At 42.4% G+C, this 115,343-nt stretch carries 113 protein-coding genes and 1 tRNA gene (2 of these 114 running past the window's edge); 68 read left to right on the forward strand and 46 right to left on the reverse strand.

Annotated elements, in window-relative coordinates; all coding sequences use genetic code 11:
• The 3 genes from ACFSJE_RS06305 to ACFSJE_RS06315 form a co-directional block, all read left to right on the forward strand.
• Positions 1 to 937, forward strand: partial view of a serine hydrolase domain-containing protein gene (locus ACFSJE_RS06305; protein WP_379830141.1) — the 3' portion only. 134 nt of this gene lie to the left of the window's left edge; only the last 937 of its 1,071 coding nucleotides appear in the window; the start codon falls outside the window, past its left edge; the stop codon is at positions 935 to 937.
• Between the two features lie 31 nt (positions 938 to 968).
• The gene (locus ACFSJE_RS06310; protein WP_379830142.1) at positions 969 to 1,700 is read left to right on the forward strand and encodes a helix-turn-helix domain-containing protein; all 732 of its coding nucleotides are present in this window, start codon (positions 969 to 971) and stop codon (positions 1,698 to 1,700) included.
• Between the two features lie 65 nt (positions 1,701 to 1,765).
• The gene (locus ACFSJE_RS06315) at positions 1,766 to 4,093 is read left to right on the forward strand and encodes a TonB-dependent receptor domain-containing protein (RefSeq protein WP_379830143.1); all 2,328 of its coding nucleotides are present in this window, start codon (positions 1,766 to 1,768) and stop codon (positions 4,091 to 4,093) included.
• On the opposite strand, the gene gldA is transcribed toward ACFSJE_RS06315, so the two are convergent.
• On the reverse strand, positions 4,090 to 4,983 hold the full coding sequence (gene gldA, locus ACFSJE_RS06320; RefSeq protein ID WP_379830144.1) for a gliding motility-associated ABC transporter ATP-binding subunit GldA: 894 nt from the start codon (positions 4,981 to 4,983) through the stop codon (positions 4,090 to 4,092). The two genes, ACFSJE_RS06315 and gldA, sit on opposite strands and share 4 nt — an antisense overlap.
• A 343-nt stretch (positions 4,984 to 5,326) precedes the next feature.
• Between gldA and ACFSJE_RS06325 the strand changes: the two genes are divergently transcribed.
• The 5 genes from ACFSJE_RS06325 to ACFSJE_RS06345 all read left to right on the forward strand — a co-directional run bounded on the left by ACFSJE_RS06325 (position 5,327) and on the right by ACFSJE_RS06345 (position 10,094).
• Entirely contained in the window at positions 5,327 to 6,157 is an 831-nt protein-coding gene (locus ACFSJE_RS06325) for a prephenate dehydratase (RefSeq protein ID WP_379830145.1), read from the forward strand.
• The gene (locus ACFSJE_RS06330; RefSeq protein ID WP_379830146.1) at positions 6,154 to 7,299 is read left to right on the forward strand and encodes a pyridoxal phosphate-dependent aminotransferase; all 1,146 of its coding nucleotides are present in this window, start codon (positions 6,154 to 6,156) and stop codon (positions 7,297 to 7,299) included. Before ACFSJE_RS06325 ends, ACFSJE_RS06330 begins: the two co-directional genes overlap by 4 nt.
• 34 nt (positions 7,300 to 7,333) lie before the next feature.
• Positions 7,334 to 8,194, forward strand: a complete 861-nt coding sequence (locus ACFSJE_RS06335; RefSeq protein WP_379830147.1) for a prephenate dehydrogenase — start codon at positions 7,334 to 7,336, stop codon at positions 8,192 to 8,194.
• A gap of 8 nt (positions 8,195 to 8,202) precedes the next feature.
• On the forward strand, positions 8,203 to 9,285 hold the full coding sequence (locus tag ACFSJE_RS06340; RefSeq protein ID WP_379830148.1) for a chorismate mutase: 1,083 nt from the start codon (positions 8,203 to 8,205) through the stop codon (positions 9,283 to 9,285).
• Between the two features lie 134 nt (positions 9,286 to 9,419).
• Positions 9,420 to 10,094, forward strand: a complete 675-nt coding sequence (locus ACFSJE_RS06345) for a head GIN domain-containing protein (RefSeq protein ID WP_379830149.1) — start codon at positions 9,420 to 9,422, stop codon at positions 10,092 to 10,094.
• 172 nt (positions 10,095 to 10,266) lie between these two features.
• On the opposite strand, the gene ACFSJE_RS06350 is transcribed toward ACFSJE_RS06345, so the two are convergent.
• Together ACFSJE_RS06350 and ACFSJE_RS06355 are read right to left on the reverse strand one after the other, a co-directional pair.
• On the reverse strand, positions 10,267 to 10,707 hold the full coding sequence (locus tag ACFSJE_RS06350) for a hypothetical protein (protein WP_379830150.1): 441 nt from the start codon (positions 10,705 to 10,707) through the stop codon (positions 10,267 to 10,269).
• Positions 10,708 to 10,820: 113 nt separating this feature from the next.
• Complete coding sequence (locus ACFSJE_RS06355) at positions 10,821 to 11,261, reverse strand: hypothetical protein (protein ID WP_379830151.1); 441 nt, start codon at positions 11,259 to 11,261, stop codon at positions 10,821 to 10,823.
• A gap of 94 nt (positions 11,262 to 11,355) precedes the next feature.
• Here ACFSJE_RS06355 and rsgA point away from each other — a divergent pair, with 94 nt between their 5' ends.
• The 10 genes from rsgA to ACFSJE_RS06405 all read left to right on the forward strand — a co-directional run bounded on the left by rsgA (position 11,356) and on the right by ACFSJE_RS06405 (position 20,467).
• Positions 11,356 to 12,297: a ribosome small subunit-dependent GTPase A gene (gene rsgA / locus ACFSJE_RS06360; protein WP_379830152.1), complete on the forward strand. Its 942-nt coding sequence runs from the start codon at positions 11,356 to 11,358 to the stop codon at positions 12,295 to 12,297.
• Positions 12,294 to 12,746 carry a D-aminoacyl-tRNA deacylase gene (gene dtd, locus ACFSJE_RS06365; RefSeq protein ID WP_379830153.1) on the forward strand — a complete coding sequence of 151 codons (453 nt, stop codon included), beginning with the start codon at positions 12,294 to 12,296 and terminating at the stop codon, positions 12,744 to 12,746. The genes rsgA and dtd overlap by 4 nt, the downstream gene beginning before the upstream one ends.
• Positions 12,746 to 13,072, forward strand: coding sequence for a nucleotide pyrophosphohydrolase (locus tag ACFSJE_RS06370; protein WP_090293531.1), 327 nt, complete (start codon positions 12,746 to 12,748; stop codon positions 13,070 to 13,072). Before dtd ends, ACFSJE_RS06370 begins: the two co-directional genes overlap by 1 nt.
• Before the next feature lie 71 nt (positions 13,073 to 13,143).
• On the forward strand, positions 13,144 to 14,373 hold the full coding sequence (locus ACFSJE_RS06375; RefSeq protein ID WP_379830154.1) for a 3-phosphoshikimate 1-carboxyvinyltransferase: 1,230 nt from the start codon (positions 13,144 to 13,146) through the stop codon (positions 14,371 to 14,373).
• A gap of 86 nt (positions 14,374 to 14,459) precedes the next feature.
• A complete protein-coding gene (gene queA / locus ACFSJE_RS06380; RefSeq protein WP_379830155.1) occupies positions 14,460 to 15,509 on the forward strand; it encodes a tRNA preQ1(34) S-adenosylmethionine ribosyltransferase-isomerase QueA in 1,050 nt (349 codons plus the stop codon).
• A gap of 77 nt (positions 15,510 to 15,586) precedes the next feature.
• Positions 15,587 to 16,627, forward strand: a complete 1,041-nt coding sequence (gene rlmN, locus ACFSJE_RS06385) for a dual-specificity RNA methyltransferase RlmN (protein ID WP_379830333.1) — start codon at positions 15,587 to 15,589, stop codon at positions 16,625 to 16,627.
• A gap of 211 nt (positions 16,628 to 16,838) precedes the next feature.
• On the forward strand, positions 16,839 to 17,813 hold the full coding sequence (locus ACFSJE_RS06390; protein WP_379830156.1) for a polyprenyl synthetase family protein: 975 nt from the start codon (positions 16,839 to 16,841) through the stop codon (positions 17,811 to 17,813).
• Between the two features lie 111 nt (positions 17,814 to 17,924).
• Complete coding sequence (locus tag ACFSJE_RS06395; protein ID WP_379830157.1) at positions 17,925 to 18,500, forward strand: RNA polymerase sigma factor; 576 nt, start codon at positions 17,925 to 17,927, stop codon at positions 18,498 to 18,500.
• A gap of 4 nt (positions 18,501 to 18,504) precedes the next feature.
• Positions 18,505 to 19,230 (forward strand): hypothetical protein, encoded by a 726-nt coding sequence (locus ACFSJE_RS06400; protein ID WP_379830158.1) that lies wholly within the window; start codon positions 18,505 to 18,507, stop codon positions 19,228 to 19,230.
• A gap of 85 nt (positions 19,231 to 19,315) precedes the next feature.
• Positions 19,316 to 20,467, forward strand: coding sequence for a tropomyosin (locus tag ACFSJE_RS06405; RefSeq protein WP_379830159.1), 1,152 nt, complete (start codon positions 19,316 to 19,318; stop codon positions 20,465 to 20,467).
• Here ACFSJE_RS06405 and ACFSJE_RS06410 read toward each other — a convergent pair.
• Together ACFSJE_RS06410 and ACFSJE_RS06415 are read right to left on the reverse strand one after the other, a co-directional pair.
• Positions 20,462 to 20,698: a zinc-ribbon domain-containing protein gene (locus tag ACFSJE_RS06410; RefSeq protein ID WP_379830160.1), complete on the reverse strand. Its 237-nt coding sequence runs from the start codon at positions 20,696 to 20,698 to the stop codon at positions 20,462 to 20,464. The genes ACFSJE_RS06405 and ACFSJE_RS06410 overlap by 6 nt on opposite strands.
• A gap of 35 nt (positions 20,699 to 20,733) precedes the next feature.
• On the reverse strand, positions 20,734 to 21,087 hold the full coding sequence (locus ACFSJE_RS06415; protein WP_379830161.1) for a 7(1) septoil knot domain-containing protein: 354 nt from the start codon (positions 21,085 to 21,087) through the stop codon (positions 20,734 to 20,736).
• A gap of 111 nt (positions 21,088 to 21,198) precedes the next feature.
• Between ACFSJE_RS06415 and ACFSJE_RS06420 the strand changes: the two genes are divergently transcribed.
• Positions 21,199 to 21,828: a 2OG-Fe(II) oxygenase gene (locus tag ACFSJE_RS06420; RefSeq protein ID WP_379830162.1), complete on the forward strand. Its 630-nt coding sequence runs from the start codon at positions 21,199 to 21,201 to the stop codon at positions 21,826 to 21,828.
• Between the two features lie 3 nt (positions 21,829 to 21,831).
• Here the strand turns inward: ACFSJE_RS06420 and ACFSJE_RS06425 are convergent, their stop codons facing one another.
• Together ACFSJE_RS06425 and ACFSJE_RS06430 are read right to left on the reverse strand one after the other, a co-directional pair.
• A complete protein-coding gene (locus tag ACFSJE_RS06425; RefSeq protein WP_379830163.1) occupies positions 21,832 to 22,140 on the reverse strand; it encodes a phosphoribosylpyrophosphate synthetase in 309 nt (102 codons plus the stop codon).
• A gap of 17 nt (positions 22,141 to 22,157) precedes the next feature.
• A complete protein-coding gene (locus tag ACFSJE_RS06430) occupies positions 22,158 to 24,002 on the reverse strand; it encodes a Xaa-Pro dipeptidyl-peptidase (RefSeq protein ID WP_379830334.1) in 1,845 nt (614 codons plus the stop codon).
• 168 nt (positions 24,003 to 24,170) lie between these two features.
• Here ACFSJE_RS06430 and dnaG point away from each other — a divergent pair, with 168 nt between their 5' ends.
• On the forward strand, positions 24,171 to 26,144 hold the full coding sequence (gene dnaG, locus ACFSJE_RS06435; protein ID WP_379830164.1) for a DNA primase: 1,974 nt from the start codon (positions 24,171 to 24,173) through the stop codon (positions 26,142 to 26,144).
• 55 nt (positions 26,145 to 26,199) lie between these two features.
• Here dnaG and ACFSJE_RS06440 read toward each other — a convergent pair whose 3' ends face one another.
• Positions 26,200 to 26,829: a response regulator gene (locus ACFSJE_RS06440; protein ID WP_207097706.1), complete on the reverse strand. Its 630-nt coding sequence runs from the start codon at positions 26,827 to 26,829 to the stop codon at positions 26,200 to 26,202.
• 158 nt (positions 26,830 to 26,987) lie between these two features.
• Entirely contained in the window at positions 26,988 to 27,776 is a 789-nt protein-coding gene (nadE, locus tag ACFSJE_RS06445; RefSeq protein WP_379830165.1) for an NAD(+) synthase, read from the reverse strand.
• A gap of 66 nt (positions 27,777 to 27,842) precedes the next feature.
• On the opposite strand from nadE, the gene gldB reads away from it, so the two are divergent.
• On the forward strand, positions 27,843 to 28,832 hold the full coding sequence (gene gldB, locus ACFSJE_RS06450; protein ID WP_379830166.1) for a gliding motility lipoprotein GldB: 990 nt from the start codon (positions 27,843 to 27,845) through the stop codon (positions 28,830 to 28,832).
• Positions 28,832 to 29,170 (forward strand): gliding motility protein GldC, encoded by a 339-nt coding sequence (gldC, locus tag ACFSJE_RS06455; RefSeq protein ID WP_379830167.1) that lies wholly within the window; start codon positions 28,832 to 28,834, stop codon positions 29,168 to 29,170. The genes gldB and gldC overlap by 1 nt, the downstream gene beginning before the upstream one ends.
• Before the next feature lies 1 nt (position 29,171).
• Here the strand turns inward: gldC and ACFSJE_RS06460 are convergent, their stop codons facing one another.
• The gene (locus ACFSJE_RS06460) at positions 29,172 to 29,669 is read right to left on the reverse strand and encodes a hypothetical protein (RefSeq protein WP_379830168.1); all 498 of its coding nucleotides are present in this window, start codon (positions 29,667 to 29,669) and stop codon (positions 29,172 to 29,174) included.
• Positions 29,670 to 29,738: 69 nt separating this feature from the next.
• Here ACFSJE_RS06460 and ACFSJE_RS06465 point away from each other — a divergent pair, with 69 nt between their 5' ends.
• A complete protein-coding gene (locus ACFSJE_RS06465) occupies positions 29,739 to 30,119 on the forward strand; it encodes a GTPase (protein ID WP_379830169.1) in 381 nt (126 codons plus the stop codon).
• Between the two features lie 26 nt (positions 30,120 to 30,145).
• Here the strand turns inward: ACFSJE_RS06465 and ACFSJE_RS06470 are convergent, their stop codons facing one another.
• The 4 genes from ACFSJE_RS06470 to ACFSJE_RS06485 all read right to left on the reverse strand — a co-directional run bounded on the left by ACFSJE_RS06470 (position 30,146) and on the right by ACFSJE_RS06485 (position 32,786).
• On the reverse strand, positions 30,146 to 30,874 hold the full coding sequence (locus ACFSJE_RS06470; RefSeq protein WP_379830170.1) for a pirin family protein: 729 nt from the start codon (positions 30,872 to 30,874) through the stop codon (positions 30,146 to 30,148).
• A 111-nt stretch (positions 30,875 to 30,985) separates the two neighbouring features.
• The gene (gene yihA / locus ACFSJE_RS06475; RefSeq protein ID WP_379830171.1) at positions 30,986 to 31,597 is read right to left on the reverse strand and encodes a ribosome biogenesis GTP-binding protein YihA/YsxC; all 612 of its coding nucleotides are present in this window, start codon (positions 31,595 to 31,597) and stop codon (positions 30,986 to 30,988) included.
• A 45-nt stretch (positions 31,598 to 31,642) separates the two neighbouring features.
• Positions 31,643 to 31,969, reverse strand: a complete 327-nt coding sequence (locus tag ACFSJE_RS06480) for a hypothetical protein (protein WP_379830172.1) — start codon at positions 31,967 to 31,969, stop codon at positions 31,643 to 31,645.
• Positions 31,970 to 32,021: 52 nt separating this feature from the next.
• Positions 32,022 to 32,786 carry an alpha/beta fold hydrolase gene (locus ACFSJE_RS06485; RefSeq protein WP_379830173.1) on the reverse strand — a complete coding sequence of 255 codons (765 nt, stop codon included), beginning with the start codon at positions 32,784 to 32,786 and terminating at the stop codon, positions 32,022 to 32,024.
• Positions 32,787 to 33,052: 266 nt separating this feature from the next.
• Between ACFSJE_RS06485 and mraZ the strand changes: the two genes are divergently transcribed.
• The 16 genes from mraZ (at position 33,053) to ACFSJE_RS06565 (ending at position 49,466) form a co-directional block, all read left to right on the forward strand.
• Positions 33,053 to 33,508, forward strand: coding sequence for a division/cell wall cluster transcriptional repressor MraZ (gene mraZ / locus ACFSJE_RS06490; RefSeq protein ID WP_379830174.1), 456 nt, complete (start codon positions 33,053 to 33,055; stop codon positions 33,506 to 33,508).
• Positions 33,501 to 34,403: a 16S rRNA (cytosine(1402)-N(4))-methyltransferase RsmH gene (rsmH, locus tag ACFSJE_RS06495; RefSeq protein ID WP_379830175.1), complete on the forward strand. Its 903-nt coding sequence runs from the start codon at positions 33,501 to 33,503 to the stop codon at positions 34,401 to 34,403. The genes mraZ and rsmH overlap by 8 nt, the downstream gene beginning before the upstream one ends.
• A 43-nt stretch (positions 34,404 to 34,446) precedes the next feature.
• A complete protein-coding gene (locus ACFSJE_RS06500) occupies positions 34,447 to 34,764 on the forward strand; it encodes an FtsL-like putative cell division protein (protein ID WP_379830176.1) in 318 nt (105 codons plus the stop codon).
• Positions 34,764 to 36,773: a penicillin-binding protein gene (locus tag ACFSJE_RS06505; protein ID WP_379830177.1), complete on the forward strand. Its 2,010-nt coding sequence runs from the start codon at positions 34,764 to 34,766 to the stop codon at positions 36,771 to 36,773. Before ACFSJE_RS06500 ends, ACFSJE_RS06505 begins: the two co-directional genes overlap by 1 nt.
• A complete protein-coding gene (locus ACFSJE_RS06510) occupies positions 36,770 to 38,233 on the forward strand; it encodes a UDP-N-acetylmuramoyl-L-alanyl-D-glutamate--2,6-diaminopimelate ligase (RefSeq protein ID WP_379830178.1) in 1,464 nt (487 codons plus the stop codon). The genes ACFSJE_RS06505 and ACFSJE_RS06510 overlap by 4 nt, the downstream gene beginning before the upstream one ends.
• Before the next feature lie 8 nt (positions 38,234 to 38,241).
• Positions 38,242 to 39,462: a phospho-N-acetylmuramoyl-pentapeptide-transferase gene (mraY, locus tag ACFSJE_RS06515; protein ID WP_379830179.1), complete on the forward strand. Its 1,221-nt coding sequence runs from the start codon at positions 38,242 to 38,244 to the stop codon at positions 39,460 to 39,462.
• Positions 39,463 to 40,797, forward strand: coding sequence for a UDP-N-acetylmuramoyl-L-alanine--D-glutamate ligase (gene murD / locus ACFSJE_RS06520; protein WP_379830180.1), 1,335 nt, complete (start codon positions 39,463 to 39,465; stop codon positions 40,795 to 40,797).
• An 11-nt stretch (positions 40,798 to 40,808) separates the two neighbouring features.
• Positions 40,809 to 42,014: an FtsW/RodA/SpoVE family cell cycle protein gene (locus ACFSJE_RS06525; RefSeq protein ID WP_379830181.1), complete on the forward strand. Its 1,206-nt coding sequence runs from the start codon at positions 40,809 to 40,811 to the stop codon at positions 42,012 to 42,014.
• Complete coding sequence (gene murG / locus ACFSJE_RS06530) at positions 42,001 to 43,089, forward strand: undecaprenyldiphospho-muramoylpentapeptide beta-N-acetylglucosaminyltransferase (protein WP_379830182.1); 1,089 nt, start codon at positions 42,001 to 42,003, stop codon at positions 43,087 to 43,089. Before ACFSJE_RS06525 ends, murG begins: the two co-directional genes overlap by 14 nt.
• Positions 43,086 to 44,435, forward strand: coding sequence for a UDP-N-acetylmuramate--L-alanine ligase (murC, locus tag ACFSJE_RS06535; protein WP_379830183.1), 1,350 nt, complete (start codon positions 43,086 to 43,088; stop codon positions 44,433 to 44,435). The genes murG and murC overlap by 4 nt, the downstream gene beginning before the upstream one ends.
• Positions 44,425 to 45,144, forward strand: coding sequence for a cell division protein FtsQ/DivIB (locus tag ACFSJE_RS06540; RefSeq protein ID WP_379830184.1), 720 nt, complete (start codon positions 44,425 to 44,427; stop codon positions 45,142 to 45,144). Before murC ends, ACFSJE_RS06540 begins: the two co-directional genes overlap by 11 nt.
• Before the next feature lie 3 nt (positions 45,145 to 45,147).
• Positions 45,148 to 46,482 carry a cell division protein FtsA gene (gene ftsA / locus ACFSJE_RS06545; protein ID WP_379830185.1) on the forward strand — a complete coding sequence of 445 codons (1,335 nt, stop codon included), beginning with the start codon at positions 45,148 to 45,150 and terminating at the stop codon, positions 46,480 to 46,482.
• A gap of 46 nt (positions 46,483 to 46,528) precedes the next feature.
• The gene (ftsZ, locus tag ACFSJE_RS06550; RefSeq protein WP_379830186.1) at positions 46,529 to 48,526 is read left to right on the forward strand and encodes a cell division protein FtsZ; all 1,998 of its coding nucleotides are present in this window, start codon (positions 46,529 to 46,531) and stop codon (positions 48,524 to 48,526) included.
• A gap of 102 nt (positions 48,527 to 48,628) precedes the next feature.
• Complete coding sequence (locus ACFSJE_RS06555; RefSeq protein ID WP_379830187.1) at positions 48,629 to 49,078, forward strand: GatB/YqeY domain-containing protein; 450 nt, start codon at positions 48,629 to 48,631, stop codon at positions 49,076 to 49,078.
• Positions 49,079 to 49,148: 70 nt separating this feature from the next.
• Positions 49,149 to 49,391 (forward strand): GIY-YIG nuclease family protein, encoded by a 243-nt coding sequence (locus ACFSJE_RS06560; protein ID WP_379830188.1) that lies wholly within the window; start codon positions 49,149 to 49,151, stop codon positions 49,389 to 49,391.
• 1 nt (position 49,392) lies between these two features.
• A tRNA-Arg gene (locus ACFSJE_RS06565) sits at positions 49,393 to 49,466 on the forward strand.
• A 65-nt stretch (positions 49,467 to 49,531) separates the two neighbouring features.
• Here ACFSJE_RS06565 and ACFSJE_RS06570 read toward each other — a convergent pair.
• On the reverse strand, positions 49,532 to 50,887 hold the full coding sequence (locus tag ACFSJE_RS06570; RefSeq protein WP_379830189.1) for an AGE family epimerase/isomerase: 1,356 nt from the start codon (positions 50,885 to 50,887) through the stop codon (positions 49,532 to 49,534).
• Between the two features lie 159 nt (positions 50,888 to 51,046).
• Here ACFSJE_RS06570 and ACFSJE_RS06575 point away from each other — a divergent pair, with 159 nt between their 5' ends.
• The 5 genes from ACFSJE_RS06575 to ACFSJE_RS06595 all read left to right on the forward strand — a co-directional run bounded on the left by ACFSJE_RS06575 (position 51,047) and on the right by ACFSJE_RS06595 (position 54,498).
• On the forward strand, positions 51,047 to 51,493 hold the full coding sequence (locus ACFSJE_RS06575; RefSeq protein ID WP_379830190.1) for a YHS domain-containing (seleno)protein: 447 nt from the start codon (positions 51,047 to 51,049) through the stop codon (positions 51,491 to 51,493).
• A 104-nt stretch (positions 51,494 to 51,597) separates the two neighbouring features.
• On the forward strand, positions 51,598 to 52,251 hold the full coding sequence (locus tag ACFSJE_RS06580) for a LysE family transporter (RefSeq protein WP_379830191.1): 654 nt from the start codon (positions 51,598 to 51,600) through the stop codon (positions 52,249 to 52,251).
• 5 nt (positions 52,252 to 52,256) lie between these two features.
• Positions 52,257 to 52,742, forward strand: coding sequence for a DinB family protein (locus ACFSJE_RS06585; RefSeq protein WP_379830192.1), 486 nt, complete (start codon positions 52,257 to 52,259; stop codon positions 52,740 to 52,742).
• Positions 52,730 to 53,458: an NRDE family protein gene (locus tag ACFSJE_RS06590; protein WP_379830193.1), complete on the forward strand. Its 729-nt coding sequence runs from the start codon at positions 52,730 to 52,732 to the stop codon at positions 53,456 to 53,458. Before ACFSJE_RS06585 ends, ACFSJE_RS06590 begins: the two co-directional genes overlap by 13 nt.
• Entirely contained in the window at positions 53,455 to 54,498 is a 1,044-nt protein-coding gene (locus ACFSJE_RS06595) for an ATP-grasp domain-containing protein (RefSeq protein ID WP_379830194.1), read from the forward strand. The genes ACFSJE_RS06590 and ACFSJE_RS06595 overlap by 4 nt, the downstream gene beginning before the upstream one ends.
• Before the next feature lie 95 nt (positions 54,499 to 54,593).
• On the opposite strand, the gene ACFSJE_RS06600 is transcribed toward ACFSJE_RS06595, so the two are convergent.
• The 7 genes from ACFSJE_RS06600 to ACFSJE_RS06630 form a co-directional block, all read right to left on the reverse strand.
• Entirely contained in the window at positions 54,594 to 55,343 is a 750-nt protein-coding gene (locus ACFSJE_RS06600; RefSeq protein ID WP_379830195.1) for a hypothetical protein, read from the reverse strand.
• A gap of 43 nt (positions 55,344 to 55,386) precedes the next feature.
• On the reverse strand, positions 55,387 to 56,370 hold the full coding sequence (locus tag ACFSJE_RS06605; RefSeq protein WP_379830196.1) for a YpdA family putative bacillithiol disulfide reductase: 984 nt from the start codon (positions 56,368 to 56,370) through the stop codon (positions 55,387 to 55,389).
• Positions 56,370 to 57,029 carry a ribulose-phosphate 3-epimerase gene (gene rpe, locus ACFSJE_RS06610; protein WP_379830197.1) on the reverse strand — a complete coding sequence of 220 codons (660 nt, stop codon included), beginning with the start codon at positions 57,027 to 57,029 and terminating at the stop codon, positions 56,370 to 56,372. Before rpe ends, ACFSJE_RS06605 begins: the two co-directional genes overlap by 1 nt.
• A gap of 63 nt (positions 57,030 to 57,092) precedes the next feature.
• Complete coding sequence (locus ACFSJE_RS06615; protein ID WP_379830198.1) at positions 57,093 to 58,367, reverse strand: serine hydrolase domain-containing protein; 1,275 nt, start codon at positions 58,365 to 58,367, stop codon at positions 57,093 to 57,095.
• Positions 58,368 to 58,599: 232 nt separating this feature from the next.
• On the reverse strand, positions 58,600 to 60,810 hold the full coding sequence (locus tag ACFSJE_RS06620) for a carbohydrate binding family 9 domain-containing protein (RefSeq protein ID WP_379830199.1): 2,211 nt from the start codon (positions 60,808 to 60,810) through the stop codon (positions 58,600 to 58,602).
• A gap of 201 nt (positions 60,811 to 61,011) precedes the next feature.
• Complete coding sequence (locus tag ACFSJE_RS06625; RefSeq protein ID WP_379830200.1) at positions 61,012 to 61,764, reverse strand: LytR/AlgR family response regulator transcription factor; 753 nt, start codon at positions 61,762 to 61,764, stop codon at positions 61,012 to 61,014.
• The gene (locus tag ACFSJE_RS06630) at positions 61,748 to 62,839 is read right to left on the reverse strand and encodes a sensor histidine kinase (RefSeq protein ID WP_379830201.1); all 1,092 of its coding nucleotides are present in this window, start codon (positions 62,837 to 62,839) and stop codon (positions 61,748 to 61,750) included. Before ACFSJE_RS06630 ends, ACFSJE_RS06625 begins: the two co-directional genes overlap by 17 nt.
• A 287-nt stretch (positions 62,840 to 63,126) precedes the next feature.
• Here ACFSJE_RS06630 and ACFSJE_RS06635 point away from each other — a divergent pair, with 287 nt between their 5' ends.
• From ACFSJE_RS06635 to ACFSJE_RS06650, 4 genes are read left to right on the forward strand one after another with little or no spacing between them, the layout of a single operon-like run.
• Positions 63,127 to 64,848, forward strand: a complete 1,722-nt coding sequence (locus ACFSJE_RS06635; RefSeq protein WP_379830202.1) for an IlvD/Edd family dehydratase — start codon at positions 63,127 to 63,129, stop codon at positions 64,846 to 64,848.
• A 27-nt stretch (positions 64,849 to 64,875) separates the two neighbouring features.
• Positions 64,876 to 66,207 carry a GntP family permease gene (locus ACFSJE_RS06640; protein ID WP_379830203.1) on the forward strand — a complete coding sequence of 444 codons (1,332 nt, stop codon included), beginning with the start codon at positions 64,876 to 64,878 and terminating at the stop codon, positions 66,205 to 66,207.
• Between the two features lie 4 nt (positions 66,208 to 66,211).
• Positions 66,212 to 67,045: a fumarylacetoacetate hydrolase family protein gene (locus tag ACFSJE_RS06645; protein WP_379830204.1), complete on the forward strand. Its 834-nt coding sequence runs from the start codon at positions 66,212 to 66,214 to the stop codon at positions 67,043 to 67,045.
• 14 nt (positions 67,046 to 67,059) lie between these two features.
• A complete protein-coding gene (locus tag ACFSJE_RS06650) occupies positions 67,060 to 68,634 on the forward strand; it encodes an aldehyde dehydrogenase (NADP(+)) (RefSeq protein ID WP_379830205.1) in 1,575 nt (524 codons plus the stop codon).
• A 182-nt stretch (positions 68,635 to 68,816) separates the two neighbouring features.
• Here the strand turns inward: ACFSJE_RS06650 and ACFSJE_RS06655 are convergent, their stop codons facing one another.
• From ACFSJE_RS06655 to rpsO, 3 genes are all read right to left on the reverse strand, one after another.
• Positions 68,817 to 69,680: a sigma-70 family RNA polymerase sigma factor gene (locus ACFSJE_RS06655; protein ID WP_379830206.1), complete on the reverse strand. Its 864-nt coding sequence runs from the start codon at positions 69,678 to 69,680 to the stop codon at positions 68,817 to 68,819.
• Between the two features lie 164 nt (positions 69,681 to 69,844).
• Positions 69,845 to 72,082 (reverse strand): polyribonucleotide nucleotidyltransferase, encoded by a 2,238-nt coding sequence (locus tag ACFSJE_RS06660; RefSeq protein ID WP_379830207.1) that lies wholly within the window; start codon positions 72,080 to 72,082, stop codon positions 69,845 to 69,847.
• A gap of 219 nt (positions 72,083 to 72,301) precedes the next feature.
• Positions 72,302 to 72,571 (reverse strand): 30S ribosomal protein S15, encoded by a 270-nt coding sequence (rpsO, locus tag ACFSJE_RS06665; protein ID WP_207097665.1) that lies wholly within the window; start codon positions 72,569 to 72,571, stop codon positions 72,302 to 72,304.
• Positions 72,572 to 72,720: 149 nt separating this feature from the next.
• On the opposite strand from rpsO, the gene ACFSJE_RS06670 reads away from it, so the two are divergent.
• Positions 72,721 to 73,599, forward strand: coding sequence for a hypothetical protein (locus tag ACFSJE_RS06670; protein ID WP_379830208.1), 879 nt, complete (start codon positions 72,721 to 72,723; stop codon positions 73,597 to 73,599).
• 43 nt (positions 73,600 to 73,642) lie between these two features.
• Here ACFSJE_RS06670 and accD read toward each other — a convergent pair whose 3' ends face one another.
• The 3 genes from accD to tamL are packed head-to-tail and all read right to left on the reverse strand — an operon-like array spanning position 73,643 to position 78,242.
• The gene (gene accD / locus ACFSJE_RS06675) at positions 73,643 to 74,503 is read right to left on the reverse strand and encodes an acetyl-CoA carboxylase, carboxyltransferase subunit beta (protein ID WP_379830209.1); all 861 of its coding nucleotides are present in this window, start codon (positions 74,501 to 74,503) and stop codon (positions 73,643 to 73,645) included.
• A gap of 28 nt (positions 74,504 to 74,531) precedes the next feature.
• The gene (gene fbaA / locus ACFSJE_RS06680; RefSeq protein ID WP_379830210.1) at positions 74,532 to 75,599 is read right to left on the reverse strand and encodes a class II fructose-bisphosphate aldolase; all 1,068 of its coding nucleotides are present in this window, start codon (positions 75,597 to 75,599) and stop codon (positions 74,532 to 74,534) included.
• 54 nt (positions 75,600 to 75,653) lie between these two features.
• Complete coding sequence (tamL, locus tag ACFSJE_RS06685) at positions 75,654 to 78,242, reverse strand: translocation and assembly module lipoprotein TamL (protein ID WP_379830335.1); 2,589 nt, start codon at positions 78,240 to 78,242, stop codon at positions 75,654 to 75,656.
• Between the two features lie 24 nt (positions 78,243 to 78,266).
• On the opposite strand from tamL, the gene ACFSJE_RS06690 reads away from it, so the two are divergent.
• Positions 78,267 to 78,983, forward strand: coding sequence for a TrmH family RNA methyltransferase (locus tag ACFSJE_RS06690; RefSeq protein ID WP_379830211.1), 717 nt, complete (start codon positions 78,267 to 78,269; stop codon positions 78,981 to 78,983).
• An 84-nt stretch (positions 78,984 to 79,067) separates the two neighbouring features.
• Here the strand turns inward: ACFSJE_RS06690 and porT are convergent, their stop codons facing one another.
• Entirely contained in the window at positions 79,068 to 79,766 is a 699-nt protein-coding gene (gene porT, locus ACFSJE_RS06695) for a type IX secretion/gliding motility protein PorT/SprT (RefSeq protein ID WP_379830212.1), read from the reverse strand.
• Between the two features lie 4 nt (positions 79,767 to 79,770).
• Entirely contained in the window at positions 79,771 to 80,499 is a 729-nt protein-coding gene (gene ubiE, locus ACFSJE_RS06700; protein ID WP_379830213.1) for a bifunctional demethylmenaquinone methyltransferase/2-methoxy-6-polyprenyl-1,4-benzoquinol methylase UbiE, read from the reverse strand.
• Between the two features lie 195 nt (positions 80,500 to 80,694).
• Here ubiE and trkA point away from each other — a divergent pair, with 195 nt between their 5' ends.
• Both trkA and ACFSJE_RS06710 read left to right on the forward strand, forming a co-directional pair.
• Positions 80,695 to 82,044, forward strand: coding sequence for a Trk system potassium transporter TrkA (gene trkA, locus ACFSJE_RS06705; protein WP_379830214.1), 1,350 nt, complete (start codon positions 80,695 to 80,697; stop codon positions 82,042 to 82,044).
• Entirely contained in the window at positions 82,044 to 83,534 is a 1,491-nt protein-coding gene (locus tag ACFSJE_RS06710) for a TrkH family potassium uptake protein (protein ID WP_379830215.1), read from the forward strand. Before trkA ends, ACFSJE_RS06710 begins: the two co-directional genes overlap by 1 nt.
• A gap of 55 nt (positions 83,535 to 83,589) precedes the next feature.
• On the opposite strand, the gene ACFSJE_RS06715 is transcribed toward ACFSJE_RS06710, so the two are convergent.
• On the reverse strand, positions 83,590 to 84,777 hold the full coding sequence (locus ACFSJE_RS06715; protein ID WP_379830216.1) for a pyridoxal phosphate-dependent aminotransferase: 1,188 nt from the start codon (positions 84,775 to 84,777) through the stop codon (positions 83,590 to 83,592).
• Between the two features lie 16 nt (positions 84,778 to 84,793).
• On the reverse strand, positions 84,794 to 85,894 hold the full coding sequence (locus tag ACFSJE_RS06720) for a fatty acid desaturase family protein (RefSeq protein WP_379830217.1): 1,101 nt from the start codon (positions 85,892 to 85,894) through the stop codon (positions 84,794 to 84,796).
• 114 nt (positions 85,895 to 86,008) lie between these two features.
• Between ACFSJE_RS06720 and rsmG the strand changes: the two genes are divergently transcribed.
• Positions 86,009 to 86,644, forward strand: a complete 636-nt coding sequence (gene rsmG, locus ACFSJE_RS06725; RefSeq protein WP_379830218.1) for a 16S rRNA (guanine(527)-N(7))-methyltransferase RsmG — start codon at positions 86,009 to 86,011, stop codon at positions 86,642 to 86,644.
• A gap of 293 nt (positions 86,645 to 86,937) precedes the next feature.
• Here rsmG and ACFSJE_RS06730 read toward each other — a convergent pair whose 3' ends face one another.
• From ACFSJE_RS06730 to ACFSJE_RS06750, 5 genes are all read right to left on the reverse strand, one after another.
• A complete protein-coding gene (locus ACFSJE_RS06730; protein WP_379830219.1) occupies positions 86,938 to 87,702 on the reverse strand; it encodes a creatininase family protein in 765 nt (254 codons plus the stop codon).
• A gap of 85 nt (positions 87,703 to 87,787) precedes the next feature.
• Positions 87,788 to 89,416, reverse strand: a complete 1,629-nt coding sequence (gene pruA / locus ACFSJE_RS06735; RefSeq protein ID WP_379830220.1) for an L-glutamate gamma-semialdehyde dehydrogenase — start codon at positions 89,414 to 89,416, stop codon at positions 87,788 to 87,790.
• Between the two features lie 74 nt (positions 89,417 to 89,490).
• The gene (gene apaG / locus ACFSJE_RS06740) at positions 89,491 to 89,877 is read right to left on the reverse strand and encodes a Co2+/Mg2+ efflux protein ApaG (protein WP_379830221.1); all 387 of its coding nucleotides are present in this window, start codon (positions 89,875 to 89,877) and stop codon (positions 89,491 to 89,493) included.
• 3 nt (positions 89,878 to 89,880) lie between these two features.
• Positions 89,881 to 91,077 (reverse strand): DUF3667 domain-containing protein, encoded by a 1,197-nt coding sequence (locus ACFSJE_RS06745; RefSeq protein ID WP_379830222.1) that lies wholly within the window; start codon positions 91,075 to 91,077, stop codon positions 89,881 to 89,883.
• 28 nt (positions 91,078 to 91,105) lie between these two features.
• Positions 91,106 to 92,350 carry a type IX secretion system plug protein gene (locus ACFSJE_RS06750; protein ID WP_379830223.1) on the reverse strand — a complete coding sequence of 415 codons (1,245 nt, stop codon included), beginning with the start codon at positions 92,348 to 92,350 and terminating at the stop codon, positions 91,106 to 91,108.
• Between the two features lie 151 nt (positions 92,351 to 92,501).
• Between ACFSJE_RS06750 and ACFSJE_RS06755 the strand changes: the two genes are divergently transcribed.
• The 8 genes from ACFSJE_RS06755 to ACFSJE_RS06790 all read left to right on the forward strand — a co-directional run bounded on the left by ACFSJE_RS06755 (position 92,502) and on the right by ACFSJE_RS06790 (position 100,069).
• Positions 92,502 to 93,854, forward strand: a complete 1,353-nt coding sequence (locus tag ACFSJE_RS06755) for a Na(+)-translocating NADH-quinone reductase subunit A (protein ID WP_379830224.1) — start codon at positions 92,502 to 92,504, stop codon at positions 93,852 to 93,854.
• Between the two features lies 1 nt (position 93,855).
• Positions 93,856 to 95,124 (forward strand): NADH:ubiquinone reductase (Na(+)-transporting) subunit B, encoded by a 1,269-nt coding sequence (locus ACFSJE_RS06760; protein WP_379830225.1) that lies wholly within the window; start codon positions 93,856 to 93,858, stop codon positions 95,122 to 95,124.
• A 2-nt stretch (positions 95,125 to 95,126) separates the two neighbouring features.
• A complete protein-coding gene (locus ACFSJE_RS06765) occupies positions 95,127 to 95,876 on the forward strand; it encodes a Na(+)-translocating NADH-quinone reductase subunit C (protein ID WP_379830226.1) in 750 nt (249 codons plus the stop codon).
• Between the two features lies 1 nt (position 95,877).
• Positions 95,878 to 96,525, forward strand: a complete 648-nt coding sequence (locus tag ACFSJE_RS06770; protein ID WP_379830227.1) for an NADH:ubiquinone reductase (Na(+)-transporting) subunit D — start codon at positions 95,878 to 95,880, stop codon at positions 96,523 to 96,525.
• An 11-nt stretch (positions 96,526 to 96,536) separates the two neighbouring features.
• Positions 96,537 to 97,280, forward strand: a complete 744-nt coding sequence (gene nqrE, locus ACFSJE_RS06775; protein WP_379830228.1) for an NADH:ubiquinone reductase (Na(+)-transporting) subunit E — start codon at positions 96,537 to 96,539, stop codon at positions 97,278 to 97,280.
• 2 nt (positions 97,281 to 97,282) lie between these two features.
• Positions 97,283 to 98,593 carry an NADH:ubiquinone reductase (Na(+)-transporting) subunit F gene (gene nqrF / locus ACFSJE_RS06780; protein ID WP_379830229.1) on the forward strand — a complete coding sequence of 437 codons (1,311 nt, stop codon included), beginning with the start codon at positions 97,283 to 97,285 and terminating at the stop codon, positions 98,591 to 98,593.
• A 111-nt stretch (positions 98,594 to 98,704) separates the two neighbouring features.
• Positions 98,705 to 99,064 (forward strand): Na(+)-translocating NADH-quinone reductase subunit F, encoded by a 360-nt coding sequence (locus tag ACFSJE_RS06785; RefSeq protein ID WP_379830230.1) that lies wholly within the window; start codon positions 98,705 to 98,707, stop codon positions 99,062 to 99,064.
• On the forward strand, positions 99,065 to 100,069 hold the full coding sequence (locus ACFSJE_RS06790) for an FAD:protein FMN transferase (protein WP_379830231.1): 1,005 nt from the start codon (positions 99,065 to 99,067) through the stop codon (positions 100,067 to 100,069).
• Here the strand turns inward: ACFSJE_RS06790 and ACFSJE_RS06795 are convergent, their stop codons facing one another.
• Genes ACFSJE_RS06795 through gpmI form a run of 4 tightly spaced genes read right to left on the reverse strand, consistent with a single transcriptional unit; the run spans position 100,070 to position 103,664 of the window.
• Positions 100,070 to 100,834, reverse strand: a complete 765-nt coding sequence (locus ACFSJE_RS06795) for a class I SAM-dependent methyltransferase (protein ID WP_379830232.1) — start codon at positions 100,832 to 100,834, stop codon at positions 100,070 to 100,072.
• Between the two features lie 15 nt (positions 100,835 to 100,849).
• Positions 100,850 to 101,236, reverse strand: coding sequence for a GxxExxY protein (locus tag ACFSJE_RS06800; protein ID WP_379830233.1), 387 nt, complete (start codon positions 101,234 to 101,236; stop codon positions 100,850 to 100,852).
• A gap of 46 nt (positions 101,237 to 101,282) precedes the next feature.
• The gene (gene map / locus ACFSJE_RS06805; RefSeq protein WP_379830234.1) at positions 101,283 to 102,101 is read right to left on the reverse strand and encodes a type I methionyl aminopeptidase; all 819 of its coding nucleotides are present in this window, start codon (positions 102,099 to 102,101) and stop codon (positions 101,283 to 101,285) included.
• Between the two features lie 45 nt (positions 102,102 to 102,146).
• Positions 102,147 to 103,664 carry a 2,3-bisphosphoglycerate-independent phosphoglycerate mutase gene (gene gpmI / locus ACFSJE_RS06810; protein WP_379830235.1) on the reverse strand — a complete coding sequence of 506 codons (1,518 nt, stop codon included), beginning with the start codon at positions 103,662 to 103,664 and terminating at the stop codon, positions 102,147 to 102,149.
• A 206-nt stretch (positions 103,665 to 103,870) separates the two neighbouring features.
• Between gpmI and ACFSJE_RS06815 the strand changes: the two genes are divergently transcribed.
• Complete coding sequence (locus ACFSJE_RS06815) at positions 103,871 to 104,257, forward strand: ankyrin repeat domain-containing protein (protein WP_379830236.1); 387 nt, start codon at positions 103,871 to 103,873, stop codon at positions 104,255 to 104,257.
• A gap of 100 nt (positions 104,258 to 104,357) precedes the next feature.
• Here ACFSJE_RS06815 and ACFSJE_RS06820 read toward each other — a convergent pair whose 3' ends face one another.
• The 5 genes from ACFSJE_RS06820 to ACFSJE_RS06840 all read right to left on the reverse strand — a co-directional run bounded on the left by ACFSJE_RS06820 (position 104,358) and on the right by ACFSJE_RS06840 (position 109,986).
• Complete coding sequence (locus tag ACFSJE_RS06820; protein ID WP_379830237.1) at positions 104,358 to 104,525, reverse strand: DUF6747 family protein; 168 nt, start codon at positions 104,523 to 104,525, stop codon at positions 104,358 to 104,360.
• A gap of 117 nt (positions 104,526 to 104,642) precedes the next feature.
• Complete coding sequence (locus ACFSJE_RS06825; RefSeq protein ID WP_379830238.1) at positions 104,643 to 105,407, reverse strand: M48 family metalloprotease; 765 nt, start codon at positions 105,405 to 105,407, stop codon at positions 104,643 to 104,645.
• 41 nt (positions 105,408 to 105,448) lie between these two features.
• Positions 105,449 to 106,183, reverse strand: a complete 735-nt coding sequence (locus tag ACFSJE_RS06830; protein WP_379830239.1) for a M15 family metallopeptidase — start codon at positions 106,181 to 106,183, stop codon at positions 105,449 to 105,451.
• 80 nt (positions 106,184 to 106,263) lie between these two features.
• A complete protein-coding gene (locus tag ACFSJE_RS06835) occupies positions 106,264 to 107,427 on the reverse strand; it encodes a gliding motility-associated C-terminal domain-containing protein (protein ID WP_379830240.1) in 1,164 nt (387 codons plus the stop codon).
• Between the two features lie 3 nt (positions 107,428 to 107,430).
• Entirely contained in the window at positions 107,431 to 109,986 is a 2,556-nt protein-coding gene (locus tag ACFSJE_RS06840) for a beta strand repeat-containing protein (protein WP_379830241.1), read from the reverse strand.
• A 211-nt stretch (positions 109,987 to 110,197) separates the two neighbouring features.
• Here ACFSJE_RS06840 and ACFSJE_RS06845 point away from each other — a divergent pair, with 211 nt between their 5' ends.
• The 6 genes from ACFSJE_RS06845 to ACFSJE_RS06870 all read left to right on the forward strand — a co-directional run.
• Positions 110,198 to 110,938: a carboxypeptidase-like regulatory domain-containing protein gene (locus ACFSJE_RS06845; RefSeq protein WP_379830242.1), complete on the forward strand. Its 741-nt coding sequence runs from the start codon at positions 110,198 to 110,200 to the stop codon at positions 110,936 to 110,938.
• The gene (locus ACFSJE_RS06850) at positions 110,935 to 111,744 is read left to right on the forward strand and encodes a hypothetical protein (RefSeq protein ID WP_379830243.1); all 810 of its coding nucleotides are present in this window, start codon (positions 110,935 to 110,937) and stop codon (positions 111,742 to 111,744) included. Before ACFSJE_RS06845 ends, ACFSJE_RS06850 begins: the two co-directional genes overlap by 4 nt.
• A 210-nt stretch (positions 111,745 to 111,954) precedes the next feature.
• Positions 111,955 to 112,470: a DUF6702 family protein gene (locus tag ACFSJE_RS06855; RefSeq protein ID WP_379830244.1), complete on the forward strand. Its 516-nt coding sequence runs from the start codon at positions 111,955 to 111,957 to the stop codon at positions 112,468 to 112,470.
• Between the two features lie 61 nt (positions 112,471 to 112,531).
• Positions 112,532 to 114,844, forward strand: coding sequence for a M1 family metallopeptidase (locus tag ACFSJE_RS06860; RefSeq protein ID WP_379830245.1), 2,313 nt, complete (start codon positions 112,532 to 112,534; stop codon positions 114,842 to 114,844).
• A gap of 81 nt (positions 114,845 to 114,925) precedes the next feature.
• Positions 114,926 to 115,204 (forward strand): Sec-independent protein translocase subunit TatA/TatB, encoded by a 279-nt coding sequence (locus tag ACFSJE_RS06865; protein WP_207097621.1) that lies wholly within the window; start codon positions 114,926 to 114,928, stop codon positions 115,202 to 115,204.
• A 3-nt stretch (positions 115,205 to 115,207) separates the two neighbouring features.
• Positions 115,208 to 115,343, forward strand: partial view of a phosphatase PAP2 family protein gene (locus tag ACFSJE_RS06870; protein ID WP_379830246.1) — the start only. The gene runs 437 nt beyond the window's last position; only the first 136 of its 573 coding nucleotides appear in the window; its start codon is at positions 115,208 to 115,210; its stop codon lies beyond the right edge, outside the window.

The raw sequence follows: 115,343 nt of genomic DNA on the forward strand, positions 1-115,343 counted from the left end.
ACTTTCAGTCACTATTTTGAAAAAAGGAGAAATCATTCTTCAAAAAGGATATGGTTATGCCGATGTGGAACAGAAGATTTTGGTGGACCCAAAGCGGACCATTTTTCGAATTGCAAGCATATCCAAATGTATCACTGGCTTGGCTTTGGGCAAAATGATGGAAGATGGAATCGTTGACGTGGATGCCTCTTTTTATCAATATGTACCCGACTATCCCAAAAAACGATATGATTTTACGCTTCGTCAACTGGCCAGTCACACCGCAGGGATTCGGGGCTATCGTGGAAAGGAATATGCCCTGAACCAGAATTTCTCCATTAAGGATAGCACTGCGATTTTCAAAAATGACCCACTCCTTTTTCAGCCTGGAGAAGGATATTTCTATAATAGTTTTGATTTTGTGCTGCTTTCCTTGGCCATGCAAGAGGCCAGTGGAATGCCTTTTGAAGATTATGTGGCAGCAAACGTGTTTGATGCTTTGGAAATGAACCGTACAACTTCCCCTTCGGTCAGTTCGACTACGGTCGAGAACAGCGCACAGTTCTACACCAAACGTAGTATGTGCTTTAAAAAGGCACTCCCGGTGAACAATTTTTATAAAATAGCGGGCGGAGGGTTTTTATCAACCAGTGATGATGTTGCTCGGCTAGGGCAAGCCATATTGGAACAAAAACTGCTTAAAAAGGAGACCTATGACCAACTATTATCCTCCCAGACCGTTGCCGGAAGCACAACTTTTTATGGATTGGGTTTTCAGGTGAGTCAGGATGCAAAAGGAAGGTCTTTTGTGGGACATGTGGGCAGCAGTGTGGGTGCGTACACCAATTTTTTTGTGTATCCCGAAGCGAAAGTGATGGTATCGATTTTGATCAATTGTACCGATCCAAAAGTGCAGCAGCGATTGGATGAGGCAATTGATGCAGTATTGCACTTGTGAACCTCATGATTTTTATGGAAATTTAGTCAAAATGAGTTTCTTGAAGCCACTTGCCCTATTTTGTGCACTATTTTCAATTTTCTTGACAAGCCATGTCCATGCTGGCGGTAAGATTTTCTCTTTGGATGATTTGACCTCGGAACAAGACAGCATTCATGCCGAGTTGAGTTCCAAAGAGTGGAAGAAGTTCAAATATTTTGAGGAACAATTACAGTCATCAGCCTTGTCCCAAAAAGAGAAAGAATTCCAATTGACTGGATATGCCCGGGACTCCCTTCAAATTTTACAAGTAAAGTTGGTGGCCATCAAAGTTTTGGATGAAAAAAACTTGTTGAATCGGGATATTTCTGAAAACCCATCTTATTATGTGACCTTACTGGAAAAATTCAGGGAAAGTGACATTCCTTCTGCGGAATATCTTTTTTTGGAAGAAAAGATGGCCTATTTGAACCAAGGAACCCTTAATCAACAACTACAACAAAGCACATGGTTGAATTACGGACTCATTGCTCTCGTCTTGATGTTGGTAGTTCTAATGGCCTATCAAGTTCGAAAACATCGAAAACCCATTCTTCCGGCATTGAGCAAGCAAGAAACTTTGGTGCGAAACCTTATTTTGGAGGGCAAGAGCAACAAGGAAATTGCCAATGAACTTTACATAAGTTTGAGCACGGTAAAGAGTCACATCACCAATATTTATGGAAAGCTAAATGTAGGGAATCGGCAAGAGCTTTTTGAAATCAGCACAGGTACTAGTACCTAATTCAGACCCTTTACGCTTTCTTACAACGCTGTCTGGAATTTACTTTGTTTCAAAATCGAATCACTTTGAAACACGTATTCTGGATTTTCTTCACTTTTGGTGTTCTATGGAATGCCCAAGCCCAGTTCTCGATTAAAGGGAACGTATTTGATGTCAACAACCAGCAAATTTCCATTGGAGATGTAGTGCTCTACACTTCCAATAAGGAACGTTTGGTCATGTACACCACTTTGGTGGATGGCAATTTTGCGTTTAAAGAAGTTCCCCAGTCATCTTATTGGTTGGAAGTTTCAGCTCTCGGCTATGAAACGTATTCCCAAGAAATCACCGTTACGGAAAATCTGGAATTGACCCTGCAAATTAAGGAACAGGTCACACAATTGGAAAGTGTTGAGGTAGTGGCCTTAAAAAATCCCATAACTTCCAAGAATGGCAATTTTAAAATTGATGTTCAAAATCCAGTATTTTCTTCCCTTGTCGATCCTTTGGAGGTGCTGTCAAAACTTCCCAATGTGCAGATATCCCCGGAGCGTGAATCCATTTCGGTTATAGCCAAAGGGAGTCCGCTCATTTATTTGGGGAATCAGCGTATCAGTCTGGATGAGTTCACCACACTTTCTGTCGATACCATTGAAAGCATAGAACTCATCAACAATCCTTCAGCAAAATATGAAGCCGAAGGAAGAGTGGTGATTTTAATTCAGTTGAAGAAAAACACGGATAAAGGCACGGCGGTAACCATAGGTGAAACACTGTCTTTTAGACAAAACACCAATAATTATATTAGCAGCAACGGGAATCACTCCAACGGAAAATGGAACCTTCGTGCCAATTTAAATTACAACACCATTGGGCAATGGGAGAGCAACACCTTTGCGTTTGCCATTCCTGAACAGAATATTTATTCCGATTATTTGGTGCTAATTCCGGACAATAAGCGGATGCAAATGAATAGCGGTTTGGGGTTCTACTATCCTATAAATGACAATGACTACCTTTCCTTCAACACCATTTTTCGCCGCCAAACGGATGATGCTGGTTTTGAAACTGAAACTTTTCTGCAAAATGGAAGTGAGGTAAATGAAATCATATCTGAAACGGAGAACGACAACCGGAGAGATTATTTCAGTGCCAATTTCAACTTCAATAAAAAGCTCAATAACAACTTGAATCTTTTTACGGGAATCCAATATTCTTCCTTTGATCAGAATTTGCACACAGATATTTCAAACAATTACAATGGCGAAGGACTTGAACTTGACCAAACCAGAGATCAAGATTATAAAATTGAATCCCTTGCGGCCCGTGTGGATTTTGAACAGTCCCTTTCCGAAAATTCCCGATTGGATTTTGGAGCAAGTTGGAACGAAGCTCGAGCAGATGCCTTTAGTGAGGTCATTCAACCTGAAACGCTGAACGATGAAATCACCAGCTACGATTATGAAGAAAGTTTGTATGCCATCTACGCAAATACTGAGTTGAGGGTTGGAAAGAAATTCAACTTCAACCTGGGTGCTAGAGTGGAATACAATCAGGTTGAAGGCCGACTAAAAAATGAACCGCAACCTTTGGTCGAGCGAGAGAACACTAGAATATTTCCCAAGGTTGGCGTTAATTTTACCATTAACAGTACCAAAACCCTTTCGCTGAACTACGCCCGAAACATCAATCGGCCCAATTTCTCGCGAACGAGTTCAGTGAGGGTGTTCATCAACCCGTTTTTGGAGGCCGGGAACAACGTGAATTTGGTTCCGACGGTCACCAATGAGGTTACCACGAATCTTCAGATGGGGAATACATCCATTTTTGGAGGGGTCCACATCAACCAAAACCCTAGATATTTTATGATAGGGTATACCGAAAATGATACCGTCGCCCTTTTGGCGGAAAACAATCTGGACAAGGAAACTGGTTATTATGCCGGATTGACAGTGCCTTTTTCCCATAAAATTTGGTCGTCCACCAATTCGGTCAGCGTCAATTATAACAAAATAAGGGATTCTTCCGCGGCGTTCACCAAGGCCAAACCGTATCTGTATATCTATACCAATCAGCAGTTGAAAGTGGCCAAGGATACCATTGTCTCGTTTGGTGGATATGCACTTACCCAACGAAAAGAGGGCATTATTGAAAGAAATGAAATGATTGTATTGAACGCTTCGGTCACAACTACGTTTTTCAAAAAACTGCAATGTGCATTGCGTTTCAATGATATTTCCAAAGCGATGAATTATGATGAAAGTTATTCCATCAATGGGGTGATGGCCAATGGTACTTACTATGCTGATGGACGGGAAATGGCCCTATCGGTAAAATATAGTTTTGGAGGAAATTCGGCGAACAAGTTCAAGAATAAGGACGTGGATGAGAATTTAAACCGTATCAATCCCTAATGGGTCAATTCTGAAAACAAACTCTCCAAGTTTTTGCTCTTTCGGCTCAGTTGAAGGGTTTTCAGTTGGTTGTCATGCGCAAAGTCGAACACAGCTGGGCGCATATCCTTGGAGGTGGCAAAGGTGATTTCGTACACAAAGCCTCCTGTATTTTTTACGCTGGAAACATTAGGTAGTTGGTTGAGCAGTTGTTCTTCCACCCGATAATCAAACTCCACCTCAATGATTTGCTCTTCCGACTCCCGTAGCTCTTCCAATTTTTTATCCGCCACCAATTTTCCTTTGTTGATGATGATAACCCGATCACAAACGGCTTCCACTTCCTTCATAATGTGGGTAGAAAGCAATATGGTTTTCTCTTTCCCAATTTCACGGATAAGTTTACGGATTTCAACCAGCTGATTGGGGTCCAAACCCGTGGTGGGTTCGTCTAAAATCAACACTTCTGGGTCGTGCAACAATGCGGCGGCCAACCCCACACGTTGGCGATATCCTTTGGATAACTGTCCAATTTTTTTGTGCGCTTCTGGAGTAAGTCCCGTTTGCTCGATCACCGAATCAATTTTGGATTTGGGCACTTGGTACACATCGACATTGAAAGCCAAATATTCCTTTACATACATTTCCAGATATAACGGATTGTGTTCTGGAAGGTACCCAATGCTTTTCTGGACGTTGGTTTCAGCAGTCAATACATCAAACCCATTCACTTCGGCATCACCGTCATCTGCTTTGTAATAGGTGGTCAAAATCCGCATCATGGTGGACTTTCCTGCACCATTGGGGCCTAAAAAGCCAACAATTTCTCCCTTATTGATGGAAAAAGAGACATTGTCCAGTGCTTTTTGCTGGCCAAAGGTTTTAGTGATGTTGCTTACGGTGATGGACATTCGGTTTAATTTGAAACCAAAAATACGGTTTTAGAAGTTTTGATTCACATTGAAGAATTGAATTGTGAAATGAATGGAATTCTTAAAAAAAGGATGGTTCATCAAAATTATATGCAGTGAACTTCCATTTTTCAAAAAAAATCAAAAAAAAATTAGCAACCGCTGTTTGTTATGGATTGAATAGCTATCTTAGCCGCATATTAGTGTACAAATGACAAGAACGTATTTCTGGAACGGTTTTTACTTTTACTTCTTTTTTAAGAGAGGTACGGGACTGTTTTGAATGCGATTAAAGTATATAAACATGTAAAGTCCCGGTAAAAATCGGGGCTTTTTTTTTGTTATGGGTTTAAAAATAGCCATTCAGGGAATTAAAGGATCCAACCACCATCAAGTGGCCAGTGATTTTTTTGGAGAAGACATTGAACTGCTCGAATGTCTTTCGTTTGATGCCATAATCGACCACTTGCTCACGGGTACCGCGGACAAGGGGATCATGGCCATTGAAAACTCCATTGCAGGCTCCATAATTCCTAATTATAACCTGGTGTATCATAATAAGATACATATCATTGGGGAGCATTATTTGAGTATTCATCATAACCTTATGGCGTTACCGGGAACCACCTTGGAGGACATCAAAGAAGTACATTCGCATCCCATGGCCTTGTTGCAGTGTAAGGAGTTTTTTAAGGGATATCCAGACATCAAATTGGTGGAAAGTATGGATACCGCTGAAACTGCCAAACGCATCAAAGAAGGTAAGTTGGCTAATATTGGTGCAATTGCTCCAAAAATGGCTGCAGATCTCTATGATTTGAATATCATTGCCCCTGAAATACAGACGATAAAGAACAACGCCACCCGTTTTATCATCTTAAAAAAACAGAACAAGGTTTTACCGAAAGAGGAAATCAATAAAGCTTCACTTCGGTTTATCACAGATCATAAAAGGGGGAGCTTGGCAACAGTATTGAACGTGATGAGCGATTGCAACCTTAACCTAACCAAGATTCAATCACTTCCAGTTATCGAGACACCATGGAAATATGCCTTTTTTGTGGATGTAACTTTTGATGATTACGAACATTTTTCAAAGGCAAAGGCATTGTTGGAAATCATGTCAGAAGATTTTACCGTTCTTGGCGAATATAAAAATGCATTGTTGTTATGATCACAGCCGATAGGTTACATAGCGTACAGGAATACTACTTCTCCAAAAAGTTGCGGGAAGTTAGGGAATTGATGAACCAAGGGAAGCCCATCATCAATATGGGTATTGGGAGTCCCGATTTGGCACCATCACCCGAAGTGTTGGAAACGTTGCGGGATTCCATTTTGGATGCCGGAGCCCATCAGTACCAAAGCTATCAAGGCCTGCCACAATTAAGGGAGGCTATCGCTGAGTTCTATCTTCAAAAATTCGGGGTGTCGGTCAATCCCAATAACGAGATTTTACCTTTAATGGGATCCAAAGAGGGCATCATGCACATCAGTATGGCTTTTTTGAATCCAGGGGATCAAGTATTGTTGCCAAATCCGGGGTATCCAACCTATGCTTCTGTCACCAATTTGGTCGGAGCTGAGCCGGTTACGTATGATTTGACATTGGAAAATGGCTGGTTTCCCGATTTAGAGCAGCTATCCAAAAAAGATTTGTCCAAGGTAAAACTGATGTGGGTGAGTTATCCCCACATGCCCACCGGAGCTACGGCAACAGTGGAGCAGTTAAAAACTTTGATTGATTTTGCCCTTAAGCATCAGATTTTATTGGTTAATGACAATCCGTATAGTTTTGTCCTGTCCAACAACCCCACCAGTATTTTGTCCATTGAAGGAGCCAAGGATTGCACCTTGGAGTTGAATAGTTTGAGCAAGACCTTCAACATGGCCGGATGGCGTGTTGGAATGGTTTTGGGAAATGCGGAACACATCAATGCAGTACTTAAGGTGAAGAGCAACATGGACTCCGGAATGTTCTATGGAATTCAAAAAGGAGCCGTAGCGGCTTTGCAGAGCGGCCCAGAGTGGTTTGAAGAACTGGATAAGGTCTACACCAAAAGAAGGGAGCTGATGTTTCAACTGGTAGATAAATTGGGATGTACGTATGATAAAAATGCCGTTGGTATGTTCGTTTGGTGCAAACTTCCCGAAGGTGCCGCACCTTCAGAGGAGTTCATTGACCAAATTTTGTACGATAAAGATATTTTCATTGCCCCAGGAACCATTTTTGGGAGCAACGGTGAAGGCTATATTCGCTTTTCACTCTGTGTGAAGGAAGAAAAAATAAAAGAGGCCATAGAAAGATTTAATTAAAAATGTCCCCTTGTGAGGGGACCTGAGGGGTGTTATGAACATTGTTGTTATAGGTATTGGATTGATTGGAGGTTCTTTTGCCAAAGACGTTAAAAGACTGAACCCAGACGCTCAGATTGTGGGTGTGGATAAGAATGAATCGCACCTTGATGAAGCCATGGAACTGGGTATCATCGATTCCAAAGGGGATTATGGTTCTTTGGCTTCGGCCGATTTAGTTTTTGTGAGCATTCCAGTGAATGCCTTGGTACAGGAGCTTCCCAAGATTTTGGATGCCGCCGGTGATGAAACCGTGGTGGTGGATGCAGGATCTACCAAAAGCTTGATCTGTCAATCTGTGGAAGATCACCCAAAGCGGAGAAATTACATGGCATGCCACCCTATTGCGGGTACGGAGTTTTCAGGTCCTTCCGCAGCTATTGAGGGTTTGTATGATGGCAAGACCAATATTATCTGCGAAGTAGAAAAAACAGCATTTAAGCTTCAGGAAAGGGCGTTGGCCATTTTTCAGGATATGAAAATGCGAATTCGATATATGAATCCAGAAGCGCATGACAAACACATCGCCTATGTCTCCCATTTATCACACATCAGCTCATTTATGTTGGGAAAAACGGTTATTGAAAAAGAAAAAAATGAGCGTGATATTTTTGACATGGCGGGGAGTGGTTTTGAAAGCACCGTGCGTTTGGCAAAGAGTTCACCCGACATGTGGGCACCCATATTTGAACAGAACAAGGACAATGTGGTGGAGACGCTGGACGAATACATCCAAAACCTAATTACGTTCAAAAAGCTGATAGAGGAAAATGATTTTGAGAGCGTACACCAAGAAATGAGCAATACCAATAAAATAAAACAAATATTAAAAGGAATACCACTTACAAAAAAATAGAATGTATTATGGAAAACAGTAAGGAAATGAGAAAATGGCTGGATGACATGAAGCTTGATCATCCATTGGTTATAGCAGGGCCTTGCAGTGCTGAAACTGAAGAGCAGGTACTGAAAGTAGCCCACGAACTAAAGGATACCGATGTGAGCTACTACCGCGCAGGAATCTGGAAACCCAGAACCCGCCCAGGTAATTTTGAGGGGGTTGGAGCCATTGGTTTAAAGTGGTTGCAAAAAGTAAAGGAAGAAACCGGGCTTAAAACAGCTACGGAGGTTGCCAACAGAGCCCATGTAGATTTAGCGCTGGAATACGATGTGGATCTATTGTGGATTGGTGCCCGTTCTACGGTGAGCCCATTCATCGTGCAAGAAATTGCCGATGCTTTGGAAGGAACAGATAAGATTATCTTGGTGAAAAACCCAGTAAACCCAGATTTGTCCTTGTGGCTTGGAGCTGTGGAACGACTGTCTTCCGCAAACATCGAAAAGTTGGGGGTTATCCACAGAGGATTTTCAACTTATGAAAAAACCAAATACCGAAACATTCCAGAATGGCAATTGGCCATTGAGTTGCAGACCAAATTTCCTGATCTGCCCATCATTAATGACCCAAGCCACATTTCCGGAAGACGCGATTTGATTTTTGATGTATCCCAAACCGCTTTGGATTTGAATTTTGATGGTTTGATGATCGAAACCCACTGCGATCCAGATAACGCATGGAGTGATGCTTCCCAGCAAGTAACCCCAGAAAGATTGGTGCAGATCATGAAAGACCTTCAGATTAGAAAAGAAACAAACGAAGAAGCTGAATACAACAACAAGTTGACCAACTTAAGGACCCAGATTGATGTGTTGGACAATCAATTGATCGACCTTTTGGGAAAACGTATGAAAGTTTCTGATGGCATCGGTGAGTTGAAAAAACAAAAAAACGTGGCCGTGCTTCAAAGCAATCGTTGGAACGCCATTTTGGGCAATATGATCTTGGAAGGTGAGCAGCGAGGATTGAGCGAGGAATTTGTGTTGAAAATGTTCAAGGCAATCCACCAAGAATCCATCAACCACCAAGAAAAAATCATCAACGCTTAGTAAAATTCTAAGCAAAAAATAAAGCTGTTTGGAAGCGGGAACAATGGATCTCGGCATTCCAAACAGTTTTTTTTGTGTCCAAACTGTAACAAAGGAATACGAATGTGCTCTTTATAGGCGTAAATAACACTATTATGAGAAAAATATATACCCTTTGTTTGTTGTTGATGCCCATGGTTTTTTTCGCCCAGCGAATGATTGATACCGAAGTGGGCCATTTTGATAAGATCAAGGTTTTTGATTTGATTGAGGTAAATCTTATCCAATCCGATGAGAACCGAATCACCATTAAAGGTTGGAATGTGGATGACATTATTTGGACCAATAAAAATGGGGTTTTGAAACTTCGTATGCAGTTGGACAAAAAGTTTCAAGGTGAGGATACCTTTATAGAAGTATACTACACTGATTTGGACGTCATTGATGGCAACGAAGGAGCCAAGATTACCTGCAATGAGTTGGTCAAAAAAAGCAAGATTGAACTAAAAGCGCAAGAAGGAGCCCGTATCCGGATTGGAATGGATGTTGCCCATGCCGACATAAGAGCGGTGACCGGAGGCATTGTGGAAGCATCAGGGTTGGCTGAAAATCAATCAATTGTCATCAATACCGGTGGTGTTTTTGATGGTAGGGATTTGCGAACCTCCAATACCGATGTGAAAATATCCGCGGGAGGTGAGGCCGATGTTTTTGCATCAGAGTTGGTGGATATCAATCTAAGAGCAGGAGGAGATGTTACCGTCTACGGAAATCCAAAAAGTGTACACAAAAAGACGTTTGCCGGAGGCCGAGTATATATGAAGAACTAATTATTGAAAAACAAAAAAGACTGTCTTAACGTCTGAAGTTACGTCATTCTGAATTTATTTCAGAATCTCATTATATTGATACACAACATACTATGAGAACCTGAATCAAGTTCAGGTTGACGAAAAACTACATTTAAGACAGCCTTTTTTATCTAAAGTTGCGACTCAGTATTTACTTCTTGAAAATGTATCGGGTAATAAAAATACCTTGTCCATCACCTTTACCACCTTCACTTTCCACACCACTTACCACAAAGGCCAATTCCCATCCATTGGAAATCATGTCATTGATCATGGAAGTGATCACAGCATCGTTGGCCGCAATGTTTTGGAAACGAATACCACCTAGGTTGTAAAAGTTCAACAATTTGGTTTCTTCAAAATTCTTCACACGAATTTCGCTTCGGTCAGATTTGTTTCGAGTGTTGTCATCTTCGGTCTGTACGCTCGTAAATTCCTTGTAATCCTTTTCCTCAAGGGCGTTAATGATCCTAGATCTACCAAGTCCGTTGGGAACAATGGATTCCACACTGGTAATGACCTTGTATTCCTGTGCATTCATGCTTATGCCCATTACTAGCATAAGACCCAGTGATAATAATGTTTTTCTCATGATTTTTTTGTGATTTATGTTGGAAAGACAAGAGGACATTTAAAAGGGTTGCATGCAGGACAAAAAAAAGTCCTTTGAAATTTCAAAGGACTTCATAAATGAATATTGTATTCTTATTTCTTGAAAATGTAACGGGTAATAAAAATACCTTGTCCATCACCTTTACCACCTTCACTTTCCACACCACTTACCACAAAGGCCAATTCCCATCCATTGGAAATCATGTCATTGATCATGGAAGTGATCACAGCATCGTTGGCCGCAATGTTTTGGAAGCGGATACCCCCTAGGTTGTAAAAGTTCAACAATTTGGTTTCTTCAAAATTCTTTACACGAATCTCGCTTCGGTCAGATTTGTTTCGAGTGTTGTCATCTTCAGTCTGTACGCTCGTAAATTCCTTGTAATCCTTTTCCTCAAGGGCGTTAATGATCCTAGATCTACCAAGTCCGTTGGGAACAATGGATTCCACACTGGTAATGACCTTAAACTGTTGGGCATTCATACTGAATGCAGCAGCTAGGGTTATCACTGCAGTAAAAAAGATTTTTTTCATAATAAATAAGTTGTTGATTGTTAAAACTGTAGACAAAGATATACGCACAAAAAGCAGGATTATTGTTTCTTTGCATTGAAAATATTAACAAATAGTGAACGGAACTGTTTACAAATCCACGGGAAGCTGGTACACCGTTAAGACGGAAGAGGGTACTTTTCACGAATGCCGAATCAAAGGAAAGTTTCGCACGCAGGGGATTAAGAGCACCAATCCCATTGCTGTGGGGGACCATGTGGTTTTTGAATTGGAAACTATTGGTGATGAGTCTGTTGGGGTAATTTCTGAAATTAAGGAACGAAAAAACTATATCATTCGGAAGTCGGTAAAGTTGTCCAAACAGACCCACATTATCGCGGCCAATTTGGATCAGGTATTCTTGCTGATTACCTTGAACAATCCAACCACCTTTACCAGCTTTATTGACCGATTTTTGGTTACAGCGGAAGCCTATGATATTCCAGTGGTACTCCTGTTCAATAAGATGGATGTATACGATGAGGATGAAATGGCAGAAGTAAACTATTTGGTCCAATTATATAAGGAGATTGGATACCATTGCATTGAAATTGCAGCCAAGGAAGGAAAGAACGTAGATAAAGTAAAAGAGTTGATGGTGGACAGAACCAGTATGTTCGCAGGACACTCGGGAGTGGGAAAATCCACTTTGGTCAATGCCTTGGAACCCGGACTTCGGTTAAAAACGGCTGAAATTTCGGAGCAACATTTACAAGGACAGCATACCACCACCTTCGCGGAGATGTATGACCTTTCCTTTGGAGCTCGAATTATAGATACCCCCGGGATAAAGGGGTTTGGCATTGTAGATATGGACGGGGATGAGATTGGGGATTATTTTCCTGAATTTTTCAAGTTGAAATCAGAATGTAAGTTCAATAATTGCCTGCATTTAGATGAACCCAAATGCGCGGTAAAGGAGGCTTTGGAGAAGGATGAAATCGCTTGGAGCAGATACCGAAGTTACGTTCAAATGGTAACCGGGGAAGAAGATAATCCATATCGTGAACGATCATGAGGGCAGTTATACAACGAGTTTCAAGGGCAAGTGTCATGGTGGATAGGCAGGTGATTTCTTCCATTCAAACAGGATTGTTGGTATTGTTGGGCATTGAAGATGCGGATGGAAATGAAGACATGGAATGGCTTTCCAAAAAAGTGGTCAATCTGCGTATTTTCAATGATGAAGAAGGGGTAATGAACCGTTCCGTGCTGGATGTTGAAGGGGATATTATTGTGGTAAGTCAGTTTACCTTGCATGCCCAGACCAAAAAGGGCAATCGCCCTTCCTATATCAAAGCCTCAAAACCCGAAATAGCTGTTCCTATTTACGAAGCGTTCGTGCAACAGTTACAGAATGATTTGGGAAAAAAAGTGGGGACAGGAATTTTTGGAGCTGACATGAAAGTGGATTTGTTGAATGATGGTCCGGTGACCATAATAATCGATACAAAAAACCGAGAATAATGAATATTGAAAACGCCCAAAAAGCCGTCGATGAATGGATCAAAAACCATGGAGTACGTTATTTCAATGAATTGACCAACATGGCCCAGCTCACAGAAGAGGTTGGGGAAGTGGCCCGAATCATTGCCCGGCGCTATGGCGAGCAAAGCGAAAAGGAATCTGATAAAGCCAAGGATTTGGGAGAGGAACTTGCCGATGTTGTCTTTGTGGTACTTTGTTTGGCCAACCAAACAGGGATTGATTTACAGGAGGCCTTTGACAAAAAACTCGACTTGAAGACCAAACGGGACCACGACCGTCATCAAAATAACAAAAAGCTCAAATAAAGTTGGCCGTCTAAGGGGAGATTAGGCGTGTTTTTTCTAGTTTTGAGCCTTTATTCCAAACTAAGAGAGCATTGAGACTTCAGCTTACCATACCTCACGATAAAACCATAAAAAAAAGCATTCAAATAACGGGCTCCAAAAGTGAGACCAACCGTTCTTTATTGCTTCAGGCCCTTTTTCCAAACCTGAAAATTGAAAACCTTTCCAATTCTGATGACGGTGAGGTAATGCAGCAAGGGCTCAAAAAAACTTCGGGTGAGGTAGATATTCACCATGCGGGCACTGCCATGCGATTTTTAACCGGCTATTTTGCTTCGCAGGAAGGAAAAGAGGTCATCTTGACCGGCTCCCAACGTATGCAGGAACGACCCATCAAAATTTTGGTGGAAGCGCTTCGGGAACTAGGCGCCGATATCGAATATGTGGCGAATGAAGGGTATCCGCCCATCAAAATAAAGGGAAAAAAATTGACCAAAAGTAAGGTGTCGCTTCCAGCGAATATCAGCAGTCAATATATTTCATCCTTGTTGTTGATTGCTCCTAGTCTGGAAAATGGGTTGGAATTGGAATTGGTGGGGAAAATCACTTCGGTACCTTACATTAAAATGACCTTGGCGCTCTTGGAACAAATTGGGGTAGGCACTTCTTTTGAAGGCAATCATATAAAAGTCAACCCGAAAGAATCCGTGGATGATACCACTTTGGTGGTGGAGTCGGATTGGAGTTCGGCGAGCTATTTCTATAGTATTGCGGCCTTAAGTAATGTGGGTGCGGAGATTCAATTGTCTTCCTACAAAAGCAATTCGCTTCAAGGCGATAGTGTTATGGCCAAAATTTATGAGGATTTTGGTGTGACAACTTCTTTTTCGGATAACACCATCACCTTGACCAAGGTTTCAGACGATATCGCTTCGCATGTGGAGTATGACCTTTCCAACGCACCGGATACGGCCCAAACCATAGCGGTTACTTGCTTGGGATTGGGTATTGGCGGTCATCTTACAGGGCTGCACACGCTTCCTATAAAAGAGACCGATCGTTTGGCGGCCTTAAAAACGGAGCTCACCAAGTTGGGAGCCCAAGTGGAAATTGATGCTGAAAGCTTAACACTTCAACCCACCACAGATATCAAACCAAACATTGCTATAGATACCTACAACGATCATCGCATGGCCATGGCCTTTGCACCCTTGGCACTGTGCACTACTATTTTAGTCAACGATGCTGGTGTGGTATCCAAATCCTATCCAGATTTTTGGGAAGACCTCACCGCACTGGGGATAGGTGTTCAGGAGGTGTAATTGACATTTAATCACCAAATTACTTGACATCCCCTATGACGAGGTTGTATATTTGCCATCTTTTAAAAAAATCAAAATAAGTCTACATGAAATTATCAAACTTCAACTTTGAGCTACCCAAGGAATTATTGGCCGAATATCCCGCAGAGAACCGGGACGAGTCAAAATTGATGGTAGTTCATCGGGATTCTGGAAAAATTGAGCACAAAATGTTCAAAGACCTAATTGATTATTTTGATGAGGGAGACGTTATGGTGTTGAACAATACCAAGGTATTTCCTGCACGACTTTATGGAAACAAAGAAAAGACCGGTGCCCGTATTGAGGTTTTCTTATTGCGCGAGCTGAATCAGGAGCAACGTCTTTGGGATGTATTGGTAGACCCAGCCCGAAAAATCAGAATAGGGAACAAGCTCTATTTTGGGGATGATGAAAGTTTGGTGGCTGAGGTAATTGATAACACTACATCTCGCGGTAGAACCTTGCGTTTTCTTTACGATGGTTCCTATACCGATTTTAGAAGAAAATTGCGTGAATTGGGCCAGACCCCATTGCCAAAATACATTAAGCGTGATGTTGAGCCTGAGGATGAGGACCGATACCAAACCATTTACGCGAAATACGAAGGTGCTGTTGCAGCGCCTACCGCCGGATTACATTTCTCCAAGCATTTGTTGAAGCGATTGGAAATAAAAGGAATCGACTTTGCTGAGGTTACGTTGCACGTTGGTTTGGGGACCTTCAACCCTGTTGAGGTGGAGGATCTTTCCAAGCACAAGATGGACAGCGAGGAGTTGGTTATTGATGAAAAAGCCACTGAGGTGGTGAACAAAGCCAAGGATAAAAAGAGAAAGGTCTGTGCTGTAGGAACCACCGTTATGCGGGGTCTGGAAAGTGCTGTGTCTTCGGAACACACCTTGAACACTTTTGAAGGATGGACCAACAAGTTTATTTTTCCTCCTTACGATTTCAGCATAGCCAATTGCATGATCACCAACTTCCACTTGCCAAAATCTACCCTATTGATGATGGTTTCGGCATTTGCAGGTCATGATTTGATTAAAAAAGCATACAAGCAGGCAATTTTGGAAGGGTACCGTTTCTACTCCTACGGAGATGCCATGTTGATTCTGTAAACCAGAAAATTTTATAGCATTGAAAATCCCGTTTGATTCAGAAATTGGCGGGATTTTTTCTTGAGTATCTTTACCCTGTGGAAACCAAAAAGAAGGACATACGCGCTTTGACCAAGGAACAGCTCCGCGATTTTTTTGTGTCCCAGGGCGATAAAGCCTTTCGTGGCAATCAAGTCTATGAGTGGCTCTGGCAGAAGTCGGCGCACTCCTTTGAGGCGATGACCAATATTTCTAAGGAAACCCGGCAAATGTTGGAAGACAATTTTGTGATCAACCATATTTGGGTAGACCAAATGCAGCGGAGTTCTGATGGGACCATTAAAAATGCGGTTCGTTTGCATGATGGATTGGTAGTGGAATCTGTTTTGATTCCCACAGAAACACGGACAACAGCCTGTGTTTCAAGTCAGGTGGGATGTAGTTTGGATTGTCGGTTTTGCGCTACGGCACGTTTAAAACGGATGCGTAACCTCAATCCGGATGAAATCTATGACCAAGTGGTGGCCATTGACAATGAAAGCCGGTTGTATTTTGACCGTCCGTTGAGCAATATTGTCTTTATGGGGATGGGGGAGCCCTTGATGAACTACAATAATGTGCTACAAGCCATTGAAAAAATCACCTCCCCAGAGGGATTGGGCATGTCACCCAAGAGAATTACACTTTCTACCTCGGGAGTACCCAAAATGATCCGAAAGATGGCTGATGAAGAGGTGAAATTTAAGCTGGCCGTTTCCCTTCACTCCGCTATAGATGAAGTCCGTACATCCATAATGCCATTCAATGCCACCTTTCCTTTGAAAGATTTGCGTGAGGCACTGGAATACTGGTATAGCAAGACCAAAAACCGAATCACATACGAATACGTGGTTTGGCAGGGAATCAACGATACCCAAGAAGCGGTGGATGCCTTGGTGAGGTTTTGCAAGTTTGCACCTTCCAAGGTCAATCTTATTGAATACAATCCCATTGATGATGGCGAGTTCCAACAAGCTTCTGAAACAGCCCTAAAAATGTATCAGGATACCTTGGAAAAAAATGGAATCACTGTTACCGTTCGCCGCTCCCGTGGAAAAGACATTGATGCAGCTTGCGGGCAGTTGGCCAATAAACAATAACCAATTTTCAATTTACAATAAACAATAAAACTATTTTTATTTACCCAACACCCAACACCCAACACCCAACACCCAACACCCAACACCCAACCAACCCTGCAACTTACCGATAGTTTTGTCCCACCAACTAAATCTTAAAGGATACTTCCACCAACTGTATCATTTTCCCTACTTTTAGGGTTTCAAAACCAATCACGCCAAACCTGTCACGTTGAAGATAGTTTCTCAGATTAGGGAGCCCATTGAGGATGAAATGGAACTTTTTGAGGCGAAGTTTCTCAAATCCATGTCGTCCAAAGTGGCTTTGTTCAACAGAATTACCTATTACATCGTTAACCGTAAGGGTAAACAGATGCGACCCATGTTCGTGTTTTTAACCGCGAAGCTCCTCAATGGAAAGGTCGACGAACGCACCTATACCGGGGCCTCAATCATTGAATTGATCCACACTGCAAGTTTGGTGCATGATGACGTAGTGGATGATAGCAATAAACGCCGCGGATTTTTCTCCATCAATGCATTGTGGAAGAACAAAATCGCTGTTTTGGTGGGAGATTTCTTGTTTTCGAAAGGACTCTTGGTATCGCTAGAAAATAAGGATTATGACCTGCTCCATATCATCTCCAATGCGGTACGGGATATGAGTGAGGGCGAATTGCTTCAGATTGAAAAAGCCCGACTTTTAGATATTACCGAAGAGGTTTACTACGATATCATCCGACAAAAAACAGCAACCCTAATTGCCGCTTGTTGTAGTATGGGCGCCTGTTCCGTAAGACCAGATTCTGAAGAAGTGGAAACATTTCGAAAATTTGGGGAACTCTGCGGGATGGCGTTTCAAATAAAAGATGACTTGTTTGATTACGGGGCTGAAAAAATAGGCAAACCCACAGGTATCGACATCAAGGAGCAAAAAATGACCCTCCCTTTGATTTATGCACTAAATAATAGTGATAAGGATAAGAAAAAGTGGCTCATCAATTCCATCAAAAACCACAATAAGAACAAGAAACGGGTAAGCGAGGTCATTGCTTATGTAAAGGAAAAAGGAGGGCTGGACTATGCCGTCACCAAAATGTTGGAATTTAAGGACGAAGCCCTTGCCATTTTGGACAATTACCCCGATTCTGAGTACAAAAGCTCACTTACCTTAATGGTCAATTACGTGGTTGACCGAAAAAAATAGCGACTTTATATCATTGTTTATCAATATTTTATTAAATAAAAAAGGGCTTCAGGCAACGCTTTCTCTTTTAAAGGCGTCTATATTTATAGAACCAATTTTGAAGCAACACTTTTGAAAATTATCTCATTGTACGGTAATGAAAATTCTTTGATCAAGAAGTCTGCTAAAGGAGACCCTCAGGCCCAAAGGCTATTGTATGAGCGGTTTTCCCCAAAAATGTTGAGTGTTTGTAGGCAGTATGTCAAGGATCTGCATTTTGCAGAAGATGTTATGGTAAATGGGTTCATCAAGGTTTTTAAAAATCTGGGCTCATTTCAACACAAAGGGAGTTTTGAAGGTTGGATACGGACCATAATGGTTCGAGAGAGCATCTCGTTCTTGCGCAAAAGACAATTTGTGGTTTATGACGATGAAATTTTTGATGCGCAGCATGAGCAGTCTATTTATAATGAAGGTCTTTTGGATGTGGAATATGTGCAGCAACTTATTGATGCATTGCCTGAAGGATACAAGACCGTTTTCCTGCTTTATGCCGTAGAGGGCTATAACCATCAAGAGATAGCCAAAATGCTCGAGATTACGGAAGGGACTTCAAAATCACAATTGTTCAAGGCCAGAAAGATGCTTCAAGAAAATTTAAGTTTAAAAGGAATGTCGCCCAAATCAAATTCAGCAAGTAAAAAATAAGGATATGGATAAGCTCGAAAAACATATCAAGCAGAAACTGGAAGAACGAACCATTACTCCTTCAAAAGGAGCCTGGGATAAAATCGCTTCCAAAGTGAAAGAACAGCCCCAAAGAAAAAGAAATTCATGGTTTCCCTATGCAATTGCAGCAAGTGTAGTGGGTATCGTCTTTTTGTCCGTACTCTTCTTTGCCGACAGTAATCCAAAAATGGAACAAACCGAGGTGGTGGAGACTGGAACCCAAATAGAATCAAAGGCGCAGCAAGAGGTAACTACTGTGGATGAATCTGGACAAAAAGTGGATTCTCAGTATTCTGATGTTGAAATTGAATCAAAGATTCCGGGAAAAAGGGAAGAACCAATCCCAGAGCCATCAACATACAATTTGGCAGTAGCCAATCAGGAAACAGAACAACCCTTACGGGACGAGATAGAGCTAAATTCGGACACCCTGATTGCACAAAAGGTGGAAGAAGTTGTAGCGCAAGTAACCTTAATGGAAAGTTTAAATAGGGACGTTACTGATGCTGAAGTGGATTCGTTATTGCGAGCAGCGCAACGAGATATATTGACCGATAGGTTATTCACTAATGGTCAATCGGTAGATGCATCCGCCCTACTTGCTGAAGTTGAGGATGAGCTTGACGAATCGTTCCGCGACCAGATTTTTGATGCCCTAAAATCGGGATACTTTAAGCTGCGAACGGCAGTGGCGGACCGAAACAAATAAAATTATTCATCAATCAAAAAACAGACCTCTAAACTTCCTGCCTTAAATAGGCGGGGAGGAGGGAGGTTCATAATCCAAAACAATCATGAAAACAATTACATTTTATTCAGCTGTTTTATTGTTAATTCTTTCCTTTCAGACAATTTGTGGGCAAGATGACCATCAAAAGAAAATTGAGGCCTTACATATAGAAAAACAACGGGTTACTGACCTTGAGAAAGAGGCTTTAAAGGAGGAAGTGAAAGAAATCAATGTGCTATTGAGAAAAGGTAAAATCACCGAAGATGAAGGTGATAAACTGAAAAGAGAGGCGGCCGAAAAGAGGGCGATGAATATTGAGAATAAGGTGGCCATTTTGGAAAACCAAATAGCGCTGTTGGAAAGAAATGAATCCTTTTTGTGGATTTCCGAGGATTTTTTGGATAGCCAGAGAGATTTTTTTGGTGAGGAAGAAGATTTACTCGGATTAAGATATCATAGATCCGATCTTCCAGTAAGGGACAAAAGAACCCATTCAAAGTTTGTTTTCGCTTTCGGGGTACTTAACAATATCATCGAGGATAAACCGGTCTTTGAATTACCTCACCAATTCTTGGGTAGCAAGTCGTTGGAGTTGGGATTGGTTTGGAAGACAAGGGTTTTTAAAAGAAGCAATTGGCTAAGATTTACGTATGGCATTTCGTACCAGTCTAATGGATTAAAGAGTAATAATCAATTGTTTGCTAGGGACAAGGAAATCGTGGGTGATTTTGACCCTCCGGTTGTGGTTTTGGTCAATGCCAATGAACTTTATGGAAGTCCTACCGGGAAATTAAAAAAATCAAAATTTAGGCAGACCGACCTTATATTTCCCTTTCATTTAGAGTTTGGACCATCAACAAAAAGAGAATATGGAGACTACGTGAGATACTCTACAAGGAACAGCTTTAGAGTTGGGGTGGGAGGTTATTATGGTATAAATTTAGAAACGGTGCAAAAAATTAAGCTTAGTGATGATTTTATCCCAAATGGGGAGCAAGCCGCTGAAAATTTAGAACGACTATATTTCTCAGGTTCTGGGGCAAGAAGAAAATCCTTTATAGGCTTAAGTGCTTATGCTGGACACGGCAATAGTACTTTTTACATAAAATATGACCTTACACCCAACTTCAAGCATTCCGATTATTTTAATTCAGATGGCAGGATAACTTCGGTTAAGCGCTATAATATTTCGATGGGATTTCGGTTTGAATTATAAAGCCCGCTCCATTTCTGTAGTAAATTCCTCCTTGTAGTATACCCGTTTGCAATGCGAGCATTCAGCATACTGCACATTGTTGATGGTAAAAATGGGAATCCAGAAAAGGTGGGCATAATTGGGTTGGCAGGTTACGGTTAAGGTATCTGTTTGTTGACAATGGGGACACGCCACGTTACTTAGGATTTTGGTTTCCTTTTTGCCAGGTCTAGTTCCAAAGAAAAGAATCATACCACATCATTTGAAAACAAAGATACCCATTTGGTTTATTCTCGAGTGGGGATATTGAGTTCACTTTTCTTGTTCTCGTTTCGCCAACCAGCTTTGTATTCCCTATCCACATAGAAAATTTTCAAGTCTGATTTGTAATCCCTGTCCACAAAGAAGAGCGATATGTCAGCTTTGTACTCAGCATCTGTAAAATACCACAAACCCACATTGTCCTTAGCTTTGTACGCTCTATCAACCTTAAATACCAAAAGGTCTGCTTTGTACTCCCGATCAACAACAAAGACTTTGAAATCTGCATTGTGTTCAGCTGTTGAATTAAATACGTTTTGGGCGCATAAACTTTGAATGAGGAAGAACAGCAGCGTAGGCAAAAGGAGTTTCTGTATCATTGCATATCCAATTTCATGTTGATGGATAGATTTGAAAACAAATACCTTACCAAAGGAGTTAAATATCTTTTGTTTGTATTTATTTTCTACATTCGCGCACATTTTTAAGAATTGCAGACGTATCACAGTTTGGAGCAATGGTTTTCTTGGATGGATGACCTCTCCGCAAAAGATTATGTGGTCATTGACCATTTTTTTCAGCCCGAAATGTATGCTGAAATCCGGTCTTTTTTTCTCGGAAAACTTCCCAATTTTACTGAAGCGGGTATTGGAACCAACGCGGACAACCAAATCAATAAAAATGTACGCGGCGATTTCACCTATTGGCTGGACCGAAAAAGAGACGAGCAACTTCAACCATTTTGGAATTTGGTGGATGAAATTCTCTACATGTTCAACCGCTATTGTTTTCTGAGTCTTTCGGGATATGAATTCCATTTGGCGCATTATCCTTCAGGGGGGCATTATGACAAACATTTGGATCAGTTCGAAAATCGGAACAACCGCATGATTTCAGTGGTCATTTACCTTAATGAAGGATGGCAAAAAGGAGACGGAGGGGAATTGGAAATTTTTGAAAGGGACGAAACCTCATTTTTAGTGGAACCCCTTGCCGCAAGGTGCGTCATGTTTAAAAGTGCGGATGTACCCCATGCCGTATTGCAGGCCCACAAAAGTCGGTTTAGCGTAACAGGTTGGTTGCTGTATCAACCTTCAGCTGTTGGGCGTTTCATAGGGTAGAACTCAATCTTTTTCGCGGGGTATTTGCCGAATGAGTTCTGCATTCTGGCTATGCTCAGCACTGTAAGACATCACCAGGGTACCTTTGGTGCCATCGTTGGCTTCAATGGCAAAAACCGTGGCCTGGTCATCAGGATTTGTCATCCCCTCAAATCGGTATGAACTTAAGATCTTAAGCTCACGTGGTTGATACTGCTTTTTAGAGTATAGGGCTTTAATGGAATTGTCTCCCGCCTCAAAATCTTCGGTAAATCCATTTTTGGTTAGGATGTTTACCGCTTCGGAAAGGGTGTCAAAATTGTAAATTTCCATGGCAAATCATTTTACCGTCATTCTGTGGTTGCTTGCATAAAGGAATCCGTCCCGCCCACTACAGGAAGTGTAATGGTGGTGGCATCAAGATCAATGGTGAGTTCGGTTCCGGGTTCTGGCCAGAGCGTGAACTCACGATCACTGGAAAAAATCATCAATCCGATTTGCTGTCCTTTTGGAATGATTTGGTCATCGGGCATCAAATCGAAGGTTACCTCATAAAATTTATTGGGAACCAAAGGTTCGCTTTCCGTAATGGAACGATAGTTCTGCGGGTCCGCCCAACCTCGATTGATGATATTGTCTGTAATCTTTGTTCTGCGGCCCTCGGTCCAAGGCAACGAAACCAACCAAACCGAAAGATTGGCCGCCGGCTTGCTACTGGCAAGTTTCACGGAAACCTTGGGAATACCCGAAATGTGAACATCCTCCGTCAATGTTGGGGTAATGTAGATTAATCGATGATTTGTAAATTCTGCCTCAGCCAAAGCCGACCCAGAAAAGGAATAATTGTCTACTAAAGTTTCCTTTCCCTGTTTGTTGGGTTTGCTGTGGGTCAATCCGCCTCGTGCAGGCGCTCCTTTGGTTAAAAATAGAGTAACATCAGAAGCATCCGGATTGGGATAGTCTTTGTACGATGTTGGTTTTTCCCTTTCATCATTTTCACGGACAATCCACGCTTTTGGGTCATTCTCAACCCCATTTTCAATTCCAAATAGATAACGAGTGAACCAACGGTTCATCATTTCAATGGGTGGTGGGCCACCATGTCCATTCTGGTGATAATAAATTTGAACGGGCAGTCCCATCTCGCGGGCTTTGTCATAGATTCTGTAGCTATGTTCGGGCATCACGTTCCAATCATTGAATCCATGGGACATCAATAAGGCGGCTTTCATGGGCTTCATATCATTTAAATAATCGCGTCCAGCCCAAAAATCGTTGTAATCTCCAGTGATTCGGTCTTGTCCATTTTTCATTTCGGTATCCCGAACCACCTTGTTGTTTCGGGCTCTTTTGGACTCATCCCCACTGTGGATGAAATCGTAGAGCACATCAATATCTTCACCAAGATAACCGCCGGGTGAACGAATCAATCCGTTGGAACGGTAATAATGATAGTATGAAGTGTTTGGTGCAATTGGGATGATGGCTTCCAAACCTTCAACACCGGTAGTGGCGGCAGCCAGTGGCAGGGTTCCATTGTACGAAGTACCCGTCATGCCCACTTTTCCGGTGGACCAATAGGCTTTTACCTCTTCGTTTCCGTTGCGTTCGGTATATCCTTTTGCACGTCCACAAAGCCAATCGATTACAGCTTTTGGGGCAAGCGATTCGTTATCTCCACCTACGGTGGGAGCTCCATCTGAAAGTCCTGTGCCCGGTGAAGAGGAGTGTACTACAATATAACCTCTTGGCAACCAGGTCTGGATTTGTGAGTTTGAAATAATTGGTCGTTCCCCAATACGTTGCACCTCTGGGTGGGTTCTTGGTTTGCCAGCCTCGCCAAGCTCGTGTTTTACATCCCACAACGTACCTTCACCAAGACGGGCAACACCGGCAAAATAGGGGCTGGATTCATATACAACCGGAAGTTTCAGTCCTTCGGTCTCGGTTTGCTTGGGGCGTGTGACATCTACATGCACCCTATCCAATTTCCCATCACCATCCGAATCAAACTCGGTTTCCACCCACAAGTCATGTCGAATCCAATTTTCAGGGTCGGCAAAAGCGTCAACAACCTGTGCTTGACCATTTTCAAAAACTGGCGTGACTTTTTCGGCCATTTGTGCAATAAGACCGAATTGGCCCAACAACAAAAATGAAATCAGGAGGAATAAGGGGAATTGTTTTTTCAGCATCATGTATTCTTTGTGTATTTTCAATCTGATGTTGCATGCCCATTTGGTATCAAAAGGCGCAAATCAATATTCTTCTAAGATAGTAAATCTTAAAGGGCTATTTTGATATTGGATTCACCAAAATTTTGATTTTATTTACCTTTAACAGCTCGTTCAACACAAAGCCACTTGATTTCAAAAACTACCATAGACAACGTATATGAAACCGCCCGGGTCGAGGAGGTGATAGGCGATTTTGTGCAGTTGAAGAAATCTGGGTCAAACTTTAAGGGATTGAGCCCTTTTTCAGATGAGCGTACCCCGAGTTTTATGGTGTCACCCGTAAAGCAGATTTGGAAGGATTTTAGTAGCGGAAAAGGCGGAAATGTGGTGGCTTTTCTTATGGAGCACGAGCATTTTACCTATCCCGAAGCCATTAAGTACCTCGCCAAAAAGTATAATATTGAAGTAGAGGAAACCGAGCAGACCAGTGAACAAAAGGAGCAGGCCAATGAACGAGAGAGCATGTATTTGGTCTCTGAATATGCCCAAAAGTATTTTGCCGAAATCCTTTGGGATACCGAACCTGGAAAGGCAATTGGACTCAGTTATTTTAAGGAGCGTGGTTTTACGGACGAGACCATTAAAAAGTTTGGGCTGGGTTATAGTTTGGATGAGTGGGAAGTTTTTACCAAAACGGCTTTGGATGAGGCTTATCAACTTGAATTTTTAGAAAAGACAGGACTCACCATAGTCAAAGAGCAAACGGGTGGGGAAAAGAAAACATTCGACCGTTTTAAGGGACGGGTCATGTTTCCCATCCATTCCATGAGTGGTAGGGTTTTGGGCTTTGGAGGTCGAATTTTGGGTAATGACAAAAAGGCGGCCAAATATCTCAACTCTCCTGAAAGTGAGATTTACCATAAAAGCAAGGTGCTTTATGGCATCTATTTTGCCAAACAGGCCATAGCCAAGGAAGATAACTGCTATTTGGTGGAAGGCTATACGGATGTCATCCAGATGTATCAGCGTGGGGTGGAAAATGTTGTTTCTTCCAGCGGAACGGCTTTGACCCCAGAACAGATTCGGTTGATCAATCGGCTTACCAAAAACATCACTGTACTTTTTGATGGCGATGCGGCGGGATTGCGCGCATCCCTTCGTGGTATAGACTTGATTCTGGAACAGGGCATGAATGTTAAGGTCTGCACCTTTCCAGAAGGGGAAGACCCAGACAGCTTCGCCAAGAACAATACGTATGAAGACCTGGTTCTCTATTTAGAGGAAAATGCCAAGGACTTTATTCAGTTCAAAACCTCTTTATTAGCCAAAGAAGCCGCCAATGACCCTATAAAACGGGCCGATACTGTTCGTGATATTGTAAATAGCATCAGTAAGATTCCAGACCGCATCCAAAAAGAAATCTACATTCAGGAATGTGCCAAGATCATGCAGATTTCGGAGGAGGTGCTGTACAATACCCTTGCTCAGATTGACAAAAAACAGGTCACAGACACTAACAAAAAGCTCAAAGAGGAACGAAAAGTCTTTGAAGTGGTCAAAAATGACCCCGTGGTTGAAAAGGTGGATGTGCAATATGAGTTGGAGCGAAAAATCATTGAAGTACTTTTACTGTATGGAAATGAAGAGCAGGAGTTTGAGGATTTGGTGTTGAAGGAAAATGAAGAAGGTGAGTTGGTCTTGGAGCCTGAAGTTGTGGAAGCAAAAGTCTATGAAAAAGTGTTTTTGGACCTGCAAGAGGATGAAATTGAGCTGACGAACGAACAGTTTCGTTCAATCTATTACAAACTCATTGAAAACCTCAATGAAAATGAAGCTTTTGCCGTCAATACCTTTATGACGGAGTTGGATCAAGAAATGGTTCCTGAAGTTTCTTCCATTTTAATGGAAGAGGAGCAATATGTATTACATGATTGGGAACGAAAAGATATCTATCCAAAAGAGAAAAAAAACGGGGTGGCCCAACTAGTAGGGGAGACCATTCTTACCCTTCGGTGCAACTTGATTAAAAACCGGATTCAAAAATTGCAGGAGCAGACCCAGGACCAAAATGGCGACAACACAGAGATTTTGGAGGAAATCGTGAATTACCTTCAGTTGAACAAGTTGTTGAACGCCAAACTGAATCGGGTACTTTCCTAAAAAAAATCCCGAACTATTAGCCCGGGATTCACTTTAGTTAGTTTGGATTGGTTAATTAATAAAGTTCCAAAGCTTTGGCTTGCTGCAATAGGTCCACCAAATTATCTACGTTCAATTTTTTCATTAAACGCGCTTTATAGGTACTTACGGTTTTTTCGTTAAGGTTGAGCCCTTCGGCCACTTCCTTGTTTCGTTTTCCGCTGGCCAGTAATTTCAACACTTCAACCTCTCTAGAAGATAGTTTTCTAAAGAATCTTCTCGGTTTTTGTGTTCCTTCATCAAATGCCAAGCGTTGCGCCAATTCATTGGTGATAAACATGTTGCCTTCGCTTACCTTTTTTACTGCAGATATGATATAATCCAAATCGGCAGTTTTTGAAAGGTAGCCAAACGCACCTGCTCTAATGGTGCTCAGGGCATACACGTCTTCGGATTGGCCACTGTACATTAATGTTTTGACATTGGGAAATTCCAGTTTCATCTTTCGCAAAGTAGCAATCCCGTTGATTTCTGGAATATCCATTTCCAAGATAACAACATCTGGGGCTACTTTATTTAATGCTTCGAATAATTCTGAGGTTGTGGAAACATCTGCAATGATTTCAATATCTGGGCTAGATTCGAGCACTTGTTTAATACCAAGCCTGACAATGGGATGATTGTCAGCAATCAATACTTTTATCATTCGGTTTGAGTTTACTTATAATCGTTGGTTAGCTAATTACTTACGTAACTTAGCAGGCAAGATAACAATTTGGTGACGTAAAACTGTAATTTTTTTCTTAAAACCCCAGAATTTCTATGGTTTTTTTCGTCTTAAACTGGGTTTTATGCGTTAAATGGTCATTTTAAGCCACTTGGAATCTCACAAATGGGTATGGGAATCATCTTGTGCTTGTTAGCAGTATTGTATCTTTTGTAGATAGCGAAAACCTCTTTTTCCCTATCAGAAAAATCCTCAATGGTCTTTCCTTCTTCATCCATTTTCATGGCCCATTCCAGTTCTGGGTACGATGCTCCGATTTGGTCTTCATCGGTTCTGCTGTCGCCCCAAAGTCCATCGGTGGGTGGTGCTTCCATAATATCTTGGTTTACACCCAATACCCTTCCTACTTCGTATACTTCTGTTTTAACCAAATCTGCAATGGGGCTTAGGTCGACTCCGCCATCACCATATTTGGTATAGAATCCTATCCCAAAATCCTCCACTTTATTTCCAGTACCCGCAACCAGATATCCTTTTAGGGCGGCAAAATAGTACAGGGTGGTCATTCGCAGTCTTGCGCGGGTGTTGGCCAAGGACATAAAACGCTCTTCCTCGGTTTCTACACTTGGAAAGGCGGTCACCAAACTATCGAATACAGGGGTAAGGTTTACCTTTTGGCGCGATACGTTGGGGAAATTCTCAATGAGCCAATCAATATGTCGGTCAGCGCGGGTTACTTGGTCTTCACCTTGGTGAATGGGCATTTCCACACACAAAAGGTCGAGTCCGGTTTTTGCACAAAGCGTTGAGGTTACCGCGGAATCTATTCCTCCGGAAACGCCAATGACAAAACCTTTACATTTTGCGTTTGTGGCATAGTCCTTCAACCAGTCCACTATATGTGCAATTACCTTTTCTGTTTGCATATCGTACAATTTGGATTCATTAAATTACCTTTGTGCCCTGTAAATTTAAACCCTGTAGTCTTAAAAATGAAGAGGTCAGTAAAATACTTTACCCAAATTGGAATTTTTGCTTCCTTTTTTTTGCTGTTTCTTGTTTTAGGAGGATGTGAGGAGACCAATAAAACGGAGGAAGAGATTTCCAAAGTTTCTGTTGATTTTAAACTTTCACGGTTTGATCGCGAATTTGCCAATGCATCGGCGGAAGATATTCCCCAGTTGAAGAAAAAATACCCTTACCTCTTTCCGCAGCAATTTCCAGACAGCATTTGGGTGAATAAACTATCGGATACCCTTCAAATTGAACTTTCTGAAGAAGTGGACAAGGCTTTTGGGGATTTTGAGGAAGAATCTGAAGCGTTAGAGTCCCTTTTTAAACATATCAAATATTATTTCCCAGGATTTAAGGCGCCCAAAGTGGTCACCTTGACTTCAGATGTGCGCTATAACGACCGAATTATCCTCACCGATACCTTATTATTAATAGGATTGGATAATTATTTGGGCAAAGACCATCATTTTTATGAAGGCATCCAACGGTATATCGCCGAAGGTCTCGATAAAAAATTCTTGACTTCTGATGTAGCCAGTGCATTTTCCAAAACCGTGCTTACCTATCCACGGAATCGGACTTTTTTGTCGCGAATGGTTTATTATGGTAAGGAACTTTATTTGAAAGATAGATTGCTTCCTTCTATTCCCGATGCGCAAAAGATGGGTTACTCCGATGAAGAGCTAGAGTGGGCCAATGCCAATGAAGAGCAAATGTGGCGCTATTTTGTGGAAGGGGAACTATTGTACAGTACTGACTCGGCGTTGGACCGAAAATTTTTGGACCCAGCACCTTTTTCCAAATTTGGTTTGGAGTTGGACAATGAGTCTCCTGGGCGATTGGGCAGATATATGGGCTGGCAAATCGTTAGGGCCTTTATGGAAAATAATCCCATCACGTTGCAGCAACTATTGGATATGCCTGCGGATGAAATTTTAAAAGAATCAAATTACAAACCCAGAAAATAATGGCGGTAACACATACCTCAGAAATAAAATTAACGGTAGGATTGGATGAAAACAGGGTTCCTGAAGCATTGACATGGTCAGCACAAGACGGTGGCGTCGAAAATGAAGAGGCAAAGGCCATGATGCTTTCCGTTTGGGACAGTAAGAACAGGGAGTCCCTTAAGATTGATTTGTGGACCAAGGACATGCCGGTGGATGATATGAAAATATTCTTTCACCAAACCTTGACCACCATGGCCGATACGTTTATGAAGGCGACCCAAGATGAGAAAATGACGGCAACCATGAAGGATTTCTGCGACTACTTCGCTGAAAAATTGGAGTTGGATAAATTGTAGGTCAATCTATGGGCTGGTTCAGCCGATTGAACTGCGCCTTTTGAGCTCCCTGAAGATTTAGTTGATTCAAAACCTTGTCTTTGGTGGGTCTTTTCAAATACAAATAAAAAAGTAGGAAGAGCCCAATAAACAAATAGGCAAAATTCTGGGTGTTGTAAAAAATCACAATACAAAATAGCGCAGGACCTTCAAGCAGTGCATACGAAATAATGCAGGCTGTTTGAAACCGAGCCAGTTTCTCCTTCAATCCCATATTGGAAGGAATGCTTTTCACCATTTTTCTAAAAAGGAAGTCTCCTAAAAAAATACCAACCATGGCAACGACGGGAACAATGGCCAAGAACATATCGTCTGAATCAGAGAAACTCAAATGCGCATCTTGGATTTGAAAATAAAAAAATAGGGCCAAAATCGCTGGTGTGGCCAAAATTCCCAAATGTAAAAAGGCCAGTATTTTTACATAAGAAGCAGGGGTAAAGCTATTTTTAACGTTCTGCATGATTTGGTTTTGATGTAAAGAAACATAAAATTTAACAATGCAAGTGTCTTTACCATTATAATGGGGAGTATGATTTCAACGCAATTGATTTTTGTGTACAATGCCAATTCAGGAAAGCGTAATGCACTATTGGATAGCATGCACAAAGTTTTCAGTCCATCCACATATGACTGTAACTTGTGTGATATTACTTTCGGGTTGGTTACTGAAAACAAGCTTTGGAAGGAATTTCGTGAGCAAAGCAATTTACCCATGACTTTTTTGCATAAGGATGAATTTGCCAAAAGTTATGCTAGCAAGTTTGGTCATCGATTTACGTTTCCCATTGTTTTGATGGAAAATGATTATGACTTGGAAGTTTTTATTTCCACTGAAGAATTAAATGCACTGCAATCCGCTCAGGAATTAATTGAAGTGATACAGAAACGCTCAAAAAAAATGCCCCAATAAAGGGACATTTCTATGGTTTAGGAGTTTTATCGTCCAATTTTCCCGAGGCTCATTGGGACTTCCATGAGCAACACCCGGCTATCGGTAAGCGATTTTAAATCGAAGGCATCGGTTTCCCAAAGGCCAAAACCGTCTCTTTTTTCCAATTTTTGCCCATTGATTTCCACTTCGCCTTCCAAAATAAAGGCATAGACACCGTTACCTTCCTTTTTTATCGAATACGAATCGGAAGAACCAGCTTCAAAATTGCCAAGGTGGAACCATGCATCTTGATGCACCCAAACACCTTCATCATCTGGATTTGGGGAGAGCACTTGGTAAAATGCATTTTTCTTGGCAATATCCCTTGTTGAGATCTGGTCATACCGGGGTTCCACGTTTCGCTCATTCGGGAACACCCAAATTTGAAGGAATTTCACGGCCTTGTCAGCATTTGCGTTGTATTCACTATGGTAAATGCCCGTTCCGGCACTCATCACCTGAACATCACCTTCTTTAATGGTGGCGACATTGCCCATACTGTCCTTATGCTCCAAATCCCCTTCCAAAGGAATGGAGATAATTTCCATATTGTCATGTGGATGGGTTCCAAACCCCTTACCTGCGGCTACTTGGTCATCGTTCAATACACGCAAGACCCCAAAATGCATCCGTTCTGGGTTTTGGTATCCTGCAAAACTAAAGGTATGGTGACTGTTCAACCACCCATGATCAGCATGACCTCGGGTATTCGCTTTATGCAAAACTGTTTTCATTTTATGCTCTTTTTTAAGTTGAAACTCAACAACGAAACGTTGTACTCTTGTAGATGGCTTTTAAGTCGCAATATCTACTGATTTCTTACTTTTTGGATGGTGTTGCAACGATTACTGATTCTTGAAAAAATCTTGGTTGATGGCCTCAATATATTCCAACAATTCTTCGCGTCCCATTCGGTTGGAAGACGAGGTGGTAAAATGTGGAGGGGCTTCTTCCCAAACACTGTCTGTCAATTTCTTCAGATAGGCGTTTGCCTGTTTTTCAATCACTGCAGGTTTCAGTTTGTCGGCCTTGGTAAAAATAATGGCGAAGGGAACCTGGTTCATGCCCAGCCATTCCATAAATTCCAAATCCACGGGTTGTGGGTCGTGGCGAATATCCACTAACACAAATCCGCAGACCAATTGTTTTCGTTTTTGAAAATACTCCGTGATATATTTTTGAAAGGTCTTTTTGTCTTTCTTGGATACTCTGGCATAACCGTATCCAGGCAAATCCACCAAAAACCAATTATTGTTGATTTTAAAATGGTTGATGAGTTGGGTCTTCCCGGGCCGCCCGGAAGTTTTAGCCAAGCCTTTACGATCCATCAGCATATTGATCAATGAGGATTTCCCAACATTGGACCGTCCGATAAACGCATATTCGGGCAATGGCTCATTGGGGCATTTGGCAACATTGGAGTTGCTCATTACAAACTCGGCGGAAGAAATCTTCATTTTGAACAGATTTTAGACGCTAGATTTTAGACGATAGACTTAAAACTAATGCTTTATTTTGAAAAAGGCTTTGTTCTTGAGAAAGGACATGGATTGATACCAAGTTGCTTCAACTTCACGAGGATTTCCTTCATGGTCTTCCACATCGATTAAGTAATAGCGCTTTCTATAGCGGAATAAAGATAGAAGAGTCTCACCATTTTCAAAGTTGGGATTCCAAGGCTTTTTGACTTTTTGATGCCGAATGTACTTTAAGTTTTTTGAAACTAGATATTCTTCAATTCTAGATACAGGTATAGAAGCATTTGCAATTGAAACTTTGATGACTAGAAATAGCGAAGCAATAATTACAAGAATACTAAAAACATCCATCAAAAAGGTTTAACTGTCTAGAATCTAACACCTAACACCTAACACCTAACTACTAGAACCCTCTCTTTTTCAGCCAAGCTTCAAGAATGCGGTTAAAGTCTTCTGGGTGCTCCATCATTGGGGCGTGACCACATTTTTCAATCCAAAACAAATCGGAATCTGGTAAAAGCTCGTGGAATTCTTTAGCTACGTTTGGGGGGGTAACCGTATCATTTTCTCCCCAAATAATACAAGTTGGAGTCTTCATGTGCGGTAAGTCCTTGGACATATTATGCCGAATGGCACTTTTGGCAATGGCCAATGTTTTTACCAACTTCATACGGTCGTTTACAGTGGCAAAAACTTCGTCCACAATTTCCTTAGTGGCTACTTCAGGGTCGTAGAAAACGTCTTGGGCTTTCTTCTTGATGAACTCATAATCACCGCGCTTTGGATACCCATCGCCCATGGCACTTTCATAAAGTCCAGAGCTTCCGGTGATGACTAAGGCCTTCACCATTTTTGGGAACATCTTGGTGTGGAGTAGGCCAATGTGTCCACCCAAGGAATTTCCTAAAAGAATGACATCTTTCAATCCCTTGAACTCGATAAATTCCTCTAAAAACTTGGCGAAGTTCTTTACGGTAGTTTTAAGTAAAGGCATGTCATAGATGGGGAGTTCTGGAATCAAAACCTTATATCCTTGGGCTGGAAAGTATTCCGAAACCCCTTGAAAGTTACTCAATCCACCCATGAGACCATGCAAGATAATCATGGGCGTACCCTCGCCCATTTCTATATATCTGTATTTGCCTTCCTCAATGATATGCTCTTCCATCAATAGTTAGTTGGTGCTAAGAGGGGCAAATATAGGCAATTCATATCACACGGATTTCAGGTTTTTTCTATCTATTCCACATCTTTTTTAAGTTTTTCAAAGTAAGCGATTCCCACATGTAAAAATTTGAAAGGGTGTTCTTGGAGTCAAATCAGGTGGATTTTGCTGAAAAGTGGGGAATTTATTAACAAATGTGTCTTTAAGTGGAGAAATGTGGAAATAAAATCTATATATTTGAGTTGTAATAAGTAACCAATTGATTTCTAGTGACCCATATCATAGGACAACATGATTGCAAAGCAGATTCAAAAGGAAGGGTTTTACTGCCTATTTCCTTGAAGAATCAGCTATTGCCTGTTTTGAAGGATGGGTTCGTGATCAAACGGTCCGTTTTTCAACAGTGTTTGGAGCTTTATCCCAAGCAGGAGTTTGATGTTCTCATGCAGAAGGTGATGAAGAAGAGCAAAATCAACAGAAAGTACGATGCTTTCGTTCGAAACTTCGTGGCCGGGATGAAGGAAGTCACAATCGATGGGGATTCCGGAAGATTGCAGATACCTAAAAATCTTGTGGATTTTGCTGGAATCGATAAAGAAGTGGTGCTCAATGCTGTTTTTGACAAGATAGAGATTTGGGACAAGGACAAGTATGAGAAAGTCTTGGCTGAAGGTGAAAAGGATTATGCCGATCTAGCGGAAGAGATTTTTGACGACGATGAATAGTGCTTATCACAATCCGGTACTGTTGCAAGAATCGGTGGACGGATTGAATATAAAACCAAATGGAGTGTATGTGGATGTCACCTTTGGTGGCGGAGGGCACTCCACTGAAATATTGAAACGATTGGGCGATGATGGAAAACTGTTCGCATTTGATCAAGATGAGGATGCATTGCAAAATGCGATTGATGATGAACGATTCCAACTGATCAACCAAAACTTTCGATATCTCAAACAGTATTTAAAGTTCTATGGCATTCGGAAAGTTGATGGAATCCTGGCAGATTTTGGGGTTTCTTCCCATCAGTTTGATGAGGCAAGCCGCGGTTTCTCCACTCGCTTCAGTGCGGATTTGGACATGCGGATGAACAGAAACGATGAATTGTCCGCTTTTGAAGTGGTCAACTCATATTCCCAAGAAGATTTAGCGTCGGTCTTGTTCCAGTACGGTGAATTGCGCAACGCAAACGCCATGGCCAAGGTCATTGTGGAAGCCAGGTCTCAGGTAACCATCAAAACCACGGACCAGCTCAAAACGGTTTTAGCTCGATTTCTGCCCAAGATGAAAGAGAACAAAATTTTGGCGCAAATCTATCAGGCCATTCGAATTGAGGTCAATCAAGAAATTGAGGTGCTGAAGGAGTTTTTGCTCCAAGTACCTGAGATTTTGGAAAAAGGTGGTCGATTGAGTCTGATCAGCTATCACTCATTGGAAGACCGTTTGGTAAAACGCTTTATAAGAGCTGGGAGTTTTGAGGGAGAACCAGAGAAGGATTTTTATGGGAACATCAATGTTCCTTTAAAGAAAGTGGGCGGATTGATTGTGCCATCAGCCGAAGAAATAGCTCGGAACAACAGAGCAAGAAGTGCAAAACTCCGTATTGCGGAAAAGTTATAAGTGAGATTCCCATTTTCATGGGAATGACAAAAGGAATACAGGAATGAAAAAGGGATTACTGGACATTTTAAAAGGAAAGTTTTTGGTGAGCGGAGATGCTCCTAAGAACTGGATGTTTTTGTTATATGCCTCTTTCTTGGCCGCCTTAATGATTTCTAGCAGCCACCGTGCCGATAAAAAAGTATTGGAAATCGCTGCTTTGAACGAAGAAGTGCGCAAGTTGCGCAGTGAGTTCGTTGAGGGCCGTTCTCGAGTGCAACAATTAAAACTGGAATCCACTTTACGCAAGGAAGTGGCGGAACAAGGACTTGTTCCCTCCGAAAATCCACCAAGGAAAATCAAAGTAAAATCAGCAGAGTAGTGGCGATATCTGAAAAAAATATCATGAACAGACTGTACCTCGTTGCCGGGGGATTGGTTGTTTTGTCCATTGCCGTGGTGGTGAAATTGGTGGATATCCAAATGGTGAAGGGGTCGGAGTACAAGGAACTCGCCCTGAGTCAAACGGAGAAAATGTTCACCATTGAACCCAATCGTGGAAACTTGTATTCGGAGGATGGTAGCCTTTTGGCTGCTTCAGTGCCTAAATATGAGGTGCGATTTGATGCGAAGACCGTTTCCGAGGATAATTTTCAAAAATATGTGGGTCCGTTATCGGATTCTTTGGGCTTGTTGTTCGACAAACCTTCATCGCACTATAGGCAATTGTTCCGCAAGGCAAGGGCCAATGGTAACCGCTATACACTGGTAGCTCGAAATGTAGACTACTTAGATTACGTGAAAATAAAGCAATTCCCGCTTTTCAAACTGGGGCCCTATAAAGGTGGATTCATTGAAACACATCGTGTGGTTCGTGAATATCCTCTCGGACAAATGGCGGCCCGTAGCATAGGTTATGAGCGCGTGGATGAAAATGGATACTACACAAGAGTTGGGTTGGATGGAGCTTTTGGGGAATCATATTTGCGCGGGCACGAAGGCAAGCGTTTAAAGCAACGCATCGCCAAAGGACAATGGAAGCCCGTTGGTTTGGATAATATTGTGGAACCTCAAGATGGTTTGGATGTGGTTTCCACCATCGATATCAACATTCAGGATATAGCACATCATGAACTTTTGGCCCAACTCGAAAAATATAATGCCGATCATGGCTGTGTGGTGGTTATGGAAACCAGGACGGGTGAAATCAAGGCGATTTCCAATTTGGGGATTACTTCTGAAGGAACCTATTACGAAAAACTGAACTATGCCGTAGGGGAATCCCACGAGCCGGGTTCCACCTTTAAATTGATGTCGCTCGTCGCGGCATTGGAAGATAAAGTGGTAGATACCAGCACGGTCATCGATACCGAAAAAGGTAGGTATCGGATTTATGATGGTGTTGTGAAGGATTCCAAGTGGGGTGGTTATGGGAAAATTTCAGTGGCAAAAGCATTTGAGGTTTCTTCAAATACAGCCTTTGCCAAAATCATCAATGAAAACTATAAAGATCAACCCGAGAAATTCGTCAACCGCTTGATGAACATGGGTCTTCATAAAAAATTGGGATTGCCCATCATTGGAGAGGGTGACCCTGTGATTCGTTATCCAGGGGATAAAGGGTGGTCTGGAATCTCATTGGGTTGGATGTCGCACGGATACGAAGTATCCATGACGCCCTTGCAAACTTTGGCCTTCTATAATGCCATTGCCAATGATGGCGAATATGTAAAACCACGATTGATCAAAGAGGTTCGTGAAGGCAACGAGGTCATTAAAAGATTTGATAGACAAGTATTGAATTCATCTGTTTGTTCCAAAGAGACTGTGAAAAAGGTGCAGAAACTGATGAAGGATGTGGTGGAAAAGGACTTCGGAACAGGCCATAAGCTGTATTCCAAGAACTTTTCAATGGCCGGGAAAACGGGAACCGCCCAGAAAAATTATGTGGAAAAAGACCCAGATAGATTGGCGTATATCTCCACATTTGCGGGATACTTTCCTGCGGACAATCCAAAATATTCCTGCATTGTCATCATTCATGAGCCTGATAAAAGCGTGGGATATTATGGCGCTGATGTATCCGGTCCTGTTTTTAAGTCCATGGCCCAGAAAATCCATGCCATTTCACCTTTGGTGGATGAGGTGGAAGAGAAGGTCTACGACAAGAAAACCTTGGAAGAGGATTATCAGAGATACTATGCCCAAGTTCAGAAAAAGTATGACACCGTTCCCGATGTAAAAGGAATGACTGGAATGGATGCAGTTTCCTTGCTCGAAAATTTAGGATTGGAAGTCGAGGTGCATGGAAATGGAAAAGTAAAGAGACAGTCCATCGATAAGGGAACGGATATTAAAAAAGTTAAGAAAATAGTACTGGAGCTTTCATGAAGTTATTGAAGGACATATTATATGGTGTAAGCCTTTCCGCAGTGAGTGGGGATACCAACGTAATGGTGAACCTTGTCCATTTTGATTCCCGAAAAGTATCAATGGATGATGTTTTCGTTGCCGTTCGCGGTACCATCACTGATGGACATAAGTTCATTCAAAAAGCGGTGGATTTGGGTGCAAGAGCCATTGTATGTGAAGAATTGCCAGAGTTGATGGTTGATGGTGTTACTTATCTAAAAGTGCCCGATTGCAACAGCGCGTTGGCCATCATCGCTTCCAATTTCTACGATAATCCTTCCAAAAACTTGAAGTTGGTAGGGGTGACCGGAACCAATGGAAAAACTACCGTAAGCACCCTACTTTACAATCTCTTCAAAAAAGCGGGCTATAAAGTTGGACTGCTTTCTACCATCAAAGTAATGGTGGATGACAAAGAGTATCCCGCCAGCCATACAACTCCAGATGTTTTGACCATCAATGATTATTTGGCCAAGATGAATACGGAAGGCGTGGAGTTCTGTTTTATGGAAGTGAGCTCGCATGGTATCCATCAGAAAAGGTCCGAAGGATTGCGCTTTACTGGAGCCATTTTCACCAATTTGAGCCATGACCATTTGGATTATCATAAAACCTTTGCCGAGTATCGGGACACCAAGAAAAAATTATTCGATGGTCTTCCCAAGACGGCCTTCGCCTTGGTGAACATTGATGATAAAAACGGCTTGGTGATGTTGCAGAACACCAAAGCCAAAAAATATACCTACGCCCTAAAATCCTACGCAGATTACAGGGCCCAGATTTTGGAACGGCAATTCAACGGGCAATTGTTGAAGATGGATGATAACGAATTGTGGTCCAAACTGATTGGTGACTTCAATGCCTATAACCTATTGGCCATTTATGCCACTGCGGACATTTTGGGGTTGGAGAAGATGGAAATCCTACGATTAATGAGTGAATTGGAGACCGTTGACGGACGGTTTCAATATTACATATCGAAAAAGAAAATAACGGCTATTGTTGATTATGCCCATACGCCGGATGCACTAAAAAATGTGTTGATTACCATCAATGCATTGAGGACTGGAAATGAAAACGTCATCACCGTAGTGGGGTGTGGTGGTGACCGTGATAAGTCTAAGCGTCCGGTTATGGGTCATATCGCTTCCGAAATGAGCAATCAAGCCATTTTTACCTCAGACAACCCACGTTCTGAGTCAGCTTCGACCATCATTGAAGAAATGGAAGCCGGAGTAGAAGCACAAAATGTCAAAAAAGTATTGTCCATAGAAAACCGAAAGCAGGCCATAAAGACAGCGTGTAAGTTGGCGGTTGCCAACGACATCATTTTGGTGGCTGGAAAAGGGCATGAAACCTATCAGGAAACCAATGGTGTCCGAGTGGATTTTGACGATTTAAAAGAAGTTAAAGAGGCCTTGAACAGCCTAAATAAATAATGTAGTCCATGCTATACTACTTGTTTGAGTACTTAGAGAAACAATACCAACTGCCTGGAGCGGGACTTTTTCAGTTCCTTACGTTTAGGGCGGCCATGTCTGTATTGTTGTCTCTTTTGATAGCAATGGTCTACGGAAAACGAATCATCCTCTTTTTGCAGAAAAAGCAAATTGGGGAGACTGTCCGGGATTTAGGGTTGGAAGGTCAACAACAAAAAGCTGGTACACCAACTATGGGCGGTTTGATCATTATCTGGTCCACCTTGATTCCCGTTTTACTCTTTGCCGATATCGAGAACGTATACATCATTCTATTGATCATTACCACAGTTTGGATGGGTATCATTGGATTTGTGGATGATTACATCAAAATATTTAAAAAGGATAAAAAGGGATTGAAGGGCCGCTTCAAAGTCATGGGTCAGGTGGTTCTTGGATTGATAGTGGGAGCCGTGCTTTATTTCCATCCAGGAGTGACCATTAAGGAAAAGGATACCACCCGTATCACTTCAAACTTTCAGGTGGAGCGAGTTTTTGGCGAAGAGACCAAGGCCGTTCGGACAAATGTGCCCTTCTTTAAGAACAATGAGTTGGATTATGCCGAATTGATTTCTTGGATGGGTGATGGTATGGAAAAATATGCCTGGTTGATTTTCATCCCTGTGGTGATTTTTATCATCACTGCAGTGTCCAATGGAGCCAACCTTACTGATGGTATTGATGGACTGGCTGCCGGCTCGTCCGCCATTATAGTACTCACCTTGGGAATATTCGCCTGGGTTTCAGGAAACATTCAATTTTCGAATTATCTCGACATCTTTTATTTACCCAGAGTGGGGGAATTAGTGGTGTTCATAGCAGCATTTGTTGGAGCCTTAGTTGGATTCCTTTGGTACAATGCCTATCCAGCTCAAGTTTTTATGGGAGACACCGGAAGTTTGACCATTGGAGGGGTCATTGCGGTTATCGCTATCATTGTCCGAAAGGAATTGTTGATTCCCATTCTCTGTGGAATCTTCTTCGCGGAATCTTTATCGGTGATGCTGCAAGTGGGCTATTTCAAAAGGACCAAAAAGAAGTATGGTGAAGGAAAACGGATATTCTTGATGGCACCATTGCACCATCATTATCAAAAGAAACTATATCACGAGAGCAAAATAGTGACCCGATTTTGGATCATTGGAATTTTATTGGCAATCATCAGTATTGTCACCCTTAAAATTCGATAGATGGCGCGCTTGGTGATACTTGGAGGAGGAGAAAGTGGTGTGGGAACCGCCATTTTGGGAAAAAAGGAAGGATTTGAGGTCTTTGTTTCGGACAAAGGCGAGATCAAAGAGAAATACAAAGAAGTTCTTGAACATTTTGAGATTGAATGGGAGTCCGGCGAACACACCGAATCCAAAATCATGAATGCTGATGTGGTCATGAAAAGCCCTGGTATTCCGGATAAGGTGCCATTGGTAAAAGCACTTGTTGAAAAAAGGATTCCAGTGATTTCGGAGATTGAGTTCGCATCAAAATACACGGATGCCACCTTGATTGGAATTACGGGAAGTAATGGCAAGACCACTACCACCATGCTCACCTATCATCTTTTAAAAGATGGGGGTTTAAACGTGGGAATGGCTGGAAATATTGGCGATAGCTATGCAAAAATGGTAGCGGAACAGGATTTTGACCAGTATGTGTTGGAAATCAGTAGCTTTCAGTTGGATGGGATAGTGGATTTTAAACCGCACATCGCCATCCTGACCAACATCACACCTGATCACTTGGATCGCTACGAGTACAAGTTTGAAAACTATATCGCATCCAAGTTTCGTATCGCCATGAATCAGGATAAGGATGATTACCTGATTTATGATGCCGATGATGAAGTAATTCGGGAATGGTTAAAAGAACACCCAGTTCAATCCAAATTGATTCCTTTTTCAGTAAAGCAAAAACTGAATGAAGGAGCTTGGTTGGAAGAAAATAAAATTAGAATAGAATTAGAACATAAAACCTTGGAAATGAGTACAGATATTTTGGCCTTGGAAGGGCAGCACAACGTAAAGAACACCATGGCAGCCAGTATGGCGGCGTTGTTGGTGAAGGTCAGGAAGGAGACGATCCGCCAGAGTATCCAGTCGTTTCAGGGGGTGCCCCATAGATTGGAGAAGGTGTTGAAAATCAACCATGTGGAGTATATCAACGACTCAAAGGCAACTAACGTCAATGCAACTTTTTATGCCTTGGATGGGATTAAAAAGCCCATTGTTTGGATTGTTGGCGGTGTGGATAAAGGAAACAACTATGCAGAATTGATGCCATTGGTTCGTGAGAAGGTCAAAGCCATTGTTTGTTTGGGAATGGACAATTCTAAATTGATAGATGCCTTTGGCAATGTGATTGACTTGATGGTAGAGACCTATTCCATGGAAGAAGCGGTGAAAGTGGCCTATAAAATTGCAGAGCGTGGCGATTCAGTTTTGTTGTCCCCTGCCTGTGCCAGTTTCGACCTTTTCCAGAATTACGAGGATCGTGGAGATCAATTTAAAGCAGCAGTAAAGAATTTATAAAACCAAAACCTGTGTTGACAGTATTCAAAAATTTGAAAGGAGACAAAGCCATTTGGGGCGTCGTGGCCCTCTTGGCCCTTTTCTCATTTTTGCCGGTCTACAGTGCAAGTACCAATTTGGTGTATGTTAATGACGACGGCACCACACTGGGTCACTTGGTGAAGCATGCCGTACTCTTGTTCTTGGGCTTTGGGATTATTTATGCCGTACACCGAATCCCTACCCATTATTTCAAAGGTCTTTCCATCATCGCCATGCCCATTGTATTGCTATTGCTGGGCTACACACTGACGGTGGAAACTGAGATTGGTGGTGTTACGGCCAACAGATGGATCAAGATTCCCTTTGTGGGGGTCAATTTCCAGACATCGACTTTGGCCTCCGTGGTTTTAATGATTTGGATAGCCCGCTATTTGACCAAAATCAAGGATGTACAAATCACTTTCAAAGAAAGCATTTTGCCGCTCTGGTTGCCAACAGCCCTTGTGGTACTCTTGATTTTACCCGAAAACTTTTCCACAGCGGCCATCATCTGTTTTTTGGTGTTGGTGCTCTGCTTTTTGGGAGGTTATCCCCTAAAATATTTGTTTGCTATGGTTGGTACCGGAATTGTGCTGGCCAGCATGTTCCTGTTTGTATTGTTCAAGGCGCCCGAGGTTTTACCGGACAGAGCTGGAACTTGGAAATCAAGGATTGAGACCTTTATTCACCCCGAACAAGCTGATAAAGACGATTTACACCAATTGACATTGGCGCAAATTGCTATTGCTGAAGGTGGAATCGTTGGAAAAGGAGCAGGAAAGAGCGTAATGAAAAATTTGTTGTCCCAGAGTACGTCGGATTTCATTTTTGCCATCATTATTGAGGAATATGGACTGTTAGGCGGCGGAGCGCTCTTGTTCTTTTACCTGCTGTTGCTCTTTCGGATTGTAGTGGTAGCACATTCCGCCAAGACGGTTTTTTCAAAATTATTGGTCATTGGCGTTGGGTTGCCCATCGTATTCCAGGCTTTTATCAATATGGCGGTGGTAGTGCAGTTGTTTCCCGTAACGGGTCAACCATTGCCTTTAATAAGTATGGGAGGGACATCCATTTGGATGACCTGTATGGCCATCGGAATCGTGTTGAGCGCCAGCAACAAAACAGAAAATTTAGAGGAGCAATCCTATGACATAGATGAAACGAATCCTTTAGAAGTACTAAGTGGACAAATTTAGGTTTATACTTTCTGGAGGAGGTACCGGAGGACATATTTATCCGGCCATTGCCATAGCCAACGAGCTGAAACGAAGGCACCCAAATGCGGAATTTTTATTCGTGGGGGCAAAGGATAAAATGGAAATGGAAAAAGTACCGCAAGCAGGGTATGAGATAAAAGGCTTGTGGATAAGTGGAATACAACGGAAACTGACATTGAAAAATCTCATGTTTCCATTCAAATTGATAAGTAGTTTGTTCGAAGCACGAAAAATAGTAAGGCAATTTCAACCTGATGTCGCCATCGGCACGGGAGGTTTTGCCAGTGGCCCTTTATTGCGAATGGCAGCCGCTGCGGGAATCCCCTGCGTGCTTCAAGAACAGAATTCGTTTGCTGGAATAACCAACAAACTGTTGGCTGGAAATGCCGAGAAAATATGTGTGGCCTATGATGGTATGGACCGGTTTTTTCCGGAGGAAAAGATTGTGAAAACAGGTAATCCTATTCGCATGGATTTGGTGGATATAAAATCGACCAAAAAAGAAGCTGTAGATTTCTTTGGGTTGGATGAAAGCAAAAGAACCGTCTTGGTTTTAGGGGGAAGTTTGGGAGCGCGACGCATCAACCAATTGATTGAAAAAGAGCTCCACTTTTTTGAAACGATGGGTTTGCAGGTGCTTTGGCAGTGCGGCAAACTCTACTACGATGAGTACAAAAAACATGAATCTGATTCTGTGAAGGTGTTGGCCTTCGTCAACCGGATGGATTTTGCCTACGCAGCCGGAGATGTAATTATTTCAAGGGCGGGAGCAGGCTCTGTTTCAGAATTGTGTTTGGTAGGCAAGCCGGTAATTTTCATTCCGTCACCCAATGTGGCGGAGGACCATCAGACCCAAAACGCAAAAGCCTTGGAGGCCAAAGATGCTGCTATCATGTTGAAGGAAACCGAACTGGACGAGGAATTTAAAAAGAGTTTTACAAAACTGATGGATTCCCAAGACCTCCAAAATAGGCTTGGAACCAACATCAAAAAAATGGCCATGCCCAAAGCCACGGAACATATTGTAGATGAAATTGAAAAATTGTTGAAGTGAATATAAAGGACATCCATAGCGTCTATTTTATTGGTATCGGAGGGATAGGTATGTCCGCATTGGCCCGTTATTTCCACTTTATTGGAAAACCGGTGGCTGGCTATGACAAAACCCCGACCCCAATCACGGATGGATTGGAGGAGAAGGGTATTTCGGTTCACTTTGAGGATGACGTGGAGATAATCCCTGAGACGTTCAAACAACCTCAAACTCTTGTGGTATATACTCCCGCAGTACCTGCGGCACATTCCGAGCTACAGTACTTCAAAAAGAATGGTTTTGACATAAAAAAACGCTCTGAAGTGTTGGGCATCATCACCAAGGATACATTTTGTTTGGCTGTGGCCGGAACGCATGGAAAAACAACTACATCCTGCATTTTGGCACACTTGATGAAAGAATGCAACATGCCCTTCACCGCATTTTTAGGTGGCGTTTCAGAAGATTTCAACAGCAATTTTGTGTTAGAAGGAAATGAATATTCGGTGGTTGAAGCGGATGAGTTTGATCGCTCCTTTTTACGACTTTCACCCAATGTGGCTTGCATTACCTCCATGGATGCCGACCATTTGGATATTTATGGCACCAAAGAAGAATTGCAGCAATCGTTCCGAGATTTTGCAAGTAAGATAAAATCCGGAGGAACACTTTTCGTGAGGAATGGACTTCCGTTGGAGGGCATAACCTTTGGAATAGAAGATGGTTCGGACTACCGAATTGAACATATTGAAGTTGAACATGGAACCTACGTATTTGATTTAGTAACGCCTTCGGAGGTGTTGAAACAGGTGCGTTTCAACAAACCCGGAAGGCATAATTTGCTCAATGGATTAGCTGCTTTCGCGATGGCGGTGCAAACTGGCTGCCCACCACACCGCCTTGCAGAAGCTTTAGCGAGTTTTAAGGGAGTACAGCGCAGGTTCTCGTATCAAATTAAGGAAAAGGACTTTGCTTTCATCGATGATTATGCGCATCATCCAGCGGAAATAGATGCGGTGTATCAAGCGATTCGCGAAGTGCATCCCGGTGAAAAAATCACCGTGATTTTTCAACCCCATTTATTCTCACGGACAAGGGATTTTGCCGATGAATTTGCAGAAAGTCTTTCGCAATTCGATGTGATTTTATTGTTAGAAATATATCCGGCCAGAGAGGAGCCGATTGAAGGAATTACCTCGGAATGGCTGTTGGAAAAAATAAAAAACCCCCACAAAAAATTGATTTCCAAATCAAAATTAATTGAAGAAATAAAGGAATGTAAAACTGGAGTTTTGGTGGCTTTGGGTGCAGGAGATATTGGAATGGAGGTGCCAAAAATCAAAAAAGAATTAGCGTATGCGAGTTAATTGGGATTACATAAAATTGGCTTGTTTATCGGTAGCAGTTGTGGGGCTTTATGGCTTTGCCGATCATCGTAGCAAGCAGAAAAAAGTGGAGGATGTCACCATTAAATTTGTGGGGGAGAACAACTTGTACATCACGGAGGACGCGGTTAATAAATTGTTAATACAAAATTACGGACCCGTAAAAAATAGGGACAAAGAACAGTTAGTTTTGAATACCATAGAGGAGGTAATCCAATCCAATGCTATGGTGAAAAACGCCCAAGTCTATCTTACTGTAAATGGGGAGCTTATCTCCAAAATTGTTCAGCGTAAACCGATTGGGAGAGTAGAGGGAATCTCTAAATTTTATTTGGATGATTTGGGAGAACGCATGCCTTTGTCAAAGCACCATTCGGCTAGGGTTCCCATCATCACAGGTGAAGTGACGGGAAAAACCCTGGAGGACGCTTATGTTATTTTGAACTATATCAACAACGACGATTTTCTTCGGAAAAATGTCATTGGAATACACATTGTGAAGGAAGGCAAGTACCAGCTAAGGTTCCGAATGGAAAACTTTGTGGTCAATCTAGGGGGAGTGGAAAACCTTAACGAGAAGTTCAAAAATTTTATGGCTTTTTATGCGAAAGCGTCCAAAGATTTGTCTTTGGCCGATTATGCAATAGTGAGTTTAGAGTTCAACAATCAAGTGGTTTGCACCAAAATATAACGTATGGAACAGGGTAATTATTCAGTTGGATTGGATATTGGAACTACCAAGATTGTAGCGATCATTGGTAAGGAAAATGAGTATGGAAAAATAGAGATTTTGGGCACTGGAAAGTCCAAAAGTCTGGGTGTGCACCGTGGGGTGGTCAACAATATTACGCAGACCATTTCTTCTATTCAGCAGGCCGTGGAACAGGCCGAAGTCAATTCTGGACTTAAGATTGGTTCCGTGGTGGTGGGTATTGCAGGACAGCACATCCGAAGTCTTCAGCATAGTGATTATATTACCAGACCAGACTCGGAAGAAGTCATCAACAATGATGATTTAGACCGCCTTTGCAACCAAGTCTACAAATTGGTCATGCTTCCCGGCGAGGAAATCATTCACGTATTGCCACAGGAGTACAAAGTGGATGGCCAAACCGAGATTAAAGAACCCAAAGGAATGTATGGTGGCCGTTTGGAGGCCAATTTCCACGTAGTGGTAGGGCAAGTATCCTCCATTAAAAACATTGGAAGATGTATTAAAAGTGCCGGATTGGATTTGGGTAATATTACACTGGAACCCTTGGCATCCGCTGATGCGGTGTTGAGTCAGGAAGAAAAAGAGGCCGGTGTGGCCTTGATTGATATAGGTGGTGGTACCACGGATTTGGCCATTTTCAAGGATGGCATCATTCGTCATACTGCTGTTATCCCATTTGGAGGTAACGTCATTACCGAAGACATTAAGGAAGGCTGTTCCATCATCGAGAAACAGGCCGAACTCCTCAAAATAAAATTTGGTTCCGCATGGCCAGGTGAAAACAAGGACAACGAGATTGTCTCCATTCCTGGACTTCGTGGTCGTGAGCCGAAAGAAATCACATTAAAAAACCTGTCCAAAATCATTCACGCCAGAGTGGTAGAGATTGTGGAACAGGTGTATGTGGAAATCAAGAACTACGGTCACGAAGACCAGAAGAAAAAACTGATTGCAGGAATCGTATTGACCGGAGGTGGAAGCCAACTGAAGCATTTAAAGCAATTGGTGGAATACATCACTGGAATGGATACCCGTATCGGATATCCCAATGAGCATCTGGCAGGAGATTCAGATGAGGAAGTGGCAAGTCCATTGTATGCAACGGCTGTTGGACTTTTAATGAATGCCCTGGAATCCAATGGTGGAAAAAAGATTATTGCTGAAGAGGAATCTGTTCCCCAAGAAGAGGAAAGGGAATTGGTAGGACAGGAGTCGATTTCAGCATCCTCCAGCATGAATGTGGATAAAGACCGAAAATCAATATTTGATAAATGGTCCGAGAAGTTGAAGGACTTTTTGGATAACGCAGAATAACCCCATACAAAGCAGAGTATAACCCCGTAAAAGAAACACAACCGTTATGAGTAAGAACGCCGAATTTGATAACATCGCTTTTGATTTGCCCAAGAACAAGAGCAACGTAATAAAAGTAATCGGAGTTGGAGGTGGTGGAAGCAATGCCATCAATCACATGTTCCAAGCAGGAATCAATGGAGTGGACTTCGTTATCTGTAACACAGACGCGCAGGCCCTACAAAATAGTTCAGTACCCAATAAAATTCAGTTGGGGGTATCCTTGACCGAAGGGTTGGGAGCAGGAGCAAATCCAGATATTGGGGAACAAGCTGCCTTGGAGAGTATGGAAGAAATTAAAGGTATGCTGGAGAGTACTACCAAAATGGCCTTTATCACTGCCGGTATGGGCGGTGGAACAGGAACGGGTGCTGCTCCCGTAATTGCCAAATTGGCCAAGGAAATGGATGTGCTTACCGTGGGGATTGTGACCATGCCTTTCTTGTTTGAAGGGGCCATGCGAAACAAACAGGCGCAGTTGGGTATTGAAAAATTGCGTGCCAATGTGGATTCATTGATTGTCATTAACAACAACAAACTACGGGAAGTTTACGGTAATCTTGGGTTTAAGGCCGGATTTTCCAAAGCGGATGAAGTTTTGGCCACTGCTGCGCGGGGAATCGCAGAGGTAATTACACATCACTACACGCAAAACATTGACCTTAGGGATGCCAAAACGGTACTTTCCAACAGTGGTACGGCCATTATGGGCTCTGCCACCGCCTCTGGTTCTGCTAGGGCAAATGAAGCCATCATGAAGGCTTTGGATTCGCCTTTGCTGAACGATAACAAAATCAACGGGGCCAAGAATGTACTGTTGCTTATTGTTTCTGGAGCACAGGAAATCACCATTGATGAAATTGGGGAAATCAACGACCATATTCAGGTTGAAGCTGGCCACGGAGCCAACATCATCATGGGTGTGGGTGAAGACGAGAGCTTGGGCGAAGCCATTGCGGTGACCGTTATTGCTACGGGTTTCAATGTTGACCAACAGGATGATATTGTCAATACCGAATCCAAAAAAGTGTTTTACACCTTGGAAGATGAGCAAACCGCACAACAAGATTTGACCCCAGAGGCCACATCGGTGCAGGAGGTTAAAATTGAAAAGCAGCCCGTTCAACCTGAAGAGCCTACCATCGTGAAGCACACCTTGGAAACTCCAGAGGAAGAAACTGAGGAAACTCAACCAAAAGCACAAGTGCAGCCTCCAAAAGTAAAGGAGCCTGAGTCTGATTTGATTCCTACAACAAGCTATATCCGCAATTTTAATGTGTTCTACGAAGAAGTGGTTCCTGAGTATGTTGAGGATGATTTCATCATTATTGAGGCGAAAAATATCATTAATGAAATTGAGGTAATCGATGCCGAGGTGGTTTCACCAAAAGCCAATGAGGACCAGTTTACGTTGAGTTTTGATATGCCTTTGAATAACGAGGTTGAAGAAGAGGAAGACGAGAAAGAACACACCGTAACCTTCAATTTGGATGACGGCATAGGTGACATCAATGTAAACGAGTATGTGGAGGTAAAACCTGTTCTGGAATACAAGAATGAAGGTGAGACCCGCTATAACTTGGAAGAGTATATGGAATTGGAAAACAAGCTTACTGGGGCAAAGTCAAAAGCGGAGACCCACGAGCCCAAATTGGTGGAAAATGAGTTAGTTTTTGAGAAAAAGACCATCAAAATGGAAGCTTCCAACCAAAATGAGGGTGATTCCAATGGCAATATGGACCCATTCAATAGCTCTATCAGCGAATTATTGAAAGAGCGTGCTGATGAGCGTCGCAAAAAGTTGAAAAATTTCAACTACAAGTTCCAAAATAATAGGAACAGCATAGACGAGATAGAAAGACAACCTGCATACAAGCGCCAAGGGGTGGATTTAAACGATGTACCCAAGGAGCAAAAAGTATCCAGGACTACATTGAGTGAGGATAGCAACGACGATTTACAGTTGCGTTCCAACAACTCTTTTTTACACGATAATGTTGATTAGTAGTGTTTAAATTGAAATCCATTTTTTAATGGAAAGCATAAGCCCGATAGTTAAGAGACTTTCGGGTTTATTTTTTATCTTCGCAGCCCAAAATATGCAGAAATGGATTTGCAGGAAAAAGTAATGACGGAAATGAAAGCCGCAATGAAAGCTAAGGACACGGTTGCCTTGGAATCGTTGCGAGCGATTAAATCCGCTATTTTACTGGCAAAGACGGAAAAAGTGGGCACCGAACTGTCTGAAGAAGATGAAGTAAAGCTGGTTCAAAAGCTGGTAAAACAGCGTAAGGACAGTGCAGCCATCTATCAGCAGCAGGGACGGGAAGATTTGGCTGAGCCAGAATTGGCGCAGGTTGCAGTGATTGAAAAGTTTTTGCCTGAGCAACTTACAGAAGAAGAGATTGAAAAAGTGGTGGTGCAGACCATCGATTCCATCGGGGCTTCTGGAATGCAGGATATGGGAAAGGTTATGGGTATTGTCTCCAAGGAATTGGCAGGACAAGCCGATGGAAAGACCATTTCCAACATCGTAAAAGCAAAATTAAGTTCATAAGTAGTACATAGCGGCCCAGTAGTTCAACTGGATACCTGCCTGCCGGCAGGCAGGGAATATCAGATTTCGGATGGCATATTATGCTTATATTATAAAGAGTTTAGTTGATGGAAGACTATATAAAGGCCATACGAAAGATATAGAGAAAAGGCTGGGAGAGCATAACTCAGGAAAAACTAAGTCCACTAAAGGTTATCTACCTTGGGAGTTAGTTTATTTTGAAAAGTTCGAAACAAAAGAAGAAGCCATTGAGAGGGAAAAATATTTTAAAACAGGAATAGGAAGGGAGTTTTTAAAATCAAAATTACAATAGCGGCCCAGTAGTTCAACTGGATAGAATATCAGATTTCGGCTCTGAGGGTTGGGGGTTCGAATCCTCCCTGGGTCACTACTAAAAAGCCCCGCAAATTTATGCAGGGCTTTTTTATTTTCTTCGGTTGACAGATTTAGACTTTACTCACTTCGATGGCCTTTCTCTAAAGTCATAATGCAATGGGCTAATGCCCGATAATTATGGTAAGCACTTTTCCAAATATTTCCTTTGTTGTTATCTTTTGTTTCTGGTCGGGTATCCAATCCCCATGAGTACCAACCGCCATGTTCCTTGTCCATAAGATAGGTATTGGTGTATTCCCAAAGCTTGTCAAAATGGACTCGATAGTCCATCGAATCATTTGGGAAATATGAATCCATCAACAATAAACTGTTCAAGCCTTCGGCTTGGGTCCACCAATTTTTATGGTGATTCACAATAGTGATGGAATCTTTACCCTTAAAGTAATAGCCACCATCATAAAACCCTCCAAGCTCATTATCCCATCCATTTTTTAGTGAGTGGTCTACCATTTTCTTGCCCTTTACCAATGTCGAATCAAACTGCCAATCTCCAAGAACCTCTGAGGCTTCCAACATCAAAAAAGCGGTTTCCACATCATGTCCGAAAGTAACATGATCCTGATAAAAATGCGCCAATATGGTATCTCTTGGGGTGTCTTTAAAGGATACAGGCGTCCAATTGCCTTCAAAATAGAGGTGCATATAGCCTTTTTCTGTGGTAAAGGTATCTCGAATCAAAGTCAGCATTTCCTTGACACGTTCCTCAACAATAGCGTCTGGCCAAACCTCATAAAGGGTGGTCAGGGCTTCCAAAAGATGTATGGAACTGTTGTAGTCTTTATACCCAACATTGGAGTTGGTGGGGGTGTCATCTGCACGTTCTACAGGTGAGCCATCAATGTGCAATGTTTGGTAATATCCGCCATGATTCTTGTCATGACTACCCTCCTCTAACCAAAGGAATGTCTTTTTGGCCAAATCCAATGCTTCTTCATTTTTGGAGGCTTGATAATAGGCAGCCAATCCATAAATGGCAAAAGAGTTTCCATAGGCCGTCTTTGTGCCTTCAATAGGCTCACCTTGTTTGGTGACCAAGTTGTGAAACCCACCATTGACTTCATCCCACATATGGTCTCTTAAAAACTGGAATCCGTGTTCCGCATAGGAAAGGTACTCCTCCTTTTTTTTCGGATTGTAGATAGAAGCCACAGCGTTTGTCCATACATGCCTTGCTTGGGTAACAATCATTTTGTCCTGTTTTTCGCCGACTTTAAAGTCATAAGTGAGGTCGCTGTAAAACCCACCGTCAACAGTATCCACGGCCAAAGGATACCATTTATCCAGTAGTTGTTCGTAAGCAGCGGTTTCCAAAGCGGCGATAAGGTCTTGGTCAACGGTGTTGTTTTTCTCTTTTGTGGAACATCCAATGCATAACAACATTGCGAAAAAGGGAAGAATCCAGCGGTTTTTCATGATAATAATCAATATGTGCACATTAAAGATAGGATAATCTCAATATTTTTAGAATGTAAGCTGAAACTCTTCACGATTTTAAGTCTAAAACTGATTTTTTTGATTTTGTTTGAAAGGAAGCTTCATCTATGTGGACTAAAAGTTTCAAACCTATAAGTCATGAAACAAATAGTAGTAAGCCTTTTTTTAATTACAGGCTTTTTGCTTCAAGCACAATCCATTGATTACAATACTAAAAAGGGTTACGCTGCCAACGGATATGATGTAGTCTCCTATTTTGAGGGAATGTCCCAAGAGGGTTCCAAGGAAATTTCGACCCAATACGATGGCATCAATTATAAATTTTCCAGTCAGGAGCATTTAGAGCAGTTTAAAGCGTCGCCTAAAAAGTTCATCCCCCAATATGGAGGTTATTGCGCTTACGCGGTGGCAGTTTCCGGGAAAAAAGTGAGCATCAATCCCGAAACCTATGAAATCAGGGACGGAAAGCTCTATCTTTTTTACAATACCGGAAAGACTAATACCTTGGAGCTTTGGCTCAAAGAATCACCCCAAGACTTAAAATCAAAAGCAGACAAGAATTGGGAAAAAATTAAAAACGAGTAACGGATTCCAAATTTCGTAGTCTAAAACATAGGGGAGATTTGTGACAACACGTCTGATATTCCTATTTTAGAAACCACTACAAGGCTTATTTCCGTAGATAAGGTATGCAGAAGTATTTAAAAGTATGTTTTTCAGGTCTCTTGGTCAGCTTTTTGGGCGCCTTGCCTTTGGGAACCTTGAATTTGACTGCTTTTGATATCGCTGCGTCCCAAGGTTTACTCTCCGCCTTTTGGTTTTCATTGGCTGTGGTAATGGTAGAATTGGTCATGGTACGACTCACGCTCATTGGGAATGAACATTTGCACTTAAGCGAAAAGTTGATGACCTACGTACTCCCTTTCGGGATACTTCTGCTATTATATTTGGCAATAACCAGTTTTTTGGATGCGGCCAGCGTATCCAAAGTAAGTTCCAAGATTGATTTACTACCAAAACTACAATCCACCTTTGTGTTGGGCCTTTTGTTGAGTGCCCTAAATCCACTGCAAATTCCATTTTGGATGACCTGGAACAAGGTTTTGGAGAAAAAAAATATTCTGATGGCATCAAAAAGTTCCTATACATTTTATTTGACCGGGATAGGTTTGGGCACCATTACAGGTCTGGCCATATTTATGTTATTGGGTAAATATATCTTTACCAACTATGGCAGCTACAGCATGATTACAAATCTATTGATGGGGTTGCTGTACCTTGGATTTTCTTTCTATCTTATGTTCATATTCATCAAAAAACGACTTAATTACAAAACATCTTAACCACCATGTTCAAATCTTCCATAGATACCCTTGAGCAGTTTAAGCAAATCCTTTTGGAACTTCCGGAGGATTGTTATGCGCAGTCATGTAAAGTGTTGTCCAATTCCAGTATTGGTCAGCATACCCGGCACATTATTGAACTTTACCTTTGTTTGATTCAGGGTTATGATAATGCCGATGTCTCTTATGACCGTAGGGAACGCAACCTTAAGATAGAGAACGAGCTTTCTTATGCTGTTGAACAATTAAAATTGATTCAAACCCAATTGGAAAAGCCCAATAAACCCGTTAAGGTCACCTACGAATTGGGAGATACAGAAACGTGTTTGGACTCCAATTACTTTAGGGAAGTCATGTACAATCTGGAACATACCATTCATCACCACGCGCTCATTAAAGTGGGTATCGAACATTTTACAACCATTCAACTTCCAGAATCATTTGGGGTAGCTCCATCAACCATGCAACACAGACAAGCATGTGCACAGTAAGTTTTATTTCGCGCAACAATCGTTCTTTTATCACCTCCAATCGGGATGAACATATTTCCCGCCCGTTGGCCTACAAGCCTCAGGAGGAAACCATCAACGATGTAAAAGTGTTATTTCCTAAAGACCCCAAGGCCGGGGGAACATGGTTCGCCCTTAATGAATACGGAGTGGTCTCCGTTTTGTTGAACGGTGCTTATGTTCGTCATCAGTCTAAAGGAAATTATGCCAAAAGCAGGGGGTTAGTCTTGTTGGATGTCATAAGCTCCCTCAATCCCGAAATGACCCTTCAGCAAATGGATTTGTTCAACATAGAACCATTTACCTTGATTTTGCTCAACGGAAGTCTGTTGGAATTCCGCTGGGATGGTAATCAAAAATACTTTACACCCTTGGATAAGACCCAAGACCATATTTGGTCTTCCGTAACCTTGTACAATGATGCTATAATTGCCAAAAGAGCAGCTTTATTCAATACATTTTTGAAGGAAGCAAACCAAATAGAAGCTTCAGATGTGGTGGATTTTCATTCCAACAACCATGAAGATTTTGAAAATGGGTTCATTATTGACCGGGAAACAGGCCTAAAGACATTCAGTGTGACCCAAGCGGTAATTGAGCCTGAAGAAACCTTGATGCGCCATATTGATTTGCTGAATGATACTACCTACGAGGTGCCCTTTTCCGCCAATGATTCACTTTCAGTTTCGGTAAAATGAGTTCGTTAAAATTAAAATGGCATAAGCTCACCCATTGGGAATATTGGCCGCTATGGGCCATCTACTACCCCCTGTTTCCGGTGTGGCTGTACTATTCCATAAAGGCACGTTCCTTTTTCTTTTTTAATGCCGCAAATCCATCGATGAAAAATGGGGGTATGGCCATGGAATCCAAAATGGAAATCTATAAAATGATTCCGCAGCAGTTCATTCCCAAAACAGTTTTTATCACCCAGAATGAAAAAGCAGACCATGCGCTGGAACGTATTTTGGATTCGGATATAGGTTTTCCTTTCATCGCAAAACCTGATATCGGAATGAAGGCCTTCGGGGTGGATAAAATTCACAATAAAGATGAGTTTAGACGATATTTACGTCGAACGCCTTCCCACTTTTTGGTGCAGGAACTCATTCCCTTTACCAAGGAATTGGGTATTTTTTATGTACGAAAACCAGGAGAGGAGAAAGGAAGGGTAACTGGAATCGTCTCCAAGGAGTTTCTTTCGGTAATTGGTGATGGAAAAAGCACGTTGGTGGAATTGATTAAAAAGAATCCACGAAGCCATTTACAGCTCAAGGCCCTCGAACAAAAATTTGGGGAGCAGCTGAACAATGTCCTGCCCGAAGATGAGGAATTTATTTTGGTGCCCTACGGAAGTCATACACGAGGTGCCAAGTTTGTGGACATCACCCACAGGTTGAATGCTGATTTGGAAGAAATCATAGATGGTATCTGTTCCCAAATGAAAGGGTTCCATTATGGGCGTTTGGATGTGCTCCACAACTCGTTTGAAGAACTGTGCGAAGGCAAAAATTTCAGTGTCATTGAAATCAATGGGGCTGGGGGTGAGGCTACCCATATTTACGACCCCAAACATTCCCTCTTTTTTGCGTGGCGTGAAATTACCAAACATTGGGGTTTTATGAACGAGGTAAGCATCCTTAATCACAAAATGGGGCATTCCTACTTGAGTTTTAAAGGGGGACGGGCCATGCTCCGGGAACACCATGCTTTGGAAGCCCAGATTCGGATGATTTAAGTGGTCATTTCGACAAAGCGAGGAACGAGCGACGAGAAATCTGAAAGGAGATTCCTCCTCATGCTTCGTTCGGAATGACATCAAATTGAATAACTCTATTTCTTGTATGCCTCCAACGCTTCCCTAAAAAATTCCAACCCCATTTCCTCCGTTGCTTCGGAAGCAGCTAAGACGGCACCTTTAAAACCATTGTTTATCCATTTTCCATACGACAAAGGTTCAAAAGCCCAAGTACGCAAGTTGGTGCTACCACGGTACCCGCTGATATAAAAATAGAAGTCGTTCACCAGATTATCTGGAATGGCAAGTCCGAGACCCATGGATTTTCCCGAACCATCGTGCAAATGTCCAAAGGCACCTGTGTCAAAATGATGGGGCCACACCCGAATTTCAGATTTTAAATTTTGTTCGTTTAAAAAAGCACCCAATACATTTTGGGCTAAAGTCCGCAAATGAATCAATTCTTTTACTTCGGTATCACTGCTCACTTCAAAGGTATCGGTTTCATCCATGGAATAGGGCAGCTTGTAATGTAGATTGTATTCGTAAGGTTTAGTGAAATAGGAAGCTTTAGCCATGTTTTTGAGCCATGCTACCACGTCATCATGCGTTTTTCCCTTTAGGGAAAGGAGTTGGGGCGTGGTGGTTTTCCATTCCAGACTGAAGGTGGTGTAGTTCAACCCCAATTGTGTTCCAGAATTGTCCAATGGCCAGGTCCATAGACTTTTTTCAGTGATGGAAAATCCCATATTGGTATGGCTGTCGTCTTCCAAGTGTTCCAGAAAACTTTTCCCGGCCATGGCCAGATATTGGGATGCTAAATGGAATTGCTGAAACATTTTCATGGTGACAAAGTGTGTCCCCTGAAAATACAAAATTTAAGTGGTTTTAGGAATCCTTTCTAACCAATTGCTTCTCCTTTATGGTCTTCATAATAATGGGCGCATGGATTCTTGAATTTTCAATGAACCATTTGTGGGTTTCCATTCCGCCACAGATAACACCGGCCAAAAATAGCCCTGGAATATTGGTTTCCATGGTTTCTGGGTCGTAGGAGGGCAATCGCTTTTCATCTTCTGAAAGTTGAATGCCCAGTTTTTCTAAAAACTTAAAATTGGGCATATAGCCGGTCAGGGCCAAGACAAAATCGTTGGCAAGGGTCACTTCACCTTCGGGTGTGTCCAAAACAATTTCATGTGGTTTGATTTCTTTTACAGTGGAATTGTAATAGGCTTTGATGCTACCTTCCTCAATCCGGTTGATGATATCGGGGCGTACCCAATATTTAACCCGTTGACCCACTTCTGGACCGCGAATGATCAAGGTGACCTCCGCGCCTTTTCGCCAACATTCCAAAGCGGCATCAATGGCCGAGTTGCTTGCACCGACAACCGCTAATTTTTGACTGGCATAAAAATGGGGGTCATTGTAATAATGTGAAACCTTGGGCAAATCCTCTCCGGGTACCTTAATTTTGTTGGGTAGATCGTAGAAGCCTGTCGCCACAATGACATTTTTGGCTTTGTACTGGTCTTTGTCCGTTTCTATCGTAAAAGATTCGTCGACTTTCTCGACTTCCAATACTTTTTCAAAGAGATGGATATTCAAATCGTTGGAAGTTACGATTCGGCGGTAGTATTCCAAAGCTTCATTTCGCTTGGGTTTGGCTTCTTTGCTGATAAAAGGAATATTATCAATCTCCAGCTTTTCCGAAGAGGAAAAAAACTGCATGTTCACTGGGTAATTGAACAAGGAATTTACAATGGGCCCTTTTTCAATGATGATATAGGTAAACCCTTGCTTTTTGGCCTCTAGACCGCAGGCAATGCCAATGGGCCCGCCTCCAATGATGACAACATCAAATTCTTGCATTACGCAATCTCTTCTTTTAGATCTTTAATGGTTTGGATTGGATTCTTACTTGAAAAGACAAAATTGCCCGCTACCAAGATATCCACACCTGTATCCACTAATTTTTTGGCATTGGTCGCGTTTACCCCACCATCAATTTCAATTAAGGCATTGGAATTTTTCTGTTGGATGAGATTTTTGAGGTCAGTCACCTTTTTATACGTATGCTCAATAAAGGACTGTCCGCCAAAACCTGGGTTTACACTCATCAAATTGACGATATCAACTTCTTGGATGATATCTTCCAACAAGTGAATGGAGGTATGCGGATTCATGGCCACCCCGGCCTTCATGCCTTCGGCTTTTATGGCCTGAAGGGTTCTGTGCAAATGGGGACACGCTTCGTAATGAACCGTAAGGTTATGCACCCCAAGGTCGGCAAACGTTTTAATGTACCGATTAGGGTCAATAATCATCAGGTGCATGTCCAAGGTTTTCTTGGCATGTTTGGCAATAGCTTTCACCACCGGCATTCCAAAAGAAATGTTGGGCACAAAAACACCATCCATGATATCCAAGTGAAACCAATCGGCCTCACTTTGGTTCACCATTTCAATATCGCGCTGTAAATTGGCAAAATCTGATGCCAGTAGGGAAGGTGCAATTATCTTTTTGCTCATGTAAGAATCAACTAATTCCCCACAAAGGTAGTGAAATGTTGCGCTTTACCCTACGATTGAAACCTATTCAGCCGGGCTTTCTTCCAAGGTGACAGGTCCATAAACCGCATCCCTGAATTTTTTGTGCAATATTCCATAATGAGGGAGCACTTGTACAAAGAAAACAGCAGTTAGATCATTGACGGGATCAACCCAAAATAAAGTTGTGGCAGCACCGTCCCAAAAGAATTCACCAACCACTCCATTGTTTTCTTCTACCGAAGCTGGTGGTCGTAACCGTACCGCGAAGTCAATCCCAAAACCTACCTGACCCTTGTTCGGGAGCCAGGACCGTTCTTCAATGCTTTCATCCAAATGGTTGGTGGCCATAAGTTTCACCGTACTTGAATCCAATATCTGAACACCTTCCAAGGTTCCTTTGTTGACCAACATTTGTGCAAAACGCATATAATCATCTAAGGTAGAAGTAAGTCCCCAACCCCCTGCCGTCAACGGCCATTTTTTGTAGTTGTATGCGTGAGCTTCCTCATTAGGTAATTGAATCAAGGAATCCCCACTACGTCTATAAGCCGAAGACATTCTGTTGCGCTTCGATTCTGGGACAACATACTGCGTATCGTTCATTTTTAAAGGATCTAAAACATGCTCTTGCACATATTCCGCATAGGGCTGACCAGAAAGAAGTTCTACCAAATAGGCCTGCACATCAACGGAGATGCCATATTCCCAATGCTCGCCGGGTTGATAGCCTAATGGAACAGTACTCAACTTTTTGGCCATATCGGCTAGTGTATTTTCACGGTTCAAAGCATCTGCTTCGGCGATGGCTTCGCCCAATCCAGGAAGGTCTCTTCGGCCCGAAAAACCAGCGGTATGTCTTGTGATATCACGAATGGTGATGGGACGTTTTGCGGGTTCCAAAATCATTTCACCGGCAATGGAATCATAACCGGTGTAAACTTGCATATTGGCAAATTCCGGGGCATACTTTTCCAAAGGATCATCCAATTGGAACTTGCCTTCCTCATACAACGTCATCAACGCCGTACCGGTAATGGGTTTGGTCATGGAGTAGATTTGCACCAAGGTATTGCGTTCCATGGGTTTTTTGTTCTTCAAATCGGCATAGCCGAAGGCATTGTAATAGACTTCTTTACCTTTTTCAAAAATCAAGGCAGAAGTTCCGGCGACATCACCCATATCCACAAAACTTTGTAGGGTGGAATCAATACGTGTTTTTACAGTTTCATCAACTAGATTATGGACCTCCGGTTCTTGTTTTTTGCAGGATGCAAAGAAAAGTAGACCCACGAATAATAGGGATACAGTTTGTTTCATTATGTGCATTGGTTAAAATTTGTTAGGCTTTGGAGGTAAACAAATCGATTTTATGAGAGAAGAAAGGTAGCCAAATATTTGAACATCCAACAACCTTTATCTTCTAAAAATCAAAAATATAACAAGTTCATCCTGATTGTTTTAGAGAAATAACGACTCAATCCCTGATATTTTCTCAATCGATTGCGAAAATGACCGGTTTAAGGATGTTTTGGCAATTTTGGTGAGACCTCTATAACCAATAGGTGACCTTGAGCACAATGGACCTGTTTTTAATGCCCAGTCCTGTTGTATCATGGTTTTCGTTGTAGATCAGAAAGATATCTGACATGGGGCTATATCGCCATTGCAGTCGTGAAAAGGCACTGAAATTATCGTTTCTGGAGGTGTACTGAAGTACATTAGTGAAAAATAGCTTATTGGAAAAGCTGATGTTACCATTGAATCGAACCAAATGAAGGTTTTTGCTTCCATAGCCGTCCGCCAAACGAATGTCATTGTAGTCATAGGTCAGCCCAAAAGTGCCCCATGGCCGAAACCGGAATGAACCTTGAACCATGGCCCCAAGACGAGTGCCATTATAGAAACTCCCATATCCGGCCAGGGTATTCCAAACAAAGGTCTTACGCTCATCGGAGCGATATTGCACATCAAATCTTGTAAAGTCATAGTTACCAACAGGAATTGGGTCAAACTCGTCTCCAATCAGGGAGGTAGGAAACATGAGGTTTACTTCTTGATAACGGCCAATAAGATTCAGTTTTGAGGTATTTTGAAACTCAAAGTCGTAGGCAAGGTTATCTTCAATCTCGTTAAGGCTGCCATCGGGATTTAAATACATCATATGCCATGTGCGCAGGCCATGATAATTGATTTTTCGGTCGTCACCTTTGGGAAAAAAGAGATAGCGGACCCATGGATTTATAAGCGTGTAACCTACACGGATGGTCTTGTCTGTTTCGGCATTATAATTTTCCAGTCTGGGATTTACCCCTAATTCCGTAAGGTAGTTTTCTCCTACCACATTCAAGGTCCATCCAGTTCTAAATTTTTTGGAACTGTAGGTTCCCTCGAATCCATAAAAGTAGGTGTCGTCAAAATTTTCTGGAGTCAATGAGGTATGATACATGAAGGTGTTGTTGAGTCTACCGCTTTCGGACACATAGCTGAATTCAAGCCCTAGATTTCTGGAGTATTCCATGTCCAAGGTGTTGCTGGTGGCCTGTCGATTGATAAAAATCCCCTTGACCACAGAGCGTTTGAGTACTTTTTGTTGAAAAGCGGCCACACTGTAATTTTGCGCAGCAAATTCTTCGGTACGGCGGGTTTGTACATTCATGATTCCCATGCGAAGGTTCGGTGTGATATTTCCTGTAAGTCTTCCACCAAAGTCAATGGGAATGGCCTCACCTTCATTGATGCCTATTCTTCGGGAAAAGAACGGCTTGATATCATAGGTTCCGAAGTTGGCGAAGATGTCGTTGTTTTCGAGGAAAAAATTCCGTTGTTCCGGTAAGAAAATATCAAAGCGGGTAATGTTGGTTACCTGTTGGTCCACATCAGCATTCGAAAAGTCGGGAAACAAGGTTAAATCCAGATTCAAATTACTGGTCAGCGCTACCTTTACATCCCCGCCCAAATCGCTCGTCAATTCGGCTTCGGTTTGTTCACTGTTTTCATAATCCCGGAGCGATGAAGACGTGACATAAGGATTTAAAATAAAGGTTCCTTTGGCTTTTTCAGGACTTTGGTCCCAAACTAAAGATCCCATGTAATTCATACCAACCGCATTAAAATTTACGGGAAATTGTGTCCATGTCGTGTACACATTGTTGCTTTTGTCTCCACGGATAAAATTAATGCCCCATTCATTTTGATTAGCATTGTACCTAAGCGTTTTAAAAGGAATTGAAACCTCTACCACCCAATGATCTTCATACTGGACCACCTTGGAGGCCCATTTGTTGTCCCAATTCTCTGAACTATACGTCTGCGACCCTTCCAGGGTCAAGGTACCTTCTATTTCAGCTCCACCCGCAGTCACCCCAAACATAAAGCCACTTTGCTTGGTGTTTACAGGGTCTAGGGCAATCGTAAAATTGTCACTGCCCCAAAAATCCTCGTCATTGTCCCGTACCAAAGACTGCACAATTCTTTTCCCCTGATCATAGCATTTGGCCATGATATAAAATTGGTGTTCGTCATAGGTCATTTTTACTTCCGTCCTGTTTCGGGCTTCACCTTCATCAACGGGCCAGTGATTAAAGAAACCCGTAGTTGTATCATGATTGGACCATTCATCGGCGCTGATTACGCCATCCAGAACAATGGAATTTGTGGTTGGTTTAATTTGATATTGATAAAGTGCTCTGGTATCCTTCCCGTTTTGGGAAAATCCAACAGTTACTAGCAGGATAAAGAGCAGTGACCATAAAATTTTCATGGACTGTTCGTTTTTTGATGATACTCAAAGAACTATAGCCCCGATTACTTTGACAAACAGTTTTTGGATATGTCATGCATCTTGGAGTAAATGACATCCAACGGCTGTTTAGTGCCGAAAATGACTGTTGGCATGTTGTTGGCGTGCTATAAGATGCGGTAAAGCCTGATTTAAGGAATGCTTAACAGCGTTCATGAACAATTAGTGGGGATGATCTTGCAAAACTGTCATGGCGTGTGATCGATAGTTTCTGCCAATGGGGAGTTCTTTGCCGTCCACCTCGGCCATTATGGTATTAAATGCAGAGACTTTGTCCAAGGCCACAATAAAAGACCTGTGTATTCGCAAGAAATTGTGGCTGGGCAGTTTTTCCTCCAAATAACCAATACGTTGTGTGGTGTGAATCTCTCCTGTTGAGGTGTGGATGGTCACTTTATCATTTAGACTTTCCAAATAAAGGATTTCGGATAGGTCGAGTTTCACCGTTTTCCGTTGGGATTTAATATAAAGGAGTTCAGGTTCCGTTTTTGATTCGGATTTAGCATCTTTTGATTGCGGTTGATTTTCAAAAGTTGTATGAACATGATGGCCACTCAGAAATTTGTTCGCTTTGGTGATGGTCTTCATAAAGCGACCCAAGGAAATGGGTTTTAATAGATAGTCAATGGCGTCAAGTTCAAAAGCTTTGATGGCAAATTCGCGATATGCCGTGGTAAACACAACCAAGGGAGTAGGGTTAAGGGATTCAAGAAGCTCCAATCCATTGATTTTTGGCATCTTAATGTCCAAGAAAACAAGGTCGATATTCCCTTTTTGTAAATGACAAAAAGCCTCGACGGCATTCGTGCATACCGCCACAACTTCCAAATTGTCTATTTGATCGGCATGTTTCACCAATACTTTTCGAGCCAATGGCTCGTCATCCACAATAATGCATCTAATCGTTCTTTCCATAAACCGACTGTACATTTATTCCACTTAGATCAATTTCCAATGTAATCAAAAATTGGTCCTGTTCCTCCCGAATATCCAAATGATGTTTGTCGGGAAAAAAGAGCGCCAATCTGCGTTTAACATTCTTTAAACCAATATTCTTGTCCCCGTCCAATTCTTCGCGTTCTTGGGATGAAGCCTTACTGTTTTCCACAACGAACCGAAGTTGCTTGTTATCAGATTTAAGCCTAATGGTTATGAATGAATCGTCCAAAAGCGTATCTGCCCCATGCTTGAAGGCATTTTCCACGAAAGGCAAAAGCAGCAATGGAGGAATATAACTATCAATGTCATCATTTTCAAAATGCGTTGAAATGGTGAGTTTGTCCCCATAGCGAAGTTGTTCCAAAGCCACTAGGTTCATCAATTCTTCCCACTCCTTTTGTACAGAAATCAAACGGTCATTGCAATCATAGAGCATATAATCCAAAAACTTGGACAGTCCAAGAACCGCATCAGGGGTCTTTGCAGACTTCTCCAGAGATAGGGCGTAAATACTATTTAAGGTATTAAAAAGAAAGTGAGGATGGATTTGCGCTTTTAAAAATTTAAGTTCGGTCTCTATCTTTTCTTTTTCAAGCTCTTTGTTGATTTGTTCCTTTTTGTAATAGAACCGTTGCAATTTTATGGACATGGCCACAAAGACCGGGGTGTAAACGCTCAGCATGGAGTTAATCACCTTTGGAAGGTACCAAAGGGGGTCTTTCCAATGTTCATCCTCTACATTGAACCAATGATAGAGAAACCTCCAGTTCATGTACCGATCTATCAAAGCCATGGAAACGGCCAACAAAATAGATAGCAGAATATACATTGTGGTCCGTTTGGGGTACAGGTACTTGGGCATCAAGTAGTAAAGGGTAATATAAGTGGGAATCAGTTTCCAAGGCAGTAGAAACAATAACTGTAAGGTTTCATCAAAATAGTTGCTGCCCTCATAACTCCCCCAAAAAATGGTATAAAACAAAACATAGGCCAACCAAAAGAGGATATGGTAGTAGATTCTGCGATGGGTACCGAAAAATTTTTCAATCATGTCACGGACGCTTTGTATCTGCAAAAATGGCGAATGGGCTCCCTAAATTTTGTTGGCAAATACAATTTTGAGGTTAAAATACGAAATAGGGATAAGGTTTGTAGGCTTAGCGACGTAGACAACAGGTTTAAGCCCGAAAACACCCCATTATTAGCGTAAAGGAAGTATGGTCAATTCATCCAAAAGATGAAATAAAGAAATAACAGTTGTCATTTATTTTGTTTGACTATGATTCCGCTTATTTTTATCGCAATCGATTGAGTATATTTAAACAATCATAAAAATTAATGAAAACAAACAAGAAAAACTTACGTAGCAAAGAGTGGTTTGGTGGCAATGACAAAATGGGTTTTGTGCACCGTTCTTGGTTACGAAACCAAGGCTATCCAGACGATATGTTCAGAGGGCGCCCTGTGATAGGAATTTGTAATACGTGGTCTGAGTTGACCCCATGCAACGGACATTTACGGGAATTCGCTGAAATTGTGAAAAAGGGTGTTTTGGAAGCTGGAGGATTCCCGTTAGAGTTTCCGGTGATGTCCCTTGGGGAAACCATTATGCGTCCCACCACCATGCTGTTTAGAAACTTGGCCAGTATGGACGTGGAGGAATCCATTCGTGCGAACCCACTTGACGGAATTGTGTTACTGACAGGTTGCGATAAAACAACCCCATCCACCATTATGGGGGCTTGCAGTGTGGACCTTCCTACTATTGTGGTTCCTGGTGGACCCATGCTCAATGGTAAGTTTAGGGGAGGTGAAATCGGCTCTGGTTCCTTCAATTGGATGATCAAAGAAAAACAGAAAAGGGACAAGTTCACCGAAGAGGATTTTTTGGAAGCCGAAATATGTGCGGCACGTAGTGCGGGACATTGCAATACCATGGGAACTGCCTCAACCATGGCCACCATGGCCGAAGCGTTGGGGTTGACCTTGCCAGGTGCATCTGCCATTCCAGCTGTGGATGCCCGAAAAAAGGTGATGGCCCAGCTTTCAGGAAGACGAATTGTGGAAATGGTAAATGAAGATTTGACCCTATCAAAAATACTGACTCGTGAAGCTTTTGAAAATGCCATCGTGGTGAATGCAGCAGTGGGTGGTTCCACCAACCTTATCATTCACTTGATTGCAATTGCGGGTAGAATGGGAGTGCCCTTAAAATTGGAGGATTTTGATGACCTCGGAAGTAAAATTCCACTTTTGGTTAACCTTATGCCTTCAGGAAAGCACCTTATGGAAGATTATTTCTATGCAGGTGGACTTTCAGTAGTGCTGAAAGAATTAAAGTCCAAACTCCATAAAACCGTCACGGCAAATGGCAAATCCCATCAAGAAAACTGTGAAAAAGCAGTTTGTTACAATGAAGAAGTGATTTCCAAGTACGATACCCCTTTTCAAAAAGAGGCGGGTATTGCAGTCTTAAAAGGGAATTTATGTGAAAATGGTGCGGTCATCAAGCCATCTGCGGCTACGCCGGAATTGATGAAGCATCGAGGTAAGGCCGTGGTATTTACCAGTATGGATGATTATCATGCTCGAGTGGATGACCCAAATTTGGACATTGATGCGGATAGTGTGATTGTGCTTCAAAATGTGGGTCCAAAAGGCTATCCCGGTATGCCGGAAGTAGGAAATGTGGATCTCCCTGAAAAATTGATCATGCAAGGGGTGAAGGATATGGTACGCATTTCGGATGGCAGGATGAGCGGTACTGCTTATGGAACGGTTGTTTTGCACGTCTCACCCGAATCGGCCATTGGAGGGAATCTGGCCTTGGTTCAAAATGGGGATTTTATAGAACTCGATGTGGAGAACAGACGTCTGCATCTTGATGTTTCCCCAGAAGAACTGGAAAAAAGAAGAGCAGCTTGGATACCTCCCAAACCTCACACCGAAAGAGGGTATGTGAAAATCTACCTTAACCATGTGGAACAAGCCGAAAAAGGGGCGGACCTTGATATTTTGGTAGGAGGCTCAGGTAGCGAAGTTAAAGGAGACCTACATTAATAAACACCCAAAAATACCCATCCATTTATGTTAGTTGTCTATTTACTTTTGAGTATTGCCCTAATTATTTTAATGGTCAATTACTTACGGCTCCACCCTTTTTTAGCGCTATTTATGGTGGCGGTCTTTTTTGGTTTTGCAGCTGGAATGGACTATAATCTCATTTTGGAGACCGTCAATGATGGTTTTGGAGGAACCCTCGGTAAGATAGGATTGGTCATCATTTTTGGAGTCATTATTGGAGCCTTTTTGGAAAATACAGGAGGCGCTTATGCCCTCGCGGAAGCGGTCATAAAGATTGTTGGAAAAAAACGGGTATCCGCAGCTATGGGGATTTTAGGATACTTTGTATCCATTCCCGTTTATGCAGATAGTGGCTTTATTTTGCTTTCACCCCTGAACAAGAGCTTGTCCAAAAAGGCAGGCATAAGTTTGGCGGGTTCAGCGGTTGCCTTGGCTTTAGGGTTGACCGTGACCCATAATTTGGTACCCCCAACGCCCGGCCCAATTGCGGCAGCAGGGATTTTGGATGCCGATTTAGGCTTGGTATTGGCCCTGGCCATTCCCATCAGTATCGTGGCCTTGGTCGCTGCACTGGTATTTGCAACAAAGTTTGCCGCCAAAACCTATATTGAGCCTAATCCAGATATTTCTCAAGAGCATATCGATGAGAAAATGAAAACCGCTCCATCGGCTTTTAAGGCTTCATTGCCCATTGTAGTGCCCATTATTCTGATTATGATCAATTCAAGAATGAAAGCCATTGATGCACAGGATATTGCTGGATGGCAGTCGTTTCTTCAGTTTTTGGGAGAACCGGTCATCGCATTGGTCATTGGAATGTTTTTGGCTTTTTCACTACCCAAAAAGCTAAAAAAAGAATTAATATCTACAGAGGGGTGGGTCGGAAAAGCCCTAAAGGAATCGGCCAATATTTTATTGATAACGGGAGCTGGTGGAGTCTTTGGAAAGATGCTCCAGAATTCAGAGATAGCTAATGTTATGGGAGATGCTTTGAGCGATTTGAACCTTAGCTTTTTCCTGCCGTTTTTGATTGCATCCGCCATAAAATTGGCACAAGGTTCCTCGACGGTGGCCTTGATTACCACAGCGTCCATTATGCTACCCATGATGGCCAGTTTAGGAATGGTAACTGAAATGGACAAAGCGTTGTTGGTGGTTTCCATCGGTGCGGGTTCCATGGTGGTTTCCCATGCCAATGACAGTTTTTTCTGGGTGATGACCCAAATGAGTGGAATGAATGTTGCCCAAGGATACAAGCTTCAAAGTTTGGGCACCTTGGTCATCGGATTGACCTCAATAATTGCAGTATTAATCATAAGTCTATTTGTAAATTAAAATCATGAAAATTTATCGAACATCTAAAGGAATTGTACTTCACGCAGAAGGCAAATACTACTTGAGTGACGCAAGTTGGGATGAATTCATCAATGATGATTCCCTTTTTCAGAAGTGCAAATCCGTTGTTAGTCAAAATCAGCCTATCGAAAATGGTCCGGAATTGATATCGGACCACTTGCTGAAACCTATTGAAAACCAAGAAATTTGGGCCACTGGGGTTACCTATTACAACAGTAAAATGGGACGTCAAGAAGAGGCCAAGGAAGCTGGTGGTGGCGACTTTTATGAGCGTGTATATAATGCCGCGAGACCTGAATTATTTTTTAAATCCACTGCGGCCAGAGCTGTTGGTCATTTAGATAAAGTGGCGATTCGGGAAGATTCAACTTGGGATGTACCCGAACCAGAGCTTACACTTTGTATCACTTCAACCGGAAAAATTGTGGGATACACCATCGGTAACGATATGAGCAGCAGAAGTATTGAAGGTGAAAATCCGCTCTATCTTCCGCAAGCAAAGAATTATGACCGAAGTGCCGCCATTGGTCCTTGTATTTATGTGAGCGATGGGCCTTTCCCACAGGATTCAAAGATTTATTTGGAAATCGTTAGAGGTGGTAAGACAGTTTTCTCGGGTGAAATCGGAATAGATCAGATTGTACGCAAGTTTGAGGATATTGTTCAGTATCTTTACAAACATACTACCTATCCTCACGGCTGTTTTTTAATGACAGGAACAGGTATTGTGCCCGGCGCAGATTTTACGTTGGCGCAAGATGATGAGGTCAATATCACTATTGATAATATAGGAACTTTAACGAACACAATCGGATAAATTAATCCCAAAACATGCAATTACAAGGCAAGAATTACCTAGGAAATGAGAAATCGGCCTTAGGGGCCAACACGTATTATGGAATTAACCCAAGTACTGGGGAAAATCTGGAAACGGCTTTTACAGAGGCCATTGAAGGAGAAATAAACACCGCCGTTGAAAAGGCGGTAACGGCTTTCAAAGTCTATAAAAACAAATCTGGAGCCGAAAAAGCCGCTTTTTTGGATGCTATTGCTGATGAAATATTGGCACTTGACGACCAATTGGTGCAACGGGCCTGTGCAGAAACCGGTCTTCCAGAAGGCAGAATTACTGGTGAAAGAGGCAGAACCGTGGGGCAAATGAAATTGTTTGCTACCGTGTTACGCGAAGGTTCATGGGTTGATGCGCGAATTGACGAGGCCATGCCAGACAGACAACCCCTACCACGAGTGGATATTAGAAGTATGTTGCGTCCATTAGGCCCAGTGGCCGTTTTTGGCGCCAGTAACTTTCCGTTGGCATTTTCGGTAGCTGGGGGAGATACCGCCAGTGCATTGGCAGCAGGTTGCCCAGTGGTGGTAAAAGCGCACCCTGCACATCCCGGAACCTGTGAATTGGTAGCGGAAGCCATCATTACAGCAGCCAAGAAAACTGGAATGCCCGATGGTGTATTTTCCATGGTGCATGGCATCTCCCACGAAGTGGGAATGGGCTTGATTGAGCACAACGGTATCCAAGCAGTTGGATTTACAGGTTCATTCAGAGGTGGTAAAGCATTGTTTGATGCTGCCTCAAGACGCATGAACCCAATCCCAGTGTACGCGGAAATGGGAAGTACCAATCCTGTATTTATTTTGCCAGGAGCTATGGCCGAAAAAGGAGCAGAGCTCAGTCAGCAATTGCACGGCTCTTTCACTTTAGGTGTAGGTCAGTTCTGTACCAATCCTGGAGTGGTCATTGCCCACGATTCTGAGGAAACCAAGGCGTTTAAGAGTTCATTGACCAGTTTGGTGGCTGAATCCAACTCATCGGCGATGCTTACCTCAGGTATTCACAATGCTTTTGATGGCGGTGTAAAGGAATTGTCTTCCCAGCAAGGTGTTGAATATTTGGCGAAAGGTGCCGATGCCGGCGGAAATCATGGAAATGCCAATTTATTTGCGACCGAGGGTAAAAACTTTTTGTCCAATACCTTATTGGAAGAAGAAGTATTCGGTCCATCAACTTTATTGGTGAATACTTCTGATAACAGTGAAATGCTGGAAATAGCCCGAAACCTTCATGGGCATCTAACAGCGACCATCCACGGTACAGAGGAAGATTTGTTGAACAATAAAGAGCTTATCGATATTTTGGAGGAAAAAGTGGGCCGCTTGTTGATCAATGGATTCCCAACTGGAGTTGAAGTATGCCATGCGATGGTCCACGGAGGTCCTTATCCAGCAACTACTGATTCTAGGTCTACTTCTGTTGGAACGAAAGCTATTGAGCGTTTTGTTCGACAAGTATGCTACCAAAACTTCCCTGATGCCATTCTACCTGCAGAATTGAAACAGGGCAATCCATTACAAATAATGAGATTGGTCAATGGGGAGAAAAAGAGATAAACACCTCCCTAAAACCTGATTGTATAAAATGAAAAAACTCCGGTAATCAGCCGGAGTTTATTCATCAATCAAAAAACGAACAGTCATGATAAACTGTTGTAGGTATCCAAATTACAACTTTCCTGCCAAAAAAACAATTTAAGACTAGTTTAACTGTAATTTGTTAGTGTAAATTTCACAATTTACCCCAAATATGTCTTTAAAATCTTACTTCTAGACGTATGTTTAAGGCGTCTGATGGCCTTTTCCTTGATTTGTCGAACACGCTCCCTAGTCAAATCAAAAGTTTCACCAATCTCTTCCAAAGTCATTGAATGTTGTCCGGCCAAACCGAAGTAAAGCCTGATTACATCTGCTTCTCTGGGGGTCAAGGTTTCTAAAGCACGCTCAATTTCAGTGCGTAAAGATTCGTGCAACAACTCTCTATCTGGATTGGGAGATTCCCCACTTCGCAATACATCATACAAGTTGGAATCCTCACCATCAATCAGAGGAGCATCCATGGATACGTGACGACCTGAGTTTTTCAAAGATTGCTTCACATCTTCCACTGTCATGTCCAATTCTTTGGCAATTTCCTCTGCAGAAGGTACACGCTCATGTGCTTGCTCCAAGAAAGCAAACGTTTTGTTGATTTTGTTGATGGAACCGATTTTGTTCAATGGCAAACGCACGATACGGGATTGTTCAGCCAATGCTTGTAGTATGGATTGACGAATCCACCAAACGGCATAAGAAATGAACTTAAATCCACGGGTCTCATCGAAACGCTGTGCCGCCTTGATCAGTCCCAAGTTCCCCTCATTGATCAAATCAGGGAGGGTCAATCCTTGGTTTTGGTACTGTTTTGCCACAGAAACCACAAACCTTAGGTTGGCTTTAGTTAATTTTTCCAAGGCTACTTGGTCACCCGCTTTAATACGCTGGGCCAACTCCACTTCCTCATCGGCAGTGATCAAATCCACTTTTCCGATTTCCTGTAAGTATTTGTCCAACGATGCGGTTTCCCTGTTGGTAACCTGTTTTGTAATTTTTAACTGTCTCATCTAAATTTTCCCTTCAAATTAAGTTTTTTGAACCGGAGCTCATTAGTTTATACGTAGAAAAAACCAAAATGTTACAATTTGGTAAAATTTATTTGTAAATAATTTCCTAAAAACAGAAAACCCCAGGATTTCCTGGGGTTCTCGGTATACATACTGGAAAAATATTAATCTCTCCTTGGTTTTCTATCTCTATCTCGATCTCTATTTCCACCTCTGCGGTCTCCACCACCTCTTCGGTCTCCACCTCGGTCATTGTTGCGAGGTCTTTCTTGGTATCCTTCAGGTTTTGGCAACAAGGCCTTTCTGGAAACTTTCTCTTTACGGGTCTTGGGATCAATACCGAAGTATTTCACATCGATAACATCTCCTAAGTTTACCACATCTGTTACGTTTTCGGTACGTTCCCATGCCAATTCAGAAACGTGAAGCAATACCTCGTTTCCTGGGGCATCCATATACTCCACAACAGCACCAAAATCCAATACTTTGATAACTTTTACTTCGTAAATGCTGCCGACTTCAGGCTTGAACATTAATGAATCGATTTTCTTCAATACCATATCGATGCCATCTTGGTCGGTACCCAAGATTTCCACAATACCTTCTTCAGTATCTGGATCTTCATTGATAACAATGGTGGTCTTGGATTTCTTCTGAAGGTCTTGGATAACCTCTCCACCTTTACCAATAAGGGCACCAATAAATTCACCAGGAATAATTCTGGTAATGATTTTTGGAGCATAGGATTTCACCTCTGGTCTTGGCTCAGCAATAGTATCGGTCAATTCCTTAAGGATATGCATCCTTCCAGCATTGGCCTGCATCAAGGCTTTTACCAAAATTTCATAGGAAAGTCCTTTTACCTTAATGTCCATTTGACAAGCGGTGATACCATCAGCAGTACCAGTTACCTTAAAGTCCATATCACCCAAGTGGTCTTCATCACCCAAAATATCGGAAAGAACGGCAAATTTACCGGTTTCGGTATCGGTGATCAATCCCATGGCAATACCAGAAACTGGTTTTTTCAATTGAACCCCAGCGTCCATCAATGCCATAGTACCGGAACATACTGTTGCCATGGAGGAGGAGCCGTTGGATTCCAATACTTCGGAAACCACACGAACGGTATACGGACAATCCGCAGGAATCATGCCTTTAAGGGCACGTTGTGCCAAGTTACCGTGACCTACCTCTCTACGGGAAGTACCACGAATGGGTCGTGCCTCACCAGTGGAGAAAGGAGGGAAGTTATAGTGCAAATAGAAGGTTTCTTCACCTTCGTATGATGGCATGTCAATTTGGTTCGCCTCTCTTGAGGTTCCCAAAGTAACAGTTGCCAAAGCTTGGGTTTCACCACGTGTAAAGATTGATGAACCGTGTACGCTTGGCAAGTAATCTACCTCACACCAGATAGGACGAATGTCGGTTGTCTTACGACCATCCAAACGAAGTCCTTCTTCCAAGGTAAGGTTACGAACAGCTTCTTTTTCAGCTTTGTGGTAATATTTGGATACCAAACCACCAATTTCTTCTAATTCTTCTTCAGAGAAAGTCGCTTTTACTTCTTCCTTGATAGCGGCGAAAGCTTCGCTACGCTCTTTTTTGGAAGAACCAGCTTTGGCTACGGCATATACTTTATCATATGCCAAGTCCTTAACTTTTTTCTGAAGCTCTTCGTCTTCAGCTTCTGGTTCGTACTCTCTGGTTTCTTTTTTACCGAAAGCCTCGGCCAATTTTACCTGAGCGGCACATTGAACTTTAATGGCTTCATGGGCAAATTTGATGGCTTCTACCATTTCCTCTTCAGAAATCTCAGACATCTCACCTTCCACCATCATTACTGAATCTTCAGAAGCACCGATGACCATATCGATATCGGAACTTTTCAATTGCTCCATGGTTGGGTTGATGATCAATTCGCCATCGATACGACCAACGCGAACCTCCGAAATTGGACATTCAAAAGGAATATCGGACAATTGAATGGCTGCAGAAGCGGCCAAACCTGCCATCGCATCGGGCATTACGTTTTCGTCGTGAGACATTAATTGGATCATCACTTGAGTTTCGGAGTGATAATCTTTAGGGAACAATGGTCTCAAAACCCTGTCCACCAAACGCATGATCAACACCTCGCCATCGCTAGGTCTGGCCTCACGTTTAAAGAATCCGCCAGGATAACGTCCAGCAGCGGCAAATTTTTCACGATAATCAACGGTAAGTGGCAAAAAGTCCACATCCGCAGCTTGATAATTGGAGACAACGGTACATAACAACATACACTTGCCTGATTGGACAACCACAGAACCATGGGCCTGTTTTGCCAATTTTCCGGTTTCAATAGAGATTTCTCTACCGTCACCAAGGTCTATGACCTCTTTAAAAGTTTCTGGAATCATACAAATAATCTTACCCGTACAAAAAAACGGGTCGTTAAACATTTGGTCTACCGCCATCCGGACGGTCGGGTTGTGTTGTTGTTGTGTTGGCCTTTCGGCACTGACCAATGAAAAACTATATGAAGCTTTTTGTGTTTGCCCAATTTGCAGCTTGGGACTTAGGGTTGTTGGAGCCCGTCCAACTAAAACAAAGGGGAAGCCAAAGCCTCCCCATCGTTTTTATTTTCTGATACCTAATTCTTTAATCAAAGAACGGTATTTTTCAATATCTTTTTTCTTTAGGTAATCCAAAAGACTACGTCTTTTACCTACCAATGCCACCAAAGAACGCTCAGTGTTGTAATCTTTGTGGTTTCTTTTAAGGTGTTCAGTCAAGTGGTTGATACGGTGTGTGAACAATGCAATTTGCCCTTCCGTAGAACCGGTGTTGCTCTCAGAGCCGCCGTGTTTCTTGAAAATCTCGGCTTTTACTTCTTTAGTTAGATACATTCCAATATTATTTAAATGATTTTTATGTATTGATTGACCTTCAATCAGCGTGCAAAGATAATCCTTTTTTTGAATCCATGAATTTTATGGATGAATTAAACCTTTTGATTTCTAGACCGTCCAAGCACCAAACCATAAATTTTATCATTATGAAAAAGAATCTTAATCCTTTGAATTCTGTTGGAATAACCTCCATGCTCATGGGAGTTTTATTTTTAACCTTTGCTTCATGCAGTAAAGAGGAATCCAGCAGTGAAGATCTCTCAAGTACGGAAGTGATTTCAGCGACTGAACTAAAGTTCAGTGATGAAACCGAGATGATTTCCGAAGAAATCACCGCCATTGCCGAAGATATATACGCGGCTGATGAAATTTCAACAACTTCCAAGGCCAATTATCATTCGGACTATCTACCAGAATGTGCGATCGTTACCATTGAACTTACCGATACTACAAAAAATATTACCCTGAATTTTGGGGAAGGTTGCGAGATGCCCAATGGAAATAGCGTTAGCGGAAGCGTGTATCTAAGCTATGCGCTTGACATGGAAGCGGCTTCAAACACCATTACCTTGAATTTGGAAGATTTTGTTTTTAATGGAGTGGCTGTGGAAGGGTCAGCAAGTATTGTGCGTGTCCGTTCCAATGAAAATGGAAATCCGCAAGGCATGTCCGAAGCCAACTTCACTTCAACCTGGCCTGATGGAAATACTACATCTTACACAGGAACCCGCACCCGGGAATGGATTGAAGGTTTCGGAACCGGCTTTTGGGGCGATAATGTCTTCCTGGTTACCGGAAAGCGCACCTATGTGAGCAGGGCAGGAAATGAATTTGTAAAGGAAGTTATTACACCGCTCCGCAGGGAAATGTCTTGTCGATTTATAGTAACCGGTGTTTTGGAAATTTCAAGGTTTGGGAATACCGTTAGCTTGGATTTTGGGGATGGTAGTTGTGATGCGAAGGGTACTTTGACCTATGGGGACGGTACCGAACAGGAAATATTCTTGCGACGTTTTAGGAATTAGCGGTGAACTGGAAATGAAAAAGCCCCGATATTCGGGGCTTTTTTTATGCTCTTATCGGTTGATTCGTAATCAAATCGATATAAAGATTGACCTGTTTTTTCAAATCCCTTCGGTGGACGATAAAGTCCAAGAACCCGTGCTCTTTCAAAAATTCTGAAGTTTGAAATCCTTCAGGAAGGTCCTTTCCAACCGTATCCTTTACAATTCTAGGTCCAGCAAAACCAATCAAGGCCCCTGGTTCCGCAATGTTGATGTCCCCCAACATGGCATAGGAAGCTGTGGTTCCCCCAGTTGTTGGGTCGGTGCATAACGAGATATACGGAATTTTAGCTTCGGCCAATTGGGCCAATTTTGCTGAAGTTTTTGCCAATTGCATTAGGGAAAGCGCAGCTTCCATCATACGGGCGCCACCCGATTTTGAAATCATCAAAAACGGAATCTTTTTCTTTTTGGCGACATCAATGGCACGTGCAATTTTTTCACCTACCACACTTCCCATGGAACCTCCAATGAAATTGAAATCCATGCATGCAATCACAATTTCATTTCCCATGGATTTTCCAACTGCAGTGCGGACGGCATCCTTCAAACCTGTTTTTTGCTGAACAGATTTTAAGCGCTCAGAATATTTTTTCGTGTCCACAAACTTCAAAGGGTCCTTGGAAGTCATATTAGCATCCAATTCCTTGAACTTGTTATCGTCAAAAAGAATTTCAAAATATTCTTTGCTGCCAATTCTTACGTGGTAATCATCCTCTGGACTTACGTAGAAGTTTTTGGCAAGGTCTTCAGATTCAACAATTTTACCCGTGGGAGATTTGTACCAAAGCCCTTTTGGGGTGTCTTTTTTCTCCTCTGTTAAGGTCTGTATTCCTTTTTCCTTTCTTTTAAACCAAGACGACATGCAATCAAAATTAAATTAAACGAAGGGTTTACAAGGTATTGACGTTATTTAAATCTTCAAAAGCCTTTTTCAATCGATCAACAAAAGTTTTTTCACCTTCACGGAGCCAAACTCTTGGATCATAGAATTTTTTATTGGGTTGGTCATCTCCATCAGGATTTCCGATTTGAGCCTGCAAATAAGCGGATTTACCTTGAATGTAATCCCTTATTCCAACTAAAAAGGCATATTGTAGATCGGTATCGATGTTCATTTTAATGACTCCATACCCAATGGCTTCCCTAATTTCCTCTAAAGTGGAACCTGAGCCGCCATGGAATACAAAATCGATATGATTGTACCCTACACCGTATTTTTCAGAGATGAATTCCTGGGAATTCTTCAAGATTTTCGGTGTCAATTTTACATTCCCGGGTTTGTATACTCCGTGAACATTTCCGAATGCGGCGGCCACTGTGAATCTATGGCTTATTTTGGAAAGTTCTTCATAGGCATAGGCCACTTCTTCGGGTTGGGTATATAATTTAGAATCATCAACATCGGTATTGTCAACACCATCTTCTTCGCCTCCGGTAACACCCAACTCGATCTCCAAAGTCATACCCATTTTGCTCATGCGAGCCAAGTATTCCTTGCAAATTTCAATATTCTCTTCAATGGGTTCCTCAGACAAATCGATCATGTGGGAACTGAACAATGGTTTTCCAGTAGCTTTGAAATGTTCATCACTGGCATCCAAAAGTCCATCAATCCATGGCAATAATTTTTTGGCACAGTGGTCGGTGTGCAATATTACTGTAGCGCCATAAGCCTCGGCCAATTGGTGAATATGTTTGGCACCGGCGACAGCTCCTAAAATTGCGGCTTTCTGGTTTTCGTTGGAAAGTCCCTTTCCTGCATTGAACTGTGCTCCTCCATTTGAAAATTGAATGATGACGGGTGAGTTTAATGAAGCAGCGGTCTCCATTACGGCATTGATGGTATTGGATCCTACGACATTTACAGCCGGAAGAGCATACCCGTTTTCCTTTGCGTGTTTGAAAATTGCCTGTACTTCATCACCGGTAGCAACGCCCGGTTTAATATTGTGGGACATAGTTTAAGATGGTTTCGAGTTAAAATAGGGAACAAAAGTAATAAATTATTTGCTCTAGAATGGATAATTGATCCCGATATTGAAGACGGCTTTTTTGAGATTGAAATCACTAAACCAACGATCAGAACCTTGCTCAGCAGGATTATAGGTCTTAAAACCTACGTCTACCCTAAAGACAAAATAGGTGAAATCATAACGGATTCCCAAGCCTGTTCCCAGCGCTATATCTGCCAAGGAAGAAAACCCTGTGAAGATGGCGTCCGGATTATTCTCGTTATCAAATACGTTCCAAATATTGCCCGCGTCTGCAAAAAGGGCCCCTTTTACATCGCCTGCGATTGGAAAACGATATTCCAAGTTAAAAGCTAGCTTTAAGTTGGCCTCGTTAAAGTCGTTGATGTTATTGGTTTTTCCGGGACCCAACTCGTAAGCGTTCCAACCACGGTTGTCGTTGGAGCCTCCCGCAAAGTAACTGCGTACAAAAGGAATGTTGTTGGAATTCCCATAGGGAACCGCCAAACCTCCGAAGCTTCTAAAGGCCAAAACTTGGGAGTCGCCTACTTCCCAATGGCGTATGTAGTCAACTTCCGTTTTCAAATATTGGGAAAAAGGAACACCGAAAACCAAAAGTTGGCCATCATCATTTTTATTGTATGGAACCACATTGGCAACCATGGAAAGTAGGTTTCCTGCGCTTTCCAATTTTATACGGTACTGGTAAAAATCGTTGTCATTGATGCCTGACTTACTGTTTTTGTTGTGGGTAAAGTTGGTGGCAAATATGAGGTTGTTCTCCGTAAGTCTTCGTCTGCGTTCCTCTATGCTGTTGACTTCATCCAACTGGTCGTCTGATACCGGAATTTCATTGTCCAAAACCGCACGGGCAAAATCATTGGCACCTTCAGGAATAATAAGGCGAAGGGGGTCAGCTGCATTATCACTCTCTTCAAAAAAAGAAGCGTATTGGGGATCATCCTGAAAATCATCCGCAAGGTCATCCAAATTGGCGAAGGTGTTCCGATACACATTGTAGAAGTTGTCAGGGTTTACGTTGCGAACAAATTCCACGTTCAACAACTCCAAATTGTTTCTCAATCTATCAGTGGGAGACCAATTATAGGAAAGGATTGAATTTAAAGACTGTTTATCCAAACCAATGTTCCGCTGAAAGTTGGTACCCACCAAAAGTCTACTTTGGGGCAACATGTAGTAGGGAATAATTTTTTCTGTATTGAAAGGAAGCCATATCCGTGGAAAGGTGATGTTAATATCTCCCCCAAGTTCGGAAGTAAAGGTTTCGTTGGATAGGGAGGCATCACTTAGCAGACCAATGGACCCTCTTGCGGAAATGTTCAAGGTTTCCGCCCCACCAAATACGTTGCGCGTGATGACCGAAGCACTAAAGGCCGTTCCCACCTGTTGAATGTTGGAGTGGGTCACATCAAAATTCATGTTCAATGAAAATTTGGGCCTCGGGGCCAAATAGATGTTGGATATCAATTGTGCTTGAGTGGTATCAGGAATAAATTCAATGTTCGGGTATTTAAAGGTATTCAGGTTGGTGATTTGCCTGTAGGTTCGAATTCGGTCAATATCCCTATAAATACTGTCCTTTTCAAAAAAAATGGCATCGGTAAGCGCTTTGGGCCTGTACCTGAGTTTATTTTTATAATAGATGGTATAGTTGTCATATTCCATGGAACTCAGGGAGTCGGTATCATCACCAAAAAGGTAATCGGAATAAATATTGATTTTCTTCAGGCGATAAATTCGGTAGGGGTCCGAAGTATCCGTGCTATCCGTGGCACTCCTAAATTTTTTGATGTTCAATTGCACATCCATTTGCTGGTCATTCGCGGCCAAGGTGGTATCTCGTAAAATATCATAATTAATGGAGCTTTCCTGAAAATTATACACTCCGGAATTCCGGAAGAGGGTGGTGAGTCGTTCCCGTTCCAGTGTAAAATTGTCCAAATCGAACTGCTCGCCTTTTTTTACGAAGGATTGCTTTTTGAAAACATTGTAAATGGAATCCAACTCTGGAGAGGAAATGTTTTTTTGTACCGTATCAATGATAAAGGGTTTGCCCAAGGTCACCTCGTAATCCAACTCGGCCCTTTTCTTTCGCTTGCCCTCCACAATTTGGTAGGTACCCGAATTATTGAAATATCCTTTGCTGTTGTAATAAGCTTCCAGCCTATTTACCGATTTGTTAGTGAGGGAAGTGTCGATGACTACGGGCGGTTCGCCAATTCGTTTTAGAAACTCACTGTATCCCTTTACCATAAAGGATTCCTGCAATCGGTTTACTTGTTTCTTGGAAAGGAGGTTGTTCAACCTTTTTTCCCTTTTTTCGCTTCGGTGCAACCAGTCTTGAAAAGAAGAATCTGGATTTTCCTTGGCAAGATTGTAAAGGTTCAAACGAAGGGGATAGCCAAGAACACTACTGTTGGGTTTTTGAGAAATAAGCCCCTTTATTTCGCTGTCGGTGACCTTTTCATCATCCACATAGATGTTGTTCTTGGTAAGCAATAACTCCTCATCACCAACCTTTTTAAGGGTGTTGCAACCAGCAATGGCCAATATAAGCAACAATAATCCTATTTTTGCCCAGTTGCACAATAGACGTAAAGAACCCTTCATAGACGCCAAAAATACACGATTTAGATGGTTACGAAAAACCAAATTAAACTAGTTGTTAGCCTAAAGCAAAAAAAGTACCGATCTCAACACGGGCTGTTTGTGGTGGAAGGTGAAAAGACGGTGAATGAGCTGTTGCAATGGGGTTTGAAAGCCTATGCGGTGTTTGCGGATAATTCCCAAAACCCAAAGGGTTTTGAAGGAGCAGAGGTGGTTTCCAAAGCAACGATGAAACAAATGAGCAGTCTAACAAATCCTAGTGGAATATTGGGTGTTTTTTATATGCCCAAAGCCAAAACAGGGGAAGCATCTGATTGGATTTTGGCGCTGGATGCGGTCCGAGACCCTGGAAACCTTGGGACCATTATCCGACTTTGCGATTGGTTTGGAATCACGCAATTGATTTGTTCCGAGGATACAGTGGATTGCTACAACCCTAAAGTATTACAAGCTACTATGGGTTCCATTGCCCGAATAAACATTGTTTATACAAATCTGGAGGCGTATTTAGAACACACGGATCTAGTGGTGTACGGTGCTTTTATGGATGGAGCATCTGTGTATGTAGAAAAACTTCCAGCAAGTGGAATTTTGGTAATGGGCAATGAAGCTAATGGGATATCATCCGATGTTACAAAACATATCGCACAACGTATTTCAATTCCACAATACGGACAAGCCACGACGGAAAGTCTTAATGTTGCCACGGCAACTGCCATTCTTCTGAATGAGATTAGAAGGTGATTTTTAGTTAGGATTGCTCGATTATGGGATGTTTAGATTTTTGATAGCTAAAATTTCTTAGCTTTTCTATTCAACTATCCAACCCTACTCAAACGTGAAATTGATGAAAATACCCCGGGTACGCATGGCATTAATGTTTCCTGTCCATGGACTATTGGGGTCGTTGTCGGGAACCAATTCGTTGGTAAGGGCAAAAACACCTCGGATAGAGGGTGTAAACTTGAAGTATTCTGTATAAAAGTCAATTCCAAACCCGAGTTCATAACCGTAGACATTCTTTTTCATTCGAAACTCGCCACTGCTATTATCGTCCAAACTATCTTCCTTGCTTCCCAAGTTCATGGAGGTGTAGACTCCACCTTCAATAAAAGGTTTCCAGTTACCAAAACGTTTGGTACTGACTTTTAAAAGCAGCGGGAATCTAATATACGTGGAACGCACTTCCCTCAATGCATCCGCTTCTGTTGTAAAACCAGGAAAACCCAATGTTCTTGATGTATAGAGAAGTCCAGGTTCAAAGCGGGCGTCCAAATAATCATTGAGGCGCAATTCACCAATCAATCCCACGTTGAAACCCAAGCTTTTGTCCACCAAAACATCGCGACCAATATCGTTCTTGTATTCAAATTGAAAATCATATTGATTAAAACCGAGATAATAACCCCAGTTCAAAACCTTCAAGTCTTCAGTCTGAAGATTAAGGATATGATCATCGGAAAACTGTGCTAAGGAAGTTTTGCAAGCCAACACCAGCAGGCTGAGCAGAAGAAAGACGTTTTTCATTAAACTATTTTGTCGCGACATAAATGGAGGCAACTCCAAATGTCTGGGGTTTGTTCTCTATTCCTATAAACCCAATTTTGGCCAAAATATTGTTGAAGGCCTCCCCATGAGGGAAAACTGATGCAGATTCACTCAAATATGCATAGGCCGAGCGGTCTTTTGAGAACATTTTTCCGATAGTTGGAAGCATATAATTGCAATACAACCGATAGCCTTGTTTAAATGGAGTCTTTGTGGGAACCGAGGTTTCCAAGACCATAAAAGTGCCGCCGGGTTTTAGCACCCGATAGATTTCGGCTAGTCCTTTTTCTAGATGTTCAAAGTTCCTGACGCCAAATCCTACGGTAACTGCATCAAAACTATGGTCCTCAAAAGGTAGGTCCTCACTATCACCAACCACCATTTCTATGGTGTTTTGTAGATTTTTATCCAAAACCTTTTCCTTACCCACTTCCAGCATGCCAGGAGAAATATCCAATCCAATGATTTTTTCTGCCCCGGTTTGGGTCATGGCAATGGCCAAATCGCCCGTTCCAGTAGCTATGTCCAAAATGGTCTGGGGAGCTTTTGCTTTCAGCATTTTAACCATGCGCTTACGCCATTTGAGGTCTATTCCAAAGGAAATTATCCTATTGAGCCCATCATAATTTTTGGAAATTGTATCGAACATCTGGCGTACCTGCTCTTTTTTTCCAAGTTGACTTTCCTTATAGGGGGTTACTTTTTTTGACATCTATCGAATTTGCTGGCAAATATACAATTTAGCAATATGGCAGATGGACAAAAATATTTGTGTAATTTTGCCCTGCAACGGGGGAACCTTCCCGTATGTTGTTAAAAATATGTCGTTTAGACCACAGACACTATTCTTTTTATCATTTGTAGCGCGCAAATTGAATCTATTTAAGAACACATCTTATTTTAATCAATGAAAATCATTATTGCAGGAGCTGGTGAGGTAGGATTTCATTTGGCAAAACTTTTGTCTTATGAAGCACAGGATATCACATTGATTGATACGGACAAGGAGAGTTTGGCCTATGCCGACAACCATTTGGACATAAGGGTGCTTCGGGGTGATGCCACCTCCATTCAGGTGTTGAAGGATGCCCAGGTGGAATCCTCTGAACTGGTCATTGGGGTTACCGCCTCAGAAACCACCAACATTACCTTGTGCTTTTTGGCCAAACAGTTGGGTTGTAAACGGACCATTGCCCGGATTTCCAACACCGAGTTTATGGACCATAGGGAATCCCTGCGGTTTGAAGATTTGGGGATTGATGAACTCATCTCTCCGGAACGTCTCGCCGCCATGGAAATCCAGTTGATGCTCAACCAGTCCGCATTTAACGATACGTATGAGTTTGAAGGTGGATTGCTCACCATGTTTGGTGTCATCTTGCCAAGAACGGCACCTTTCGTGGGTAAAATGGTGAAGGAAGCCGCTCGTATTTTTCCAGAATTGCACTTTATGCCTATTGCGCTTCAACGGATGGGAACCCAATACACCTTGATTCCTCGTGGAGATACCGTCTTTAAAGAAGGAGATCAAGTATATTTCATCACTTCGGATAAAGGGGTGGAGGAGTTGTACAAGCTAACGGGCATGCAGAAGCAAGACATCAAAAATGTAATGGTGCTTGGTGGAAGTAAGGTTGGTTTTAAAACCGCTCGTGACCTTTGTAACAAGCGATTCAATGTGAAACTCATTGAAAAAAATAAGGAAAAGGCCTTTGACATTGCCGATGAGCTTCCCCATGCCTTGGTCATTAACGGAGATGGGCGAAATGTTGAGCTTCTCGATGAAGAAAATTTGGAGTCCATGGATGCATTCATTGCTGTAACTGGAAATTCAGAGACCAATATCATGTCCTGTTTGGTGGCCAAATCCAAAAGGATAAAAAAGACCATCGCCTTGGTGGAGAATATGGACTATTTTCAATTGTCACATTCCATAGGGGTGGATACCCTTATCAATAAAAAACTGCTTGCAGCAAACAGTATTTTCCGATACATTAGAAAAGGAGAGGTACTTGCTTTAACCCGATTGAACAATCTCAATGCCGAGATTTTGGAGTTCGAGGTGAAGGCTTCTTCGCTAGTGAATGGTGAAATCATCAAAGAATTGAATTTTCCACGCGAAGCAAGTATCGGGGGTGTTATCCGTAACGGAGAAGGAATCATCGCTCTGGGAGATTTTAGGATCATGGAAGGGGATAAAGTGGTGGTCTGCTGTCTGCCCAAGGCCATTCCAAGGATTGAAAAGTTGTTCCTATAATGAGACTCAACACGCGTATCATCATCCATATCATGGGTCTGTTGCTTCTATGCAATGGGTCCTTTATGCTTTTAGCAGCATTTGCCAGTGGCATTTATAAAGATGGTGCTACCTTGGATATCACCCTCGCAGCCATCGTAACCATGCTTTTTGGGATGATGGCCATGTTCTACACCCGCGGTCATAAAAAGGAGGTAAAACGAAAAGAAGGCTACATTGTAGTGACGTTCGGATGGATTGTGATGTCCATTTCTGGAATGTTGCCCTATCTCTTTTCAGGAGCTATTCCAACCATTACCGATGCATTTTTTGAGACTATTTCTGGATATACAACCACGGGAGCTTCTATTTTGGATGATATTGAAGCACTTCCCGAAGGGATTTTACTCTGGCGGAGCCTTACCCATTGGATTGGAGGAATGGGAATCATAGTATTGGCCATTGCCATTTTACCGTTGTTGGGGATTGGGGGCATGCAATTGTTTGCCGCCGAAGCACCAGGTCCAGGTGGTGATAAATTACATCCAAGGATTACTGATACGGCAAAACGCCTTTGGCTGATTTACTTTGGATATACGGTTGCTGAGACTATTTTGTTGAAAGTAGCGGGTATGACTTTCTTTGATGCCATCAATCATTCCTTGGCGACTATGTCCACCGGGGGGTTTTCTACGAAAAATGCAAGTTTGGCCTATTGGAATGATCAACCCATAATCCAATATATCGTTATTGTCTTTATGTTCTTGGCTGGGAGCAATTTTGTACTTAGCTATTTTGCATTTACAGGAAGAGTACAACGTGCTCTGAAGGATGAAGAGTTCAAGTACTATTTTTGGTTTATAGCCATCTTTTCCATACTTGCCGCTTTGGGTGTTTATTTTAAAGCAGATGTTCAGGTTTCTGAATTTCATCCCATGGTTTGGGGAAAGGCGGAAAGTGCATTTAGGCACACCTTATTCCAAGTTTTAACGGTCATTACCACAACGGGGTTTGTGACGGCGGATTTTACATCGTGGACCCACTTTTTGACCGTGTTTTTCTTTGGGTTGATGTTTTTGGGTGGTTCCGCAGGGTCAACCGCAGGAGGTATCAAGGTGATGCGCCATTTGATCATCATCAAAAATGGGATTTTGGAATTTAAGCGGACATTGCACCCCAATGCGGTAATTCCTGTTCGATACAATCAAAAAACCGTGAGTGAGCATATCGTGTACAACGTAATCGCATTTTTTGTGCTCTACATGCTTCTATTTATCATCGGTTCTTTGGTGTTGGGCTTCTTGGGGCTCGATTTTGTATCTGCCGTTGGTGGTTCGGCCTCTTCCTTGGGTAATGTTGGACCTGCATTTGGTAGTTTGAATCCGGTCAGCAATTATAACAGCCTCCCCGATGCTGGAAAGTGGTGGTGTGGCTTCTTAATGTTGTTGGGTAGATTGGAACTGTTCACCGTACTTATTATTCTCACTCCTTATTTCTGGAAAAAGACATAAAAAAACCTCCAAACAAAATCTATGTTGGAGGTCATTTTATTTTTTAAACTATAGTTTAAACCACAGCCTTAATTCGTGCAATGGCTTCTCTAAGCTCTGCTTCTGATGCGGCATAAGAAATTCGAATGCAATTGGGGTTTCCAAAAGCTTCACCTGTAACTGTGGCCACATTAGCATGTTCCAACAAGTAGAGTGCAAAATCTCCAGCACTATTGATTGTTGTACCTTTCAATGTTTTTCCGAAGAATGCCGAGATATCAGGGAAAACGTAGAAAGCACCTTCTGGAACGTTGAGGTTAAAACCATCAATTTCGCCCAACAATTGCAAAACCAAATCCCTTCTTTCGTGGAACTTGTCAATCATATATTGAATCTTGCTCACGGGTGCTTCCAAAGCGGCGATTGTGGCGCGCTGCGCAATGGCATTGGCTCCACTGGTCACCTGACCTTGTAATTTGGTGCATCCTTTGGCAATCCACTCAGGAGCTCCAATATAGCCAATTCGCCATCCAGTCATGGCAAATGCCTTGGAGACGCCGTTCACGGTTATGGTTCTATCGTACATTCCATCAATTCCGGCAATACTGGTATGTCCTCCTGTTGTGAAATTGATATGCTCATAGATTTCATCAGAAACCACATAGATGTCTGGGTATTTTTTCAAGACCTCGGCCAATCCTTCCAACTCAGCTTTGCTGTACACCGAACCGCTGGGGTTACAAGGTGAACTGAACCAAAACATCCGGGTTTTTGGGGTAATGGCGGCTTCCAATTGTGCAGGGGTCATTTTAAAATCGGAGTCAATCCCAGTTGGAACTTCAACAGGAACACCCTCAGCCAATTTTACGATATCACTATAACTCACCCAATATGGAGCGGGTAAAATGACCTCTTCGCCAGGATTCAATACTACCATGGCCACGTTGTAAAGGGATTGTTTGGCCCCTGTGGACACTACAATTTGACTTGGACCATAGTCCAGATTATTGTCTCGTTTAAACTTTAGGGTGATGGCTTTTTTCAACTCCGCGTAGCCATCCACTGGAGAGTAACTGCTGTAATTTTCATCAATGGCCTGTTTTGCGGCTTCCTTGATAAAATCAGGGATGTTAAAGTCGGGTTCCCCCAAACTTAAGCCAATGATATCCTTTCCTTCATTTCGTAATTCCCTGGCTTTGGCCGCCATGGCCAAAGTTGCTGACGTGGACATGCTCTGTATCCTGTCAGATAAATGGTTGCTCATCGATTTTGCTATTTAACTAGTACTGAAGTGCAGGGTTTTTACCCAATTCCTTCAAATGTTTGAAGTGCGAAATTATAGCTTTTCTGGTAGTTTTATACTCGTTGTAGGGTAAATTAAATTCCCGCGCCGTCTGTTTCACAATTTTGGAAATTTTTGTGTAGTGTATGTGGCTGATGTTTGGGAAAATATGGTGCTCCACCTGATGGTTGAGACCTCCTGTGAACCAATTTACAATCTTGTTTCTGGTACCAAAATTCACAGTAGTGAACAGTTGGTGAATGGCCCATGTATTTTTCATGTTTCCGGCTTCATCCGGTAGTGGTTGGTCGGCATCGTCCACAATGTGCGCCAATTGAAAGACCACACTTAGAATTACCCCCGCCACGTAGTGCATGATAAAGAATCCAAGAAGAACCTGCCACCAAGTTACCCCTCCAAAAATCATTGGAAGTACAATCCAGATGGTCAAATAAATGATTTTAGTGATGACCAAGGTGCTCCAATTAATTGCGGCACTCGGCAGTTTACCGTAGCTCAACTTTCGCTTCATATAACGATACATCTGTTGAAAATCTGTGGTAAGTGCCCAGTTGAAGGTGAGCAATCCATATAGAAAAATGGAGTAAAAGTGTTGAAATTTATGATGTTTGCGCCACTCCGCATGTTTGGAAAAGCGAAGGATACGACCGGCCTCCATATCTTCATCATGCTCGTGGATATTGGTATAGGTGTGGTGCAATACGTTGTGTTGTACTTGCCAGTTGTAGACGTTTCCGGCCAAAATATAGATACTGCTTCCCATGAGTTTGTTTACCCATTTTTTATTGGAATAGGACCCATGGTTACCATCATGCATCACATTCATGCCCACTCCGGCCATACCTACGCCCATGGTGATGGAAAGCAATAGATAGGCCCAAAAGGGAAGGTGAAGGGTCAAAATCAAAAAATAGGGGGTCAAAAAGATGGCAAACATCACAATGGTTTTCAAGTGAAGTTTCCAGTTCCCGGTTTTCTTTATTCCATTTTCGTTGAAGTATTCGTTTACTCTTTTGTTCAGGGTTCTAAAAAACTGCGCTGAATCTTTTCTTGAAAACCGGATGGTACTCGTATCCATATAAATAATTTTTACAAAGGTAGCCAAAATGTACCTTTTACATTTACACCTTGTTGTTAGAACGATGTTAACGTGTCCAAAAGTATTAATTTTGCTAAAATTAACACCCAAAGGATGAATGCCGATTTGATCTTCCATTATTTTACGACGCTCACTGATGTGCAAAAACAGCATTTCAGGGATTTAGGAGCTCTATATCAAGATTGGAACAAGAAAATAAATGTGGTTTCCAGAAAGGATATTGATGAGCTTTATTTGCGGCATGTGCTTCATTCTTTGGGAATTGCAAAAATACAGTCGTTCAATGAAGGGGCAGAAATTTTAGATGTCGGTACTGGAGGTGGCTTCCCGGGAATTCCGCTGGCCATCATGTTTCCTGAGGTTGAATTTACGCTTGTGGATGCTATTGGTAAGAAAATAAAAGTGGTACAGGAAGTAATTGATGGGCTTCAGTTGGACAATGTTACTGCAATTCATTCCAGAGTTGAGGACATTGACCGGCAGTTCGATTTTATTGTAAGCAGGGCTGTGGCCGCTATGCCAACTTTTGTGCACTGGACCAAAGGAAAAATAAAAAAGGACCCCGCCCATGAACGTAAAAATGGTATTTTTTACCTTAAGGGCGGTGACCTTACGGAAGAGTTGAAAGATTATAAAACCGTTCAAATCTTCGATTTAAAAGATTATTTTCAGGAGGATTTCTTTGAGACCAAAAAGGTGGTCTATCTGCCCCAGAAGAGTCGGGGTTGATTTACATTTAGGTATTCAACATCCTATAGTAAACCCCTCTGCACTTTCTGGAATAGGTTTTGGCATACTGCCATTTCTCGTTAAACCATCCGGCCAATTTCCCCCAAACATTTACTCGCTCTTTCATCTTAAATGGGTTTTAATGTGTAAAAGTAAACAGATTACGTTCAGTTTACAATTAATTAACGTTAAATTTACATTGAAATTATGTTAATTCATTTTTGACGTCTGTTTTTTTGATAAAAATGATGTAATTGTTAGGTTATAAGTGGTTTGAATGTAAATTTTAGGGGTTAATCATAAAGGTTTTCCACGTTCGCTTGGGCAATATCAATAAATAATTGACCCATTTTTTCGCAAATAGCGGTAAAAAATCGCTCTCCTTTTTCTTTAGTGGCTTGACTGGGGTCGCCAACTCCGGTGTCCTCACTTATTTTTGACCATGGACGTTCGGTCCAAGCCCAACCTTCCCTGAAAGCTTTGATTTTGTTCTTTTTTTCTGCCCCTGAGCCCCAATCTTTTTTGGGTAAAACCAGTTCTGGGGCAAGATGCATGATGAGACTGGTTTCCATTTCATCAGCATGGTCTCCGGGGATATCGAAGTATTGGTTTCGGTCCAACATGGCCGGCCAAAAAGTGAAGCAAATAAACATGCTAGGAAAGAGCAGGCTCAATTCCCGAATGATGGATTTCCAGTTGTTTCCACCATGACTGTTGAGAATCATAAGTTTATGCACTCCCTGTCGGTCCAAAACCGTGATAAGGTCCTTCAAAATGGCAAATTGTGTGCTTGGATTTAAGTTCATGTATAGATAAATATCAGACTGACCTGTGTTCACCCCAAATAGTATAGTGGGCAGTACCACCACTTTGGCACCTTGTTCCCATGCTATCTTAGCTGATTCTTCCGCAATCGCAGTTCCTTCAATCGTATCGCTGGAATAGGGTAGGTGGTAGTTGTGTGCTTCTGTGGCGGACCAAGGCAATATGGCCAATTCAAACGACTCGTCTTTTAAGTGCTTCCAGTTGGTTTCGGCCAATACGTAAGGTCTAGGCATGTGGAATAGGTGTTGATGATACCATAAAAATAGCCGTTATCTCCTCATTTAGGAAATAACGGCCATCTATTTAAGTTACTTTAAATTATCCCAAGAACGGATATCTGTAATCCTCTGGAGTAACAAAAGTTTCTTTGATTAATCGTGGGGAAACCCAACGCAACAAGTTTTGTGCGGAACCCGCTTTGTCGTTGGTTCCTGATGCTCTTGCACCTCCAAACGGCTGTTGACCTACAACCGCACCAGTTGGTTTGTCGTTGATGTAGAAGTTTCCAGCACAGTTTTGCAATGCTTTGGTCGCTTCGTCAATGGCATAGCGGTCCGCGGAAAGCACAGCTCCCGTTAGTCCGTATTCAGAAGTGCCGTCCACCAATTTTAAGGTATCGGCCCAATCCTTGTCCTCGTACACATAAATAGTTACCACAGGTCCGAAAAGCTCGGTACACATAGTGGTGTATTTTGGGTCGGTGGTCAAAATCACAGTAGGTTCCACAAAATAGCCTACGGATTTGTCATAATTACCCCCCGCAATGATTTCGGCATTGTCATCTGCTTTGGCCTGATCTATATATTTGGCCAATTTGTCAAAAGAGCCTTCATGGATCACAGCGGTAACAAAGTTGCTCATATCCGCAGGAGAGCCTGGCTTGTTGAAAGAGGCTAAATCTGCTTTTACAAAATCCAAGATTTCATCAGCTGTCGATTTTGGCAAGTACACCCGCGAAGCGGCACTACACTTTTGTCCCTGAAGTTCAAAGGCTCCCCGAACAATGGCAGTAGACACTTGCTTTGGCTTGGCGCTTGGGTGGGCGATGATAAAATCCTTACCACCTGTTTCACCTACAATTCTTGGATAGGTCTTATAGTTGTGGATGTTGTTTCCGATTTGTTTCCAAAGTTCCTTGAAAACAAAAGTGGAACCTGTAAAATGCAATCCAGCAAAATCTGGACTGGAAAGCAAGGTGTCTGAAATCATGACAGGGTCACCTGTCACCATGTTGATGACACCATCAGGTAATCCGGCTTCTTTGAACACATCCATGATCACTTTTGCAGAGAATACTTGACTATCACTGGGTTTCCAAATGACAACATTGCCCATCATGGCCATACAGGATGGCAAGTTTCCGGCAATAGCCGTAAAATTGAATGGAGTAATAGCATAGGTAAAACCTTCCAGGGGTCTATATTCCACGCGGTTCCAAATACCTTCTGAGGATTCTGGCTGCTCCGCATAGATTTGCGACATGTATTCCACATTGAATCTTAAAAAGTCGATAAGTTCACAAGCGGCGTCAATTTCAGCTTGATGGATGGTCTTGGACTGCGCCATCATGGTGGCGGCATTTATTTTTGCTCTGTATGGACCGGCGATAAGCTCTGCAGCTTTCATGAAAACGGCGGCCCGCTGTTCCCAAGTCAGATTGGCCCAAGCTTCCCTGGCTTCCAAACAGCTCGAAATAGCTTCTTCAATATGCTTTTTTTCGGCCAATTGATACTGTCCTACCACATGCTTGTGCTCGTGTGGTGGCGACATTGGTTTGGTATTGCCTGTTTTGATTTCCTTGGAACCGATGTAAAGTGGAACTTCAACCTGTCCGTTGTAATAGGTGTTGTACTGATTTAGTACTTCTTCACGTTCTGGAGTGCCGGGGGCATAACTTTTTACGGGTTCGTTATATGCAGTCGGAACTTGAAAAAAACCTTTTCCCATATAGATGCTCTATTTTGATGTTAAAAATTCCATCAAAGGTAAGGAAACAAAGGCCGAATAGAAAATGATATGGATTAGTTTATGGCAAAGGGGGCGGCAAATTTAAAAGCGGGAATCTCCACTTCAAATTCTTCAGTAGTGGCCAAGTTTACCATATGGTAATATCCGTGCATGGCGCCAATTGGGGATGCCAACAAACAGCCAGAACTGTAGGTGTGTGATTTTCCGGGCTTAATAACTGGTTTTCTGCCAATTACACCTTCGCCATCAATGGTTTCAATATCCTTGAGGGCGTCGTAGATATCCCAATGCCGGGCCGTAAGCTGAACAATGTCCCTGCTTAAGTTCTCAATGGTAATGGTATATCCAAAGGCATAGTGCATTTTATAATTTTTGAAAAATGTGCCTTCAAAGGTGGTTTCCACCGATACTTTTATCCCTTTTGTGACCTGAGTGAACATAGACTAGTAGGTAAAAACACTTCCTGTAAACAACATGATTACCGTAAATACTGCCAAAAAGGTAAAAATAGTGTTCAGAAAGAGATATTTGATTATGGTTTTAAACGTTCCTTGCCCGTAAAACTTCTTCATGGCCAAAAACAGATATACACTGAAAATAGTGATAAATATAGCTGCACTTGACACATTAAAAACGGCATCTATTACCAAGCTAAGGATGAGCAAGATAAATAATAAGGATTGGTTGTGAAAGCTAAAAATGAGATGATCGGTGTAGGTGTATTTTTTTCTGATATAAACCAGCCAAATGAAGACGGTGAACACGGGTAAAAAGAGAAAAACAACAAAAGGCAGTTTTGAAATCGTGGAGTTGATGAAGCTTCCGGGTTGGCGTACCACCTTTAAAAAGCTATTTGAAAACTGAAAGGCCATTTTATTTGAAAATGAACTTTTGACATTATATTTCTCCTGTGCTTGTTGAAAACTATAAAGGGTGTCCATTTGAATCATTCGCCCGAAAAACTCCATTTTTGAAGAGAATGCATCCATGCCGGATTTTTCCGCTTCCAAAGTTTGGTAATAGCCTGCCGGATCAGCGGCTAGAAGCGAATCTCGGGTCTCCTTTTTCATATTTACCGCCACCATTAGGGAATCCAAGATATTTACGCCCTTCCTTGCTGCTTGTGTATTTGCTTCGGCTGAGTCCAACTGAGCCAAAACATTGGCTGCATGGTTTTTCATCGAAACACTATCCGTAGTAAAAGAACCTGACTTTGTGTTATATGAAATGGGTGTTCCCACGGAAATATTACCATCAAACTTGGAAGCTGCCTGATCTAAACTGGCAAAACGGTTGTTGAAAGTGACCATTAAAAAGTAAAGGAAAGCCAAGCTCAATAAAAATCGAAATGGATTGGTATACGTAACCCGTTTGCCATTGACGTAATCCTTGGTTATGGTCCCGGGTCGTGCCAATAGGGCCGATAGCGTTTTCAGGAGTCTGGAGTCGTAATTGATAAGGCCAGAGAAAAACTCATCCATAAAGTCTTTCAGCGTCAATTTTTTGGTGCTATTGGCCTGAGAACAATTTGGGCAGTATTTATCGCTGGCATCCAAAGGATGACCGCAGTTTAAACATTGGTCGCCCCTATATTTAAGTTCATAGCGGCCCCTACTGACCAAACCATCTTTTTTCCCCATACCCCAAAAGGATTTGGAGCTAATATAGTTAATTGCTGATAGTTCTGGAATTTGCGGTGCCTATACCTATTATACTATCATATAAATCACCAAAATTTCTGTAGTAGACCAAAATAAGGTAGTTGTTTTCGGTAAAATGGAAATTACCACTCACGTAATTAGGTTCTATGGTTCCATCGGCTCGCTCCACCACATATTTGTAGTTGTAGAAGCCTTGTTTCATCATAAGGGTCACTTCAAACTTGCCCGTTTCCTCATTGAAGGTCATTTTGTTTTCCTCGGAAAGCGCATAATTATTGAACTTTCCCACCACATACACATGGTCCAATCCTATTTCATTGGTGTAGGGCAGGCTGAAATCCACTTTGGTGTACTCCGCCTCGCGGGAAACATCCTCACCTTGTAATGTACGCACTACAAAATCCCCGTTGATGTCGGGAAAATACGTGTAAGGTTGGTCGTACCTAAATTCATTGGTGAACAAATAATGATGATAGACGTCCTCAAATTCGATGCGCGAAATCGCAAATGTGGGCGAACGGAGATCCTTGGTGTCAAAATTCAAGAACTCATTGCCGCCATAAAAACTGGTTTCCTGATCGTATTTATAGACCAGTTCGGACCCAATAGTGTATTGTGGCTTGATGTTGTATAATGCCGTAGGCCAATAATGGTTCTGCAAAATGGCGATCTTTACTTCATTTTTGGGATTCACCACGTTAAAGCCAGCGGTGTTTATATTGATGTGTACCACCTGTTTCTCATTCAAGAAGTTGAAATCCCGAGAGCGCTTCACGGTGCCACCCACTACAACGGCATCTTGATAGACTACAAACCTTCTGGAAAATTGAAGATCTCCATAACTATTGTAGATTTCCAGTACATAATTCCCACTGACCTTTAACCGAACGTTTTCATTGGGAATCGTCAATCTATAGTTGGAATACGGCTGCAGGGTGGTGTAACTGTTCTCGTAATCAATGATACGCTGGTTGTCCGTTCCCACCAAATATTGGGATTTTAGAAGCTGGGAGGGGGTCCAATCATAGTCGCAATGGACAATTTTATAATAATAATCCTGCTCTTTCGCGGTAAGGTCATCAAATTCCAAGGACATGGATTCTCCCAATTGAATTACAGGAAATTGGTCTTCGGTGGGTCCCCTAAAAATGATGGTCTTTATGTTTTCTGGAGGATTTACCTCATACTGAACCTGGGCAAAAATGCTGGAGATGCAGCAGAAAAAAAATAAATGTTTGATCAAAAAGCGCATTTAGGCCTTATTTTTTGGGTAAAGGTAAACAAAAAGTGTGCCTTGAAAATTTAGCTCGACGTAATCCCATTTTTATGGTTAATAATTATGAAAACATACCTTTTAGTGCTAAATTTGCGACCGATTTTGATAACAAAAGGTCTACAACAATATGTCTAAAGACATCCGGATTAGAAAGGGGTTGGATATCAACCTTGTCGGGGCAGCAGAACAGACTACTTCCAAAGCCGTTTTAAGTAACGTGTATGCCCTAAACCTAGATGATTTTCACGGAATCACCCCAAAAATGCTGATAAAGCAGGGGGAAGAGGTTAAAGCGGGAGAGCCTCTTTTCTATAACAAGAACAACGAAGAAATGCACTTTGTCTCTCCAGTTAGTGGGGAATTAGTGGAAATCGTTCGTGGTGCGCGAAGAAGAATCTTGACCCTTAAGATTCTAGCCGACAAAACCCAAAAGTATACGCAAAGTAAGGTGCCAGACTTGGATACTGCAGATGCAGCGACCATAAAGACCTTCTTGCTTCAAAATGGAGGTTGGCCTTTCGTAAAGCAACGCCCTTATGATGTTATTGCTGACCCTGATGCGACCCCAAAAGCCATCTTTGTTTCTGCCTATACCACTGCGCCTTTGGCTGCAGATGCAGATTATGTTCTGAAAGGTAAGGAGCAGGAGTTGAACGCGGCCGTGATGGCATTGAGCAAACTGACCCCTGGAAAAATCCATGTGACCATTGGAAAATCCAGTAGGTCTCCTTTTGTGGATGTTGAAGGCATTACATTACATAAAATATCGGGTCCACACCCAGCAGGATTGGTGGGAACCCAAATCAATAAAATAGACCCTGTCAATAAAGGAGAAGTGGTTTGGACCATCTCTCCACAAGATATGGTGCTTATCGGTGAATTGCTGTTGACTGGAAAGTTCAATGCGGAACGCGTTATTGCACTTTCAGGTTCCATCATCAAGGCGCCTAAATACTACACCACTAAAATTGGAGCGGAAATCTCTACCTTTTTATATGCCAGCGGTGTAAATGAAGACAGATTCCGTTTGATCAATGGTGATGTGCTTACTGGAAGCAAAACCAATACTGAGGGGCATTTAGGATATTACAACAATACGGTTACCGCCATTCCAGAAGGAGATGACTATGATTTCTTCGGATGGAACAAACCTATTTTCAATAAAATTTCAACCACTAGAGCGCTTACCTTTTCTTGGCTTCAACCGAAGAAAAAGTACGATTTGGACACCAATACCAATGGTGAGCATAGGGCTTTTGTGGTTACTGGTCAGTATGAAGAAGTGTTTCCATTGGACATCTATCCACTTCAATTGTTGAAGGCCTGCATGGTAAAGGATTTGGATGAAATGGAGCAATTGGGACTCTACGAAGTGGCCCCAGAAGACTTTTCACTCACGGAATTCATATGCATCTCAAAACAACCGCACCAACAGATAATCAGGGAAGGATTGGATTTGTTGCAAAAAGAACTAGGATAATATGGGCATGAAAGAAAAATTACATCAGCTGAAGTTAAAGTATCAGGGCAAGAAAATGGCTCCGGCCTTCAATGCACTCCATACTTTTCTCTATACCCCTAACGAAACAACGCATTCTGGTGGGCATATCCGTGGAGCGGATGACCTTAAGCGTACCATGAACACCGTAATCATGGCTTTGGTGCCGTGTTTGTTGTTCGGAATGTTCAATGCGGGATATCAACATTACTCCGCCATTAACGGTTTTCCGGAGAATTTTGACCTGTTCGAAAACTTTTTGACATGGGATAATTTCTTGGTGGGAATTGTTACCGTGTTGCCTTTGGTAATCGTGTCCTACGGAGTAGGTTTGGCCATTGAGTTCTTGTTCGCCGTGATCAAAGGTCACGAAGTGGAAGAAGGGTATTTGGTAACCGGAATGTTGGTGCCATTGATAGTTCCTGTGGATACGCCACTTTGGATGTTGGCCGTGGCCGTGGCTTTTGGTGTGGTCATCGGTAAGGAAGTTTTTGGTGGAACCGGAATGAACATCTTGAATCCGGCTTTGACGATTCGTGCCTTCTTATTCTTTGCTTATCCAACTTGGATGAGTGGGGATAAAGTTTGGGTGCACGGTGCAAAAGAGGGCTTGACGCAAGCAGGATCTACGGATGCCATTTCGGGTGAAACTGTACTAGGGTATTTGGCTCAAGGAAACACTTCGGAAATGGGCTACTCACTATCCGATATGTTCTACGGATTTATTCCCGGTTCTGTAGGTGAGACCTCGACCTTATTGATTCTTTTGGGTGGTCTGTTCCTGATTTTCTCGAAAATCGCCTCATGGCGCATCATGGTGAGTGCCGTAATAGGTTCTTTGGTTATGGGATTGATTTTCAACGGTATCGTGGATGCAGGTTGGTTACCGGAATATAGCAAATTCTACACCTTGATGAGCTTCCCATACTGGCAGCACTTGTTGGTAGGAGGTTTGGCTTTCGGTATCGTGTTTATGGCCACAGACCCGGTAACGGGCTCACAGACCAACAAAGGAAAATGGATTTATGGTTTCTTGATCGGATTTATGTCCGTTATGATTCGAGTGTTCAACCCAGGATACCCAGAAGGAGTTTTCTTGGCGATACTGTTGATGAACGTATTTGCGCCTACCATTGATCACTACGTGATTAAAGGCAATATTAAAAAGAGATTGAAGAGATTGAAGACAGCAACCATTTATCCCAAAGCTTCGGATGAAGAAGTTGATGCATTAAAAACGGAAACAGCTTAATTATGGCAATCAATACAGAAAAGAATAGCTACACTGTAATTTTCGCGGTCTTGATGGTAGTGGTTGTAGGTTCCCTGCTTGCCTTTGTGGCATCGGGACTTAAGCCAAAGGTGGATGAAAATGAGCGCTTTGAAAAGCAGCAGAACATCCTCTATGCCATGGGGGTCAATGAAAATGAAGGAGAAGGAAGCGTAAACTTTGTACCCACCACCGAAGTGGAGAGTGAGTTTTCAAAATACATCAAAGAACAATTGGTCATTGTAGGTTCCGAAGCCAAGGAACAGGAAGATGCCTATTTGATCGATATGAAAAAGCAACTAAGCACCATTAAAAGTGGAGGCGAAGCAGAATTACCTTTGTTAATAGGTGAGAAGGATGGTAAAGAATTCTATATCATTCCGTTGTACGGAAAAGGATTGTGGGATGCCATCTGGGGCTTTATGTCCGTTGATGCCAACATGGTGGTGCAAGGCGTTTATTTCGATCACAAAGGTGAGACTCCCGGTCTAGGGGCCAACATCAAGCAGCGTTTCTTCATGGATGATTTTGAAGGAGAATCCATCATGGATGGTAACAGCTACGCCGGTATCGCTGTGGCCAAGGGCAACGGAGATCCCTTGAACGAGAACAAGGACGATAATGAAGTAGATGCATTGGCAGGTGCTACCATTACTGGTAACGGAGTAACAGCAATGATCAAAGATGCCTTGAAGCTTTACAAACCTTATTTAGAAACCATTAGAAAAAAATAATATGGCGCTACTATCAAAAAAAGATGCAAATCTGATACTAGACCCTTTAGCGGACAATAACCCCATCACCATTCAGGTATTGGGAATCTGTTCTGCCCTAGCAATTACTGCAGAATTAAAAGCTTCAGTGGTAATGGCAATCTCGGTAATGTTTGTACTGGGTACGGGTAACGTGGTCATTTCGTTGTTGCGTAACATCATTCCATCGAAAATCAGGATCATTGTTCAGTTGGTTGTTGTGGCCGCCTTGGTAATTATTGTGGACCAGGTGTTGAAGGCCTTCGCTTACGAATTGAGCAAAACCCTATCTGTATTTGTGGGATTGATTATTACCAACTGTATCATCATGGGACGTTTTGAAGCCTTTGCTTTGGGTAATGGACCTTGGAAATCCTTTTTGGATGGTATAGGAAACGCTTTGGGATACGGAATCATTTTGGTAATTGTTGGATTCTTCAGGGAACTCTTGGGTTCTGGAACCTTGTTTGGTTTCAAGGTTTTGGGAGATCCTGTTACTAAAACAGGATTGTATTCCATCGGATATGAGAACAACGGCTTTATGATTATTCCACCAGCGGCATTGATTGTTGTGGGAATCATCATTTGGGTACAACGTTCCAGAAATAGAGCATTGATAGAAGAAGCATAAACTAGGAGAACATGGAGCATATAGAGCTGTTTTTTAAGTCGATTTTCATAGATAACATGGTGTTTTCGGTCTTTTTGGGAATGTGTTCCTACTTGGCCGTATCCAAAAAAGTTTCCACAGCCGTTGGTTTGGGAGCTGCAGTAATCTTCGTTTTGGGGGTTACTGTTCCATTGAACTGGTTGTTAGATCAATATTTGTTGAAAGATGGGGCGTTGGCTTGGTTAGGTCCAGAGTATGCCGACTACGATCTAGGATTCCTTTCCTTTATCCTGTTTATCGCAACCATTGCAACCATGGTGCAATTGGTAGAGATTGTGGTAGAGAAATTTTCCCCATCACTCTATAATTCCTTGGGTATCTTTTTGCCGTTAATTGCGGTAAACTGTGCCATTTTGGGTGGTTCCTTGTTTATGCAGACCCGTGAAATTCCAAATATTGGATTGGCCCTTAATTATGGAGTCAGTTCTGGGATTGGATGGTTTTTGGCCATTTTGGCAATTGCGGCCATCCGTGAAAAAATTCGCTATTCCAATGTACCTGCCCCATTGCGTGGGTTGGGAATTACCTTCATCATCACTGGATTGATGGGAATAGGGTTCCAAAGCTTTGGTGGAATGTTGACAGGTGACAATGAGGCTCCTGAAGGAACAGAAACCACTACCGTAAAAGCAGAGAACAAAGAAGAAAAAGAAATCAAAAAGGAGATTGAGGATAAAGAAAAAGCAGTTTCCTATAACGAAGTTATAAACAAATAAAGATGATATTAGCCGCAAGTACTGGAGGTACTATTCTAATTACCGTAGTAGCTTTTCTTATTTTGTTGTTATTGTTGGTGGCCTTGTTGCTGTTCACCAAGGAGAAACTGTCCCCATCCGGTCCTGTGACCATCACCATCAATGGTGAAAAGCAGGTGGAAGTAGGTTCGGGAAGTTCCTTGCTGTCAACATTGGGAAACCAAAAAATATTCTTGCCCTCAGCCTGTGGTGGAGGAGGAACCTGTATCCAGTGTGAATGCCATGTGCTTTCTGGTGGTGGTGAGGCTTTACCAACGGAAACCCCTCATTTCTCCAAAAAGGAATTACAGGAAGGTGCCCGTTTGGCTTGCCAGGTGAAGGTGAAACAAGACATGGAAATCACCATTCCTGAGGAAGTTTTTGGTATCAAAAAATGGAACGCCAAGGTAGTTCGTAACTATAATGTGGCCTCTTTTATCAAGGAATTTGTGGTTGAGATTCCGGAGGATATGAACTACAAAGCTGGTGGATACATTCAAATTGAGATTCCCCCCTGTGAAGTAAAATATTCAGATATTGATATCACTGCCCACCCAGCAGAACACGAAACTCCGGATAAATTCCAGGCGGAATGGGATAAGTTCAACTTGTGGCCCTTGGTCATGAAAAACCCTGAAACTGTGGAGCGTGCCTATTCCATGGCTTCCTACCCAGCTGAAGGACGTGAAATTATGTTGAACGTACGTATTGCAACCCCACCATGGGATCGCGCCAAGAATGGGTGGATGAGTGTCAACCCAGGTATCGCTTCATCTTATATCTTTAGTTTGAAAGAAGGCGACCCAGTGGTAATTTCTGGTCCATTTGGTGAATTCTTTATCAACGAATCTGATGCAGAAATGCTTTATGTTGGTGGTGGAGCTGGTATGGCTCCGATGCGTTCGCACCTCTACCACCTTTTCAAGACCTTAAAAACAAACAGAAAAGTGACATATTGGTACGGAGGTCGTTCCAAAAGAGAACTGTTCTACTTGGAGCATTTCAAAGAGTTGGAGCGTAACTTCCCTAACTTTAAGTTCTATTTGGCACTTTCTGAGCCTTTACCAGAGGACAACTGGAAGGTTAAAAAAGACATCAATGATGAGGAAGGTGATGGTTTTGTCGGATTCATCCACAACTGTGTTATCGATAACTATTTGAACCATCACGATGCCCCTGAAGATATTGAATTGTATTTCTGTGGTCCACCGTTGATGAACAAAGCGGTTCAAAAAATGGGTGAGGACTTTGGTATTCCAGATGAGAATATCAGGTTCGATGACTTTGGAGGATAAACGGAAATTGGATATATCTCAAATTGTCATCCTGAGCGCAGTCGAAGGAGACATCGAGAGGTATTAAAGAATAAAACCAACCGATGCCAACGCATCGGTTTTTTTATCGATATGGGAAGAGAATTAACAGAGCAGGAACTTCATAATCTCGCCATGAACATTGTGGGTCACGAGCTCGAGGCCAATGGTTTTGAGTTTATGGCCATCAACAGCGAGCTTAGGAAAAACCCACAATATGTGTGCCTCAAAGAAAAGATATTGCACTTTATTGTGGTTCGGAATGTTGAGTTTCCCATGAATCCCAGAGATTATGATCAGGAGTTGATGCAGACGGTAAAGGACCATGCCGAAAAGTTCGAGGCCAAAACTTATTTTGCGGGGGTTGGACTTTCCAATGCGGCGAACCAAGAACTTCCTTTGTTCTTGGATGAAGAGTATATTGTGGATTATCAAGGATTGATTGAAATATAGATGTTGAAAAATGTACTTCTTTTTGCTTTAATCGCATTCACTTTTGGATGCGGTTCCCCTCAATGGATAAAAAATCAAAATCAAGGAGGTGCTTTGGGTACGTCCTATTCCATTATTTACATCGCTGACGAACCCTTGGACTATCAACAAGAGATTGATTCTGTTTTTCAGGTGATGAACCAATCCATGTCCACCTACGTGCCTTCTTCGGACATATCCAAAATCAATGAAGGGGATTCTACCGTAGTGGTTGATGACATGTTCAAAGAAGTGTTTGATATCTCTACTAGAGTCCACCAAGCCTCAAACGGCTATTTTGACCCCACCATTGGGGTTTTGGCCAATGCATGGGGATTTGGTCCGGGAGAACAAATTCAGCTTGATAGCCTCAAGGTAGATAGCTTGTTGAGTTATGTGGGATGGGATAAAGTAAAGCTGAACAGTGACAATACCATAACAAAAGCAAATCCAGCCATTCGGTTCGACTTTAATGCGGTGGCCAAAGGCTATGCCATAGACCGATTGGGTGCTTTGTTGGATTCAAAAGGAATTCAGAATTATTTGGTTGAAGTAGGGGGAGAGGTGCTTGCCAAAGGAACCAATCTTGTTTCTGGAAAGCAATGGACCGTTGGTATTGATGACCCCCAAGTGGAAACCGGTCGTCAATTGAAACTGATTGTAACCTTGGAAGACAAGGCGATGGCGTCATCGGGTAACTACCGAAAGTTTCGAATTGACCCAGAAACTGGCGAAAAGTTTGTGCATACGATTAACCCCAAGACGGGCTATACCAAAAATTCGTATGTGTTGGCGACCAGCGTGGTGGCAAATACCTGTGCTGTGGCTGATGCTTTTGCCACAACGTTCATGGCGATGGATTTGGAGGCATCCAAAGCAATTTTGGAAAATCATGGGGAATTGGAGGCCTATATCATCTATTTGGATGAAAATGGGAATACTAAAGAATTCATGACTTCCGGTTTCGAGAAGTTTGTGAAGCAATAATTACTTTTTTACCAAGGGAATAATCTCCCCCTTGGCCAATCGGTATTTTTCAACCTCTTCCTTTGGAAGAGCACTTGTGTAATCCACCTCTTCCACTGTAAAACCTATGCTGCGTAGTTTATCAAAATAATCCCTTCCGTAGATACGCACATGGTCATACTGACCAAAGATTTTAGCGCGTTCTTTTTTGTCGGAAATGGAATCATCCTCAAAGGTCTTTTCTCGTTTTAAATCCTGCGGGATTTGAAAGATGCCCCAACCTCCCGGCTTCATGACCCGGTAAAGTTCTTGCATGGCTTTGGTGTCATTGGGAATGTGTTCCAAAACATGGTTACAGAGAATCACATCGAATGAATCGTCTTCAAATGGTAGATTACAGATATCAGCTTTTACATAGGCCAAAGGAGAGTTTAAGTCCGTTGTGGTATACTCGATATTGGCCATTTTCTTGAAACGCTTGTGAAAAGCTTGTTCTGGCGCAAAGTGGAGCACTTTATGGGGTTGGGTGAAGAAATCTGTTTCATTTACCAAATAAAGCCATAGAAGTCGATGCCGTTCCAAGGAAAGGGTGGAAGGGGAAAGGACATTTTCCCTTGGATTCTCATATCCGTAGGGTAAAAACTTTTTAAAACTCTTGCCGTCAATGGGGTCAGTAAATCTGTTTCCCTTTAGGAAAAAAGCTATCAATGGCCTTACCCAATAGCTGAGGCGAATGAGTAAAGGTCTTGGAATTAAATTGAGTATGTACTTGAATAGTTTTGACACGAATTATTCGAATTTTCACGAATTGGATTGCAATATTATTCTTTTGTAAACTAAACTATCCTCTCCAAAATTTACAATTAATCCCAATTTCATTTTTGAAGCGGCCAAGTAGTTCAATGTTTGTTTAATATGACTGGTATTGATATTTGCCACTGCTTTAAGCTCCAAGATTATTTTATCATCTACTACATAATCAGCATAATAATGATGCTTTAATTTCTCTCCTTTGTAGATGATATCGAATTTTACTTCTTTTTGAAATGGAACACCATTGGATTTTAATTCAATTTCTAGAGCATCGGCGTAAACTGCTTCACTGAATCCTTTGCCAAGCTCATTATGGATATCCATACATAAACCGATGACGAAGTAGGACTCGTTTTTATAAATGATTTGGGACATTTATTCGAGTAATTTGAGAAATTCGAGTCAAGCAAGATAAGGTATTTTAGAGTACCAATTTCTTACTTCGGAATTCATCCTCTTCATCACTGGTGATACCCAGAGCATCATAAATGTATTGAAAGGTGGAGAGCAATTCTGGTTTTCCGTCTACCAAGGCAACATCGTGCTCAAAATGGGCACTGGGCTTACCATCTGCTGTTAAAATGGTCCATCCATCCTTAAGCTGTTTGATGCGTCGCGTACCCATATTGATCATGGGTTCAATGGCAACCACGGTACCATTGACAAATTTTTTGCCTCTTCCGCGCTTCCCGTAATTTGGCATTTGAGGGTCCTCATGGAGTTCTCTTCCCAAACCATGTCCCACCAATTCACGTACAACACCATACCCATGGTCTTCGGTGTATTTTTGGATGGCATATCCTACGTCGCCTACGCGGTTCCCTTCCTTAAATTCCCGGATTCCAATATATAGCGATTCTTTGGTGACTTTCAGTAATTTTTTGGTCTTTTCGGCAACTTCCCCGACCTCAAAAGTATAGGCATGATCTCCGTAGTACCCATTTTTAAATGAACCACAATCCACGGAAACAATATCCCCTTCTTTTAAGGGGTCGTTGTTGGGAATGCCGTGTACTACCTGAGCGTTGGGACTCCAATTAAGTGTATTTGGAAAATCATACATGCCCAAAAAACCTGGTTCTGCGCCTTGTTCCCGAATGAATTCTTCGGCCATTTTATCCAATTTTAATGGAATGGCTCCTGGTTTGATTTCCTTGGCCAACATGCCCAAGGTCCGTGAAACAACCAATGCACTTTCGCGCATTAATTCAATTTCCTCTGCTGTCTTTACGTGAATCATAGCCGCAAAGATAAATTGAATCTACGGATTATAGCGAATTTAAGCCTAAACCAATGGTTTTTGCGTCATAAGCTCTGGCTGTGGAATACCTATCAATTTGAGAATGGTAGGGGCAATATCACCCAAAACACCACCCTTGATTTCTTTGGCATCCTTATCTACAAGAATCAATGGAACTGGATTTGTGGTATGGGCCGTATTAGGGCTTCCATCTGGATTGATCATGGTATCACAATTTCCATGGTCCGCAATAACGATAGTGGAATACCCATTTTCCAATCCTGCGGTGATGACGTCTTTGGCGCATTCATCCACGGTTTCGCAGGCTTTGATGGCCGCTTCCATAACACCGGTATGCCCAACCATATCGGGGTTGGCAAAGTTAAGGCAGACAAAATCGGCCTCCCCTTTTTTAAGTTCGGGAATAATGGCATCGCGAATGTCATACGCGCTCATTTCGGGTTGAAGGTCATATGTGGCCACTTTTGGTGACGGGCATAAAATTCGTTGCTCACCTTCAAAAGGTTCTTCACGCCCACCATTAAAGAAAAAGGTAACGTGAGGGTATTTCTCGGTCTCTGCGATTCGAATCTGTTTTTTTCCATTTTTGGCCAATACTTCACCCAGCGTGTCTTTGATGTTGTCTTTATCATAGACCACTTTTATGCCCTTGAAGGAATCATCGTAGTTGGTCATGGTGACGTAATAGAGATTCATTTTGTGCATATTCTGCTCATGAAAGTCCTGTTGGCTCAAAGCTTGGGTAAGCTCTCGACCTCGGTCTGTCCTAAAGTTGAAGAAGATGATCACATCGCCTTCGGTTATTTTGGCAAGCGGTTGGTCATTGGCATCCGTTACAACCAAAGGTTTTATAAATTCATCGGTAACACCGCTGTCATAACTCTTTTGAATGGCATGACTAATTTCCTTTACATGCTCTCCTTCGGCGTTTACCATGACATCGTAAGCTAATTTTACGCGTTCCCAACGTTTATCACGGTCCATGGCATAGTATCTTCCAATTACGGTAGCAAGCTTGGTACTTTTGTCTGAACAGTAATGTGTAAGGTCAATCAGAAAGCCTTTTCCGCTTTTGGGATCAACATCACGTCCGTCGGTAAAGGCATGTACAAAGGATTTTTCAACCCCATTGTCATCTGCAGCTTTGATGAGCGCTTTTAAATGGTCGATATGGCTATGCACTCCACCATCACTCACCAAACCTAAAAAGTGAACAGATTTGTGGTTGGTCTTGGCATATTCAAAGGCATCCTTTAACACTTTCTCGTCCTTCAAGGTGTTTTCTTTGACCGCTTTATTGATTTTGGCCAAATCTTGATAAACAATTCGTCCGGCCCCAAGGTTCATGTGCCCAACTTCGCTATTTCCCATCTGTCCTTCGGGAAGACCAACATTCATTCCATCCGTCAGCAAATTGGCATTGGGATACTTTGTGTACAGTGAATCTACGAAGGGTGTATTGGCCTGTGCTATGGCCGAAACCTTTGGGTCTGGGGACTTTCCCCAGCCATCCAAAATCATTAGGATTACCTTTTTGCTCATAACATGAAATTGTACTTCAAAAATAAGGCGATTTGACTGGATGCCCTAGTTTTCAGGGAGTTTTTATGGTTATTGATTTAATAATTTTAAACCATTTTAAATGCAGCATTGTTAAAATTTAGTTATTTAACTGTTAATGACGTAACATTTGGCTCTTTGGGCAGTCTATTTTTGTATCACTTTAATTTTAATTAAAATAATTCATCATGAGAAAAACAATCCTAACAGTAGCCGCTTTTTGCATGCTAGTAACCACTGGTATTTCTGCCAATGAAACTATTTCAGATGTAAATCTGAACGTTTCGGCATTGCCCGTTGAAGTCAGTTCTTTTTGCAAAGCTATTATGCAAGGCGATGTAGAAACGGTCAAGAAACTTATTGAACTAGGCGAAGATGTCAATGAAAAATCCCTAGGGATGGCTCCTGTACATTTTGCAGCACGTTACAACCAAGCCGAAATCCTAAAACTGCTTATTGAGCATGGAGCTAATTTTAAAAGGCGTTCCGATCAAGGGTATACAGCCAAGAAATATGCTGAAATGTCCAATGCAACTGAAGCGCTGGCCGTTTTGGAAACTGCTATGAAAAAATAAAGGAGTTTATTTATTCATTCAAAGCAAAAGGCCCATCCTTAAGGATGGGCTTTTTTTCTCATTTTTACTCTAGTGTCCTGTAAAAGAGTATAGTGTTGGCTTAGAATTCAAAGCCTGTAAAAGCTCTATATAAAAACGCATAAAACGCCATCATCAACATGATGCCACAAAATACGGAGTACCCCTTTAGAAAAAGTACCACAAAGCTCGGTTTACAATCGTCAAATGCCTCTAAATAGAGGTTTTTAAAGTGTACTAGTGTTCCCATGTGTCTCGTTTTTTTGTAAGCACAAACGGGATAAGAAGATGATTGTAGGATTTGGGGTTGTCTCAAAGGTAAGCAAAACTAAGCAATACCCTTTTTTTATCGATAAACGTGTCGAATCTATCGACCTGAATATTTTTTAATGGCTTCTTTAATTTTTTCAATCCGATTTTCTGGGTCTGGGTGAGTGCTTTGAAACTCAGGCACGCGATTTGGACCGGCAGCCGCTTTCAAAATTTCCATGACCTTGATCATTTCATAGGGGTCGTATCCGGATTGAATCATGAACAAAACCCCCAATTCATCGCTTTCCAATTCATCACCCCTTCCATTTTTTAAAAGGGTGTTCTGGCCAATACCGGCCACCACGCTTCCCATATCGCCACCAACCGATGCTCCCGTGGCCAAGGTCTGCCAAAAACTGCTTTCCGCGATACGTTCTGCGGAGTGCCTGCCAATCACATGACCTATTTCATGACCCAAAACTCCCGCCAATTGTGGCTCGGTGAGTTGTGAAAAAAGGGCGTAGGTGATAAAACATTGACCTCCGGGGAGGGCAAAGGCGTTTATGGTTTGGTCATCGGCCAATAGATGGAAATCGTATTCGTAGGGAGTTTCCCGGGCAATGCTACTGTTAACGAGCTTTTTACCCACAGCATCCACTAAGGCCTGCATGCGTTCATCTGGATAGAGGCCGCCATGCTGCTGTGCCATTTCGGGGGCACTTTGCAACCCAATGGCAATTTCTTGTTCAGCCGTCATGTTGATGTTCTGCACCCTTCCGGTATATGGATTTTCCTCTTGGTTGCTGCAACGGCGAATAAAAGCGAAAGCCACAATGGCCAGTCCGATCAGGATACGGATTCTCCAACTTCCTCTTCTCATGATGGTAGTGTTCTAGTCCATGGAAGGTACGAAAAAAAATACTACAGCAACGTTGGATTTATATCGAGAATATTGTCTTGGATATAGGTTCTGATAAACCCTGTGGTAAAATGTTCGGAGCCTAAAAACTCCTCTTTTTGAAGCAAGCGTAGAATGTTCAATTTTCTGTAGGCCGTCAGCATAGGGATGGAAATCGGCGCATAGCTGTAATGCCAAGGCTCATATTTAAAACCTCTCCGTTTGGATTCGTTGGTGTAAACCAGATAAAACCCAAATTTTTCCGAGTTTTCATCCAGCCACAATTTAAAATTCTCGAAAGGACCACCTTTTTCAAATTTTTCTGGAACCAGAACATCACCAGAAACTTTGGGGTAACCATCAATAATATCGATATCTGTGCCCCAATGGTGTCTGCTGGTGCCGGGAATGGTGGAATATTCAATGATTTTATCAATAGCTGGCAATGGTTCCATACCATCATCGTCGGTAAAGCGGAGGTACTTCCGTTCCCAAATGGTCGCTTGGTGGTAAAAATCCCTGTAGCTGGACACCATTTTAATATCAAAACCATCCGAATAGGCGGCCTTTTTCATTTCCACAAACGATTCATACGCCTCTTTTCTTAGATTGATGCCATCACCAAAAAGGTCGATAACTTCCTTGCCCATCAATTCATCAGTGGAATAATCGGGGTAATCAAATTGGGAAAAAACAGGAGGTATGGTACAGGCTAGGCTTGAGGCAGAAGTGGTTTTGATAAAGGTTCTTCTCTTCATGAGAACATATTTTCGTGCCAAGTTAAGAAGTATTTTTCAGTCCGTGGCTATATCACTTTGACTCGAAAGATGGAAACAACTTATTGTCGGTCCAAGAACAGGTAGCCCGTGTATTCCAATCCAACGTCATCCAACTTGACCAGATAGAAGTAGACGCCTTCTGGCAGGCCAATACTTTTATTCACGTAAAGGCTTCCAGCGTTGGCCATTCCTCTGAATTCATCCACGTAATTCACCTTTTCAAAGACTTTTTGTCCCAATCTATTATAAATCATCAAGGTGTTGTTGGGAGATTGCTCCATTCCGTCTATCACCAAAAAATCATTGATGCCATCTCCATTGGGACTCAAAAAATAGTTGCCCAGCGTTGGGTAATCCACAGCAAAGGTGTCTGTTGGCAAGGGTATGGTTCCAAACGTGATGGCTTCATATTCACTGGGCACAAAGGTTTTGGTGGTTAAAAAGCCTTCAGTAAGATCACCGCTCATTGCACTATTGCCAATAACAATCCACTGGTTGGAGGCTTTGCTCCATCCGATGGCAATGATGGACTCAAAAGTGGCATTGGGAATCAGGCCCAAACCGCTTCGTGCATTCCAACTTATGGTAACCTGGGCGGGAACATCACTCTGTACAATCCAAAATTCCCGATCACTAACGGAGCCGATATCCCGTACCTTATTGGCCGTATTAAAACTAGCTGAAATGGATGTGGGACTTAAAGGATTTTCAAAAAAATAAGCACAAATCGCCAATGGGGTAACTCCTTCTGAGTTCAAGGTCAGTGTCCGAAGCGCATTTTCATCCCCCACCGGGAAAAGAAAAACATCGCGATTGTTGATGGCAGCGAAACCTGTTACCTTTCGGGGGTTGTCCTCCCCAGTAGAGGTACCTTGGTCCATAAAGTTGAGATAGACCGATTGATTGTCTTTTGGGGTGAGCACATTGCCCTGAAAAAAACTGAAATTATTGGCAATGTTTACCGTATTCTGCAGAAGGATGTTGTCAAAAACCATCATTTCCGCATCCCAAAGGGTAGGGGGGATATTGCCCAGCACCTGGATGACATTGTTTCCGTAAAACCCGACCAAACCTTCGGTCTGATCAAAAGAGGAATCATTGATGAAATTGGTATGGAACCCCAGATTGCCATGCACCTGCATATTGCCACTGTGATACAACCCGGTTTGGGCCTGTAGGGTCAATCCTAGAAGGAAAACGAATATGTAGAGAAGGTTTTTCAAGGGTTAAAAGTCTGTTACGGTAAAGAACCATTCGGCATCAACCGCGGTCGATGTTAAAGGTCCAGGTGTTGAGAGTGGAGCGGACAATTGCCATATTCTGACATCAAATGAATTTGTACCTTGATTGGTTACTTCTATGGTAACATCACCACCAGTACTGAGTAAGGTCAGTTGAACTATGTAATCGGCATCAAGTCTTGCGACGTCAAACGTTACGGTATAATTTCCCACGCCATTTGAAGAAACTGAAGCACCATTTACTTTCACATCTGTACCTGCATTAGCTTTTCCCATGGCCACAACGGCAGGCGCTTGCCATGCGGTGGCAGTACCGACCGTAGTCAATACTTGCCCGTCTACACCGGGTTGTATTTTTAAAGGTGTAACATTCGCATCGGCAATATCATTGGTTTGCACTTGTCCATCAGCGATTTTAGCAGAGTTTACGGCATCGGCTTCAATGGTCAGAACCCCAGCGTTGGTTATTGTGGCATCTCCGCTCATGACCACTCCGACCGCATTGTTGGTGGCATCTCCCACAAAAATGTTCCCGTCGGTCAATGTGGATGAGGCAAAGTTTGCTCTGGGTTCCCATTGAGGGGCTCCTGCACCATCTGTGGTAAGCACACGGTCGGCATCGGCTACTCCCAAGGTTCCTATTTTGGCAACATTAACCGAACCGTCCGCTATTTTGGCATTGGTAACGTTGGCGTCAAGAATTTTTGCAGTGGTCACTGCGTCATCGGCAAGGTCAAGAGGGTCGCCCGCAACACCTGTTCCGGCGATAGTGCCTGTTGTCTGTACCGCAGTGGGGCTGGTGTCTTGCCAAGAAGCATTCCCGGCACCATCGGTGGTCAGCACTTGGCCGGTTGTGCCATCTACGTTGGTTATGGTGTTGGCCCCCACAATTACGTTCCCCGTTGTAACCACGTCCAGTCCACCGAAGTTTGGGTTAATTTTTGTCCCCTGGATTCCTGCGGTGATTGCAACATCTACATCCATAATGGTGTTGTTGGCAATTGCTGCGCTGTTGACGGCACTGGTCATAATTTTACCCGTACTAATGGAACCATTGCCTAGCTTAGCGTTGGTTATTGCCAAATCGGCAATGTCAACTGTGTTAATGGTACCATCCAAGATTTTGGCACTTGTGATTGCGCCGTCTGCGATTTCCAAGGTTACATCGTTGAAGGCTGCATCTGTACCTCCTGTTACGTTAAGATCTGTTGATGTGATGTCCCCGTCCCCGGTCAATGAGGCAACATCCACTTCAAGAGAACCATCTACTGCCTGAATCAATCCACTTCCAGCGACATCACCATTTATTTTGGCGGCGGTAACCGCATCGTCGGCAATGTCAATAGCTTGAATAGTGTTGTTGGCAATTGCCGCGCTGTTGACGGCACTGGTCATAATTTTACCCGTACTAATGGAACCGTTGCCTAACTTTGCGTTAGTTATTGCCAAATCGGCAATGTCATCGGTGTTAACGGCACCATCCAAGATTTTGGCACTGGTGATCGCATCGTCTGCTATCTCCAAAGTAACATCGTTGAAGGCTGCATCTGTACCTCCGGTCACGTTAAGATCGGTGGAAGTGATATCTCCGTCCCCAGTTAATGAGGCGACATCCACTTCAAGTGAACCATCAGCGGCCTGTATCAATCCAATTCCGGCTACATCGGCATCTATTTTGTCGCGATCAACACTATCATCTATAAGTTCTAGGGTACCAATGGCATTTGTGGCCATTTTGGTATTGGTAATTATGTCATCTTCCAAATCGGCATTGCTTACCGTACCGTCTAAAATCTTATCTGTGGTGACGGCGTCATCTGCCAATTCTGCATTTCCAATTCCCAATGGAGCCACATCCAATACAAAAGGATCGCCGGCATCGCCTGCACCCGATCTTACCAAGGTTCCGTCTGCGGCATCCAGTATTTCGTTTCCAATAACACCATCAATCTCGGTAACAGTAATATCTGTTTCAGGGATAAGCACCCAATTGGTTCCGTCCCATTGCATTAATTGACCCACAGCGGTTCCAGCGGCTAGTTTCGTGAGGCCAACAGCACCGTTTTGCAATTCTGCTTCGCTGATGGAGCCAAAGGCGAGGTCCACACCATAAATGGTGCGATTGTAAATATTGTCACCTGTAATTCGGTTTACCTCAAAATTGTAGTTGATTCCATCTGGGGTTTCGGTTTGTGTAACGACTACTGTACTGTCCCTAGAATCTGGAGCGGTATTGAAAACAGCCTGCGTGCTTGTGGTGAATGAATTGTCCAATGCCTCACATATATTGATCCACTCCGTTCCATTAAAGTAGTGGATGCACTCCGCATCAGTATTGTAGACCAAAGCGCCCGGTAACGGGTTAATGGCATTCATTTGTGAATCGGTGACTCGGGTTATGACCAATACACGATTGCTACTTTCCAGTTCCAGCACCGAGGCAGGATCTATATTTTGTGGACTATCGCCAATTTTAACTTGGGCCTTAAGCGAGGAGATCATCAGTAGGGTAATGATCAAAAAGACAACATGCGTTTTCACAATATAAGTATTTGAGGTTTCCAAAATGGAAAAACAAAACTAATCTTATGATTTGATTATTCTAATAAATCCCGACCAAATACGAAGTTCACAGGTGAACGGATACTCCCTTTTTAAACAAGGCGTTGGAGAATTAACAAAAGTTTAGAACAGCTTTACTTTTTTATATCGGCTTCAAAGGTTTTCTTTAACTTGGGCTAAATGCTTTTTTATGAAAAATACAGTTTTGATTTTGTTTTCGTTGCTCATTTCAACTTTGTCCACGGCACAGGAAGACCGGCAGTTGTTGCGCGGTAAGGTCCTGTACCGGAGTACCAATGTGCCCAATGAGAACGTTATCAATTCTACCTCTGCAACTGCTACGATCACCAATGATGATGGGGAGTTCGCCATTATGGTGAAGGCAGGGGACCAGCTGGTGTTCACTGCGGTGAATTATCAGTTGGAGGTCATTACCGTTACCGAAGAGATTTTGGCGAACAACCGCTTGGTGGTTGAAGTGAATGAAAAGGTTCAGGAGTTGGATGAGGTCGTGGTGACACCAGAGAACCAAAAGCGATTTTTGGAAGTGAAGAATGAGGATTTTAAGCAGTTCGATTATGAGATTGATCGAAGTACCGAAGTGGTGAACATAGCCGAATCCCAAACCGTTAGGGGCATGCGCGATGGTTTGAACTTTGTGAACATTTTTAAGGCGCTTTTTAAATCCAGTGAAGCCGATGGACCGCAAAGGAATCCCTTAAAAGTGAGTGAGGTGCTCCGACATGTGTACGATGATGAGTTTTTTGTGGTGGATTTGAGGTTGCCACAGGACAAAATAGATGCGTTTTTGTTGTATTGCGACGATAAAATTCCCTCCCAAACCTTGTTGCGCAAGGAAAATGAATTTCAATTGATTGACTTTTTGGTAACCCAAAGCAAGGACTTCTTGACGACCTTGAATGAGGAATGAAACAGTTAGCTTTTCCGATACTATTTTTATTGGCATTTTCTACCTATGCCCAAGATGGACCCACTAAAATAGTAAGGGGGCAAGTTACTAGTGACGCTGAGGATGTTGTGGGCGTGGTCGTTCAGAATATCAGTTCAAAAGATGCTGTAATTACCGATATTGATGGAAATTTTTCCATTAGGGTACAATTGAACGACACCTTGGTGTTTTCAGCGGTCAACTTTCAACGAAAAATACTTCCCATTGCTGAATCGCTTTATGATTCAAGCTTTATAACCGTTCCCATGGAGGAATTTGTAAATGAATTGCGCGAGGTGGTGGTAAGTCCCTATAATCTTTCGGGTATTTTGGACAAAGATTTGGGTAAACTCCCATCCCAACAAATTGTGACAGCCGAATCTTTGGGACTGCCCAATGCCAATGCCAAGGAATATACCCAGAGCGAACGATTGCTCAAAGAGGCTTCCAGTATGAGTATCAAAGGAGGAGGCGGACTTGGTGGTGCTGGGGGAGCAGTTTCCCTCAATCCCATTATCAATGCTATTACTGGTCGTACCAAAATGTTGAAGAACCGCGTAAAAGTGGACAATGCCTACGCCAGAACGCAACGGGTACAGGATTTTTATGTGGATTCCCTTTTTGTGACCACTCTTAAGATTCCTGTTGAAAAAATTGAGGATTTTATGTACTTCTGCGAAGTGGATGAGTCGTTTCAGGCTACAGTTGACTCGCACGACAAACTGAAAATTTGGGATTTTATGGTGGAAAAAAGCAGGGATTACCGTCGGAACAATAATTTGGACTGAAGCTTGCTTCAATGGTTAAACCTCAACCCACGTTAAAGTGCTGGGTGCAAAATTCCAAATATCAAATTCCAATAACAATTACCAGTATTTTGTCTTTTTTTCAATATCTCGAGTCCAGCATCCAAAAAGCATATTTTGGCAAGCCTTTTGCATAAAAATTCCTTGAAATCCTGTAACATTGCCCCAGTGTTGGAGTCTAAACCCTATATGATGAGATCGAGAACAACAAGAAATCTGCTATTGCCATTGGTACTAGTGCTTTTTTTGTCTTTCACATCTGCCCACAAATTTTATCTGAGTGTCACCAATATTGATTATTCAGCGGATGATGATGCGTTTCAGATTACCAGTCGCATTTTTATTGATGACATGGACGACCTTTTGGAAGAGCGCTATGGAATCGATTCGAAATTGGCCACGCCCAACGAGTCCCAATTGGCGGATGCGTATATTGAAAAGTACTTCAGGTCCAAATTTGTGGTAGAACTTAACGGCAAAGTGGCCAACTACAACTTCTTGGGAAAACGCTATGACAACGATGTGGTCATTTGCTATCTCGAAATTCCCAAAGTTGGCTTCACCAACCTTAAATCCATAGCCGTTCAAAACGAAATCCTCACTGATTTGTTTGATGAGCAACAGAACGTGGTCCATCTAAAATGGAAGGGACACAAGAAGAGTTTTGTGCTCATCAAGGAAAATAATAAAGGAATGTTAAACTTGTAACCAATTGTTAACGGTTGGTTAAAAAAAAGCTATTTTTCGACGTTTTAAAATCAAATAAAAAATGAACAGAGTCAAGTATTATGCAGCTTCTGTGCTGTTTCTTTTTGGAGCCGTGTTAATGGCACAGGAAGAAGATGCCAAACCAGAACGGGAGCCAGGTCACTACAATCAAAGTAGGTTTAAACAGTTGTATGAAGAATTTTCCACCCCGAACAACTACCGCTCCGCATCGGGAGCTCCGGGTCCGGATTATTATCAACAACAGGCAGATTACGTCATCAGCGTTGAGTTGGATGACAAAAATGCCAAAATCAGTGGAGAGGAAACCATCACCTATCATAACAACTCTCCAGATGATTTGGAGTTTCTATGGGTGCAGTTGGACCAAAACGTCCGCGCCAAGGATTCAAAATCACCGCTGAGAGACGGTAATGGAGTAAACATTGCGTACACTGCCGGCAACTTTGCCGAAACCTATATGACCGAACCTTTTGATGGCGGTTTTAATATTGAATGGGTCAAGGATGCCAGCGGAAAACCATTATCGTACACCATTAACCAAACCATGATGCGGGTAAATATTCCCCAAGCATTGAAGAGCGGTGACCAATTATCGTTCTCCATAAAATGGTGGTACAATATTCCTGATCATACCATTAGCCGTGCCCGTTCTGGATACGAATATTTCCCAGAAGATGGCAACCGTGCCTATGTTATTGCACAGTTCTTCCCAAGAATGGCGGTTTACAGTGATGTGGAAGGATGGCAGAACCATCAGTTCTGGGGTAGTGGTGAGTTTGCACTTCCCTTTGGGAATTATGACGTGAGCATCACGGTTCCTGCCGACCATATTTTGGATGGTACCGGCGAGCTTCAGAACAGGGATGAAGTCTTCTCCAAAGAAATGATGAAGCGCTACAAAGAAGCCAAAAAGTCGTATGACAAGCCGGTAATCATTGTAACCCAAGAAGAGGCCGAGGCCGCTGAAAAAGGTTTTTCAACCGAAAAGAAAACATGGAAGTTTAAAGCGACCAATGTAAGGGATTATGCCTTTGCAACGTCCCGCAAGTTTATCTGGGACATGCAGGCCGTAAATATTGGAGGCAAGGACATTATGGCGGTTTCTTTATATCCAAAAGAAGGAAACCCACTATGGGAAGACATGTCCACAAAAGCTGTGGTACAGACACTCCAAACTTATTCCAAACACACATTCACGTATCCATACCACAAGGCCATTTCCGTACACGCCAAAAATCAAGGGATGGAATATCCAATGATTTGCTGGAACTACGGTCGTCCCAACGAGGATGGAACCTATTCCGATCGTGTGAAATTTGGTATGATCAGTGTGATCATTCACGAAGTAGGACACAATTTCTTCCCCATGATCGTAAACTCAGATGAGCGTCAGTGGGGATGGATGGATGAAGGTTTGGATACCTTTATGCAGTATTTGGCCGAGCAGGAGTTTGGAAAAAATAACCCATCTGTTATCGCTCCCAATGAAAAATATCCTTCGCAAAGAGGAAATCCAGCCGACATCGTTCCATACATGGCCGGTGATCAAAGTTATATTTCCCCAATCATGTCAAACCCAGAAAACGTTTATCAATTGGGGCCAAACGCCTACGGTAAACCAGCCACTGCGTTGAACATCCTTAGAGAAACGGTTATGGGTGAGGAATTGTTTGACCACGCCTTTAAAACCTATGCGCAACGTTGGATGTTCAAGCACCCGACCCCAGAAGATTTCTTCCGTACCATGGAGGATGCCTCTGCCGTGGACTTGGATTGGTTCTGGAGAAGCTGGTTCTACACCACCGATTATGTAGATATTGGAGTTAAAGGAGTGAAGAAATATTACGTAAGCAACAAGCCCACCAAGCAAATGGAAAAGTATATGGCCGATAGAAATATCACTGAAGCCGATTTACCACCCTTGGTGTACTTGGCAGAAGAAGATAGTGAGGACTACATGCCCGAACTTAAAGGGAAATCCCCAACCGAAACTTCCAAAAATCTTAAGGAGTTCATGATGGACAACATGACAGAAGCTGAGAGGTCCAATGTCAAAGAACCAAAATACTTCTACGAGATAACTTTTGACAAGCCAGGAGGTGTTCCAATGCCATTGATCGTGGAATACACCTATGCCGATGGTACCAAAGAAAACGTTACCTACCCGCCAGAAATTTGGAGAAAGAACGATGCTGAAGTGAAAAGGGTGATTTCATCCCAGAAGGAATTGGTTGGTATTGTTGTGGATCCCAAGTTGGAAACGGCGGATATTGACACCACCAATAACGCTTGGCCCAAAAAAGAAGAGAAATCAGACTTTGATAAGTTCAAGGATAACATCAAAGGAAAATAAGCTTGGAAAATAGCTGTTAAAGCCTCGTGAATTCACGGGGCTTTTTTTATTTTCCTACCAACTTCTGTTTATATTTGTTGTATGTATTTTCTATTCATAAGCGGTGCCGAGATATTTTTCATCCTATTTATAGTGGTGATGGTTTTTGGTGCCGATAAGATTCCTGGTATTGCCAAGGGACTTGGCAAAGGAATGCGCCAACTTCGTGATGCCACGGACGACATCAAACGTGAAATTCAAAAAAGTGCCGACAAACAGGGGATTGACACCGACTTTACCAAAGACATCCGCAAGGAGATTGATGAAGTCAAGAAAAATGTTGATGAGGTAACAGGTTCGGTAAAAAGAAACCTCAAATAATCCATGTTTAAAAGATTGCTCGAATGGGATAGGGATACTTTTGTCTATCTAAACAGTTTGGGCATTGAAAAATACGATGGGTTCTGGGCCACCATTACCGATATCGTAACATGGACCCCGCTATTTATCCTCTTTCTGG

The organism is Flagellimonas iocasae (assembly GCF_042682725.1).
GTDB classification, from domain to species: Bacteria; Bacteroidota; Bacteroidia; order Flavobacteriales; family Flavobacteriaceae; genus Flagellimonas; species Flagellimonas iocasae.

Coding starts and splice junctions, on each gene's coding strand:
- ACFSJE_RS06470 (WP_379830170.1), bottom strand. CDS start 30,874: ATGAAAACAGTTTTGCATAAAGCGAATACCCGAGGTCATGCTGATCAT.
- ACFSJE_RS06325 (WP_379830145.1), top strand. CDS start 5,327: ATGGGTTTAAAAATAGCCATTCAGGGAATTAAAGGATCCAACCACCAT.
- ACFSJE_RS06720 (WP_379830217.1), bottom strand. CDS start 85,894: ATGGATACGAGTACCATCCGGTTTTCAAGAAAAGATTCAGCGCAGTTT.
- gldC (WP_379830167.1), top strand. CDS start 28,832: ATGGCGGTAACACATACCTCAGAAATAAAATTAACGGTAGGATTGGAT.
- ACFSJE_RS06335 (WP_379830147.1), top strand. CDS start 7,334: ATGAACATTGTTGTTATAGGTATTGGATTGATTGGAGGTTCTTTTGCC.
- trkA (WP_379830214.1), top strand. CDS start 80,695: ATGAAAATCATTATTGCAGGAGCTGGTGAGGTAGGATTTCATTTGGCA.
- ACFSJE_RS06745 (WP_379830222.1), bottom strand. CDS start 91,077: ATGGGGAAAAAAGATGGTTTGGTCAGTAGGGGCCGCTATGAACTTAAA.
- ACFSJE_RS06785 (WP_379830230.1), top strand. CDS start 98,705: ATGGGAAGAGAATTAACAGAGCAGGAACTTCATAATCTCGCCATGAAC.
- accD (WP_379830209.1), bottom strand. CDS start 74,503: ATGTCGTCTTGGTTTAAAAGAAAGGAAAAAGGAATACAGACCTTAACA.
- ACFSJE_RS06630 (WP_379830201.1), bottom strand. CDS start 62,839: ATGATTGAAAAATTTTTCGGTACCCATCGCAGAATCTACTACCATATC.
- apaG (WP_379830221.1), bottom strand. CDS start 89,877: ATGTTCACTCAGGTCACAAAAGGGATAAAAGTATCGGTGGAAACCACC.
- ACFSJE_RS06755 (WP_379830224.1), top strand. CDS start 92,502: ATGTCTAAAGACATCCGGATTAGAAAGGGGTTGGATATCAACCTTGTC.
- ACFSJE_RS06820 (WP_379830237.1), bottom strand. CDS start 104,525: ATGGGAACACTAGTACACTTTAAAAACCTCTATTTAGAGGCATTTGAC.
- ACFSJE_RS06615 (WP_379830198.1), bottom strand. CDS start 58,367: ATGAAACAAACTGTATCCCTATTATTCGTGGGTCTACTTTTCTTTGCA.
- ACFSJE_RS06440 (WP_207097706.1), bottom strand. CDS start 26,829: ATGATAAAAGTATTGATTGCTGACAATCATCCCATTGTCAGGCTTGGT.
- ACFSJE_RS06690 (WP_379830211.1), top strand. CDS start 78,267: ATGGTTACGAAAAACCAAATTAAACTAGTTGTTAGCCTAAAGCAAAAA.
- pruA (WP_379830220.1), bottom strand. CDS start 89,416: ATGGGAAAAGGTTTTTTTCAAGTTCCGACTGCATATAACGAACCCGTA.
- ACFSJE_RS06710 (WP_379830215.1), top strand. CDS start 82,044: ATGAGACTCAACACGCGTATCATCATCCATATCATGGGTCTGTTGCTT.
- ACFSJE_RS06480 (WP_379830172.1), bottom strand. CDS start 31,969: ATGGATGTTTTTAGTATTCTTGTAATTATTGCTTCGCTATTTCTAGTC.
- ACFSJE_RS06400 (WP_379830158.1), top strand. CDS start 18,505: ATGGATAAGCTCGAAAAACATATCAAGCAGAAACTGGAAGAACGAACC.
- ACFSJE_RS06510 (WP_379830178.1), top strand. CDS start 36,770: ATGAAGTTATTGAAGGACATATTATATGGTGTAAGCCTTTCCGCAGTG.
- ACFSJE_RS06650 (WP_379830205.1), top strand. CDS start 67,060: ATGCAATTACAAGGCAAGAATTACCTAGGAAATGAGAAATCGGCCTTA.
- ACFSJE_RS06350 (WP_379830150.1), bottom strand. CDS start 10,707: ATGAGAAAAACATTATTATCACTGGGTCTTATGCTAGTAATGGGCATA.
- ACFSJE_RS06670 (WP_379830208.1), top strand. CDS start 72,721: ATGAAAAAGAATCTTAATCCTTTGAATTCTGTTGGAATAACCTCCATG.
- ACFSJE_RS06830 (WP_379830239.1), bottom strand. CDS start 106,183: ATGAAGAGAAGAACCTTTATCAAAACCACTTCTGCCTCAAGCCTAGCC.
- gpmI (WP_379830235.1), bottom strand. CDS start 103,664: ATGAGCAAAAAGGTAATCCTAATGATTTTGGATGGCTGGGGAAAGTCC.
- ACFSJE_RS06415 (WP_379830161.1), bottom strand. CDS start 21,087: ATGATACAGAAACTCCTTTTGCCTACGCTGCTGTTCTTCCTCATTCAA.
- ACFSJE_RS06815 (WP_379830236.1), top strand. CDS start 103,871: ATGAGAAAAACAATCCTAACAGTAGCCGCTTTTTGCATGCTAGTAACC.
- tamL (WP_379830335.1), bottom strand. CDS start 78,242: ATGAAGGGTTCTTTACGTCTATTGTGCAACTGGGCAAAAATAGGATTA.
- murD (WP_379830180.1), top strand. CDS start 39,463: ATGGCGCGCTTGGTGATACTTGGAGGAGGAGAAAGTGGTGTGGGAACC.
- ACFSJE_RS06730 (WP_379830219.1), bottom strand. CDS start 87,702: ATGCCTAGACCTTACGTATTGGCCGAAACCAACTGGAAGCACTTAAAA.
- ACFSJE_RS06625 (WP_379830200.1), bottom strand. CDS start 61,764: ATGGAAAGAACGATTAGATGCATTATTGTGGATGACGAGCCATTGGCT.
- ACFSJE_RS06430 (WP_379830334.1), bottom strand. CDS start 24,002: ATGCTGAAAAAACAATTCCCCTTATTCCTCCTGATTTCATTTTTGTTG.
- ACFSJE_RS06405 (WP_379830159.1), top strand. CDS start 19,316: ATGAAAACAATTACATTTTATTCAGCTGTTTTATTGTTAATTCTTTCC.
- rpsO (WP_207097665.1), bottom strand. CDS start 72,571: ATGTATCTAACTAAAGAAGTAAAAGCCGAGATTTTCAAGAAACACGGC.
- ACFSJE_RS06485 (WP_379830173.1), bottom strand. CDS start 32,786: ATGGAAGAGCATATCATTGAGGAAGGCAAATACAGATATATAGAAATG.
- gldB (WP_379830166.1), top strand. CDS start 27,843: ATGAAGAGGTCAGTAAAATACTTTACCCAAATTGGAATTTTTGCTTCC.
- ACFSJE_RS06460 (WP_379830168.1), bottom strand. CDS start 29,669: ATGCAGAACGTTAAAAATAGCTTTACCCCTGCTTCTTATGTAAAAATA.
- yihA (WP_379830171.1), bottom strand. CDS start 31,597: ATGAAGATTTCTTCCGCCGAGTTTGTAATGAGCAACTCCAATGTTGCC.
- ACFSJE_RS06600 (WP_379830195.1), bottom strand. CDS start 55,343: ATGAAAATGTTTCAGCAATTCCATTTAGCATCCCAATATCTGGCCATG.
- ACFSJE_RS06500 (WP_379830176.1), top strand. CDS start 34,447: ATGAAAAAGGGATTACTGGACATTTTAAAAGGAAAGTTTTTGGTGAGC.
- ACFSJE_RS06425 (WP_379830163.1), bottom strand. CDS start 22,140: ATGGAAATTTACAATTTTGACACCCTTTCCGAAGCGGTAAACATCCTA.
- rsmH (WP_379830175.1), top strand. CDS start 33,501: ATGAATAGTGCTTATCACAATCCGGTACTGTTGCAAGAATCGGTGGAC.
- ACFSJE_RS06655 (WP_379830206.1), bottom strand. CDS start 69,680: ATGAGACAGTTAAAAATTACAAAACAGGTTACCAACAGGGAAACCGCA.
- ACFSJE_RS06355 (WP_379830151.1), bottom strand. CDS start 11,261: ATGAAAAAAATCTTTTTTACTGCAGTGATAACCCTAGCTGCTGCATTC.
- ACFSJE_RS06585 (WP_379830192.1), top strand. CDS start 52,257: ATGTTCAAATCTTCCATAGATACCCTTGAGCAGTTTAAGCAAATCCTT.
- ACFSJE_RS06750 (WP_379830223.1), bottom strand. CDS start 92,350: ATGCGCTTTTTGATCAAACATTTATTTTTTTTCTGCTGCATCTCCAGC.
- ACFSJE_RS06595 (WP_379830194.1), top strand. CDS start 53,455: ATGAGTTCGTTAAAATTAAAATGGCATAAGCTCACCCATTGGGAATAT.
- dtd (WP_379830153.1), top strand. CDS start 12,294: ATGAGGGCAGTTATACAACGAGTTTCAAGGGCAAGTGTCATGGTGGAT.
- ACFSJE_RS06310 (WP_379830142.1), top strand. CDS start 969: ATGAGTTTCTTGAAGCCACTTGCCCTATTTTGTGCACTATTTTCAATT.
- ACFSJE_RS06555 (WP_379830187.1), top strand. CDS start 48,629: ATGGATTTGCAGGAAAAAGTAATGACGGAAATGAAAGCCGCAATGAAA.
- mraY (WP_379830179.1), top strand. CDS start 38,242: ATGCTATACTACTTGTTTGAGTACTTAGAGAAACAATACCAACTGCCT.
- ACFSJE_RS06590 (WP_379830193.1), top strand. CDS start 52,730: ATGTGCACAGTAAGTTTTATTTCGCGCAACAATCGTTCTTTTATCACC.
- ACFSJE_RS06770 (WP_379830227.1), top strand. CDS start 95,878: ATGGCGCTACTATCAAAAAAAGATGCAAATCTGATACTAGACCCTTTA.
- ACFSJE_RS06580 (WP_379830191.1), top strand. CDS start 51,598: ATGCAGAAGTATTTAAAAGTATGTTTTTCAGGTCTCTTGGTCAGCTTT.
- ACFSJE_RS06865 (WP_207097621.1), top strand. CDS start 114,926: ATGTATTTTCTATTCATAAGCGGTGCCGAGATATTTTTCATCCTATTT.
- ACFSJE_RS06855 (WP_379830244.1), top strand. CDS start 111,955: ATGAGATCGAGAACAACAAGAAATCTGCTATTGCCATTGGTACTAGTG.
- map (WP_379830234.1), bottom strand. CDS start 102,101: ATGATTCACGTAAAGACAGCAGAGGAAATTGAATTAATGCGCGAAAGT.
- ACFSJE_RS06620 (WP_379830199.1), bottom strand. CDS start 60,810: ATGAAAATTTTATGGTCACTGCTCTTTATCCTGCTAGTAACTGTTGGA.
- ACFSJE_RS06715 (WP_379830216.1), bottom strand. CDS start 84,777: ATGAGCAACCATTTATCTGACAGGATACAGAGCATGTCCACGTCAGCA.
- ACFSJE_RS06465 (WP_379830169.1), top strand. CDS start 29,739: ATGATTTCAACGCAATTGATTTTTGTGTACAATGCCAATTCAGGAAAG.
- fbaA (WP_379830210.1), bottom strand. CDS start 75,599: ATGTCCCACAATATTAAACCGGGCGTTGCTACCGGTGATGAAGTACAG.
- gldA (WP_379830144.1), bottom strand. CDS start 4,983: ATGTCCATCACCGTAAGCAACATCACTAAAACCTTTGGCCAGCAAAAA.
- ACFSJE_RS06760 (WP_379830225.1), top strand. CDS start 93,856: ATGGGCATGAAAGAAAAATTACATCAGCTGAAGTTAAAGTATCAGGGC.
- ACFSJE_RS06370 (WP_090293531.1), top strand. CDS start 12,746: ATGAATATTGAAAACGCCCAAAAAGCCGTCGATGAATGGATCAAAAAC.
- ACFSJE_RS06560 (WP_379830188.1), top strand. CDS start 49,149: ATGGCATATTATGCTTATATTATAAAGAGTTTAGTTGATGGAAGACTA.
- ACFSJE_RS06800 (WP_379830233.1), bottom strand. CDS start 101,236: ATGTCCCAAATCATTTATAAAAACGAGTCCTACTTCGTCATCGGTTTA.
- ACFSJE_RS06860 (WP_379830245.1), top strand. CDS start 112,532: ATGAACAGAGTCAAGTATTATGCAGCTTCTGTGCTGTTTCTTTTTGGA.
- ACFSJE_RS06410 (WP_379830160.1), bottom strand. CDS start 20,698: ATGATTCTTTTCTTTGGAACTAGACCTGGCAAAAAGGAAACCAAAATC.
- ACFSJE_RS06825 (WP_379830238.1), bottom strand. CDS start 105,407: ATGAGAAGAGGAAGTTGGAGAATCCGTATCCTGATCGGACTGGCCATT.
- nqrF (WP_379830229.1), top strand. CDS start 97,283: ATGATATTAGCCGCAAGTACTGGAGGTACTATTCTAATTACCGTAGTA.
- nadE (WP_379830165.1), bottom strand. CDS start 27,776: ATGCAAACAGAAAAGGTAATTGCACATATAGTGGACTGGTTGAAGGAC.
- ACFSJE_RS06575 (WP_379830190.1), top strand. CDS start 51,047: ATGAAACAAATAGTAGTAAGCCTTTTTTTAATTACAGGCTTTTTGCTT.
- ACFSJE_RS06635 (WP_379830202.1), top strand. CDS start 63,127: ATGAAAACAAACAAGAAAAACTTACGTAGCAAAGAGTGGTTTGGTGGC.
- rpe (WP_379830197.1), bottom strand. CDS start 57,029: ATGAGCAAAAAGATAATTGCACCTTCCCTACTGGCATCAGATTTTGCC.
- ACFSJE_RS06640 (WP_379830203.1), top strand. CDS start 64,876: ATGTTAGTTGTCTATTTACTTTTGAGTATTGCCCTAATTATTTTAATG.
- ACFSJE_RS06345 (WP_379830149.1), top strand. CDS start 9,420: ATGAGAAAAATATATACCCTTTGTTTGTTGTTGATGCCCATGGTTTTT.
- ACFSJE_RS06660 (WP_379830207.1), bottom strand. CDS start 72,082: ATGATTCCAGAAACTTTTAAAGAGGTCATAGACCTTGGTGACGGTAGA.
- queA (WP_379830155.1), top strand. CDS start 14,460: ATGAAATTATCAAACTTCAACTTTGAGCTACCCAAGGAATTATTGGCC.
- ACFSJE_RS06570 (WP_379830189.1), bottom strand. CDS start 50,887: ATGAAAAACCGCTGGATTCTTCCCTTTTTCGCAATGTTGTTATGCATT.
- ACFSJE_RS06850 (WP_379830243.1), top strand. CDS start 110,935: ATGAAACAGTTAGCTTTTCCGATACTATTTTTATTGGCATTTTCTACC.
- ftsA (WP_379830185.1), top strand. CDS start 45,148: ATGGAACAGGGTAATTATTCAGTTGGATTGGATATTGGAACTACCAAG.
- ubiE (WP_379830213.1), bottom strand. CDS start 80,499: ATGTCAAAAAAAGTAACCCCCTATAAGGAAAGTCAACTTGGAAAAAAA.
- ACFSJE_RS06540 (WP_379830184.1), top strand. CDS start 44,425: ATGCGAGTTAATTGGGATTACATAAAATTGGCTTGTTTATCGGTAGCA.
- ACFSJE_RS06790 (WP_379830231.1), top strand. CDS start 99,065: ATGTTGAAAAATGTACTTCTTTTTGCTTTAATCGCATTCACTTTTGGA.
- ACFSJE_RS06330 (WP_379830146.1), top strand. CDS start 6,154: ATGATCACAGCCGATAGGTTACATAGCGTACAGGAATACTACTTCTCC.
- ACFSJE_RS06645 (WP_379830204.1), top strand. CDS start 66,212: ATGAAAATTTATCGAACATCTAAAGGAATTGTACTTCACGCAGAAGGC.
- porT (WP_379830212.1), bottom strand. CDS start 79,766: ATGAAAAACGTCTTTCTTCTGCTCAGCCTGCTGGTGTTGGCTTGCAAA.
- rsmG (WP_379830218.1), top strand. CDS start 86,009: ATGAATGCCGATTTGATCTTCCATTATTTTACGACGCTCACTGATGTG.
- ftsZ (WP_379830186.1), top strand. CDS start 46,529: ATGAGTAAGAACGCCGAATTTGATAACATCGCTTTTGATTTGCCCAAG.
- nqrE (WP_379830228.1), top strand. CDS start 96,537: ATGGAGCATATAGAGCTGTTTTTTAAGTCGATTTTCATAGATAACATG.
- ACFSJE_RS06765 (WP_379830226.1), top strand. CDS start 95,127: ATGGCAATCAATACAGAAAAGAATAGCTACACTGTAATTTTCGCGGTC.
- ACFSJE_RS06605 (WP_379830196.1), bottom strand. CDS start 56,370: ATGCAAGAATTTGATGTTGTCATCATTGGAGGCGGGCCCATTGGCATT.
- ACFSJE_RS06340 (WP_379830148.1), top strand. CDS start 8,203: ATGGAAAACAGTAAGGAAATGAGAAAATGGCTGGATGACATGAAGCTT.
- ACFSJE_RS06845 (WP_379830242.1), top strand. CDS start 110,198: ATGAAAAATACAGTTTTGATTTTGTTTTCGTTGCTCATTTCAACTTTG.